Source organism: Vallitalea okinawensis, from assembly GCF_002964605.1.
In the GTDB taxonomy this organism is placed as follows: Bacteria; Bacillota; Clostridia; order Lachnospirales; family PQDH01; genus Vallitalea_A; species Vallitalea_A okinawensis.
Map to the genome: position 1 here is coordinate 230,687 of NZ_PQDH01000006.1, position 114,978 is coordinate 345,664.

At 33.5% G+C, this 114,978-nt stretch carries 93 protein-coding genes, 5 tRNA genes, 1 rRNA gene, 1 pseudogene and 1 other annotated feature (1 of these 101 running past the window's edge); of the genes and pseudogenes, 27 read left to right on the forward strand and 73 right to left on the reverse strand.

Features of this window, described 5'->3' with window-relative positions; all coding sequences use genetic code 11:
• From C1Y58_RS16995 to C1Y58_RS17010, 4 genes are all read right to left on the reverse strand, one after another.
• Positions 1-3,602, reverse strand: partial view of a leucine-rich repeat protein gene (locus C1Y58_RS16995; protein WP_105617288.1) — the 5' portion only. 2,230 nt of this gene lie to the left of the window's left edge; 3,602 of the gene's 5,832 nt are visible here — the first part of the coding sequence; it begins with the start codon at positions 3,600-3,602; the stop codon falls past the left edge of the window.
• A 131-nt stretch (positions 3,603-3,733) separates the two neighbouring features.
• Positions 3,734-4,132 carry a histidine kinase gene (locus tag C1Y58_RS17000; protein ID WP_105617289.1) on the reverse strand — a complete coding sequence of 133 codons (399 nt, stop codon included), beginning with the start codon at positions 4,130-4,132 and terminating at the stop codon, positions 3,734-3,736.
• A 177-nt stretch (positions 4,133-4,309) separates the two neighbouring features.
• Entirely contained in the window at positions 4,310-5,845 is a 1,536-nt protein-coding gene (locus C1Y58_RS17005; RefSeq protein WP_105617290.1) for a sensor histidine kinase, read from the reverse strand.
• Positions 5,842-6,519, reverse strand: coding sequence for a response regulator transcription factor (locus tag C1Y58_RS17010; RefSeq protein WP_334293840.1), 678 nt, complete (start codon positions 6,517-6,519; stop codon positions 5,842-5,844). The genes C1Y58_RS17005 and C1Y58_RS17010 overlap by 4 nt, the downstream gene beginning before the upstream one ends.
• A 267-nt stretch (positions 6,520-6,786) precedes the next feature.
• Here C1Y58_RS17010 and C1Y58_RS17015 point away from each other — a divergent pair, with 267 nt between their 5' ends.
• The gene (locus C1Y58_RS17015) at positions 6,787-7,419 is read left to right on the forward strand and encodes a YgjV family protein (RefSeq protein WP_105617292.1); all 633 of its coding nucleotides are present in this window, start codon (positions 6,787-6,789) and stop codon (positions 7,417-7,419) included.
• 195 nt (positions 7,420-7,614) lie between these two features.
• On the forward strand, positions 7,615-8,832 hold the full coding sequence (locus tag C1Y58_RS17020; protein ID WP_105617293.1) for a nuclear transport factor 2 family protein: 1,218 nt from the start codon (positions 7,615-7,617) through the stop codon (positions 8,830-8,832).
• Positions 8,833-8,902: 70 nt separating this feature from the next.
• Here the strand turns inward: C1Y58_RS17020 and uvrA are convergent, their stop codons facing one another.
• A complete protein-coding gene (uvrA, locus tag C1Y58_RS17025) occupies positions 8,903-11,776 on the reverse strand; it encodes an excinuclease ABC subunit UvrA (RefSeq protein ID WP_105617294.1) in 2,874 nt (957 codons plus the stop codon).
• A 33-nt stretch (positions 11,777-11,809) separates the two neighbouring features.
• The gene (locus C1Y58_RS17030) at positions 11,810-13,114 is read right to left on the reverse strand and encodes an AraC family transcriptional regulator (RefSeq protein ID WP_105617295.1); all 1,305 of its coding nucleotides are present in this window, start codon (positions 13,112-13,114) and stop codon (positions 11,810-11,812) included.
• Positions 13,115-13,319: 205 nt separating this feature from the next.
• Here C1Y58_RS17030 and C1Y58_RS17035 point away from each other — a divergent pair, with 205 nt between their 5' ends.
• Positions 13,320-14,339, forward strand: coding sequence for an SDR family oxidoreductase (locus tag C1Y58_RS17035; protein WP_105617296.1), 1,020 nt, complete (start codon positions 13,320-13,322; stop codon positions 14,337-14,339).
• A 190-nt stretch (positions 14,340-14,529) separates the two neighbouring features.
• Here the strand turns inward: C1Y58_RS17035 and C1Y58_RS17040 are convergent, their stop codons facing one another.
• From C1Y58_RS17040 to C1Y58_RS17090, 11 genes are all read right to left on the reverse strand, one after another.
• Positions 14,530-14,829: a hypothetical protein gene (locus C1Y58_RS17040; RefSeq protein WP_105617297.1), complete on the reverse strand. Its 300-nt coding sequence runs from the start codon at positions 14,827-14,829 to the stop codon at positions 14,530-14,532.
• 41 nt (positions 14,830-14,870) lie between these two features.
• Positions 14,871-16,739: a heparinase II/III domain-containing protein gene (locus C1Y58_RS17045; RefSeq protein ID WP_157950166.1), complete on the reverse strand. Its 1,869-nt coding sequence runs from the start codon at positions 16,737-16,739 to the stop codon at positions 14,871-14,873.
• A 155-nt stretch (positions 16,740-16,894) separates the two neighbouring features.
• Positions 16,895-17,668, reverse strand: coding sequence for a PHP domain-containing protein (locus C1Y58_RS17050; protein WP_105617299.1), 774 nt, complete (start codon positions 17,666-17,668; stop codon positions 16,895-16,897).
• Between the two features lie 38 nt (positions 17,669-17,706).
• On the reverse strand, positions 17,707-18,444 hold the full coding sequence (locus C1Y58_RS17055) for a PHP domain-containing protein (protein ID WP_105617300.1): 738 nt from the start codon (positions 18,442-18,444) through the stop codon (positions 17,707-17,709).
• A gap of 198 nt (positions 18,445-18,642) precedes the next feature.
• Positions 18,643-20,847, reverse strand: coding sequence for a helix-turn-helix transcriptional regulator (locus C1Y58_RS17060; protein ID WP_105617301.1), 2,205 nt, complete (start codon positions 20,845-20,847; stop codon positions 18,643-18,645).
• Positions 20,848-21,031: 184 nt separating this feature from the next.
• Positions 21,032-22,651, reverse strand: coding sequence for an extracellular solute-binding protein (locus tag C1Y58_RS17065; protein WP_105617302.1), 1,620 nt, complete (start codon positions 22,649-22,651; stop codon positions 21,032-21,034).
• A gap of 106 nt (positions 22,652-22,757) precedes the next feature.
• Positions 22,758-23,636 carry a carbohydrate ABC transporter permease gene (locus C1Y58_RS17070; protein ID WP_105617303.1) on the reverse strand — a complete coding sequence of 293 codons (879 nt, stop codon included), beginning with the start codon at positions 23,634-23,636 and terminating at the stop codon, positions 22,758-22,760.
• A gap of 11 nt (positions 23,637-23,647) precedes the next feature.
• The gene (locus C1Y58_RS17075) at positions 23,648-24,532 is read right to left on the reverse strand and encodes an ABC transporter permease (RefSeq protein ID WP_105617401.1); all 885 of its coding nucleotides are present in this window, start codon (positions 24,530-24,532) and stop codon (positions 23,648-23,650) included.
• A 428-nt stretch (positions 24,533-24,960) separates the two neighbouring features.
• Positions 24,961-26,718 carry a DUF885 domain-containing protein gene (locus tag C1Y58_RS17080; protein WP_105617304.1) on the reverse strand — a complete coding sequence of 586 codons (1,758 nt, stop codon included), beginning with the start codon at positions 26,716-26,718 and terminating at the stop codon, positions 24,961-24,963.
• 218 nt (positions 26,719-26,936) lie between these two features.
• The gene (locus tag C1Y58_RS17085) at positions 26,937-27,653 is read right to left on the reverse strand and encodes an EcsC family protein (RefSeq protein WP_105617305.1); all 717 of its coding nucleotides are present in this window, start codon (positions 27,651-27,653) and stop codon (positions 26,937-26,939) included.
• Positions 27,654-27,887: 234 nt separating this feature from the next.
• Complete coding sequence (locus C1Y58_RS17090) at positions 27,888-29,108, reverse strand: metallophosphoesterase family protein (protein WP_157950167.1); 1,221 nt, start codon at positions 29,106-29,108, stop codon at positions 27,888-27,890.
• Positions 29,109-29,756: 648 nt separating this feature from the next.
• Here C1Y58_RS17090 and C1Y58_RS17095 point away from each other — a divergent pair.
• On the forward strand, positions 29,757-31,358 hold the full coding sequence (locus C1Y58_RS17095) for an NTTRR-F1 domain (RefSeq protein WP_105617307.1): 1,602 nt from the start codon (positions 29,757-29,759) through the stop codon (positions 31,356-31,358).
• Positions 31,359-31,664: 306 nt separating this feature from the next.
• Here the strand turns inward: C1Y58_RS17095 and C1Y58_RS17100 are convergent, their stop codons facing one another.
• Positions 31,665-33,983: a glycosyl hydrolase family 95 catalytic domain-containing protein gene (locus C1Y58_RS17100; protein ID WP_105617308.1), complete on the reverse strand. Its 2,319-nt coding sequence runs from the start codon at positions 33,981-33,983 to the stop codon at positions 31,665-31,667.
• A 421-nt stretch (positions 33,984-34,404) separates the two neighbouring features.
• On the opposite strand from C1Y58_RS17100, the gene C1Y58_RS17105 reads away from it, so the two are divergent.
• Positions 34,405-34,644 carry an MTH865 family protein gene (locus tag C1Y58_RS17105; RefSeq protein ID WP_105617309.1) on the forward strand — a complete coding sequence of 80 codons (240 nt, stop codon included), beginning with the start codon at positions 34,405-34,407 and terminating at the stop codon, positions 34,642-34,644.
• 40 nt (positions 34,645-34,684) lie between these two features.
• On the opposite strand, the gene bioA is transcribed toward C1Y58_RS17105, so the two are convergent.
• From bioA to C1Y58_RS17120, 3 genes are all read right to left on the reverse strand, one after another.
• Entirely contained in the window at positions 34,685-35,893 is a 1,209-nt protein-coding gene (gene bioA / locus C1Y58_RS17110) for an adenosylmethionine--8-amino-7-oxononanoate transaminase (RefSeq protein WP_105617310.1), read from the reverse strand.
• 202 nt (positions 35,894-36,095) lie between these two features.
• On the reverse strand, positions 36,096-36,599 hold the full coding sequence (locus C1Y58_RS17115; protein WP_105617311.1) for a DUF1543 domain-containing protein: 504 nt from the start codon (positions 36,597-36,599) through the stop codon (positions 36,096-36,098).
• 36 nt (positions 36,600-36,635) lie between these two features.
• Positions 36,636-36,890 (reverse strand): hypothetical protein, encoded by a 255-nt coding sequence (locus C1Y58_RS17120; protein WP_105617312.1) that lies wholly within the window; start codon positions 36,888-36,890, stop codon positions 36,636-36,638.
• Positions 36,891-37,207: 317 nt separating this feature from the next.
• Between C1Y58_RS17120 and C1Y58_RS17125 the strand changes: the two genes are divergently transcribed.
• A complete protein-coding gene (locus C1Y58_RS17125; protein ID WP_105617313.1) occupies positions 37,208-37,888 on the forward strand; it encodes a Crp/Fnr family transcriptional regulator in 681 nt (226 codons plus the stop codon).
• 231 nt (positions 37,889-38,119) lie between these two features.
• On the opposite strand, the gene C1Y58_RS17130 is transcribed toward C1Y58_RS17125, so the two are convergent.
• The 3 genes from C1Y58_RS17130 to C1Y58_RS17140 all read right to left on the reverse strand — a co-directional run bounded on the left by C1Y58_RS17130 (position 38,120) and on the right by C1Y58_RS17140 (position 44,030).
• Complete coding sequence (locus C1Y58_RS17130) at positions 38,120-42,199, reverse strand: leucine-rich repeat protein (protein WP_105617314.1); 4,080 nt, start codon at positions 42,197-42,199, stop codon at positions 38,120-38,122.
• 132 nt (positions 42,200-42,331) lie between these two features.
• Complete coding sequence (locus C1Y58_RS17135; RefSeq protein ID WP_105617315.1) at positions 42,332-43,027, reverse strand: TetR/AcrR family transcriptional regulator; 696 nt, start codon at positions 43,025-43,027, stop codon at positions 42,332-42,334.
• A 559-nt stretch (positions 43,028-43,586) separates the two neighbouring features.
• Positions 43,587-44,030 (reverse strand): pyridoxamine 5'-phosphate oxidase family protein, encoded by a 444-nt coding sequence (locus tag C1Y58_RS17140; protein WP_105617316.1) that lies wholly within the window; start codon positions 44,028-44,030, stop codon positions 43,587-43,589.
• Between the two features lie 422 nt (positions 44,031-44,452).
• Between C1Y58_RS17140 and C1Y58_RS17145 the strand changes: the two genes are divergently transcribed.
• Both C1Y58_RS17145 and C1Y58_RS26520 read left to right on the forward strand, forming a co-directional pair.
• Positions 44,453-45,340 carry a MerR family transcriptional regulator gene (locus C1Y58_RS17145; RefSeq protein WP_105617317.1) on the forward strand — a complete coding sequence of 296 codons (888 nt, stop codon included), beginning with the start codon at positions 44,453-44,455 and terminating at the stop codon, positions 45,338-45,340.
• Positions 45,341-45,484: 144 nt separating this feature from the next.
• Entirely contained in the window at positions 45,485-45,625 is a 141-nt protein-coding gene (locus C1Y58_RS26520; protein WP_157950169.1) for a hypothetical protein, read from the forward strand.
• A gap of 124 nt (positions 45,626-45,749) precedes the next feature.
• Here C1Y58_RS26520 and C1Y58_RS17150 read toward each other — a convergent pair whose 3' ends face one another.
• Both C1Y58_RS17150 and C1Y58_RS17155 read right to left on the reverse strand, forming a co-directional pair.
• Positions 45,750-46,796 (reverse strand): oxidoreductase, encoded by a 1,047-nt coding sequence (locus tag C1Y58_RS17150; RefSeq protein WP_157950170.1) that lies wholly within the window; start codon positions 46,794-46,796, stop codon positions 45,750-45,752.
• 67 nt (positions 46,797-46,863) lie between these two features.
• A complete protein-coding gene (locus C1Y58_RS17155) occupies positions 46,864-47,439 on the reverse strand; it encodes a TetR/AcrR family transcriptional regulator (protein WP_105617319.1) in 576 nt (191 codons plus the stop codon).
• Between the two features lie 205 nt (positions 47,440-47,644).
• Here C1Y58_RS17155 and C1Y58_RS17160 point away from each other — a divergent pair, with 205 nt between their 5' ends.
• Positions 47,645-48,136: a nuclear transport factor 2 family protein gene (locus tag C1Y58_RS17160; protein ID WP_105617320.1), complete on the forward strand. Its 492-nt coding sequence runs from the start codon at positions 47,645-47,647 to the stop codon at positions 48,134-48,136.
• 261 nt (positions 48,137-48,397) lie between these two features.
• Here the strand turns inward: C1Y58_RS17160 and rlmH are convergent, their stop codons facing one another.
• The 16 genes and pseudogenes from rlmH to C1Y58_RS17220 form a co-directional block, all read right to left on the reverse strand.
• Positions 48,398-48,877 carry a 23S rRNA (pseudouridine(1915)-N(3))-methyltransferase RlmH gene (gene rlmH, locus C1Y58_RS17165; protein ID WP_105617321.1) on the reverse strand — a complete coding sequence of 160 codons (480 nt, stop codon included), beginning with the start codon at positions 48,875-48,877 and terminating at the stop codon, positions 48,398-48,400.
• A 111-nt stretch (positions 48,878-48,988) separates the two neighbouring features.
• Positions 48,989-50,254 carry a UDP-N-acetylglucosamine 1-carboxyvinyltransferase gene (locus C1Y58_RS17170; RefSeq protein WP_105617322.1) on the reverse strand — a complete coding sequence of 422 codons (1,266 nt, stop codon included), beginning with the start codon at positions 50,252-50,254 and terminating at the stop codon, positions 48,989-48,991.
• Between the two features lie 78 nt (positions 50,255-50,332).
• Complete coding sequence (locus tag C1Y58_RS17175) at positions 50,333-51,256, reverse strand: two-component system regulatory protein YycI (protein ID WP_105617323.1); 924 nt, start codon at positions 51,254-51,256, stop codon at positions 50,333-50,335.
• A gap of 1 nt (position 51,257) precedes the next feature.
• Positions 51,258-52,688 carry a hypothetical protein gene (locus C1Y58_RS17180; protein WP_105617324.1) on the reverse strand — a complete coding sequence of 477 codons (1,431 nt, stop codon included), beginning with the start codon at positions 52,686-52,688 and terminating at the stop codon, positions 51,258-51,260.
• A complete protein-coding gene (locus C1Y58_RS17185; RefSeq protein ID WP_105617325.1) occupies positions 52,669-53,397 on the reverse strand; it encodes a hypothetical protein in 729 nt (242 codons plus the stop codon). The genes C1Y58_RS17180 and C1Y58_RS17185 overlap by 20 nt, the downstream gene beginning before the upstream one ends.
• Positions 53,398-53,480: 83 nt before the next feature.
• The gene (locus C1Y58_RS27265) at positions 53,481-53,948 is read right to left on the reverse strand and encodes a sensor histidine kinase (protein ID WP_408646599.1); all 468 of its coding nucleotides are present in this window, start codon (positions 53,946-53,948) and stop codon (positions 53,481-53,483) included.
• Between the two features lie 30 nt (positions 53,949-53,978).
• Positions 53,979-55,304: pseudogene (locus C1Y58_RS17190) on the reverse strand (histidine kinase dimerization/phospho-acceptor domain-containing protein); the annotation flags it as partial.
• Between the two features lie 15 nt (positions 55,305-55,319).
• Entirely contained in the window at positions 55,320-56,015 is a 696-nt protein-coding gene (gene yycF, locus C1Y58_RS17195) for a response regulator YycF (protein ID WP_105617327.1), read from the reverse strand.
• Positions 56,016-56,307: 292 nt separating this feature from the next.
• The gene (locus C1Y58_RS17200; protein ID WP_105617328.1) at positions 56,308-58,062 is read right to left on the reverse strand and encodes a peptidoglycan DD-metalloendopeptidase family protein; all 1,755 of its coding nucleotides are present in this window, start codon (positions 58,060-58,062) and stop codon (positions 56,308-56,310) included.
• Between the two features lie 288 nt (positions 58,063-58,350).
• Positions 58,351-60,135, reverse strand: coding sequence for an ABC transporter ATP-binding protein (locus C1Y58_RS17205; RefSeq protein ID WP_105617329.1), 1,785 nt, complete (start codon positions 60,133-60,135; stop codon positions 58,351-58,353).
• Between the two features lie 28 nt (positions 60,136-60,163).
• Complete coding sequence (locus C1Y58_RS26525; RefSeq protein WP_157950171.1) at positions 60,164-60,322, reverse strand: hypothetical protein; 159 nt, start codon at positions 60,320-60,322, stop codon at positions 60,164-60,166.
• 14 nt (positions 60,323-60,336) lie between these two features.
• The gene (locus tag C1Y58_RS26530) at positions 60,337-60,495 is read right to left on the reverse strand and encodes a hypothetical protein (protein ID WP_157950172.1); all 159 of its coding nucleotides are present in this window, start codon (positions 60,493-60,495) and stop codon (positions 60,337-60,339) included.
• A 57-nt stretch (positions 60,496-60,552) separates the two neighbouring features.
• Positions 60,553-62,271 carry an ABC transporter ATP-binding protein gene (locus C1Y58_RS17210; RefSeq protein ID WP_105617330.1) on the reverse strand — a complete coding sequence of 573 codons (1,719 nt, stop codon included), beginning with the start codon at positions 62,269-62,271 and terminating at the stop codon, positions 60,553-60,555.
• A 295-nt stretch (positions 62,272-62,566) separates the two neighbouring features.
• Complete coding sequence (locus tag C1Y58_RS27080) at positions 62,567-62,698, reverse strand: hypothetical protein (RefSeq protein ID WP_278286131.1); 132 nt, start codon at positions 62,696-62,698, stop codon at positions 62,567-62,569.
• A 154-nt stretch (positions 62,699-62,852) separates the two neighbouring features.
• Entirely contained in the window at positions 62,853-63,851 is a 999-nt protein-coding gene (locus tag C1Y58_RS17215; RefSeq protein WP_105617331.1) for an aldose 1-epimerase, read from the reverse strand.
• Positions 63,852-63,976: 125 nt separating this feature from the next.
• A complete protein-coding gene (locus C1Y58_RS17220; RefSeq protein ID WP_105617332.1) occupies positions 63,977-64,531 on the reverse strand; it encodes a hypothetical protein in 555 nt (184 codons plus the stop codon).
• A gap of 441 nt (positions 64,532-64,972) precedes the next feature.
• On the opposite strand from C1Y58_RS17220, the gene C1Y58_RS17225 reads away from it, so the two are divergent.
• Genes C1Y58_RS17225 through C1Y58_RS17240 form a run of 4 tightly spaced genes read left to right on the forward strand, consistent with a single transcriptional unit; the run spans position 64,973 to position 67,703 of the window.
• Positions 64,973-66,253 carry a DUF4097 family beta strand repeat-containing protein gene (locus C1Y58_RS17225; protein WP_105617333.1) on the forward strand — a complete coding sequence of 427 codons (1,281 nt, stop codon included), beginning with the start codon at positions 64,973-64,975 and terminating at the stop codon, positions 66,251-66,253.
• 4 nt (positions 66,254-66,257) lie between these two features.
• Positions 66,258-66,806 carry an RNA polymerase sigma factor gene (locus C1Y58_RS17230; RefSeq protein WP_170311624.1) on the forward strand — a complete coding sequence of 183 codons (549 nt, stop codon included), beginning with the start codon at positions 66,258-66,260 and terminating at the stop codon, positions 66,804-66,806.
• On the forward strand, positions 66,796-67,152 hold the full coding sequence (locus tag C1Y58_RS17235; RefSeq protein ID WP_105617335.1) for a hypothetical protein: 357 nt from the start codon (positions 66,796-66,798) through the stop codon (positions 67,150-67,152). The genes C1Y58_RS17230 and C1Y58_RS17235 overlap by 11 nt, the downstream gene beginning before the upstream one ends.
• A 38-nt stretch (positions 67,153-67,190) precedes the next feature.
• On the forward strand, positions 67,191-67,703 hold the full coding sequence (locus tag C1Y58_RS17240) for a hypothetical protein (RefSeq protein WP_105617336.1): 513 nt from the start codon (positions 67,191-67,193) through the stop codon (positions 67,701-67,703).
• 51 nt (positions 67,704-67,754) lie between these two features.
• Here C1Y58_RS17240 and C1Y58_RS17245 read toward each other — a convergent pair whose 3' ends face one another.
• The 4 genes from C1Y58_RS17245 to C1Y58_RS17260 all read right to left on the reverse strand — a co-directional run bounded on the left by C1Y58_RS17245 (position 67,755) and on the right by C1Y58_RS17260 (position 73,977).
• The gene (locus C1Y58_RS17245; protein WP_105617337.1) at positions 67,755-68,642 is read right to left on the reverse strand and encodes a DegV family protein; all 888 of its coding nucleotides are present in this window, start codon (positions 68,640-68,642) and stop codon (positions 67,755-67,757) included.
• A gap of 14 nt (positions 68,643-68,656) precedes the next feature.
• Positions 68,657-69,247 carry a TetR/AcrR family transcriptional regulator gene (locus C1Y58_RS17250; protein WP_157950173.1) on the reverse strand — a complete coding sequence of 197 codons (591 nt, stop codon included), beginning with the start codon at positions 69,245-69,247 and terminating at the stop codon, positions 68,657-68,659.
• 239 nt (positions 69,248-69,486) lie between these two features.
• Entirely contained in the window at positions 69,487-72,603 is a 3,117-nt protein-coding gene (ileS, locus tag C1Y58_RS17255) for an isoleucine--tRNA ligase (protein ID WP_105617339.1), read from the reverse strand.
• Positions 72,604-72,743: 140 nt separating this feature from the next.
• Positions 72,744-72,979 (reverse strand) — a binding site (T-box leader).
• Between the two features lie 68 nt (positions 72,980-73,047).
• Positions 73,048-73,977, reverse strand: a complete 930-nt coding sequence (locus C1Y58_RS17260) for a DMT family transporter (protein WP_105617340.1) — start codon at positions 73,975-73,977, stop codon at positions 73,048-73,050.
• Positions 73,978-74,276: 299 nt separating this feature from the next.
• On the opposite strand from C1Y58_RS17260, the gene C1Y58_RS17265 reads away from it, so the two are divergent.
• On the forward strand, positions 74,277-75,737 hold the full coding sequence (locus C1Y58_RS17265) for a nicotinate phosphoribosyltransferase (protein WP_105617341.1): 1,461 nt from the start codon (positions 74,277-74,279) through the stop codon (positions 75,735-75,737).
• 75 nt (positions 75,738-75,812) lie between these two features.
• Here C1Y58_RS17265 and C1Y58_RS17270 read toward each other — a convergent pair whose 3' ends face one another.
• From C1Y58_RS17270 to C1Y58_RS17305, 8 genes are all read right to left on the reverse strand, one after another.
• On the reverse strand, positions 75,813-76,643 hold the full coding sequence (locus tag C1Y58_RS17270; protein WP_105617342.1) for a carbohydrate ABC transporter permease: 831 nt from the start codon (positions 76,641-76,643) through the stop codon (positions 75,813-75,815).
• The gene (locus tag C1Y58_RS17275; RefSeq protein WP_105617343.1) at positions 76,643-77,524 is read right to left on the reverse strand and encodes a carbohydrate ABC transporter permease; all 882 of its coding nucleotides are present in this window, start codon (positions 77,522-77,524) and stop codon (positions 76,643-76,645) included. The genes C1Y58_RS17270 and C1Y58_RS17275 overlap by 1 nt, the downstream gene beginning before the upstream one ends.
• A gap of 233 nt (positions 77,525-77,757) precedes the next feature.
• Positions 77,758-79,110: an ABC transporter substrate-binding protein gene (locus C1Y58_RS17280; RefSeq protein WP_157950174.1), complete on the reverse strand. Its 1,353-nt coding sequence runs from the start codon at positions 79,108-79,110 to the stop codon at positions 77,758-77,760.
• 238 nt (positions 79,111-79,348) lie between these two features.
• Entirely contained in the window at positions 79,349-80,326 is a 978-nt protein-coding gene (locus C1Y58_RS17285) for a LacI family DNA-binding transcriptional regulator (protein ID WP_105617345.1), read from the reverse strand.
• Positions 80,327-80,395: 69 nt separating this feature from the next.
• Entirely contained in the window at positions 80,396-81,316 is a 921-nt protein-coding gene (locus C1Y58_RS17290; RefSeq protein ID WP_105617346.1) for a galactose-1-phosphate uridylyltransferase, read from the reverse strand.
• Positions 81,303-82,778 carry a glycosyltransferase gene (locus C1Y58_RS17295; RefSeq protein WP_105617347.1) on the reverse strand — a complete coding sequence of 492 codons (1,476 nt, stop codon included), beginning with the start codon at positions 82,776-82,778 and terminating at the stop codon, positions 81,303-81,305. The genes C1Y58_RS17290 and C1Y58_RS17295 overlap by 14 nt, the downstream gene beginning before the upstream one ends.
• A gap of 10 nt (positions 82,779-82,788) precedes the next feature.
• Positions 82,789-83,748 (reverse strand): carbohydrate kinase family protein, encoded by a 960-nt coding sequence (locus C1Y58_RS17300; RefSeq protein WP_105617348.1) that lies wholly within the window; start codon positions 83,746-83,748, stop codon positions 82,789-82,791.
• 359 nt (positions 83,749-84,107) lie between these two features.
• Positions 84,108-85,379 carry an adenylosuccinate synthase gene (locus C1Y58_RS17305; protein WP_105617349.1) on the reverse strand — a complete coding sequence of 424 codons (1,272 nt, stop codon included), beginning with the start codon at positions 85,377-85,379 and terminating at the stop codon, positions 84,108-84,110.
• 425 nt (positions 85,380-85,804) lie between these two features.
• Here C1Y58_RS17305 and C1Y58_RS17310 point away from each other — a divergent pair, with 425 nt between their 5' ends.
• The 4 genes from C1Y58_RS17310 (at position 85,805) to kduD (ending at position 89,364) form a co-directional block, all read left to right on the forward strand.
• Positions 85,805-86,464: an adaptor protein MecA gene (locus C1Y58_RS17310; protein ID WP_157950175.1), complete on the forward strand. Its 660-nt coding sequence runs from the start codon at positions 85,805-85,807 to the stop codon at positions 86,462-86,464.
• 107 nt (positions 86,465-86,571) lie between these two features.
• Positions 86,572-87,549 carry a LacI family DNA-binding transcriptional regulator gene (locus tag C1Y58_RS17315; protein WP_105617351.1) on the forward strand — a complete coding sequence of 326 codons (978 nt, stop codon included), beginning with the start codon at positions 86,572-86,574 and terminating at the stop codon, positions 87,547-87,549.
• Positions 87,550-87,746: 197 nt separating this feature from the next.
• Complete coding sequence (gene kduI, locus C1Y58_RS17320; RefSeq protein WP_105617352.1) at positions 87,747-88,589, forward strand: 5-dehydro-4-deoxy-D-glucuronate isomerase; 843 nt, start codon at positions 87,747-87,749, stop codon at positions 88,587-88,589.
• 13 nt (positions 88,590-88,602) lie between these two features.
• On the forward strand, positions 88,603-89,364 hold the full coding sequence (gene kduD, locus C1Y58_RS17325) for a 2-dehydro-3-deoxy-D-gluconate 5-dehydrogenase KduD (RefSeq protein WP_105617354.1): 762 nt from the start codon (positions 88,603-88,605) through the stop codon (positions 89,362-89,364).
• Positions 89,365-89,513: 149 nt separating this feature from the next.
• On the opposite strand, the gene C1Y58_RS17330 is transcribed toward kduD, so the two are convergent.
• Positions 89,514-90,989, reverse strand: coding sequence for a sulfatase-like hydrolase/transferase (locus C1Y58_RS17330; protein ID WP_105617355.1), 1,476 nt, complete (start codon positions 90,987-90,989; stop codon positions 89,514-89,516).
• A gap of 260 nt (positions 90,990-91,249) precedes the next feature.
• On the opposite strand from C1Y58_RS17330, the gene C1Y58_RS17335 reads away from it, so the two are divergent.
• Complete coding sequence (locus C1Y58_RS17335) at positions 91,250-92,125, forward strand: AraC family transcriptional regulator (protein WP_105617357.1); 876 nt, start codon at positions 91,250-91,252, stop codon at positions 92,123-92,125.
• Between the two features lie 134 nt (positions 92,126-92,259).
• Here C1Y58_RS17335 and pyk read toward each other — a convergent pair whose 3' ends face one another.
• The 3 genes from pyk to C1Y58_RS17350 form a co-directional block, all read right to left on the reverse strand.
• Positions 92,260-94,017 (reverse strand): pyruvate kinase, encoded by a 1,758-nt coding sequence (gene pyk / locus C1Y58_RS17340; RefSeq protein WP_330404445.1) that lies wholly within the window; start codon positions 94,015-94,017, stop codon positions 92,260-92,262.
• A gap of 536 nt (positions 94,018-94,553) precedes the next feature.
• A complete protein-coding gene (locus C1Y58_RS17345) occupies positions 94,554-94,760 on the reverse strand; it encodes a DUF1858 domain-containing protein (protein ID WP_105617358.1) in 207 nt (68 codons plus the stop codon).
• A gap of 274 nt (positions 94,761-95,034) precedes the next feature.
• Positions 95,035-95,766, reverse strand: a complete 732-nt coding sequence (locus tag C1Y58_RS17350; RefSeq protein WP_105617359.1) for a GntR family transcriptional regulator — start codon at positions 95,764-95,766, stop codon at positions 95,035-95,037.
• 373 nt (positions 95,767-96,139) lie between these two features.
• Here C1Y58_RS17350 and pflB point away from each other — a divergent pair, with 373 nt between their 5' ends.
• A complete protein-coding gene (gene pflB, locus C1Y58_RS17355) occupies positions 96,140-98,368 on the forward strand; it encodes a formate C-acetyltransferase (RefSeq protein WP_408646600.1) in 2,229 nt (742 codons plus the stop codon).
• Between the two features lie 124 nt (positions 98,369-98,492).
• A complete protein-coding gene (pflA, locus tag C1Y58_RS17360; protein WP_105617363.1) occupies positions 98,493-99,227 on the forward strand; it encodes a pyruvate formate-lyase-activating protein in 735 nt (244 codons plus the stop codon).
• Positions 99,228-99,236: 9 nt separating this feature from the next.
• Here pflA and C1Y58_RS17365 read toward each other — a convergent pair whose 3' ends face one another.
• A complete protein-coding gene (locus C1Y58_RS17365; RefSeq protein ID WP_105617365.1) occupies positions 99,237-99,803 on the reverse strand; it encodes a sugar O-acetyltransferase in 567 nt (188 codons plus the stop codon).
• 383 nt (positions 99,804-100,186) lie between these two features.
• Here C1Y58_RS17365 and C1Y58_RS17370 point away from each other — a divergent pair, with 383 nt between their 5' ends.
• Positions 100,187-100,354: a DUF362 domain-containing protein gene (locus C1Y58_RS17370; RefSeq protein ID WP_105617366.1), complete on the forward strand. Its 168-nt coding sequence runs from the start codon at positions 100,187-100,189 to the stop codon at positions 100,352-100,354.
• Positions 100,355-100,520: 166 nt separating this feature from the next.
• Here the strand turns inward: C1Y58_RS17370 and dnaB are convergent, their stop codons facing one another.
• From dnaB to C1Y58_RS17390, 4 genes are all read right to left on the reverse strand, one after another.
• The gene (gene dnaB, locus C1Y58_RS17375) at positions 100,521-101,852 is read right to left on the reverse strand and encodes a replicative DNA helicase (RefSeq protein ID WP_105617367.1); all 1,332 of its coding nucleotides are present in this window, start codon (positions 101,850-101,852) and stop codon (positions 100,521-100,523) included.
• Between the two features lie 19 nt (positions 101,853-101,871).
• Positions 101,872-102,318, reverse strand: a complete 447-nt coding sequence (gene rplI / locus C1Y58_RS17380) for a 50S ribosomal protein L9 (RefSeq protein WP_105617369.1) — start codon at positions 102,316-102,318, stop codon at positions 101,872-101,874.
• 1 nt (position 102,319) lies between these two features.
• Positions 102,320-104,374 (reverse strand): DHH family phosphoesterase, encoded by a 2,055-nt coding sequence (locus C1Y58_RS17385; RefSeq protein ID WP_105617371.1) that lies wholly within the window; start codon positions 104,372-104,374, stop codon positions 102,320-102,322.
• A gap of 117 nt (positions 104,375-104,491) precedes the next feature.
• Positions 104,492-104,806, reverse strand: a complete 315-nt coding sequence (locus C1Y58_RS17390) for a MazG-like family protein (RefSeq protein ID WP_157950176.1) — start codon at positions 104,804-104,806, stop codon at positions 104,492-104,494.
• A 190-nt stretch (positions 104,807-104,996) separates the two neighbouring features.
• Here C1Y58_RS17390 and C1Y58_RS17395 point away from each other — a divergent pair, with 190 nt between their 5' ends.
• Genes C1Y58_RS17395 through C1Y58_RS17405 form a run of 3 tightly spaced genes read left to right on the forward strand, consistent with a single transcriptional unit; the run spans position 104,997 to position 106,961 of the window.
• Positions 104,997-105,326: an ArsR/SmtB family transcription factor gene (locus C1Y58_RS17395; protein ID WP_105617374.1), complete on the forward strand. Its 330-nt coding sequence runs from the start codon at positions 104,997-104,999 to the stop codon at positions 105,324-105,326.
• Between the two features lie 16 nt (positions 105,327-105,342).
• Positions 105,343-106,227 (forward strand): AraC family transcriptional regulator, encoded by an 885-nt coding sequence (locus tag C1Y58_RS17400; protein ID WP_105617376.1) that lies wholly within the window; start codon positions 105,343-105,345, stop codon positions 106,225-106,227.
• Between the two features lie 11 nt (positions 106,228-106,238).
• A complete protein-coding gene (locus C1Y58_RS17405) occupies positions 106,239-106,961 on the forward strand; it encodes a glycerophosphodiester phosphodiesterase (RefSeq protein ID WP_105617378.1) in 723 nt (240 codons plus the stop codon).
• Between the two features lie 132 nt (positions 106,962-107,093).
• On the opposite strand, the gene C1Y58_RS17410 is transcribed toward C1Y58_RS17405, so the two are convergent.
• Entirely contained in the window at positions 107,094-108,788 is a 1,695-nt protein-coding gene (locus tag C1Y58_RS17410; RefSeq protein WP_105617379.1) for an ABC transporter ATP-binding protein, read from the reverse strand.
• A 250-nt stretch (positions 108,789-109,038) separates the two neighbouring features.
• On the reverse strand, positions 109,039-110,787 hold the full coding sequence (locus C1Y58_RS17415) for a glycoside hydrolase family 35 protein (RefSeq protein WP_105617381.1): 1,749 nt from the start codon (positions 110,785-110,787) through the stop codon (positions 109,039-109,041).
• Between the two features lie 142 nt (positions 110,788-110,929).
• On the opposite strand from C1Y58_RS17415, the gene C1Y58_RS17420 reads away from it, so the two are divergent.
• Positions 110,930-111,823: a helix-turn-helix transcriptional regulator gene (locus tag C1Y58_RS17420; protein ID WP_105617383.1), complete on the forward strand. Its 894-nt coding sequence runs from the start codon at positions 110,930-110,932 to the stop codon at positions 111,821-111,823.
• Between the two features lie 7 nt (positions 111,824-111,830).
• Here C1Y58_RS17420 and C1Y58_RS17425 read toward each other — a convergent pair whose 3' ends face one another.
• Both C1Y58_RS17425 and C1Y58_RS17430 read right to left on the reverse strand, forming a co-directional pair.
• Entirely contained in the window at positions 111,831-112,019 is a 189-nt protein-coding gene (locus tag C1Y58_RS17425; protein ID WP_105617384.1) for a DUF951 domain-containing protein, read from the reverse strand.
• A complete protein-coding gene (locus tag C1Y58_RS17430) occupies positions 112,009-112,737 on the reverse strand; it encodes a gamma-glutamyl-gamma-aminobutyrate hydrolase family protein (protein WP_105617385.1) in 729 nt (242 codons plus the stop codon). The genes C1Y58_RS17425 and C1Y58_RS17430 overlap by 11 nt, the downstream gene beginning before the upstream one ends.
• A 130-nt stretch (positions 112,738-112,867) precedes the next feature.
• Between C1Y58_RS17430 and C1Y58_RS17435 the strand changes: the two genes are divergently transcribed.
• The gene (locus C1Y58_RS17435; protein WP_105617387.1) at positions 112,868-114,049 is read left to right on the forward strand and encodes an ROK family transcriptional regulator; all 1,182 of its coding nucleotides are present in this window, start codon (positions 112,868-112,870) and stop codon (positions 114,047-114,049) included.
• 221 nt (positions 114,050-114,270) lie between these two features.
• Here the strand turns inward: C1Y58_RS17435 and C1Y58_RS17440 are convergent.
• From C1Y58_RS17440 to C1Y58_RS17465, 6 genes are all read right to left on the reverse strand, one after another.
• Positions 114,271-114,356: transfer RNA gene (locus tag C1Y58_RS17440), tRNA-Leu, on the reverse strand.
• A gap of 7 nt (positions 114,357-114,363) precedes the next feature.
• Positions 114,364-114,437: transfer RNA gene (locus C1Y58_RS17445), tRNA-Met, on the reverse strand.
• A 29-nt stretch (positions 114,438-114,466) separates the two neighbouring features.
• Positions 114,467-114,537 (reverse strand) — tRNA-Cys (locus tag C1Y58_RS17450).
• A 53-nt stretch (positions 114,538-114,590) separates the two neighbouring features.
• Positions 114,591-114,708, reverse strand: a 5S ribosomal RNA gene (rrf, locus tag C1Y58_RS17455).
• An 11-nt stretch (positions 114,709-114,719) separates the two neighbouring features.
• Positions 114,720-114,791: transfer RNA gene (locus tag C1Y58_RS17460), tRNA-Glu, on the reverse strand.
• 18 nt (positions 114,792-114,809) lie between these two features.
• Positions 114,810-114,881, reverse strand: a tRNA-Asn gene (locus C1Y58_RS17465).
• Positions 114,882-114,978 lie beyond the last annotated feature (97 nt).

Genomic DNA, 114,978 nt, shown 5'->3' on the forward strand with positions numbered 1-114,978 from the left:
TAATCTGTTTTAGTACTATCAAATACTGGACTTAATGACCCCGAATTAAGGGCTAGGTTACTAAGAGTAGCATCATTGCTTATTTCATAAATCGCAAATCCATACCATTCATCGTCTGTTCCATCACTGTCACTTGTATCAGCTTTATACTCAGCTCCACTTCCCATCGGTACATAGACAGTAGGTGAGTTTGTACTGATATTATCAAAGGCATCTGATTCTACGGTCGGCACTGTTTCTCCCAGAGTAATGCTATTAAGAGAGGTGCAATCAGCAAAAGCATCATCACCTATGGAGGTTACTTTAGGTAACTCAATATTAATAAGCGAATTATTTTTATAAAATGCCCTATCATTAATTGTTACGACCATAGGTAAATCTACATTCATTAGATTTGTACATTCATTAAAAGTATTACTTTCGATAACTGTAACCTTTGGAGCACTTATACTTATTAGTGATGTGCAAAATTTAAATGCCGACTCTCCAATAGTGATTACCTCTGGTAAATCTACACTCACAAGGTTGGTTTTTTCAAACGCTCCATGTCCAATAGTTGTAGCCATAGGTAAGTAGATATATTGAAGTCCTGAGTCGTAAAATGCGCTGTCTCCTATAGTGATGACAGCTGGTAAATTAACCTCTTCAAGTCCTGTGCATTCGTAAAATGCACTATCTCCAATAGTTGCGACAGCTGGTAAATTAACCTCTTCAAGTCCTGAGCATCCGTAAAATGCACTGTCGCCAACACTTTCTAATAGAGGTATATTTATACTACTAAGCGATGTACATTCATAAAACCCCTCAGACTCAATGCTAGTTACTGCTAATAATTCAACGTACTCTAAATTAGTACAGCCTTGAAATGCACCAGCACCTATTGCAGTAGCTATAGGAATTTTTACTTGTTTAAGATTACTCATTTCATATAAATATTTTACTTTATTATCAGGTGTATCATTATCTTCATCATAGTCCTCTATATAATCACTATGTACTTTAGCTTCACCGCTTATCTCTAATATTTCAAGATATTCCAAATTCTCTTGAATAAATTCAAAGTCATCAGCCATAACCACTCCACCAGTGATTAATAACGAAGTAATATTACTGTAATCATCTGGCAATGCCTCCTCTAAGCGACCGGAATCAAAACTATCAATAATTACTGATTCCCCTTCTGACCTAGTTACCGTAATAGTGAATTCTTTAGTGGTGCTGCCATCCTCTGCAGTTACGATGATGTCAATAATAGTATTTCCTATGGCAAGATCTATATATACTGAATCGCCGCTGTCGACTGCATTCCCTTCGACAGTTACAGATGCCTTGCCGTGGTTCGTTGTAGGAGTAATTCTTATTACTTCTTCACTATAAGAAACAGTGGCTGTATAGTTGATTTCATCATTGCTAAAGGTCTGATTTAAAGTAATCCATCCTGTCGATAAACCTGCTAATGTAGCATCATCACTTATTTCATATACTATCCAACCATACCATAGCCCAGTGCCTGAATCATAACCAGAATCATTTTCATAATCCTCTCTACATCCTAATGGTATTTTTATTGTACGTGTATCGGCGCAACCTGTGAAGGCATTAGAATCAATCGATGGTGGGTTTTCTCCTATTGTTAGACTTTCAAGTCTTCCACAATTGAAAAATGCATAGGATTCAATTGTTTCCACCATAGGTATTACTATGCTCTGGAGATTTTCACAATCACTAAATGCACCATTACTTGGTAATCCTCCACTAATTGTAATGACATTTGGCATATCTACATTAGTAAGACTTGAACAATCATTAAATGTACTTTCATTAATATCCGTTATATTTGGAGCACTTATACTGACAAGTGATCTATTTCTATTAAAAGCTCCCGATCCAAGGACTATAACATTAGGCAAGTCAACGTTGATTAATCCAGCATGGCTGAAAGCATAACTGTCTATAGTTGTGGCCATTGGCATATCAATTGATTGGAGATTACTACAGCTATCAAATGCTGCACTTTTTATCCATTCTACAGCTGGTAATTCTACTTCTTCAAGTCCATCACAGCTATAAAATGCTTCTTCACCAATAATTTCTACTAAAGGTATATTTATTTGACTTAGGACATAACATTCATAAAATGCTTCATCTCCGATGGTTATTGCACTTGATAGTTCCACACTCTCTAAATTACCACAGTCGTAAAAAGCACTTTCACCTATCGTCACTGCAGATGAAATTGTGACTTCTCGAAGAGTTTCCATTCCAGATAAAGCATCGTCTGGCACCATATTATCATCCATAAAAGAGTCAGTTCCACTATCCACTTTTGCATCACCAATTATTTCTAGTGTTTCAAGATAAGAAAGATTTGTCTCAATCCATTCAAAGTCATTAGCATTAACGACCCCTCCCGTTATAGTTAATGATATAACATCATCCGGAAAACCATGCACATTCGATACTGCACTACCTAAGTCACCTGACGTAAAGCTATCTATCGTTATAGCCTGCTTTTCTGATCTGGTTACATTTATAATTGTTTCGCTGGTATGAATCGTATCACTAGCTGTAACAATAATATTGATTTCATTTGTCCCTACATATAAATCAAGCGTAACGGAATCTTCACTAGCTACTGAATTTCCTTCTACCGTTACTGTTGCATTATTATGGTTGACTGTTGGTGTAATTGTAATGTTCTCTGTAAGATTAGATACAATTACATCATAAGTTGTAGTTGTACTTATAAAATTGGGTACTAAATCTCCAGTACTTATTTCTAAGTTCTGTAATGATGCATCATCACTAATTTCATATATATTCCATCCATACCATAGCTCATCACCTGAATTGCCATCCTCTATGGCTTTAAAGCTTGATCTGCTATTTTGTGGCACATATACAGTTCGACTATTAGGGCAACCTGAAAATGCATCGGTCCCCACTATTGGAGCCTCACTACCTAAATAGAGGGTAGCTATTATACTGCTCTTAAAAGCATCTTCTCCGATACCTTCAACTTTTGGTAAGTTTATACTTTCCAAAGAATAACTGTTAAAAAAAGCACCTTTACCTATACTAGTAGCTACTGGCAATTCGATATCAGTAAGTGCGGTACATTCACTAAATGCATAGTTATCAATTGTCGTTGCACTTGGTAACGATATTTTCTCAAGATTATTACAACTATTGAAAGCACTGCTACTAATTGTCGTTGCAGTAGTAATTGTTACTTCTTTAAGTGTATTCATGTTAAATAAAGCTTGACTAGGTACAGTATTATCATCCATGAATGAGTTTGTACCACTATCGACTTTTGCATTACCCCTTATCTCCAAAATTTCCAGGTCAGTAAGATTATTTTTAATCCATTCAAAATCCGTAGCGTTAACTATACCGTTAGTAATCGTTAATGTTTCGACAGTTTCTACACCAAAGATGGTTGTAGCAGCTATTGCGGTCCCTAAATCGCCTGATGTAAAACTATCAATGGTTACATTTCGAAATGTACTATCGGCACTATTGGCCAGTGTCCTTTGATGAAAAGTTACAATTATAAGGACCAATAATATTAATGATCCTAAAACTCGATTTATCTTCATACAGAACCTCCTATTCTTATTTGACTAAATCAATTATGCTTAACTTTTGTGATGATTTTATGAAGAAATGGGTAATGCTATAAAAGAATAAGGTTAAGAAATTATTAGAGAATTTATACACAGTCTTCCATTTAGATAATCTTTGAAATCATTTTAACAAGATGCTCCATTTTATCTGCTTCCTCTATTAAAACGTCATAGTATTGCTTCTTTTTTTCTTCACTATTTACAATATTGTGCTTAAGACTTTCTGTATAGCCTCTTATGATACCAAGTGAACTTTTTAACTCATAGGGTATATTGATAAGGAAGTCCTGCATTTTTTCATCCTCTTCTATTTTTTCACCTTCTTTCCGTAAAACTTTATATATTTTTCCTATGCAATCACCAACTTTATGAGTTATTTCTTTGTTAACGGCCTTAACTAAAGGTTTCTCTATTCTTTTCAGAAAGAATATAATACTAATAATTCCAAGTACAGTAGCTGCTTGACTTATAAATAGAAATGACTTTTTAGTACCTTTCATCATTAATCACCTCTTTGTTTTCTCCATTACTAAGCCTTCATAATCTATCTTCCTCCTTAATTGGAAGGTATAGAACTCTCCCCTTCTTCATCTGCAGTCCATTATGGGGTAGTATTGTGATGGTTATGTGAAGAAATAAAAATAACCTTCTTAGAATTCTACATCTAAGAAGGTACGTTATTATTCTTTCTCACTGACTATATTCAATTCAAACCAAAACTCTACACCATCATCTCTGTTAATTACGCCATACATTTCCTGATGATGCTCCATTATTGATTTCACTATGGAAAGGCCTAACCCCGTCCCTCCATATTCTCTGGAACGTGCTTTATCAACTTTATAAAAACTTTCCCAAATGCTGTCTAAGTCTTCTAAAGGAATATTATTTCCTGAATTAGTAACAGAGATTCTAACTTTTTCTTTTGTCAATTGAGTTTTTATTTCAATGTATCTATGTTCATCCACATGATTAATAGCATTAGTCAAATAATTGCTTATAACTTGTTCAATCTTTGGATAATCCCCCTTAACAAAATAGTCTTCATCAACAATCTTTTCAATTGTTATATCTTTGTCTTGAATAATAGGATCAAATTTTTCAACAACCTCTTCGATGAGTACAGTTATATTGAATATTGTTTGGTCTAACTCAAATATATCAGACTCTAAAGTAGATAAACTCAACAGTTGTTTAACCATTTTATCCATTTTGTCCGCCTCATCAATTAATATATCATAATAACGTTTCTTTTTTTCCTCATCATTAGCAATATTGTATTTAAGTCCTTCAGCATATCCTCTTGTTATACCAATAGGACTTTTTAGTTCATGAGAAACACTTGAAATAAAATTTTTTCTCATTTCATCTATCTGTTTTTTTCGTTCAACATCTTCCTTTAATTCTGCATTTGCTTCAATCAAGTCATCTAAAGCCTTATGAAGTTCTTCAGATATTAAATTAATACTATCACCGAGCAAACCTATCTCATCCTTGGTTTTAACTTCATATTTCTTAGAAAAATCAAGGTTGGAAATGCCTTTTGCAATCTTACTTAACTCTACTATAGGCTGTGATATCCTTTTTGACAAAAAGAAGATAATAATACTTCCCAGCAATATGATTATTGCGCTGACAAACACCATAAATTCGTTTATTATTTTTGAGTTATCAGTAATTACATGAAGGGGTTTTCTTAAAACTAATAAATCGCCTGTATCTAATTTCTTAATAAAGATAAGTTCTCTTGCATCATCTTTTGGTACCGAGTTTTCATTCATGATACTCTCTACCTGTGTAACCTGTCTAGGATCTTTAACTAACTCATTAGGTGGAGGTAAATATATAGTTTCATAGATGTAACCTGTTCTCAAGTCAATTACTGAATTATGAACTAAATCTTTAATTAAAACTAAAATATGATTGATAGTCTCTGGAGCTTCTGTACTATATTTAATTGACATGGTCTCACTATCCAAAATCACAATTTTTAAATTATATGCTGCCCCCACTGTTCTCGGTAACTGTTCTAGATATTTTGACTCATCTGAATATGTACTATTGATGTATTCAAAAGCACTAATAGAGTCATTCTCCACTCTTAAAGAAAAGTATGCTTCAAAAAAATGAACATTCATAACGATGGATAGAGATACAAAAAAAATAAGGAAAATGATAAAATATAGAAACAATTTCATTCTTACGGTTTTAATCATTTGTTCACCTTCAATCCATACCCCAAACCTCTAACAGTTCCTATTAAATTACCATACTCACCAAGCTTAGACCGTAAACTCTTAATATGGGTATCAACAGTACGTGCATCTCCAAAAAAATCATATCCCCATACTGTATTAAGTATTTGGTCTCTACTTAGAGCTCTTTTTATATTGTTTATAAGGTATAGAAGTAATTTATATTCTTTTGGACTTAGATCAACTGCCTTATCATTGATTGTAACCAATTGTTTGGCTTGATCTATTATAATGCCATCTATCTGAATACTTTCGTTTTTTTCTTTAACTACCCTTCTGAGTAAGACATTGACTCTGGCTATAAAAATTTCATAACTGAAAGGCTTCGAAATATACTCATCTGCTCCTAAACTGAGTCCATGAACTTCATTCCTTTCATCGCCTAATGCTGTCAACATTAAAATCGGAACATCGGATTGTTTCCTTACTTCTTTACACACTTCCCAACCATCATATTTAGGCATCATCACATCGAGTATAACCAGATTGATATCTGTTGTAGAGAAGTATAAGTCGATAGCTTCATTTCCATCTTTAGCCACAATCACTTCATAACCTTGATTGGTTAGAAAATCTGACAGCATGTCCCTATATTTAACTTCATCATCTGCTATAAGTATTTTTATTTCCATGATTCCCCCTCCTTAAATCCAAGGAAATTTTCTATTTGAATAGATAATCATGATCTGAATAAAACATAACATGGATCATAATAAATTTTTTATAAAGCATATGTAGTTTTTCCTTTAAATTATATAATAGTTTAGCGATTACATCAATACTAGACACCTTAAGACATTTAACTATAGTATAGTTTTTTAATTCTTCACCTTGCACAAAAATCATGTTTTAAGTTATAATATTGTGTCGACAAAAATATTAGGTTTGAGAGGAGATTTATAATGATTAACTGGCTCGAATGGTTAGGCTATTTAGCTTCACTTATTGTTCTCATTTCATTGTTAATGAGCTCAATCATAAAGTTAAGATGGATCAACTTAGTTGGTTCTGGTTTGTTTGCTCTTTATGGCTTTTTAATTGGGGCTTTACCAGTAGGATTTATGAACCTAGGTATCGCTGCAATTAATATTTATTATCTCATCAAGATATATCAATCAAAAGAATACTTTAAGCTTCTGCCTATTGATAAAGATTCTAAGTATTTTAATTATTTCTTGGATTTCTATAAGAAGGATCTTGAAAAATACGCAGATCAACCCAAGGTAGATATTGAGAATTCTGATGTGAGTTTTTATATTCTACGTAATATGGTTCCTGCAGGGATTTTCTTAGGTTCACGTCATAATGAAGATACCCTTAATGTGGAGTTAGATTTCGTTATACCGGAATACAGAGATTTTAAAATTGCAACATTTGTGTTTGAAAATAATAAGCAATATTTCTTAGACAAAGGCTATTCTAACTTCATTAGTTTTTCAACAAAAGAAGATCATATCAAATATTTGAAGAGAATGGGCTTTAAAGAAAGCGAAGTCAACAATCGTCAATGTTTTGTAAAGTCTATTAATAAGTGATACAAAAAAGAGGCTAATAAAAATTAGCTTCTTTTTTTATTTTCATAAATAAGTTTAATTATAAATTTTCAAGTTTAATTTATAACTGTTTTTTATCTACTCCATATTTTGAAGATGTATTAATATTAAAGTAGCACCTACATATTGAAAATGTGAAAACTCAGTAAAATGTAAGTATTTAAGAGGGGGATTGGTATGCCATTAAATGAATTAGTAAACCATAAAGACATTCAGGAAGTAAGAGAAGTTTTAAAGAAATTCCAGGAGGGATATACAAATAGAAATACTGATACTCTAGATAGCTATATGGATGACATATTTGTTAATGATGACAGTATGATAACTGTTGGAACTTCTCGTAGTGAATGGTGTTTTGGAGTTCACGATTTAAAAAATTTAGTAGAAAGTGATTGGAAATACTGGGGGGATCTCGTTGTAAATTTCGAAAAAGCTAAAATTAATTCTAAAGGTTCTGTTTCTTGGTTTTTAGCTGATTGCACGATTAATTGGGAGGATGATGATTATAATGAGTGGTGTAACGACTTAGTTGCAGATTACTTTGAAGACAACGGACGTTTCATCAACTATAAACCCAAATCCAAGTTAGCAATGTTGAATTTGCAAATGGCTTTTATCCAACAATCAAAAGAACACCTTGGTTGCAACATGCCTATAAGACTATCAGGTGGACTTATAAAGAGAGAAAATCAATGGCTTATACATAAATTACACTTCTCAGCACCTATGCCCAGTTACCCCGAGTGGCGAATAGCAGACGATAATGTTGATTCATTGAAATATTATAACCAAGTTAAAGAAAAAATGAAGGCATTTAATGATAAATTCAAAAAAGACTCTTTGGAAAGTATAACTGAACTCCTTAATCAATTACAATCAAATTATCTAGATAAAGCAACTGCTGTAGAAGATACTATAAATCATCTATTCTTGACAAACGATGATACTTATATTGTAGACCCAAATGAAAATCCAGCTGCTTTTGGTCGTACTAATATGGAGAACATGATACTCGATCAAAGAGAGAAATGGGATGAAATGATTCTTAATGTCCACGAGGCCATCTTAAATGCCGAGGACGATACCGTAGCAATAACTGCTAATGGACTTTTTAAAAAAGCTTATAGAACTGATGAATTAGTAGATAAAGAATGGAATAATATTAAGACTATTTTACAAAGAGAGGGTACAGTTGAGGATAGACTCTTAGAGGCGCAGAAGCAGATTGCTTATACATTTAAAGAAGTATCCTTTGGTGAAGAGTCTTTATGGGAATTTAGATTTGAAGCTATTGCTATTAAAGAATGTAATCAATGGAGATTTCATAACATACAATTTACTTTTCCTTCCTTGTATGTCTACGAAGGAAATTATAAAATGACACCTTTACTTTAGTAGCATAATAAAAATCACCATAGACCAATAGCCCATCACAATAGATCGATTGTGGTGGGCTTTCATTCACTTACAAAACTTGTTTAAGAAACTTACCTGTCACCGATCCCTTAACATCCCTCACCTGTTCTGGTGTTCCTTGGGCAACTACATAGCCTCCATTTTTTCCACCTTCAGGTCCGAGGTCGATGATATGGTCTGCTGTTTTGAGCACCTCTAGATTATGTTCTATAACAAGTAGTGAATGTCCTTTTTCTATGAGCATATTCAAACAGCTTAAAAGCTTCTTGATGTCCGAGATGTGTAATCCAGTTGTAGGCTCATCTAATATATAAAGGTTATTGCTACCTCTCTTGATCTTTCCTAATTCAGAAGCAAGCTTAATTCTTTGTGCTTCCCCTCCTGATAAAGTTGTCGAAGACTGACCTAACTTAATATAACCTAATCCTAATTGATTCATAATGTTAAGTTTGTGATATATATTCTTCTTATCTTTAAAGAATTCCACTGCCTCTTCAACACTCATATCCAGTATTTCATAGATATTTTTGCTCTTATACTTAACATCCAATATCTCTTTTTTATAGCGCTGTCCCTTACATATAGGGCAAACGATCTCTACATCCGGCATAAACTGCAACTTTGTTACGATACGCCCATCACCTTTACAATGCTCACACCTTCCGCTATTCTTACTGTTAAAGCTAAAGTTGGATATAGTATACTCCTTCTCTTTAGCCTCTTTAGTCGTTAAGAATAATCTTCTTATGCTATCAAATAGACCAATGTAGGTGGCAGGATTAGATCTACTGTTCTTCCCGATGGGAGATTGATCGATATTAATAATATTATTGATGTATTCGTTTCCTCTGAACCCCTTATGTTCACCGGGAATTATCCTTGGGTCAGCTATGCTTCTCACCTTTTTATAAATGATCTCATTAACCAATGTACTCTTACCAGATCCAGAAACCCCTGTTATACATACAAGAATACCTAGTGGAATCTCTAAATTAATATTTTTTAAGTTATTTTCCCTAGCTCCTTGTACTGTCAACTTATGTCCATTACTTTGTCGTCTTGTTATTGGAACTGGTATCGTATCTTTACCCGAAAGGTATCTGCCAGTAATAGAGTGCTTAGCCCTCTTAATCTTTTCAAGATTACCTGTTTCAACTATCATACCACCATGACTACCGGGTCCGGGTCCAACCTCCACAATGTTATCTGCACTTTCAATTGTCTCTATATCGTGCTCAACAACAATGACTGTATTACCTAAATCTCTAAGTTGGTTTAATATATTAATCACTTTCTTGCTATCCCTTGCATGAAGTCCTATACTTGGCTCGTCAAGGACATAAATCATGCCCATGAGTCCAGAACTAATTTGTGAAGCTAGACGAATTCTCTGTGCTTCTCCACCTGAAATAGTATCGGCTCTTCTTCCTAAAGAAAGATAATCCAAACCAATGTCAACTAACAACCTAAGTCTCTTTATGATTTCCTGAACAATAGGTTCTGCTATATACTTTTTCTCTATAGGAAATTCTAGTTGCTCCATAAAATCAAGTAACTCCGTTAGCTGCATCCAACATAATTCATGTATGTCCTTATGATGGATATGGATATTGAAGCGTTGTTCTTTAAGCTTTTTTCCTCCACAGTCCGGGCAAGTATACTCTATCATCTTCTTCCTGAACCATTCAAGTACAGCTTCATTGACTTTATCACTCCTGGTGCTTTCTCTATACCAATGTTCTGTTTGATTAACATACCCACTGAATTGTATTTTCCTGCCGATAATCCAATTCCTCTTGTTGAGGTCCGGCGGTGCCTCTATAGTTATTTTTTCACCTTTAGTTCCATAAAACAATATATCTTTAATATCATCGGATAATTGATTGAAGGGTGCATCTAAACTGAATTTATAGTGCCGTGATAGGTTATACATGATGATATGTTTGTATGTTACTTCCCCTCTGCAGTTATAGACACTTGGATCAAATGCTCCTTCGTTAATGCTCCTCTCATGATTGACAATCATCAGTCTGGGATCTGCCTTCTTGGAAGTTCCAATACCCCCACATGTTCTACATGAACTGTTTATATTGTTAAAAGCAAAGTAGTGAGATTCAATGTTGGCCATAGTTATATGATGTTCCTTGCACCCAAAGCTGCTATAGAAATTATCTTTTACCTCTTCCGATACATCCTCTGATATGAACTCTGCAATCAGTACATGCTCGCCAATGACCTCTAATGCCGTTTCTAGCGAATTGGTTAAACTCTTCTCGATATTGCTCTTTACCTCAAATCGATCAATAACAATTTTGATATCATGATCACTGTATTCGTCGATATCAATTTCTTCACTTATATCCACCCTATCACCATCAATGATCAGATTACTATAGCCTTTCTGCCTTATCTCGTCAAAGAGATAGGAATAGGTTTCTCCATACAGCTTCTTTACAGGTGTTAAGAATTCAATCTTCGTTCCCTGTGGTAATGACAACACTGCTTCAACTATTTGACCAGATGTCTTAATATCAAATCGCTCCTGGCAATAGGGGCATTTTGCTACGCCCACTGTAGCAAAGAGTAGACGCATATAATCATAGATATCCGTCATGGTTCCTACTGTAGACCTGGGATTAACAAGTCCTCTTTTTTGTTCGATGGCGATTACCGGTGATAGTCCGAAAACGAAATCTACCTCTGGTTTCTTTAGTTGGGCAATTCTACTTCTAGAGAATGTAGGCAACGAATCAAGAAATCGACGTTGCCCCTCACCATAGATAATATCAAACGCTAGGGACGACTTGCCTGAACCGCTTACACCTGTTATGACAGTAATCTTATCCCGTGGAATATTCACATCTATATTCTTAAGATTATTCTGCCTTGCACCTTTTATCACGATTTCCTTCTGTCCTAACACTTAACCCCTCCTCATTCTTAACTAAAAAGTCAATCAAATGAATATATCCATATCACAATCACTCTTGATATAAGCTGGTTCATAGACAACGTTATTGCTCTTATTGGTTATATGTATTTCTGAGATATCTTTTACCAAAACCCCTTCTTCACATAGCCATTCGCATACTTCACAAATTGTATTGGTACGAAATGTCTTATTAAAATCCTTGACTATGGTTGTTAGAGCTTTCATTTCAGTAGCCTTATCAAAATAGTCTAATATAGGTTTGCAAATAGTGTCCATATGTTGTCTTAAATAATCATAGATCATATCAATAGACTTAGATATATTGATACTGTTTTTTCGCTCATCCATTAACCCAATATACAATTTTTCTATTATTGGATTCTTGTACTTGAGTGCTTGCAATATAACCTCTCTTGATGGGATATTATTATTTAGCAATACTTCAATTGCTGCTATATGTTTTAAAGTTTCAGTGATCCAAAGGTAGGAGTACCTAACATCACTCTTGACTTTCAGCCATTTCTCAGCCTTATAAAGTCTTCCAAGAACCCACTCCGTTCTCTCCAACAAAGCAAATGATTTATCTCTCTTTCCTATATCATCAGTATCACAAATATTCTCAAAGAGTTCCTTCAATGATTCATCTTTACAATAGATCATTGTCCCTAATGAATAATAGGAATGTGTAAATGACGCTTTTAAGCTCTTGCCAATAAGTTTTCTATATTCCGATCTCGTCATTACGTGTCCATTAACGTAAATATCATCTTCTAACAGACATAGTTCTGAATTAAGTTTACAGTTATCGTTGACGATGATGGTCATATCTATATCCGACTTTTCCCATACCTGATCATAAGAAAGGCTCCCCATAATGATGACTGCAAGAACATTCATATCATTTTTCAGTCGATCACATAACGTTTCCACTGCACGCATATATCTTTTCTGTAAATCACTATGGCTAAAACTAACTTTCCAGAAATCCATGGGTATAGCGTGAGTTCCTAACTTTCGATATGCATTCGGTGTAATATCAAAGATACGCTTGAAGGCTCTGGAAAATGTCTCATGTGAGTTAAACCCATAATCCAATGCAATATCTACTATATTTTTATTTGAGTCTATAATCTCCCCAGCTGCAACAGATAGTTTTCTCTTCCGTACATAGTCAGTAACAGGAATACCGACTATGGATTGAAATACCCTATGGAAATGATGAGCAGAATAAAAGCATAAGGCAGACAATTCCTCAAGTGTAATATCCTCTTTTATATGTTTCTCTATATAATCCAAAGCTTTTTGAACCTTATTATAATAATCAGACATTCTTCATCACCAACCTTTAAGAACAGTATAGCATATAATAGTTACCTTTTCTTGATAATGCTTGATATTTTGTTAACCCCTATAATTACTAGGGTTCATAAGCTTACAGCTTGATTCATGATGTACATCACATAACTATCACAATAGGGTATTATTATTACTTCATACAACTAAAATACATTCTAAATATTAGGAGGAGACATATATGAATATATTAATGACAGGTTCGACTGGTATTGTTGGTTTGCCATGTTTGAAATTATTTTTAGAAGAAGGTCATAACGTTTATTGTATTGTAAGAGAAAAAAATGGTGAACTACCATCCAAACGTTTAAAAAAAGCATTAAAACTTAATAATCTACCAAAAAATTTGAACATAATGACAGGTGATATAAAAAAACCCCTCTTTGAATTATCTAGTGAAGATTTATCCATGCTTAATAAGGCATCCATTGATATCTTTTTCCACTGTGCAGCACTTACTAAGATGGAGGATCGCTATCACAAAGAATCCATATTAACCAATATAGAAGGCACAAAACATGCTATTAGTTTAGGAAAAGCACTAAATATTCCCCATTTCCACTATATCTCAACTGCCTATGTCGCTAATGGCGGCTCCAATATATATGAACTTAATAAAGAAAAATCAGAGCAAATTATACAGTCTTCTAATATCCCATACACTATTTCAAGGTTAGCTATTGTAATAGGCGATACAGCAACAGGTCAAATAAGTGATTTTACTGGGATGTACGGTTATTTCTTAGCGGCATACCGCATAGTAAAGAAATCAAACTATAAAACAATGCTTGAAGCAGAAGCAAGTGAAGGAGCAACCCTTAATCTAATTCCAGCAGATTGGACAGCCAAGACTCTATCACTTATTAATGAAAAGGGACCTTCCAATACTATTCTCAATATTGTTGATGAGAATCCTCTGCTTGTAGAAACAGTTTATGATTATGGTTTTAAATCCTTAGGCATTGATCAGAATACTATTACTGTCAGGAGTCTTGATACGACATCAAGCACAGCAACCAGATATCAGAAGATGTTTAATTTTATAATTAATATCTTTAGACCTTATACCAGTAAGCAATTTATTGCATCAACGAAGACTTTGAGAGAACATCTACAAGAAGATTATGTTAAAGCGCCTTCTATGACGTATGATTTAATTGATAAATGTCTCCAATATGCGTTAATCACCATTAACGATTAAAAAAGTCAAGACTGAATTGGAATACTCTTCAGTCTTGACTTCTTTTATCTTATATCATTCTTTTACTGCTCCTGCTACAATACCTTTAAAGGAAGAGGAAATATAAATAGTCAAGCTCTTCATGTAATATACATGAGACTTGACTACTTTATATTTTCTTACATTGTGTATGCAATTGTACATTTATTTTTTATTTCTTTATTAATTGAATTCTATTCTCTTTGCAGAAGCGTTCTAGTTCATTTTTATACTCATCAAAGAACTTTTTCTCCTTCATGCGTGTATAGACTAAAGGTTCCCACCCCTTTGTAAAATGAATAGTTATTTTCTCTGAGGCCTTTTTAAGAAATAGAAATTGTCTCTCTTCAAATGATGAGAATTCTATTTGACGTATATCACTAAAAACAGCATTTCTCGTGATATATTTCTTCTTCTGAGGTACCATCATAATCATCTCAGTTTTATCCACTAGCAAATGTCGAACTGCCATATGCATTCCTCCTTACATAAATGCCCTATAATTATTTTAGCCTACTCTCTTACTTGCATATTAAAGGAGAATTCACCCTCTGTTATAGAATTTTTAGTCTTAATCTGTAGACGATAAAGTCTTTCTCCCCATACTTGTAAAAGTGTTTCATCTTTGATTTCTATGGTTTCATAAGAAGCCTCAAGCTGAAGGTTATCAAATTCTAAGGATATTTCATCTTCTTCTGTTGTTCTTAAGACTACTGTATTATCTCTTATACAAGGTTCTTTACAAAGCATAAAGTTAAACGTAATTTCTTTCGCCACGTTTAAACTTAAAGTATCCATTATTGTAACACTTGATGTCTCTCTACTTAGTGTTGCAGTACGTATGTATTTTTCTATACCAGCATCTTCTTCATAGGCTTCATGCAGATTAAGATGACAAGATGTGCCATCTTCAAAATCCTTTACTTTAAAATCCTTAGCTTCATATCTAGCCCCATAGCACTGCTGTATTTCGCCGATAATAGGAACATTATGATACTGTCCTTGCATGTTCCAAATTTTATAGCGATTTGGTCCAAAGGTATCCTTAACATAGGTACCACACCCTATATCAATAATACAAGGTCTTCCATTGTAATAAACAATAAAGTTTCCTAAATCGTTATGGTTATGACTTTCATCATTGAAGCCACCTTTTATCGCCAGATAGAAGCCCTTTTGTTTATCCTGACTTTCTCTGGTTGTTAATACTTGAATTCCATCAAAAACATTACTCAACTTAATATTTAAATCTATATTTTTTAGATTCCTAAATTCTTTTATCATAAAGAGATAGGGTAAACCACGTAATACACCTAGCTGAGCAGGGTCACCTAAACCAAGCTCCTTATACATGGTTTGAGCTAAATACTTCATCTCATCACTGTTTACATCTTTACCAAAGCGATATAAAAGTGAGAAATTTGTTTTTAAGTAAGGATGACTATCTGCGAAGTTGGTAAAACAGTTTTTAGCTATATGTACCTTTGCAGGAAACTCACCTACATGCTTGATAATCGTCTCGTCAAAGTAATTCACTTTACCTTCAGTAACTTTGTTTATGATCCAAAGGCAATCATATAAGGAGCCTGCTGCTCGATTCCAATAAGCGGGACCTTCATCACAGCCACCATCTTCACTGTAAATACCGATAAATTTATCGATAATTTCTATTGTTTTGAAGACGCCTAAGCGTCTTAATTCCACATCTTCTTCAACAAGTAGCATGGTCATAAGGCAGTTAGAGGAACACCATGGTGCCCAATTATTCAGCTTCCTACCGCTGTAGCCCATCCACCACCACTGACGATTGTACAGGAAGGGGTCTATTATTCTATCTTTTAATTCATGCTTAATACGTTGAGCTAAGATAGGGGAAATTTCGTCTAATTTATCTTTTAAGAGATAATAAGTAAATGCCAGTAAAACAGCTGTTTCACTACACCCTAAATCAATTGCCCTTTGATCGTGAGGAGGAAACATGGTTGGCTCAGGAGTACGGAATAGGTAATAATGATAGTTGGATACCCATGTTGACTCTTCGCATATACACCAAAAGGCATTAATTATATCATCCATGTAGCTTCCATCATTGACAATACATTCTGCCATTATTAGATGCGCCAAAGCATCTTTGCGAATACTGGCTGCATCACCATATGGTTTTCGAGTGCCTTCTCTTAAAAAGCTCATTAAGTCCGTGGCATGAATGACGGGAAATCTATATCCTTTATAAGCTGCTGCTTTTTCTATCACTAACTCTTTGATATCCTCAGGAATTTCATTCCACTTATCTCTTTCGTCAATTTGGGGACAAGGTCTAAAATCATCTATTTTTTGAATTATGCCTTTCAGCTGTTGGTAGGTCGTATCGTCTACAAACATTATTAACCTCCTAGGGTTCATTAATTATATAGTTCTTATTTCACTATACCAGCATTGTTATAAAAAGAGTACCTACAAAAATTTGTTCTATAGGTTATCAAATTATTGATATGCTTGAAGGGGCAATTAGCCCCTTTTTCTGCAAAATATTGATATTATTCATTAATATTGCATCTTGGACGACTTGGGTTAAATTTGGAAAATTGACGTTCTGTTTTAAGAACCTTTGAATGTTGCCAAATGGGATTTTCTTCTTTATAAGGCAAACCGCAAAAAATAGAGTAGTTATTTTCCAATAACACCTTTGCTAAGTGTTTCTCTGATCGTATTTTTTCATTGGTATATATACCACATTTATCAGCACCAAAATTGTGATTATCAGAACATGCAATAACAGGGATCTTATGCTTTAGAGCATAATTACAAGCCAATGCATTTACTTCTTCAGGTTGTCCACCATTAATCATTTCAATACCATGTACATATCGATTATCAATGAGCTCTCCTCCAGCCCGAAAAGGGTGTGCTTGGAATATTGCCATATCATTCTTATTAGCTAATAGATGAAAGAGTTTATTTGGAGAAAGATTTTGAATACCTTCATTCTTCTTAAGAAACTCTACGTCTAAACCGTATATAAGAACTTCTACCTTAGGCTTGACTGGTACTCGTAGTTCAATACCAAGAAATACATCAACTCCTAGCTTTTCACCTATTTCCTTAGCTCGATAATATCCTGCTAACTGACAGTCTATCCTTTCCTTCCAAGGGATATCGCCATAGCTATCTAAGTATCCCACCGAAAAATGATCCGTAATAACAACTCCTGTAAATCCTAATTCTGCATAGTCATACATGATTTCTTCGCTAGTTCTTTTAGCACAGCGGCTGATATCTGATGTATGTACGTGTAAATCATACTTATACAAAATTTACCTCCTCATTTATTGCAATATTAAGTGCTTAACTAATCCTCACTAAGTAATCTTCTTTTTGTCATGATATATCGTTCATCTACTCTTATTGGATTATCCTGTCCATAAGGTAACCCGCAGAAAATTTTATAATCTTCTGTCCGTAAGATCTGTAGTAAATCTTTGCTAGACTTGATCCTTGATTCAGTCATAATACCGCACTTATCTGCACCATTACGATGATTATCAGACCCTGCAATACATCTAAGTTGTTTCTCTTTTGCAAAAGTATATGCCTTTTGATTGACCTCCTCTGGTTGTCCTCCATTGATGACTTCAATACCTGACATATATTGATAGGGTGCCAATTCCACCCCATTTCTAAAAGGATGAGCTTGGTACATCAATAAATCATGTTGTGTTACAAGCTTATACAATTCTTTAGGTGACAATAGTTGTAGGTTCTCATGATCCATTAAAAATGATTTATCTAATCCATAGATGATAAATTCAATTTTAGGTACTAAACGTAGTTCAACTCCTAGGAAAACATCTAACCCCACTTCATCACCTGCTCTTTTCGCTTTTTGATACCCCTCTAGAAAAATATCCACTTTGTCTTGCCATGGAATATTGCCGTAGCTATTTAAATAGGAAGGGTCACCAAAATGATCTGTAATAACTATTCCTGTAAAATCAAGTTTTTTGTATGCTTTAACTAAATCCTCTGCCTTAGTATGTGCACATCGACTTACTTCAGAAGTATGGACATGTAGGTCATATTTTTTCATTAATTTTCTCCTTGTATATATGTTTAAAGCAACTATAACAGGATTAGAAAGTATTGAATACACCTATAATAATGTTGTATATTGCTCCAAGAAAATGATATCCTTTCTATATTTCTTTATTTTTAAAGGTATATGCTACCTACTTAAACAAAAAAATGATAGTCGAGAATCTATTAGACTCGTGACTACCATTTTTAATTATTCTTCTGCTTGGAGTTCTATTTCTTGATACTTCTTAGGTGTCATACCATAGTGTTTTTTAAATACTTGAATAAAATAATGTGTTGAATTATATCCTAACAACGAAGCGATATCTTTTACTGTATATTTATTTTGAGCCAGTAATTCAACAGACTTATCTAGCTTGATCTTTTTAATGTACTTACTATAAGTACATCCCATAATGGACTGAAAGTTTCTACTTAATGTATCATAACGCATCTCCACTGAATCAGCTATGAATTGAAGTGAAATATCATTAAAAAGATTATCATGTATAATCTTCTCAATGGTCAGTCTCAGCTCATTACCTGAGTTATAAGTTGTCTTCATTTCATTTGAAATAGTAATTAATGAATTATAGATAATATTCTTAAGTTTGATTTCCAATTCATTAATATTTTTAATGGTATAGATACTATCTCTTAAGTCATATTGGAGATGTTGATCTAAACCATACCCTAATTGCCCACAAGCTCTTCTAATGGTTGAACACACTTCATAACAAGTGTTGGTACAATAATGGATGTGATATTTACCATAGTGCAAAGCATGAAAAATCCTAGCTAATTCCAGTTCACATGCATCATAATCACAAAGCAACAAGGATTTTTCTAGATTATTGATGATAAAATCTCGACTTCCTGTCGTCTTATAATCATCATATTTTTCTTTCTCAGCATCAAAATAGGTCATTTCTGGCATGATAAATGCATATTTTAAGGCATTCTTTGCAGCACTATAAGAATCAATAACACTATCTGATTTAAAATCAAAACTCTTGCCAATACCTACATAGACTAAATCCTCAATATTTAAATGAAGCAACGTTCTTTTGACTGTATTAGCAGGTACCACATATTTATCTAAGACGCAGAAAAGGGCGTAGATGATATCACCATCAAGTGCCGAATAGCAAGCATAGCTATTAAAGTCTTGATTGAGTGTATCACGTATAGCATTCAGTAGTTGCCTGCTTTGCTCTTGAGAGTGAGTATCCCTTAACTGTATAGCCGTACAAAACCCCGTTTCATAATTAAAATCAATGTAACCTGTATCTAAAATATCTTGGTAGGTGTATTTACCCCTCATAAATCCCTTAAGATGATAGCCACTAATAATTTGCTTATTCATCTTCACATCTGTTTCCAATTGATCATAGGTGTTCACCAGTTTAGTCAACTTAGATTTAATGATGTCCGTATCCAAAGCTGCTTGTTCTTCTGGCATTTCTATAGGTATCCTATCTACTAATGAGAATATTTGCTTGATCGGTCCATAGATGATAAGATTAATAAAAGTCGTAGTGATCGCAGTTAGTGTAATAAATAATATGCCCATCACACCATTGCCAACGACAAAGCTTTTTAAATTATAAACTTCATCTCTAGGCAAATCATAAACATAAACCCAATTGTTCACTTGACTTTCTCTAATAAAGGTAATTCGCTTTTCTTCTGCTTGGTATTCAAAATAGTGTTCATCATTTTCCAAAGCTTCTATTATGAGTTCATTATCTTTAGCTTCTCCTGTTATATTTTGACCAAATGTATTAATGATTCTTACTTGACCAATGCCATCTATAAAGTTCTCAGCATAATTCTGGAGCTCATCCATATCTAAGTGAAGCGCTATCTTGCCTTTAAGAGTTGATGGTAAGAAAGGAATATTGACTACACAACTAGCTACCTCTTGTTCCATAGGCTCATAATATCTTGTAGCGATCCAGTTTCGCTCTTGGTTAAAATCCTGTACGTTATAAATCCAATCAATATAGGGCTTGGAATTATAGTTTTCAATCTTCTTATACGAACCTGATAAGAAAGCAATATCATCTTGATGATAATAAATATCTAATCCCGTTATATATTTACTCTCAGTTAGGAAATTAGTAATAATATCCTTCATACGAAAAATTCTAACACTGGTCCACTGATAATCATTGTAGACACTTTCTCTTACTTCCGTATTATTTAATAGACGATTAGGTACTTGTTCAACTTGATAAGCTAATTGATGGTCTACACCTTCTTTAAGTTGGTCCATCATCTTTATGTAATCTCGAATCCTAGCTTCCTTATATACGCCAAAGGAGTAAAAACCTTGTATCACGATAAATACAATGAAAACAGCTAGAACAACAATGATATTATAGATGATTAGTTTTCTTTTAAAGTCCTTCATACCTATCCCCCCATGATATGAATAATTATACCGTTTGTAAGAACATTAAGACAAGATAAACCAGAAATTTACTCAATATAGGTCTTTACTTTGACATTTGTATAATGGTAGGTCATACCTAATGCTATAAAATATTTTGACGGCAAGAAAAGCACCTTAAATAAGATGCTCTTCACAAACATGATTAATTACCTAAGGCACCAGCATAAGCAGCTTGCATTTGGTCAATTGTTTCTTGTCCGCCATTCTCTAGATAGTTCTCAACAAACTCATCGAAGTATTCGATTGGTTTTTCACCAGTTACGATTGTAATAAATGCTTCTGCAGCCATTCTACGTAAATCTGGTGCATATTGAGAATAAGCTTCTGTTGATGGTACTTTAGGTTGAGACATACCTTCAGTACGCCCCGCAGTTAAGTAAAGAAAATCATCTGTCTTAGCTTTATAGAATTCACGCTCATCTGCAGGATTTGTTGCTGTTGAGAGTACACCTATACCAAGAGTTTTAGGATGAATACCTTCTGGCAAAATTTGATATGCCTTCTGGTAGCCATTTTTATCTCTATACTCAAAATGCTCACCTTCATAGCCATTGCTTAATGTAATGGCATGATCAAAATCCAGTATAGTTTCATTAGCCATTTCCAAAATCTTTTGTACTTTATTTGGATCAGCTGTTGCTTTTGAAGTAAACATGTACATACTACCAATAGCTCCATCATTGTTGGTACCACTTAATCCAGTAGGACCTACTGGTGGTAAAGCAAAAAGTACTCTTCCATCCGGGTTATTGGCTTGTAACTGCTCAACCTTTTCTCTTTGATCATATTCATCTAGTTCCCAATGACCAGGATTAGCTCTTCCAGTTAAGCCAATACGTCCATTTAAGAAAGCTTGAGATGTAGCCCAATGACCAGATGTATGTTCACTGGTAATAAACTCTGGGTCAATGATACCTTTTGCATACCAATCAGCTAATTTAGCTAATGCTTCTTTCGTTTCCGGTTGAATACATGCAAAAGTTGGCTTACCATCTATCATCACTCGATTGGTACCAAACCAACTCATTGAACTTAATTGACCCATACCATATGCTCCAAATACCATATTGAATGCAAAGTCAGACATACCATAGGTATCATCTTTACCATTGCCATCAGGATCGTCATGAGCAAATCGATAAAGTACTTCTTCAAACTCATCTATTGTTGTAGGTGCCTCATCATAACCTAAATTATTAAGCCAATCTTCTCTCCAGATAACAAGACTTGGAAATTCACCAAAAGTATTGAATCCAGAATAACCATAGTTTTTACCTTCATACATAGAACGTACCCAAATTTCTCCACCTGGATAATATTCTTCATAGAGAGCAAATAAATCGGGAGCATACTCTTTGATTGTTTCTCTAGGTACTTCCCCTGCTACACCTTGCTTTACATAATTACCTAGACTACCACTCTTAGGCTTAAAGATATCTGGCATTTCGCCACCAGCTATCTTGATATTAAGAGCTTCATGTAAATTTTCTCTTGCCATGAACCATACTTCTAAATCTACATTAAACTTCTCTTCTACATACTTGATAACAGGCGCATCTTCCTCTGGCTCTGCATCAGGATTATAAGCTAACCACTCGATTACAACAGGCTCTTCTTTCTCTTCTTGCTTTTCAGCTGCTTCTTTATTGTCTTTCGTCTCCACTTTAGTTTCTTCGTTTCCAGTTTCTCTACTCTCACCACATCCTGCTAAAAGAGACATAGTTAAACTTAATACTAATAATAATGAAACGACTTTTTTCATTGTTTCCCCTCCTAATTCGAGTATCTTTATTATACCTTCAAATAAAATTTAAATCAAAGCCTCCTCTCCTATTTAGTCAATTTATTTGAATAAGCAAAGCTTATCCTTATCCCTTCAATGAGCCAACCATGACACCCTTTACAAAGTATTTTTGAACAAATGGGTATACACATAAAATAGGTATTGTAGCTATAAGCAGAGCTGCATTTTTCATGGTCTCTGTATTGACGATGACTTCACGTACATCCTCTACTAAGCTTTCTTCTTTCAAAGTACCTTCAAATAAAATCTGTCTCAGAACATACTGAAGTAGATGTTTTTCTGAGTCAGGAACATAAATTAAACTAGCTCGCCACTCATTCCAATGGGCTACACCATACCATAGGGAAATGGTGGCTATAATTGGTTTTGATAGAGGCAATATAATCACAAAGAAAATTCTTAGTAGCCCTGCACCATCAACTCTAGCAGACTCTTCTAAACTATTAGGCAAGGACATAAAAAAGTTTCTGGTAATAATCATGTTATAACTACTAATAATTCCAGGCAAAATATAGACTGCCATATTATCGACTAAGTGGAGCTGTCTCATCATAAGATATGTGGGAATTGTTCCCCCACCAAAATACATGGTAAAAACGATAAAGGCAGTCAAATAGTTTCTACCTGGTAAATCTTTTTTAGATAAGGCATATGCGCCTATACAAGTAATCAATACATTAAAAAATGTACCAACGACTGTAACAAAAATTGTATTTTTATAACCTATCCATAATTGATTGTTTTTAAAAATATTAATATAGCCATCAAAAACAATTTCCTTAGGAAATAGCTTTAACCCAAAACTATTGACATATTTAATTGGGCTCAGCGATATCGTAATAATCTGCAAAAAAGGAATGATGATGGTTATGCATAAAATAATTAAGAACGTATAACAAAATATATCTACTATATAATCATCTATGGTTTTTTTTACTTTCATGTCAGTCCCCCTTACCAAATTCCATATTCTGATACCCGTTTAGCAATAGCATTGGCCCCAAATACCATACTAAAGGATACGATGTTTTTAAAGAGACCTACAGCAGTTGAGTAACTGTATTGCATTTGTACTAAACCTTGTTCATAGGTATAGGTTGAAATAACATCACCAACGGACATAACTTTTAAGTTTAATAAGTTATATACTTGAGAAAAGTTGTCGTCAATCAGCTTACCACAAGCAAAAATTAACATTATGGTGACAACTGGTGCAAGGGAAGGTAACGTTATAAAGCGAATACGTTGTATTCTAGTGGCACCATCGATGGCCGCTGCTTCATAGAGTTGTGGATCGATATTACTAATAGCTGCCAAATAAATGATAGATCCCCACCCTATACCTTGCCAAATACCTGATCCGACTAATACAGAACGAAAGTACTTAGGGTCGGCAACAAAGAATATAGGGTCAAATCCCAACAGTTGAATGAAGTAGTTAACAAGACCTCTACTGGGCGATAACATTTCTATCACTAGTCCTGATACGATAACCCATGATAGAAAGTGGGGTAAGTAAGAGATTGTCTGTGAAATTTTTTTAAAATGTTTATGACGTATTTCATTAAATATAAGTGCTAGAATGATTGGAGCTGGAAATCCAAATATTAACTTATAGAAACTGATAAGAATGGTATTTCTCAATACAGGTAGGAAATACAAACCTGTAAACATGGTTTTGAAGTGTTTGAACCCTACCCACTCGCTCCCCGAAATACCTTTTAATGGGTAAAAATCTTGAAATGCTATAACGATGCCATACATAGGTCCATATCGAAAGATGATATACCATAAGATAATAGGTAACAACATCAGATAATAGCCACTATACTCTTTCATTTTTAATGCTCTTCTTGATTGTACTTTAGGAAGAGTGTTTAGTTGCCTTTTAATCAATACATTTCACCTCTTCTTCATTTTGTGTTACGTTTGCTATAACAAACATTTTCTAAATCGTATCATGTTGCCTTTAAATTGAATATCCGTAACTAAATGATGAAATCTTACTGAAGAAAAGGAAGTCCTTTATTTATAAGGATTTCAATATATGTTTACTGAAAAAATGATATGTCTGAGCAAAAAAATGATATTTAATCTAATGTTATAAATTACAATTTTTAATATACAGTAACTTATTACTATGCCTAGTACAAAGTGGCTAACGTCACATTAAAACTAGAATAGGAAAGCATGTTTCCTTGCGAGCAAAATGCGATTTTTCCTAACACTAAAAAAAGCAACGACATAATAGTCGTTACTTTTTTCTCTTAATTAGATTCTATATAATTACAAACGTGTTGTTCAAGTATATCTAAAGGCATTGCTCCATTCTCCAATATTACTCTATGGAACTCTTTAATATCAAAATCATTTCCTAATTCTGTTTTTGCTTTCTCTCTAAGCTCAAGTATTTTTAACTCTCCTATCTTATAAGAACATGCTTGACCTGGATATATAAGATATCTATCAATCTCTCTGGAAGTGTCCCATCCAGTTAGTCCATTAAGATAATCTATTGCCTCATCTCTAGACCATCTTTTATAATGTAAACCTGTATCTACTACTAATCTACCTGCTCTTAAAAGCTCTGATTGTAAATACCCAAGCCGTTGAACTGGTGTTTCATAAAGCCCATACTCATCTGCTAGTTTCTCTGCATATAATGCCCAACCTTCTGTATATGCTGTTGGGTACCATACTTTTCTGATTACAGGTATATCTTCATTTTCCACTTGTATCGTTAATTGAAAATGGTGACCAGGTAGCCCTTCATGATAAGCAAGAGGCAACATAGAATTTTCCCAATGATCATAGCCTAAATTGACATAATATGTTCCAGGTGTTGACAAATCTATTGCTGGTATTGAGTAATAATTGCTTATAGAATCTTGTCTATATGCGGGAACTGGTTTGATTACTATCTCATCTTCTGGGAATATATCGAACATCTCTGGTAATCGTTCATCCATCTCTCTAATAAGTTGTTCATATTTAGCTAATGCCTCATCTCCAGAATAAACCTCAGAAGGTATATCAAAGCATTCTGGAATCTTAAGATCTTTATACTCAGTTTCTTGGAGTACCTTTTCAATCTCTAATTTTATCCTTTCAACTTCACTTAAGCCTAAATTATGTATTTCCTCTGGTGTTAAATCTGTTGTTGTATGAGTGCGTAAAAGATATTGATAGTACTCGTCATCATTAGGTAGGTCCCAGACACCTGAGGGTTTATTACTAGCTTTTAAAGATAATTCTTCTGTATAATCAATTAATCTCTGATATGCTGGAAAAACATGTTCTTTAATTCCTTCTTCTACAAGAGTATATAATTCTTCTTTCTCTTCTTCACTAATAGAGTCAAGCACCTCAACTTTCTTAACATAGGAAGTGTAGATCTCATTATTGATTGCCCTGCCTAAGGCAAACTCACGACACTGCCTTTTGACACTGTTGACCGTATATTTGGATGGAATTATTCCTTTTTCTTCACGTACTTGAGAATCTTCAATCAATTGATCAAAAACCCTGCCGCTTTGCTCTAATAAACTGATGTATAACTCTGCATCTTCTTTATTATTAATTTGAAACTGATTAGTTAAATAATCAGGAAGTTTTACTTGTATACCCCATAGCTGATTAATTTTGTGTTTATTATACATAAATTCTTCACTATCAATTTGATTTTGTAAAAACCACTTAATGGCATCGTTATTAAGAGTAGCCACTGTATTTAGTTCTTCATTATCATATTCACTTAAGAGTATTAGATTTTTCTTATAAGAATCAATTTGCTTCAGTTTTTGTTCATCCGATACATAGGGTATATCATAGTTTTCAGCTTCTATTCCTAAGGATTGAAGATCACCTGTGTATGACGTTTCTCCTGGATAGTTTAGTATATGATCTTCAGCTACCTGATTAAAGGTTTCTTTTATACTCTCTGATCTGTCATTGCCACATCCACTTATACATAACGTTACAATTACCATAATTAATGATAATGCCGTTAATTTAAATCTTTTCATTATCTTGATCCCCTCTTATAAAGTTTGAATATTTTTATTACTTATTATAAGTATAGTGTAATATTTTTTACATTTCAATAAAATTATACTAATTCTTTATATATGTTTGATGAAATACATCAGACTATCTCAATGAATAATAAAAACAACAAGTTCCGTATCTCTTGACTTGTTGTTTAATAATTAAAAGTAGTTAATTTAAGTTTACCTTTGCTTGTTCATTGAAGTAATCGCATACGATATGCTTGAATAGCAGTTTTACTAAGCTTTTCGATAAGTTTTGCATTTACATAAGCTCCTACAACAGCACCTATGCCAGGTATCATCTGAAGAAGTTTGGCTAAATCAATATAATCTCTATATTCCTGTTGAAAAGTTCTCCAATCAAAAGAATTAATATCATTGGGTAGTGTGTTATAAAATAAGTTAAAATCTTCAATCTGGTTAAATACCTTATTGACATTACTTTTACTTGAGAAGGCAAGCTGAAATATATAGAGAATATATATTCTTTCTTTATAATCGTTTACATCTATCCCATAAATACTTGCAATATCATAGAGAAATTTAATTTTAATGCTTAAGAGTAAGGGGAGATCAGCAAGACCTAACATGATTCCTCCAGCTCCAGTTCCTGCTCCCTCTATCATAGCTGTGGTTTTATAGACCTTAGTTTTTTCTGCAACCAATACTTCTCTTTCTTTTAAAGATAAATCTATTATAGGTTCTTTGGTTACATACTTTGAGCCCAGTAAAACAGCTTTTATCATATTTTTTATGGCTGAAGTTACTATTTCATGATATTTTTCTGGTAATATTCCATTCAGTTTGTTTTGTACACCTTTTGATGCTTTAGATGCTATAGAAGGCTTCTTCTTCATCTTTTTCTTCCATCTATTTAGTTCTTTTAGAGCTATATCATTATAGTTATCCATCCCATGCACCTTCCTTATCTTCTCCTCATTTTAAGTAAAAGGATTATCTGATCTCTTATTAAAAACTAATGCCACATTATTTTATTTAAGCCTATTATCCTAATAGACTGTAAATATTAGTCCTGAAAGCTCATATGGTTTTTACATCATCGATTATTCTGAATAAGTCCTGCTTTTGCAATTCTTGGTCTTATTTCGCTATAACATTTAATATCGGAACCATCATTGATATTATTAGAGAAAGGTTAGCATACCATCGTAACTTATGCTAAGTACCTTTGGATTAATTTCTAAATACCCACTTTCTGAATTGAGTTCTTCCTTATCACCTAGTTTATCATTACTTTCATACATACCTCCTGTTGAAAATACTGTTATTAAACATTCATCAAAATGATATCTAAACCCATCTGCTGCACTTTCATGCCCTCTTATAAGAATATCAAATCCAAATCGTTCTTTAAACTCATTAAAATGTTCCTTGGTAAATTGAAATCTTCCTGATTGTTCTCTTAAATCTTTATCACCTTTATGAGGATCACTCCACATAATGTTTTGACATATATTTATCCCCATATGATCAACTATTGATTGATCGGTTAAGTCTGATAACACATTTAAGTGCTTATAGAATTTAGAGTTCTCATACTTTGGTCTTGGAATCCCTCCGTGGACGGCAAGAACAATTTGACTTCCATTTTTAATTGCAGCAATATATGATAGTGAATTGAAGAGATTAAGATATCGCTCAAGTAAAGTCGACTTAAATGACTTGTTTTTTAAGCCTAGTGTTTTTAAATAATGTGGAAAGTACATTTCTTTAGTATCTTCTTCTGGTATTCTGTATGGGAGTATCAATGATCCATTCCCTTCTAGAATGCCTCCATCATGATTCCCTCTTAATAAAAAAATATATTCAGGAAACAAGTATTTCAATAGTAATACACGTTCCATAAGCTTTAAATGCACATGCCCTCTATCTACATAATCTCCAGTGAATACAAGTCTAATTTTCTGATTACTAACCACTTTTTCATAGAACTCTATTGATTGTAGGGCTCTTTTTAATGATTGATCATCTGAGTGTAAATCACCTATAAAAACATACTCGTAAGATTCATTAAACGTATATATTTTATATGCACTTTTAGCATCATTAATTTCCTCTAAACTGATGTTAAAGCATGTACCTTTTTTCAATATTTCTGCATTTTCATTACTAATTTCACCTTCATGAATAGCGATAACCTTTTTTATTAAATAGTCATGAAAAATACTAAAATCTTTTAAATCTATATGATAAAGGTCTTCATTTTTTAGCATTCCATCTTTGTACCAAAAAGAATCTACTATCTCATCTAGGTCTTTTTTCAAGATTACTCCTGAATCATACGTCTTATTAATTATGTTTTCTTTTACATGCTCCATTAACTCTAATCTATTTGATATCTGCATATTGCCTCCTGGATACTTCATTTTATTTATATGTAAATGAATATTTTATTTTTAATGTACATCTTGTTGGAATACAATTCTACTAATTTGCATTCAACTGCATTTTATTAAATAGATATAAGTAATACTTCTGCGTTTATTGTAGCAAAAGCGCTACCATTTGTCGATGCTATTTCAGTTTTGTCATTTGTTTCTATATGCTGCTATTTTATATTATTTTTCTCTATGGAATCTTTAACATCTTCAGATTTTCTATCATAGACATGTGACTTGAGTTCTTCTATATATTGAATTCACATTTTAATCTACTCCTTCTTGCATGTATAGACAGATATATCTAAGTCTTCTTATGAAATGATACACGGAAAAGCGTCAATTGAAGATTTCAGGTTCATATGTACCAATACTGTTTCTGTTTCTGAGTCAATTGTTCTCTATATAACCATACTAATTTAGGAAAATTTATCAAGCTTTTATATTCACCCTCGTCTAGACCTCATGAAGATTCTGTCAAAGTCAAGTGAATCATAAAGAAATTATTACTAGCAAAATACAATTACGTACACACCATTAATTAACAACATATAATATTAGTAAGTATAAGTGAATTTTGTAAAAATAAAAACTATAAAAATAGGAGAATATATCATGTTTTTTCAAAACTTAATAAAAAACAATAACTTTGAAGACGGTACACTAGACCCATGGATTGGCTCTAATGCTTACATTGACTCTATATTATCTCCTGAGGGTTCCGGAAAATATAGTGCAGTTTTGGCGGGTAGAGAAGTTGATGCAAGCATTCACCAAATTATAAATGTAGTACCCGGTGAGAGTTATAATCTAGTTATGACTTTAGCAACCAAAGATGAAGAAATTTCACCACCTATAACTGTTACATTAGAATTTTTAGATTTATCTGGACACCCCATAAAAGAAGGTATTAATTATCGTTTGTTAAAAGGTCAATTATCGAATTACTTCAGCACAACACATAAAACCATTCATGAAACTAGCTTGCGAGTGCCTGCCAATTCATATTTTGCTAAGTTAACCATTATGAAAATGGCCTTTCCCTTTACATCAAGTGTGGTAATTGATAATGTTTCTCTAATAAGAGTAAAAGAGGAATCCGATATACCTACTGCATATGTTGGAAACTCGGATACCAATATAGTATCTGTGGTTGGATCTAATCTTGATGCAATTGTTGTTGGACAAGGACCTGTAGCAATGGCAAAAGCAAGTGTAAATGGTAATCAGTATATTTACGTTGCAAATGAAGATGGAACAGTTTCTGTTATTCAAGTATCTGATAATACGGTTATAGCGACCATTAATTTACCTGGAGAACCTTCTTTTCAGTATAACCGAAATATTCTGGTTAACTCCAATGAGTCCACTATCTATGTAGCAAATTATGACTCATCTGAAAATACGGGTTACGTTTCAGTTATTGATACTTCAACAAATACTTTAACTACTTCTATTATGGTACAAAGTAATCCAACTATTATGGTACTTACCAATCATGGACAACCCAATTCTGGCTTATTATATGTAATTAATTTTGGAAGCCACTCTATTTCTGTCATTGATACTTCTAATAATACGATCGCTGACAACTTTGAAATAAAAGACGCTGCACCTAATTCTTTAGTCATTACCCTTGATAATCAATATTTTATAGTAGGCTATCATGACGGTCATCATTTTCATATTGGGGAAGTATCAACTAATACAATAATTAAAAGTGTAAAGTATGTTAGTAGGAAACATTTAAAAAGCCTTACACTCTCTTTAGATGGTACTATGGTTTATGCTGGATATAAAGTAGGTGGCCAAAAGGATGAAGATGGAGCAGCCTTTAAACCTTATAAAGTTTATGATAATTTTTCACATGGCTCAAATACTGAACTCGGTGATTATAATAAGCCATCAAAACCAGAAATGGTGGCAGAAAGTGATTTATCAGATGACTATACTGTGATATATGTATCAGTAGTTGATCATGGCAACTATCTTTATGAGATTATAAGACAAACAAGTACAAACGCTTATTCTGTAATGACTCGTTTAGACATTAGCAGCTTTACAGGATTCTTTGCACTTTCTTCCGATAATAATTATATTGTAACTGTTAACTCTAATGGTAGTGTAACCTATATCGATGCTGCAACATTTAGTATTTTGGAAACATTTGTTGTTGCAAATAGTCCAAAAGTGCTTTTACTCTTGGATAGTAATTAAAGCTAATAGGCTAATAATGCAATTGATTAGATAGCTGATAGATTAATCCAACACTTTCAATTCAATAATAAGCTTGTTTTACACTTAAAAATTTCTCTAAGATTACTAGTATAACCTTTTTGCTTATCCTTTTTCTTGTTTATTAATGACAATACTGCAGTTACAAATGATAACGCTTGTTATACTGCCGACCACTATAAAAGTATATTAAAAGATCAGTATAACTCCAATGAGTCATACTGATTTTTCCGTTGAATATATAGGATAGTCACTTTTACATCTCTGTTATTATATTAAGGATTTAGATTAATACCGAAGGATATATTTCTTACCGACTTCTGTTTCAAAAGTGAGATGTGAGTTGTTGTAACTATAGGAAACATATTTGTCATCACACAGAATGGTCTTTGGCATCTTATTAGACTTGATGACTGCTCTATTGCCTTTATTAGAACTAACTGTTATTTCTTTTGGTTCACAGCACTCCCATTTTGCATCAACAACAAAATTGCCACGTGCAACAAGTCCTTTAAACTCCCCTTTATGCCAACGACCAGGAATAGCAGGAATAACCTCAATATAGCCTTCGTGACTTTGTAATAGCATTTCAGCAATTCCAGCTGTGCCACCTAAATTACCATCAATCTGATAAGGTGTATGGGTATCTAACAAATTAGTTAATGTTCCTTTTCTCAAAAGGGATAATAGGATTTTATAGGAACGTTCTCCATCCTTTGTTCTAGCCCAGACGTTTAAGCGATGGGCAATGGCCCAACCCGTTGATTCATCACCTCTCAAATCAAGGGTTCTTTTAACTGCATCAACATACTCAGGTGTTGACGAATTAACAATCGTCAGTGGATGAATACATACAAGTTGAGATATATGTCTATGTAAAGGATCACCATACTCGGAATAATAGGTTTCTTCTCTATACTCCTTAATCTGACCTGATGCACCAACTTGAACAGGATCTAATTTATCAATTAAATTTCTAATCTTTTTGATAATTGGACCATCATCCCCTAATTTATCAGCTAAAAACAGTGTGTTTTTGAAATTCTCATAAGTCATTTGCTGGTCAAAACCACACCCTACTGTGGTATGATGAACCCCTTTATGACGATTTTCTGGTGAAGCAGACATCTTAGTTAAGTATTTACCATCTTGCTTTATTAACGTATAAGACAAAAAAGTAGACATCCCTTTAAGGATAGGATATGTAACTTCTTTTAATATCCTTTCATCTTCTGTAAATTGATATAAATCCCAAAATAGCTGTGCTGTAAAGGCACCTGTACCTGGTCCTGAATGCCCTACTCGATTTTCAAGAGGACTCCCGCAGTTACCAATATGATAAGGTGATGCACCTGTACCAATACACCAACCATAATCCACATGGTCCCCTTCATAATTTTCTGGCATATTGTGCTTTACATAGAACTTTGCTTGCTCCTTAGCTCTAGGTAAATAGGCCATGAAATAGTCTAAGTATGCATCAAAAGTTTCCTTTACGTTTGTTGATAAGGCAGGCCAGTAATTCATCTGTACATTAATATTATGCCAGATACCAGCTGTCCATGGTGGATTATGATATCTATTCCAAGTTCCTTGTAAGTTGGCAGGATAAGCATTTTTTCTTGATGAACTAATAAGTAAGTAACGACCGTATTGGAAATAAAGTTCCTCAAGATACTGTGACACATTAAAACCACTACGATAGGTTGCGACTAGATCATCCGTTGAAATATCATCATCTTCTCCATAAAGATTAAGTTCACAGCGATTAAATAGAGTATGATAATCATCTAAATGCCTTTGTAAAAGTTGATCATAGCTGTAACCTAAGCTATTTTGCATACATTTTTCCACCTTCTCATAAGGCAGAGGAGAATCGACTAACTTTTTGTTATTATCTTTTTCCAAGAAGATGCTTTCTTTTAACTGATAGTTAGTACCAAGAGACGCTGTGATGATCACTTCTGTTGCCTGTTTTATGTTAATACCTTCAGGTGTTGTAATTACTTCACCATCTATGTTTTGAATATGAAATTTACCATAATAGACAAGTTGATAACCGCTCATGGTACCTTTAACAATCATTTCATTACTTATGTATTTTACTTCACCTGTTTTATCTCCACTTACTTCATATGTATTTTCCAACTCTAAGAACGGCGTTACACCGCTGATAGTGAAATTCAGAGTCTGCTTCTTACTTGCAGAAATTTTTGATACGAATACTTTATCTTTATAACTACAAAAACAGTCTCTGGAGTACGTGACCCCCTCATAGTCATATTGGACTCTTGTGATGGCATCATTTAATGACAAACTTCTTTGAAAATTTTCAACTTTATCATGATGGAAGTCTAAATATACTTCCACAAAGTTGTTTAATCCTCCTTCACGACATCCATGTGAAGGTCTACAGAATGAGTTTTCTGTAAACTGCCAACGCTCGGTCACTGTACGCCCAAATACCATAACCCCCATATAGCTGTTACCAATTGGTAATGCCCATTTTTCCCAACCATCATTTTGATTGTCTGAACGGTCTATATCACTCTGATTTTCATTACACAGTGGGGCAGGCTCTTTGTATTTTAAAACATAATCCTTCATAGTTCCTCCTATGACACATAATTATTGATATTCTTATCACCTAATTATATGAAGATTTCTTTGTACGTCAAGGATTAACATTTTATTATATAGTGCAACAATTTGATGATATGGTCTGTTTCTAACTACCTTACTCCTTGGACCAACACTCTAAATGGTCATTCAGAATAGATGGCAATATGGCATTCAATGATATTAAGGTAGAATACTAAATACTATGAAGAAACTAAATGATAAGTATGGATTGACTCCAAAATATCTAACTTAAACTAAAAGCATTCATCTGATATACATGATGTATTTGATAAATGCTTTTAATTTTCTTTAGATTTTTGTAAAGTACTTTACAGAATTGAAAAATAAAATCTATTAAACTAAAGATGTAATTGAAAATAGATTAAAAAATATTGGAGGTATCATTATGTCAGTACGTGAAATTATTAAAAACCAAATTGTTGCACATTTAAAGGATGCAGAGTTCCCGATAGAGACCCCAGATGTATTACTAGGATCATTCCCAAACGGAGCTGACACAACATGCAAAGCTGGTGAATTAATCATCACAGCAGGTCAAGCTGGGACGCTACTGAATAATAGTCATTTCCCATTTAATAGCGCCGAGGAAGTTGGAGAGACTATCGTTGAACTTGCTAAACTATAATTAGCTTAGATATTCTAATGACCATAGACAATTGAGCTTATCAATATAGTTTATGGTCACCCTCTTCAAACCACTGCTTATAAACATTGCAGACTCTTAAAAGTTCCTCTTCCTCTATGATGTATGGAAACATCCCATACATGTATTTGATAAAGGGACGGCTGTGAATACCATGTTCTAATGCAAAATCTTTAAATCCTTTTAAGTCACATGGGTCGTAAACTTCAATGCAAAGACAGGCACCGAGGATTCGTACTTCTTTGACTTTATCAGATGAGAAGTCTTTAAATGTAGCTTTGAGGGTCGATTCTATCCACTTAATTTTAGATAAATAATCTTCACGTTGAAAAATTTCAATGGATTTTAGTGCAACAGCACAGGCTAAAGGATTGCCCATGAACGTTGGACCATGCATAAAAGCATGTTCGGGTTGATCAGAATAAAACCCATTAAATACTTGATCGCTGGCTATTGTCACTGCATGCCCTATATATCCAGCTGTTAGAGCTTTACCTAAAACAATAATATCAGGGCAAACCAAATCACTAACAAACATATGGCCAGTACGCCCAAAACCTGTTGCCACTTCATCGAATATGAATAAGACGTTGTAATCATCACATATCTGTCGAGCTTTTTCCAAAAAATCAATATCGTACATACGCATACCGCCAGCACCTTGCAATAGAGGTTCGACTATAAAAGCAGCAATCTCTTGATGCTTAGCTTCAAGTAAAGATTTCAACTCATTGGCGTTGGTAGAAATATGATAAATCCCCTCCTTTTCGGGGAAGGCAAGGTGATAATCTTCATCATCACCTACAGCCATAGTTTTAAACGTATCACCATGATAGGCATATTTTAAAGCAACAAAGCTTTTCTTTTCAGCTTGACCTTGATTGAAGAAATATTGCACGGCCATTTTTAAAGCCACTTCAACACCAACACTACCTGAATCCGAGTAAAAACAATGGTTTAGATCCTCTGGAAGGAGTTCAACCAACTTCTCAGAAAGGGCTTTAACAGGTCCGTGAGTTAAGCCACCCAACATGACATGGGAGAATTTATCTACTTGTTTCTTTAAAGCATCATTAATTTCAGGATGGTTGTAGCCATGGATAACACTCCACCAAGACGTCGTGGTATCAATGAGCTTTTTGTCTTTAGTATATAAGTAAATGCCTTCAGCACCAATAATGTCAATGGGTTCTGTCATGGTTTTCATCTGTGTATATGGATACCAAATCATATTATACTCCTAACTGTTCTTTGATTGTTAATCTAATAAGTGCAAATGTATCTGTTAACGGATTTTTGATTAGATTATGTTCTAAACTACATATAGCTCCTTGAGATTTAGTATGAACTATAATTATAATATTATAATTTAGAAACACAATTGTCAACCCAAACACTCTAAGATGTTAACAATTATAAACACTAACCATGACCTATCTATCTAACCTTCTATATCCAAACCAGTCAGGACGTAAATCGAATTCCTCTCCAGTTTCTTCAAGTTCAATATAGTGTGCGTCTTCTATATTCGATAAGAGACATGATTGAATATCAACAACCTGATCAACATGACCCTCTTCTTCAAACAGATCCACCTCTTTCAAAGCCTTCTTTTTTGCTTCTTCAAGTGTTTCAGCAACAAAAAAGCCTACGCTATGCACTTCTTGTGTTAAAGATTTATTATAACCACCCATCTGTACAAAATATAGTCTTTTACTCGAATTAGACTTTTGCTTTGATAATTTAACTCTATAACCATTAGCGCCAACTATTAAGGCATAGCTATCCATATGCAATTTTTCTTGGATTCCATACCATTTTTCTTTTACCAAATTCATCGTATTGTCAATATGATCTGCAACCACAAACTGCACATCATGAACCTCAATATTTGCACCTTTAACTTTCCCACCTAAACTTATCATATACAAATTCATCGTAACCACTCCTTATCACTTAAACATAAGTTCTTACTACTTCTTCTCAATGTTAACAACAGTCGAACTTACGTACTCTTGATTAAACCATATTACTAAATTATCATCCTCTAATCCTTGTCTAAAGTCAACACCTTCAACAAGAATTTTATCATCTACAAGAATACTATCTGCTAATTGATTTCCCCAGTTTTCCACAACAAAAACAGGTTTTATTACTTTTTGAGTATCTGTTGCTTCCAATCTAACTGTTAGATCTTGTCCATAAGACCGGTTTTCATCAAACCTCATCCTTTCTGTTATTTATTGTACCACACTTTCAATACTAAATTACTACCTGGTTATTTGCACAATCCACGACAAGAACAGTAACGGTGTATATTTAGATTCATCTGTCTCCATTTTTCTATCCCAACATCGAACTTGTATAAAGATAATTTATGTAGAATGCAGTAATCACTAGTGATATACACAAAGTATCTGCTTATAAAATATACGAATGGAAGGTTATTTTTGGGAACCCTTTTGATCATTTGGTACTGACCTTATGGTTATGCTATAATGAAGACTAGATGCAATACTTATACTAATATGAAATGAGGTTAAAGATGACTCAAAATAAAATTAAATGTATGAAGGACTTGGAGATTTTCAGTGCTTTAGACGATTCTGAAAAAAAAATGGTTGTGCGTTTTGCACGCCCAGTCTTTTTCAAAAAGGGGCAATCAATTTTCATGGAGGGAATGCCATGTGACAAAATCTATTTCATTCGCTCAGGACGCATACTTTTATATAAGGTTTCAGTAGATGGTAAAGAAATGTCGTTAGATATCTTAAAAGGTGATGATATTTTCGGAGAAAATACAATTTTTGATGAGTCTTTACATTCATTTAGTGCAAAAGCTCTAGAGGATACTTTCGTTTGTGTTTGTACAAAAGATGACTTCCTCGAGTTATTAAAAAATCCAATGATTTCTCTAAAAATTATTAAACAACTAACTAACAAGTTAAACGCTTACACTGAACATATGGCTAATATAGCTTTCAACGACGTGAAAGGTAGAATACTTAATATAATAAAGAAGTTAGTTGATGAACATGGTGAACCGACTGAGTCAGGAACAAAAATTAACATTATATTAAGTCATCAGGACATTGCCAATCTCGTAAATGCATCGAGAGTTATGGTTACGAATATCATAAATTCATTGAAAGGTGACGGGATTATCCTTGTGAAAAGTAGATATATCTACATTCCTGATAATAATAATCTTGAAATGAATTATTAAAATACCTTAAAAAGCACTTATCCTTATGAACCGCCCCCAGAAGTTAGACCTAAAATCTAACTGATAGAGGTCGGTTTTTATATGGCAAAATATAGTTACGAACTCAACAAATCATTGCATACCTAAGGAGCGCTAATTTTCCTATCACTACACTATGTATTTATTAAAGTAAGCAAACATAAAAAAATTAAGACCGCAATATTATAGCGGTCTTATCTATTAATACTCTTTTTATTGTCCTGCTGCATTCATGATTAAATAAAATGCCCAGTGGTTATTATCTATATCACTAAATAGGTTATCATAAACCTTTGCTTCATCATCTTCTCTTTCAAAGACCCTGTTTATCATAGCTATGGCTTCAACACGTGTTACTACAGCATCAGGTTTGAAGCTACCATCACTGTATCCATTTACTATACCATCTTCTCGTAATGCACCAATAGCATTTTCAGCCCAATGATTCTCTGTATCGGTAAAACCTGCTTTGTCTTCGTTTATGTCAAGCCCTAAAATCTTTGACATAATAACTGCTAGTTCCCCTCTTGTGATATCATTATTAGGTTTAAATGTATCATCTGAATAACCATTAATCACATCTAACTCACTAAGTATAACGATTTCTTCCTCTGCCCACATATCAGTATCAGAAAATTTACTTTCTCCCTGTATACCTTCACTCTCTAATAATCTACTTAGCATAACTGCTGCTTCTGCTCTAGATAGAGATTGATCTGGGCGGAAGGTACCATCACTGTACCCACTAACATATGCAATATTCTCGTATCCTTCTTTAAGTACAGGTTTTTCAGTGATTGTATAAATGGAACAATGGGTAATCTCAAACTCAGCCTGACCATCTTCATTAACTGCAGTTCCTGAAAGTTCAAGCTTCCCTGTTGTTTCGTTATAATAATACATGTAGACTGTTTGATCATTTGCAAATTTTTCTACCTTAAATTTTATCTTAGCTTTAATTGGTAATTTACCTTCATATTTTGTCTTGATAATAAAGCCTTTTTCATCATCTAGTTCTATATCCACTTCATCTTTATCAACAATCTCTATAGAAGGTTCAAAGTCCGCATTAACTTCCTCTTCAACTTCTGACTGACCATCAAATTCCCACTGATACCAGTCACCATCAATAACTAATTTTCCACCTTCTTCTTTTAAGGTTTCAAATACATCTTCTGAAATGGTCTCATTATCTTCCACTGTAACTTCGACTACTGCTTCCCCTTTTTCGCTTTCAAACTGTTCTATAATAATATCAGTAGTGTCTGTAGCTTCTGTTGTACTATCACTGCTACTGTTGCCACTATTTTTGTTACTCGAAGTTGCCCTTGTTACTGTGAGTATAGTCTCTGCTGTTGTATTACCATCCTGGGCTGTTACCACAATATTTATTTCATTTGCTCCTACACTTAGTGCTACTTCTGCGGCTTGTCCACTTATTACTTCTTCTCCTTCGACTGTTACTGTTGCATTACTGTCATTTACTATTGGAGTTACTTCTATACTTGATATGCCATTTGCTACACCAGCTCTGTACTCAGCTATACTGCTATCAAATGTGGGATCTAATGTTCCTCTACTTATACTCAAATCACTTAATGAAGCGTCATCATTTCCTGCCCTTATCACAGTTATCACAGTCTCCGCTGTTGTACTGCCATCTTCGGCTGTTACAACAATATTTATCTCATTTGTTCCTATGCTAAGTGCTACTTCTGCTGCTTCTCCACTTGTTACTTCTTCACCTTCCACTGTTACTGTTGCATTAGTGGTTACTGCTGGCGTTACTTCTATTATTGTTATGTCATTGGTCACATCAATCTCATAAATTGTAGTATTGCTATTAAATGTCGGGTTTAGTGTTCCAGAGCTTATATTCAAAGCACTTATCTTTACATCGTTACTAAATGCCCTAGTCACTGTAATTACAGTCTCCGATGTTGTACTACCGTCTTCAGCTGTTACAACAATATTTATCTCATTTGTTCCTACGCTAAGTGCTACTTCTGCTGCTTCTCCACTTGTTACTTCTTCACCTTCCACTGTTACTGTTGCAGTACTGGTTACTGTTGGCGTTATTTCTATGCTTTTTATGTCATTGGTTACATCTACGACATAATCAGTAATACTACTATCAAATGTAGGTGCTAATGCTCCTGTGCTTATATTCAAGCCACTTAATGTTGCATCATTATTGCCTTCCCTCATCACTGTTATCACAGTCTCCGATGTACTACCGTCTTCGGCTGTTACAACAATATTTATCTCATTTGCTCCTACACTTAGTGCTACTTCTGCTACTTCTCCACTTGTTACTTGTTCACCTTCCATTGTTACCGTTGCACTACTGGTTACTGTTGGCGTTACTTCTATACTTGTTATGTCATTGGTAACGTCTATCGTATATTCCGTAATATTACTATCAAACATTGGGTCTAATGTTCCTGTGCTTATACTTAGGTCAATTAATGTAGTGTCATTACTCATTTCATATATAGCCCAGCCATACCATTCACTATCCGTTCCGTCACCATCGGATGTATCTTTCAAGTATGACGTTGCACTTCCATAGGGTACACGAATAGTTGGTGAATCCGTACTAGTGTTGCTGAATGTATTAGATTGGACACTAGGAACTGTTGCACCCAAAGTAAGATCATTTAACGAAGAACAGTCAATAAATGCCTTACTATCCATAGATGTTACAGAAGGTAATTCGATACTGACCAAGGAATTACACCAATCAAAGGCTGATGAGCCTATTGTAGTGACTTTTGGAAAATATACATCAGTTAAGCTTGAAGCATATTTAAATCCTTTAGTTTCAATAGTTGTAGCTTCAGCTGCGCTTACGCTGACTAGTGAGTAGTTATTTTCAAATGCAGAATCTGGAATAATCTCAAGTTTTGGTATGTCTATACTTTTCAATACATTACATTCAAGAAAGGCTCCAGTTCCCAAGCTAGTAAGCTCTGGAAATTCAAGTGACGTTAGTTCCCAATTAAACTCAAAAGCATAAATTCCAATAGTTTCTACCATCGGCATATCCACACTAGCTAGTTCAAAACAATCGCTAAATGCTTTGTCTCCTATGGTAGTAGCATATGGTAGACTTACACTAGTAAGTTCATAGGCATCTTCAAATGCTCCATCACCAACTGTTTCTACTATAGGTAGGGACACACTCTCCAATACTTCACAGGCATAAAATGCACTATCTCCCAAGGTAGTAGCCGATGGTAAACTTATACTGGTCAGATTACTCTGTCTAAATGCCCCTTCACCAACTGTTTCTACTTTAGGTAGAGATACACTCTCCAATGCATTACATGAATCAAATGCATAATATTCTATGGTAGTAGCCAATGGCAAGTTTATGCTACTAAGGCTATAATTATCTCTAAACGCACTTTTACCAACTGTAATTACTTTAGGTAGATCTATGCTCTCCAATGATTCACAGTCAATAAATGCCTCATCCTCTATTGTTGTAGCTGATGGTAAAGTTACACTAGTAAGTTTATTGTCACATGCAAATGCTGCATCACTAACTGTGATAACCTTGGGTAGGTCTATGCTTTCCAATGATGCACAGTAAGCAAATGCTTCATCTCCCAGAATAGTAGCTGATGGTAAACTTACACTAGTGAGCTCCTCGGCATATGTAAATGCTCCATTGCCAACTGTGATAACATTGGGTAGCGACACACTCTTCAATGATAAACAGTAAGCAAATGCATTATCTCCTAAAGTTGTAGCCAAGGGTAAACTTATACTAGTAAGATTGGTGCTATCAAATGCCCCCTTACCAACTGTAACAACGTTAGGTAGAGACACTTCCTCCAATTCATAGCAACCATTAAAAGCATATTCCCCAAGGGCTGTAGCTGATGAAATTGTTATTTCTGTTAAATACTCAAATTCCCCTACAGTCATAATTCTATTTGCTCGCACGGTATTGTCAGCAGTATCCGTATCTACCGATGAGTCCGTTCCACTATCCACTGTTGCATTTTCAATAATTTCCAACTTCTCAATATAAATCAGATTGGCACCAATCCAATTAAAGTCGGTGCTATTGACAACTCCTTCTGTGATTGTTAAGGATGTAACAGCATCAAGATCAGATACTACAGTTTCTATTGCATCTCCTAGACTACCAGAAGTAAATGTTTCGTCTATGGTAATTGTACCATCTACGTAACCGTTTGCATCTACTTCTAGGTAATGGAACCCACTGATTATAACTACCAATAATGTGGCTAATATACCTAGTATAATATTTCTCTTCATTACTTGTCCTCCTTATTTTTTCTTATGTATCTTGTTACTTATTGCTTAATTACATTTGTCACTTCAATCCCAATATTTTTAATTTTGTAGAAACTCTTTCATTTTATCAATCAAACCAAATCTTACTATGTATTATTCATTAGTAAAAAAGACATCTGACTCAAACTTTTTCTCTAACTCGTTATATATTGTTTCTACTATTTTTTTATCAAAATCAATACCTAGCGAGTTTAGATTATAACTAATAAGTGGAATAGCAAGTTCAGAGATTTCTTGTTCTACTTCATTCTTTAACATATATAATATAATAGCGTCAATAGAACTTATGAAGCATATCGCAGTTATTTTTATATCCATAATTTTTAGATTGTGGTTATCTCGAAATCTTTCTAGTGTTTTTTCCGTACCTAAATAAGCATATTCTGTAAATTTCCTAACATTATCTTCAAATAACTTATTATTTCCTACTTCCTTTAGTCTTAATAGAATGGCTTCTCTTCTATATTTATGAATCATTAATAAAGTTATTGAAATGCTTCTAACAATATATTCCAAAGGTTTTTCAAGATATGTATCAGTGGCTTTCCAAACTATTTGAAATATCCTATTGGAGAAATCCTCATAAATTTCAAGGAATAACTCTTCTTTATTAGCAAAGTAATTGTAAAAACTTCCAATAGAGATATCTAATTTGGAAATAATATCTCTGATAGAGGTATTATAATAACCCTTTTCTAAGAAAAGCTCTAATGATGTTTCATAAATCTTTTGCTTTTTATCTGCTTTTCTTTTTTCAGTTTTAGCACTTTTTTTATAGATAAGTATCACCTCTTTTCAAACTTTGAACATAGTTCACTTTTTATAATAACATAATTTCTCAAAATGTCAATCCTTCTTTATAAGTGTAATGATTATCAATTGCATGGCACCAAGAATAGTAAAATTGATGTTATATCACTTCTGTGTTCGGACTTGCACTCTATAGATAGTATCTACACTTGACTTATTTAAAGAGCCAATAAGATGTTTATTCTCTTATTGGCTCTCTAGAACTTCTTATTTATTTACTTAAACGCAATCATGCCTATTTAATCAGTTTTAGTTCTTAATAACACTCCATTATATATAGGTATGAAAAGCAAATTCAAAAAAAGCCGTTATTTATGATATGGCTCACCGTACTGCATCCAACGGCTGTTTTGCATTACTCTTTGTATTTAGCAGACAGAGGGACAGGGATTTGTCTGATATTGAATGACCAATTTCTTTTACAAGAAAAGACCCTGTCCCCATGTCTGTTTATAAAGCTATATCACCTTTTTTACCTTTAGTATAAGCTAGAAATAATTTACTGAAATCCAATGAGAGCTAGTCTTTTTATTAACTATTAGTATTTAATCTCATCCATCATACCAGTTTCATTTGGTACGAATACAGATGAAAATATAACTTTAACTAGATTCATCTCAGTAAGGTCTGTAAGGAAATCTTTTAACATTGGATACTTTTCAAACACTAGATTAGTTCCTAATTCAAATTCTTTCTTTTCATCAATGATTTTTGCTATTCCATCTATATTAATATATGAAATACCAGCTATTTCATCAAGTGTATTTGCACCACTATATATTGTTATATACACTTTTTCATTAAATTTAATCTCATTAATTTTGTTACTTTGATTATGTGTGAGAATGTATAAAGCGTTATTGTCGTTATTTATTGCAAATTCTAATAATCTTGATTTAGCGTTCCCTTCTCTTGTAACAGTTGATAATGTCATAAGTAATTGATTGTTAAGTACTTCTTTAATTAAATCTTTTGATTTCATAATAAATCTCCTTTTCTTTTTTTGTTGTCCAGTATTTCACATAATAAAACAATAATAACATAATTGATAATAATTCAGCTGTCGGTACAGATAACCATATGCCATCTATACTAAATATTTTAGGTAATAATAGATTTCCAATTAAAACAAATACAAGAGTTCTCATTAGTGATAAAAGAAATGAAGTCTTGCTGTTTGTAATTGTAGTAAAGAAATTAATAATAAAATATTTAATCTCATAAATAAATAACTATAAGAAAATAGATTAAAGCCGTTATTGCCTGATCATATACATTCGTATTTCTGTTAACAGATACTTCGATTAATAATGATAACTGTTGGTATCACTAATCTTGATAGTATGACTAAGTTAAATTTTGGTTTAAAGGGCTTGTTGTAAAACCTCCTATCTTGATTTTTCATTGTATATTTGCTACTATAATCATTGTAAAGTATATTGTAACAATATAGTCAAGGAGGTATTTATAATTATTAGAATAAAGTTTTCAACTGGTGAATTTGCGAAAATCTGCCATACAACTAAAAACACATTATTTCATTATGAAAAAGAGAAAATATTTGAACCTGCGTTCAGAGATGACAATGGGTATAGATATTATACAGAAGAACAAATAGAAGTTTTCTTCCTTATTGTTTCTCTAAAAGAAATAGGAATGACTTCTAAGGAAATTAAAAGTTATTTATCAAAAAGAAGCCCAAAAGAACTATTAAACCTATTGGGTGAGCAAGAAAAAATCATTAATAAAAAAATTAAAAAACTAAAACATATTAAAAATATTATGAAAAATACTCAAGTAATAACCGAAAAAGCTCTGCAAGTAGAAATTAATAAATACTATATGATAGAGTGTGAAGAGCAGTTTTTAGTTACAACTGAAGATATATCAAACTTATCGCAGAAAGATATAATTTATAGCATAGCAAATCTTGAAAGATTATGCTTTGAAAACAACATTGATACTTACAATAATTTAGGTAAAATTTTAGATTTTAAAAGTGGTAGAGATCTAGATTTCAATAATTACAATAAATACTACTTTAGATTAGTATCTAAAAAAGGAATTAAATCACTTCACGTAAAAGAAAAAGGAACATATTTAACTTTCTATTGTGCAGGTAATGAAAACATATCAACAATCTATAATAATTTCATTAACTTCATCAATAGTAAAAAATATGAAGTCTGTAGTCCTTTTTATGAAATACCTGTACTCGATGAAGCCTCAACTAGTGGATCTAAAAACTATTTGATTGAAATAAGCATTAAGGTAGGAAATATTAATACCTAAATTCTACGTCAAAATAAAATTATCTTTATTTACGGCTAACTCATGAAGAATTGTGAATGTAATAAAATCTGTGCTTTAGTGAAAAATAAATCTCTTTTCTGGTGATAATTAGAATAATAATTAAAACCAGAGAGGAGATTTTTTATGAGTACATTACCGAAAGAAGTTTTAATATCTATAATAGTTGATGGAGGACTAAAAACATCAGAGAATTCAAAACAGTACTTTAACGCGGCCTCACATAGTAAATCTACAATACATGAGCAAGGCTATTCAAGTAGGTGACATATTTTTTTGCATAATCTAAATCAACAGTATCATCATCGGTTTCAACAAGATCGCCCAATTATGATTTATTAAGGAAGGCCGTATGATCTAAATCAGAAATCATACGGCCTTCCTTAATAACTTAAAGCGTATTCAGAATACATCTTTTTCTACCAGCAGACGCACACTTGCTACAGCTAACACAACGTGATTTTTCCTGACCCTTTTTTAGACGTGTAATAAGGTCTGGTTCAGTGATAAATGGTCTAGACAATGAAACCATATCTATACCTGATGTTAATACAGTTTCCATATCATTGAAGTTTCTTACACCCCCAACAACCATAGTCGCGATATTCCTATCACCTTTGATCTCAAGGGCACGATCCAAGAAATAATTATGATCAGAATATTTCTTCGTTGCGAAATCTGAACCACTGAATTCAACCGCTTCTATACCAAGTGTCTCAAACTGAAACATCATGTAATCTAGATCCTCATTATACGTAGCAGTTTCTATCAGATCATTGGAATCGATCTTTATGAACACTGGATAAGCTTTCCCACAGGCTTCTTTAATTTCTTCCAATATCTCACGTACAATTCTAAATCTGTTTTCTGAACTTCCACCATAGTTATCCGTACGCTTATTGATAGATGGCTTCAGAAATTCGCATAAAAGATACCCATGAGCAGCGTGTAATTGCACACCATCCATTCCGGATTTTTGTGCACGTACAGCGGCGTCAATAAAATCACTTTTCACTCTAGTAATTTCATCAATCGTCATCTCTCTTGCAACTCTACCATCTTCTAGATTAAATTTAGACGGTCCGAATGGATCTTGTGAATAAGCTTCGATACCTGCATGGTTGAGTTGTGCAATAACCTTCGTGTCATTCGGCTCTACAATTTCCTTGATTTTTTTTGCATGGTTAACATGATCGTCATTAATCAGTTCATTTGAACCCGGTGCAACAATACCGTCCTTTGAAACGAAAAACTGTCCTGCAATAATGAGCCCGATTTCATTGGATGCCAACTCATCATACATTTTAAGCTCATCTGCGCTGATGGTCCCATCAAGATTACCAAGCATACTATGCGTCGCTGATCTTACAATTCTATTCTTGATTGTCATGTTTCTTAGCTCTAGTGCTTTAGATACTTGCAGATTTTCGAAATTCATAATACTCATCTCCTTACTTTCAATTTATTTAGACCAGTCTACTTAGTGTTGAGAAAATATAACCACTTTACCTTAAGTAAAATGGTAGTGCATTACTAATGAAGTTGTTGAGTGGTAACTCTGAATTCTCATATTTCATCCTCAATACTGCACCATGATAGTTATCATAAATCATATGTGTCAATCGAACAGGATCTATTTGATTTGAGATGAGTTCCAAGGTCGTTGCGCTCTCAATCCATTTTGCTATGAAACCTTTGTGCATATCTATACTGCTATGAATTAACTGGACAATGGCTTCATTTTCCACATCATCTGAAACAATATTCATCATAGGACATGTTCTAAGGTTGCCGTTATTGAAAAAGAAATCATTCGAAATAGAATAATACTTCGTAATCTTCTCAATGGGATTCATAGTGCTATCATTATCTATCTGTTCCAAAATGAATTTTACTTTTCTGTTGTAAAGCTTTATTGCTTCGATAACAAATGCATCTTTGTTTTCAAAGAAATTGTAAAAGGATCCTTTGGGAATCCCGCAAGATTTTAATACGTGCTGAACGCCTAACCCTGAAAACCCCTTCATCGTTAGAATTTCAACACCAGATTGCAGAATTTCCTCTCTATTGTATTTTGACATATTTCCTCCTAACCAAATATAAGACCGGTTTACTTATATACTACTTCTTCTTTCGATAATTGTCAATGAAAATCTAGACAAATTCTCATTGACAATAAATGAAAAATATATTAATATATAAATAAGTAATCCGGTCTAATTATTTTCCTCAGAAAAAGGTTACTATATCAATTTAAAAAATATAAATGAGAATAGGAGGCTTATAATGAGTCAATCACAAAGATATCCAATAATTGATATCAACAAACATTTACAAGAAAATTGGACAGAACAAGAAACAGAAAATGCAAAAATCGTCGTGGACTTCTTTCAACATTTGATGAATGAACATGACTTTGACTACACGATAAAAAAATATGGTAATGGTTCATACACACAACACAACAGAGCTATACCAAATGAAATATCAGGACTTATTGGTTATGTGAAAACACTGACCAAAAGATTCCCAGAATATTCTTTTGATGTGAAGCGAATATATGCTGATGGTGATTTCATTCTCTTGCATAGTCATACCACAATGACGGCGAAGCACAGGGGCAATGAGAATAAAGGTTTCATTATTACTGATACATTTCGTTTAAAAGATGGAAAACTGGTAGAACACTGGGACGCAATCCAACCAATTGATACTTTCTCAAGACTGTTGTTCTTAATGACAGGAGGAAGTATCAATAATAGCAACCCAACTTTCTAACAAACTCATGTGGATCAAAGACCATCTCATTAAGGGATGGTCTTTAATTCAAGTAGATTTAATAAGATATGAACTCATGGTATAGTTCACCATCACACATTAGAAATAGTTTATACTGCACAAATGATTTCATCACAAAAACCCCTTTACTCGGTACATAACATTTTTTGTAAACCAAAATTCAACATCTTCTCTTCCAAAAAGTGATGGATTTTGGTAAGCACAGGCAAGGCACACACAACCCTGTCATAAAAAACTCACTTATTTGTGATACGGTTCACCGTTAATAATCCTAAATCCTCTATATACTTGTTCTAATAAAATCAAGCGCATAAGTTGATGAGGGAAGGTCATTTTAGAGAAGCTTAGTTTGGCATTAGCTCGATTTAACACTTCATCCGATATACCAATGGAACCGCCTATGATAAATACTAAATGACTGTTACCTTGAACAGCCAATTTTTGCATCCAATCTGCTAATTCTTCAGAAGCATATTGCTTTCCATCAATAGCTAGTGATATGACGAACTCTGTCCCTTTAATATGCTTTAGAATTCTATTACCCTCTTTATCTTTCAGCTGTTTTTCTTCAACACTACTCATATTATCAGGTGTTTTTTCATCTGCAACTTCTATCATGTCCAGCTTACAATACTTACTAAGTCGTTTCTTAAATTCATCTATACCTAACTTAAGGTACTTTTCTTTTATTTTTCCTACAGATATGATTGTTATTCTCATAAAGACTCCTACACTCCTATGACTTTGTGAAATTATTTCCTGGGACATATTTCTAATATGACATAATAATACTTATTCTTTTTTATAAAAGAAAAAAGCATAGTTTTTCAACTATGCGTCTTGTTTTACTCTCTTTATATCAGCACCGAGTCTTTCAAGGTTTTCAACCATATGTTCATAGCCTCTATCGATGTATTTTACGTTTGTAATTGTTGTTGCTCCTTCAGCTATAAGTCCTGCAATTACCATTGCAGCTCCAGCTCTTAAATCTGTTGCTTTTACCTTTGCACCAGATAAGCACTCTTTTTCGCCTTCGATGACAGCTAATTGACCTTCTACAACGATTTTAGCTCCCATTCTATTCAATTGATCAGTATATTGGAATCGACTTTCCCATACACTTTCAGTTATAATACTTGTACCATCTACACTAGCCAGAAGTACTGCCATTTGAGGTTGCATATCAGTTGGGAATCCTGGATAGGGTAATGTTTTTAATCTTATACTTTTTAGTGGTTCATCAGCTATTACTCGTATAGCTTCATCCTGTTCTTCTACCTTAACACCCATTTCAATGAGTTTAGCTGTAATAGCTTCCATGTGTTTAGGAATGACATTTTTTACGGTAACATCTCCACCAGTAATAACACCAGCGATCATGTATGTACCAGCTTCGATTTGATCTGGTATAATCATATAATTAGCACCATGTAATTCTTCAACACCTGTTATCTTAATAACATCTGTACCAGCACCTTTAACATTAGCGCCCATACTATTTAAGAAATTGGCTGTATCAACTACGTGAGGTTCTTTTGCTGCGTTCTCAATTATTGTAGTTCCTTTTGCTTTAACTGCTGCAAGCATTATGTTAATAGTAGCACCTACACTCACAACATCTAAATAAATGCTCGTACCAACTAATTCTTTCGCCTCAGCTTGGATAATTCCATGTTCTAGATTAACTTCAGCTCCTAAAGAATTAAAACCTTTGATATGTTGATCAATAGGTCTTGTCCCAAAGTCACATCCACCTGGAAAGGATACTTCAGCACGATTAAATCTACCTAATAAAGCTCCTAACAAATAATAAGATGCACGCATACCTTTTACACAATCATAATCTGCACAAACATTTTCCATATTACGACTATCTATTCTTAATGTATTGTTATCAACAAATTTTGCATCTACCCCTAAATAATTTAAAGCTGTTACAAGATTACTTACATCTTCGATATGGGGTACATTTTCTATTATACATACATCATTAACTAACAATGCCGCTGGAATGATAGCTACTGCAGCATTTTTAGCACCATTTATTGAAACATCTCCACTTAGTCTTTTTTTTCCGTTTATAATCAATTGATCCATTCTTGCACCTCAAATTTTATATTTTCCCCATCTATATATTATATCATTAAAATTGCATAAATTAAAGCTGAATTTTTGTTAATTTTGTGTAATTTCATTAGAGAAGGATTCTTCATCTATAATCTTCGTAATTTCATTGGTATATGCATCAACAAAAATGATTTGTGATTGTCCTGTATTAAGATTCATTAAAGGAATACGATAACTTGGATTTGCTGTAGCTTCATAATCAATGATAATGTTATTCGTATAATACCCTTTATCTATATCTTCTAATGCAAAATTAGCATTTTCATAATTTTCCTCAATATAGTATAATACATTATATAATACTTCATCAACTGGATAAATTTCTCTTTCACTTCCTAAGTACCCAGTAGGTGCATAATGTTCATATTCTGCTTCAATAATCCCCTCTTTAGTAACTATAACTTTTAAATAATTACTAAAGATTTTGTTACCTTTATATTCTTCACATAATGTTACTTCGTAAATTTCATTTTCTTTCTTCATATCATAAGCAAGATATACAAAATCATACTCATCATTAGTTAATAAAGAGGCGAACTTTTTGGCTAAAGTAATGGCTTCATCACGAATATTGTTTTTGTCATTAATATCAAACTTCCCATCTTCATTGACATAATTAATCCGTTGTTGATCAAAAATTAATTTTTCAACTTCGTTATTAATATTAGTATATGTTGTTTTGCCATTATCATAATTGCTTACTTTAGACTCTGCAGTAAAAACTTGGTCAGCAATTTCTTTTTCGTTAAAATGATATTCCTGCATCATAAGCTGGGACATAGGATAAAAATCATTAGGGTATTTTGTATAAATTGGCATACCATTATCGGATACAACTTCCTTTAATAGATTATTGTCATTTGAAGATAATGTATACCTATTTCTTTCAATAAGGTAATTGAATCCAAATAAAAATAAATTAATGAATAAAAAGATAGCGATTAAATATTTTTTAATTTTTATCCACTCCATATTATTCCTCCAACTCTATAGGAACTTTTATATTTTCTTCAGATCCAGTAAGTTCAATAATCCAATTCATTTCAATATTTTCTTCACCAACTTCAGTTACGTAGGCGATATATATATCTTCAATATGATCTTTTACAGCTTCACGGTCTAAAACATCATTATAATAGTCTTTAGAACTGATATTTTTGTTACTACCGTTAACTCCAAGTTGAATCATATACATTTTAGCATTTTCTACTTGATTACCACTGACAGTTACTTGTGCTGGGTATGTAAGTCCAATTTGATCTAAACCTTCAATAAGTAGTGGGTAATCATCTAATCGATATTCAAAGTAGAATGTTACTTCTTCTGCCAATCCAATTTCGTAGTTGACTAAATAAAATTCTTTCCATTTTGAATATTGCTTCATGAAGTCCATAGCTACATCATAAGCCTTTGATATTTCTTGTAACTTAACATCACTGTCTATAGTACGATTATACTCTAATAAACCGTCTATGTTATATTTTATACTTGCACTGCTATCCCAATACAAATAATATTGTTCGTTTTCATCTTTTGTATGCTGAGGTAGATGATTAAAGAAACTTTGGGCATACTCAGAAAACTCATCATTATCAACTTTATTTTTTGCTACAAAAGGTTTAATTATATCGATGAATTGACTGTCTTTTAAATAATAGGAACTTATGGATCTCGGTACTCTGAGGAATAAGTTTTGGCCTTCAAATTGCTTTTTATTCGTTTTTTCAGTTGACAAATAAGCGAATTCAATATTCACTTTTGTATCAAAATATTCGTCATAAATGACCTTATCTTCAATTTTATAAAGCTCATTAAATAGAGCAGAATCAATGGTCTGTGTTAATTGAATCATTTGCTTATTTTCGCTATTAATCAGATAGACATGGACATCTTGATTTGCAGTTTTAATAAGTTCAATAACAATTGTATCAATTCCACCTATAAGACTAATGTCTATTTTATTATCGATGTCAACTTCCTTATTATAAATGTCATTAGAAACGACATAGTCATACTTAAAGATTAGACTCCCTTGTACCCCTTCCCAGAAAGCATCATAGTCCACATCTAAAATCTGTTGCTCAGTACTGGTAAAAGATTTTAATATTTCAAGAGATTTTGTATAAAGTGTTTTATAGTCCCCACCTGAATTTTCAATAACAGCAAAACTTGGATCAGTGGATGATAAGTACACAATCATTTCTTGTGGTTGTGTAATATTATAAGTACTATCATTACCTTTTGAAGCATAGGAAACCGTATTAAAAGTACCAAAAATAACATCACGAGAAAAAGGGTTATAGTTTGATATACCATCAAACCATAACCTTCCTGTCTGATAAACACTTGTAAAAATTAATAACATTAAAACAACAGTATATAAATTATTCCGCAACTTGTTCATTGTGATCACCTTGATCATTAACCTCTTGAGCTGGTTTTAAAACTCTTATCACATCAAAGCCTTCTAGATAATTCTTTGTATCTTCTGATTTACGATTAACGATGAACTCTCTTGCATATTCATCTTCATCATAACGTACATAGATAATAATGATATATTTTAACTCTTCACTAGATGGATTGATTTTATCAATTCTTTCAGTAAAATCGGAACTGGATTCAATACCATTTAACTCGATAGTTATATCATACATTTCAGAAGCACCAATGATAGATGGTTGAATAGACATTGCCTGGTTACCATCTTCATCCATAACATAAATCTCAAGAATTGTTCCTTCAGAAGCTTCCATTGATAAAGTTTTATTCTCATTGAATGTAGAGGTTTCCAGATTGTCAAAACCCTCTGTTAAATAAAGTACATTTTCACCGATGGTATTAATGGCATCATTTTTCATTTGATCGTACTCTATTTCTTTTTCCTCAACCTCTTCTTCGGTTAAGTTTTCTTCTCCATCTTCGCTGGCAATGATGGTATAAAATTCTTGGTCTATTGCATCAAGTTGCTCTAAAAGAGCTTCCTTATCCTCTTGAATCAATTGCTGCAGTTTTTCAGCCTTTTCAGACATAGGGGTAGCAGCACTTGCATTAATCGTATACAAGCTCAAAGCGAATATGAATATTACTGTTGTGTAAATCAACTTACGCATACTTTCACCCCATCTATATTACAACATATTACAATTCAATTATATATTATTATTATTACGCTATTATTACAGCATTATAACTTTTAAATAACATCTCTTATCGGTAGATTTATACAGAAAGTTGACCCTTTCCCATAAACTGAATCCACTGTAATATGACCGCCATGATGTTCTACTATTTCCTTAACAATCGCCAATCCAAGACCTGTTCCTCCCATAGCTCTTGAACGAGCTTTATCTACACGATAAAAGCGTTCGAAGATACGTGGTAAATCTTCTTCAGGAATACCTAGTCCATCATCTTCGATGATAATTTGGACCATATCAAAATGTTGCCGCATATTAAGTTTTATAGTAGCATCTTCTGGGCTGTATTTAACCGCATTACTAATAATATTTTTAATAACTTGCTCTATTCTATGAGCATCACCGATAATATGGAACTTGTCATCTTTATTCGCAAAGACCATCTGCTGATTTTTCTTATCCGCAAGTATTTTATACTTATCATAACAATCTTCCATAAGTAGAGATAAGTCCATGGTTTTCATATTAAATTTAATTTGCTTATTATCTAATCGAGATAATTCCAACAAATCTTTCACTAGTGTAGTCATACGATCAGACTCATTATTAACTACCTGCAAGAAGTTTTCTGCTACATCTCGTTCATCTAATGCACCAGCTAATAAAGTCTCTGTATAACTCTTAATGGTCGTTAATGGCGTACGCAATTCATGTGATACATTAGCTACAAATTCTTTTTGCATTTCTTCTAGCTTCTTTTGCTCTGTCATATCCTGTAAAACTGTTATTAATCCAAAAGACTCGTTGCTTTTGTCAATGTATGTAGCGAAGCACGCATTAATGTATTGATCATTAATAGCTAGCATAAATGTTTGTAACGAATTCGTATCCATTTCTAATAAACTTTCAAAATTAATCTCACTATCTAATGGCTCAAAAATACTACCAAATGGCTTATCTGCAATTTTTAGTCCTAACATACTATAAGCAGCAGGATTGGCATGAATCAGCTCATTTTTTGAGTTAAACACCAATATACCGTCTGCCATATGGGCAAAGACGGTTTCAAGCTTGTTCTTCTCACTGGTTATTGCTGATAGTGTCTTATTAAGCTCAATAGCCATGTGATTAAAGGTTTCAGTTAACTGACCAATCTCATCATCAGACTTTACTTCAATCACATTATTTTCATGAGATATATTCCCTTTTGCCATCTTCTTAGCGGACCTTGTTAAAGCTGCTATTGGTCGTGTTATAGTGTTTGCAAATAAGAAGCCTAAAACTGCTGAGATAACTACAGATATAATAACAGATATAATGATGATTCTCACATATTCTGATAAATTCTCATTGACCTCTTCCAAAGATGTTTCCACATACATGGTATAATCAAGGGTACCATCTCCATCCAAGTCGAAAGTGGTTGCGTAGGCAGCATAATCTTCATAACCTACTTCTCCCATGACATCTACTTCAATAATTGATGTGAGCTCCTGTCCATTTTCAACAGATTTCACCTGAGCTATTGTGTTTAGTTTCTTATTGTATTCTTTATATACTTCCTCTGCTAAATCTACTGAATCAGGGTAAATAATTGAGCCCTGAATCTTTTTGACGTAAACATTATGCGTAGCATATAAATATTCAACACTCGTTTCATAAGTGTCTTTCATATTTTTAGCAACTTGAGCATCATCAACAATCGTCTCAGATTGCTCTAAAAGGGTAATCCTTCGTTCTGCGACACGTTCCAGTTCAGTAAATTTATCACCATAAGACTTAGACTTAATTTGACTAACAATAAAAGTACCGCATATGATCATGACAATGGATATTAAGGTTACATATAAAACAACCAATCTCCATTTGATACTTTTCATATTAAGATCTCCTAACTAGCATTTTTCATTAAAATAGTAACCTATTCCTCTTTTAGTCAATATATATTCTGGCTTGCTAGGTATGTTTTCAACTTTTTCTCTTAATCTTCTAATCGTAACATCTACTGTTCTAACATCACCGTAATACTCATAACCCCAAACTTGTTCTAATAATGATTCTCTTGAGAAAATTTGTCCTTTTTGTGTGGCTAAGAATTTTAATAATTCATATTCTCTTAAAGTTAACTCAAGCACTTCACCTGCTTTTACCACTTCATAACGATCTGTATCAATTTGAAGATCACCTAGTTTTAAAACATTCTTATTGGTGCTTTCTTGAACATCAATGACTTTGCGTCTTAAATTAGCCTTTACTCTAGCCATCAATTCTCTTACACTAAAAGGTTTGGTTACATAATCATCTGCACCTAGCTCTAAGCCTAATACTTTATCAACTTCTTCAGCTCGTGCAGTTAACATGATAATTGGTGTATTCATTTTTTCTCTAAGTTTTCTACATACCTGTAACCCATCTAATTTGGGCATCATAATATCCAATAAGATAAGGTCTGGATTTTCTTTAAGCGCTTTATCATAGCCTTCTTCTCCATCAAACCCCGTTACAACTTCATAACCTTCCTTCTTTAGGTTAAAGGATAAGATATCAACGATTGCTTTTTCATCATCTACTATTAGTACTTTTTGACTCATCTAATCACCGTCCTCAGATTATTCTTAATGCTCTAAAGTATTCTCTCTCTATATAACTATAAATGCATCTTATTTTTTTAATAAAGGTACACATTTTGAACTCATATAAACCCTCATAAAATAAGTTCATAATATGTAAGATACCTATTTCAATATACATATAATTCTATTGTATCAAATTTCATTGGTAAATTAAAGCTTTTTCCATTGACAATCCATGTCAATAAACCCCAAGGCTTCCCTCGGGGTCATTAATTTTTTAATAGGATTTTTCCCATCATATATTATTCAATCAATAGATATAATTCGCAGGATTCTTAAATTCACCATAATATCGTATTTCAAAATGACAATGGTTACCAGTACTATTACCAGTACTACCTATAGCTGCAATAGCATCACCTTGCTCAACATATTGACCTACATAAACATATAGATTACTATTGTGTCCATAGTAAGTTTTATAGCCATTACCATGATTAATAATTACTAAATAACCATAACCACTCATCCATCCTGCATGTTCTACAGTACCACTAGCAGAGGCTCTTACGTTATTTCCATAAGGTGCTGCTAAATCAATACCATAATGCATCGAACCCCAACGATAACCATAGCCAGATGTAAAGGTTCCGCTAGGAACAGGGTTAATAAATTGTGGTGGTGTTAAAGTTCCTTTAACGATGACCTTCGGCGTTGGATCCTCAACAACGAGTTCGTTAACAATCACTTTGTCAACCTCTATACCATCAACCTTCACAATATTTGCAGTAATTTCTTTGACACCGCTTGACCCTTCATCTTTAACGCGAGAATAAGTTGTATATTGAGTATCATCGTATTCATATAAAGGTTCAGTTTCAAATGTCTCTTCAAAAGTTATGCGTTCTTTTGTCTCTACAGAAAGATTAGGATCTGGCTGAGTAATTGTAATTTCTTGACCAATTTGAATCTTGTTTGCATTTTCCTCTAAATCAGGATTTAATGCATATAACTCAGATAATCCCATTCCATGATCTTCTGCAATTTTCCCTGGAAAATCACCAGATTGAATATTATAAATAACTTGTTCTTCTTCAAAGTCCATCAAAGTATCTACTGCAACATCTACTGTCTCAATATTATCTTGTTTAACAAATACTGTGGATACTTTAACTGCATCTACAAAACCAACTTCTTGAACACCTTCATCTGGCACTGTTTCATCCATAACTTCTTCATTTTCTATACCAGGTGATGGTTCTATTGAAGCAGACATATACGCCTCATCACCAGAACCTGATGTACGAGCAATTTTAGGTTGTGCAGTAGCTAAGGCTAATTCCTCAGCATCTTCTACCTTTTCGATAACGATAGCATCGCTAGCATCATTGTTTATATCAACTTCAGTTACTTCATAGGTTTCATCTTCAGGTAGGTACTGACTAGTTACCCTTGTTAATGCATGTTTAACATCTTCTAAGTTATCCAATGTGACTTGTGTACCATTCTCAACTTCAATAACAAATGCTTGAACTAATAATTCATCAATATTTCTTTCAAGAGTCTTATATAAAGCAGTTTTAAAAGCTTCATTGTCTAATAAGTCTGCTGATTGGTCATAAGAAGTCTTAACCTCTAAGGCATTTGGTAAAGCATATACTTGGTTATTCTTCATATTTAATTGTCCAATAACCTCGCTTAATAGCTGATCAACTTCTTCTGCGTTTTCAACAGAACCAACCAAATAATTCTCAAAATAAACATCATAACCACTTGCAGTACTTACAAGACTTGTAGACAGTATCTGACTCGTTTCATTATCTAGCTCAGGTACAGAAGTTAATGTAAGTCCACCAGTTATTAACAAAACTGTCGCACCAGCAACAATAGCAATCTTTCCTTTGTTGGCTAAGATAGCATCCTTGCTCATGATTTTTTGGATTTTATTTAAATTCATCTTTTGTTGTGATGTTGTTAATACTTTTTTAATGTTTTCTCTTAGGTTTTTTTCCATTTTGCTAAATTTTATAACGGATATCTTTAGCATGTTCTTAAACTTTGACATTCTTTTGCCTCCAGGTAAAATCGGATTTAATAATTTGTTAATAATTTTGTAAAAACCTAATTTTATTGTATCAAATATTCTTCCCTTTGTAAAGGAAGAATAGAGACTAGCTTCATATTTACTATAAGATCATAAAAAATTAAGCTTGAAAATAACCATCATCATTATTTCCAAGCTTTTACAATACTATTCATCTTATATTTTTAACTTAACTTCTTTAGATAAGTATACTTAAGTTCAATATGTTAATCGCAGTAACTTATCTAACAATATTTCTTATCAGCTTTGTTAGGCTGATATACTTTTTACCTGTGCCATAAACAAGTTATAGTAGATACCTTTCCTATTTAAAAGCTGTTTATGACTTCCTTCTTCTTTGATAACACCTTCATCTATAACAAGAATACGATCTGCCTTCTCAATGGTACTTAGTCGGTGGGCAATAACAAATGACGTTCTTCCACTCAGCAAACTCTGAATACCTTGCTGTACTAATTTTTCTGTTTGTGTATCAATACTTGAAGTAGCCTCATCCAGAATTAATATCTTAGGATTAGATAACATGGTACGTGCAAAGGCTATTAATTGTCTTTGACCAACTGATAGACGAGATCCCCGTTCATTAACATCTGTGTCATACCCCTTTTCTAGACGCATAACAAAGTCATGAGCCTTTACTGCCTTAGCAGCTGCTATTATCTCCTCATCTGTTGCTCCGATCTTACCGTAAGCAATGTTATCTTTAATACTACCCGAAAATAGGAAAGTATCTTGTGTCATAATACCCATTTGACTTCTTAGAGACTCTATCGTTACATCTTTTACATCAATACCATCTACCTTAACATGACCTGATGTAGAATCATAGAATCGGCTAACTAAATTGACTATGGTGGTTTTCCCAGCTCCAGTCGGTCCAACAAGTGCTATGGTCTCACCTGTTTGAATGTCCAAGTTGATATCATGTAAAACAGGAACATCTTTATCATATTCAAAGCTTACATGATCAAACTTTATATTTCCCTTCACATCAGGCATATTTTTAGCATCTGATTCATCAATGATATCTGGCTCTACATCTAGTATTTCAAAGATACGCTCTGCACCAGCCATGTTCGTAATCAAAGTATTATAAAAATTACTAATCTGCATAACTGGATGCCAAAACATAGAGATGTAAGCTGTGAACACCACAAGGGTTCCAATAGAGATGTCACCACCTGTTTGCAAAGTATGAACACCATAAGCAAACACAATTACCGTACCAGCTCCCCATGATAATTCTACCATGGGCCAAAATAAATTACCTAATAAAATAGCTTTTACAAAAGATAACTTATGCTCTCTAAGCAGCTTAACAAAGTTACCAAGGGTCCGTTCTTCAGCCGTAAAACTTTGAACAACTCTAATCCCTGAAAAATTCTCATGGGTATAAGCATTTAAGTTGGAGTTTTTTTGTCGAAACTCTTGCCACAACTTATGACCATATACCTCAACTATAATCATACCTATTATCAATAGTGGTAGCATGACTAATGATATAAGTGTTAATTTAGGTTCCATAACAAACATAATGATTAGTGCAGCAAACATCTTGATGAAGTTAGGAATTAATTGTGTAACACTGTTTACAAATAAATCTTTTAATGAGTTAACATCTCCAATAATACGTGCAAGTATTTTACCCGCTGGACGACTGTCAAAAAAACTAAAGGATAATTTCTGAATATGGGTATACAAGTCTTGACGTATCGTCATCAATATTTTGTTACTGGCAGTTAACATAATAGATATTCTGTTTTTGTAACAGAACATGGATATTATGTTTGCTCCGATTACCATTATTCCTACGATAACCAATAATTTCAGGTCATTATCTGGTATAAAATAATCTAGCCCAAGTTTCATGAAGTAGGGGTTGAGTAAGTCTACCCCTACAATCAATGTTGTTAGTAATAATGTCTGAATGATCTCCTTTTTATAAGGTTTCATATATGTGAATAGACGTCTAATTAATTTTTTCTTAGAATAGCTAACTATGTTCTCATCTTGCTTTACCATGTTCTTAGCCATGGTCATCACCCCCGATCATGAAATAGCACTACTTTTCTTCTTTATAAGCATCTTTCTTTAATAGTTGACTGCTATTGCGACGGCTAAGGATAGACTCACCCATTGATAATCGACTAAAGGCTTTGTCTTCCATTAAATCACTTCTAATAAATGCATTATAATATAATAAAGTTTCAAATTGTTGCATACTAATTCCTCCTCTTATCTACGCCTTTTTCTTTTTCTTTTTATTTGTTCTGAATATAGAACTCGATTCATTAATGACTCTCCCATGGAAAACCTATTATAAAGTATCTCGTCAGCAGAGCGGTTAATCATATATGTTCCTAAAGTATATAAATTTATATTCCAATCGTTCATGTTAATTCCTCCAAATTTTCTTTAACTGTTTCAATAACATCATATACAATGTTATTATTAATCAATTAATCCTTCATATTGTTGTTGATAGATTTCATGGTATCTACCTTTTTTATTGAGTAATCCAAAATGTGTGCCTCTTTCAACGATTTCACCATCATCAATGACTATGATCTCATCTGCATCCTTAACAGCCGAAATACGATGGGCAATAATAAACTTTGTTACATCTTTTTCGCCTCGTATAGCATCTTGAATACTTCCCTCTGTTTCCATATCTAAGGCTGATGTGGCATCATCAAAGATAACCACCTTTGGTTTAGCCGCTAAGGCTCTAGCTATGGAAATCCTTTGTTTCTGTCCACCTGACAAACCAATACCACGTTCACCAATAACTGTTTCATATTTATCATTCATCTTATCTACAAAGGAATGTACATCTGCTTTTTTAGCAGCTGCAATCAAATCCTCATTAGATATTTCAGAATTTCCAAACCTAATGTTCTCTTCAATGGTTTCAGAGAACAGAAAGGTGTCTTGCATGACAACGGATACTTGCTTACGTAAACTGTCTAATGTCGCATCCTTAATATTGATTCCATCCATGGTAATCTTACCTTCTGTTGCATCGTAGTAACGAGTAAGTAAATTGATAATGGATGTTTTTCCGCATCCTGTTGCTCCCATTATAGCAATTGTTTCACCAGGCTTTGCATATATGTTAATGTTCTTTAATACGTAATTCTCTTCACCATAAGTAAAACTTACATTTTCAAATTTTACTTCGCCTGTACATTCTTCTAAACTAATAGCATCTTCTTTCTCTATGATCTCCGATGTGGCATTGAATATTTTATCTAGTTTCTTCATAGATGCACGACATTCAGCCACCATTCCCGCTAACCAACCCAGCATACGCATTGGCCATATGATCATATTGATATAACCACTAAAAGCAATTAAAACACCAATACTAATATCTCCACCTACTACAACAATACCACCTATTAGAGTTACCAAAATAATTAACATATTTGTTAGGAACTCCATCTTAGGAAAATAGTAAGCTATCGTATTAGCATGCTCATTATTGAGTTTGTAATATGTTTTATTATGGGATAAAAATTTATTTATTTCATAGCGTTCTCTTGCGAATGCTTTAACTAATCTCACTCCAGATATATTCTCTTGAGCAATGGTGTTAAGCTGTGCTGTTTCATCACTGATTTTACCGTATACCTCACCGATCTTTTTTTCAAATTTCATAGCTAGCATACCGATAAAAGGTACAATGGCTAAACATGCTAAGGCTAGTTGCCAGTTTAGGATCAACATAAAAGTTGAAGCCATTATAAAATACAGGGATTGATCAATGATTAACATCGCTCCGAAACTAAAGGTTCTAAAGATATTATCCGCATCCTCTTTTATCCTTGACATGATTTCGCCTGTGTTCATACCATCAAAGTAGCTAAAGGATAAGGACTGTAAGTGTTTAAATAAATCTTTTCTTAAATCAAATGTTACAGTTACACCTACATAATCAAATAGAATCTCTCTCAAGTAGCCTAAGATAATCCGCGCAAGTATAATCCCGACTAATAATAATACTAAATCTTTAAATAACCCATATTGTTCTCCTCTAATAACCTCATCAACAATTCTTTGTGTAATGAGTGGGTTGAACATATCTAGAAACGTTGCTGTGACCAAAAATAAAATTGCCAATAAATATATATACCAATACTTCAAAGCGTATTTAAAAACTCTAATCACTGTTATTCCCCCTCTGCTTCATTCTTCTCGTCATCAATAACTCATTTTCTCAAAACTTAATCACTTTTCTCATTTTTTTGTTAGTCATACCACTGTCCCCCTTCATATATAGAATATTAATAATCTTTTTAATTTTCTTTCTTTCTCAGAAGGTAACAAAAAAGCGAGGCTATAATAACCTCGCTTTCATACACGTTTTTCATTATTTAGCATAAAATAACTCAAAATGAGGTCAAAAAAGCCGTGGGAATAACCCACGGCATACCTCTCTTGCTAAAGTAACACATAAAAACGCCTATTGAATACGTCCTTCTGAGGCAGGGCTATTAGAAAAATAAAGATTATTAACTTGTAATTGTGAACCATCAAATTTGTTATTAAAATCGGATGTGTTGTAGCCTCTCAATTTGATTGTTACGTTATTCATAACTCTACCTCCTTTTCTATAAAAATTATTAATTATTTACAATTAATTTCCTTTAAAAGCTTAACGCTTATTGAAGGATTTGTCAATACTTTTTTTCCATTTTTTTATTTCAATTATATTACAACCCAAACTTAATACAGCAATTATTCAATTGTTATCTACATGATAACTTGGTATATTCCTCAAAAACTTCTCCTGTTTCGAGAATAATCATACCAGTTTTTTCATCAGGCAAATCACTATTTGGAGCGTTCACTAACCAAGTCTGAGGTTCAGGACATATGAAACTTCCTTCTTTACCACAATTCCATAGCATCCAATGCTTAAATTTCTCACCTGCTTCATAAATAATTTGATTCCCCGTAGCATAATTCTCTAAAATTGCTCCATGGAAACTTCCATCTTCCATATATAACGCATCTACAGTATAATGGTCATCCAGTTCTTTAAACATAGGACTTTGACCACTATTTCTCATAAGTTTTTCGTCTTCATTAAGTTCAATATATCTCCCTGTAGGTAGTGCTCTATCATTAAGTTCGATTCTCTCTCCTACAGACATCACTAACTTAACATCTTTAGCTGAATAACCTTCAACAAAATTAAGATTAATTGCTGTATGGTATCCAACGCCCACAGGCATTGCTTTGTTATCGTTATTTTCTATCTTAACAATCTGTTTGAGTCCTTCACTTGATAATATATGTATTAGTCGACAAGTAAATTTATGAGGAAAATATTGATAAAAGCTTGTACTTTCATCAGCAATAAAAACCAATGATACGTATACCTGATCTTTTTCTTCACTTATCTTAATCTCATCTATCTCAAAGGGCCGATCTGCAAGAAAACCGTGCAAGCTATTATTGTGATTGGGTTCATTGATTTCAAATTGATACCGCATATTTCTAACCTCAAATGTTCCTGCATCAATTCGGTTAGGTGGAAACAACAAAGGAGTTCCGTATACGCCAGGGGCTGCCTTAAAATCTTCAATATCTTCTATCTGTCTTAAAATCGAAATATTCTTGTCCACACTTTTCAAGGCAATAGCATTAGCACCCACACTTGGTATGATTTTCGCCTGATACCCCCCTGCTTCTAGAACAATAAGTTCTTCTACTCCCCACATTTCTCTATATACTTTTCCCATCTATATTAGCCTCCTTAGAAATTTGACTTATTTACCGAAACATAAATTCTTTATCTATCATAGCACAAGTGGGTTAGAAAATAAACACAGGGGTTTTATCACCCCTGCTCAGTAAACCCCCATTATCAATAATAGGGGTAATAATCATTATAGTAATTACCATCATAGTATCCTTCATAGTAATCATCATAATAACCACTTTGGTAAGGTCTTCTTCTTCGACGATATCTTCTTCGACGATTACCGAAGATCTCCCCGAGCAAAATAGTTGTTATCAGATCACGATAAATACTTCCATAATAGCGTCTTGGCATTGCCCTATCCATTGTTATTTCTTGGGCATTCAGCATATGGTCTTCTTTCATCTGGTCATAGATTTTTTCAACAATTCTAATGAGAGTCTCTTTATCTGGTAGTTCATCGTACATAGCACTTCCATTATGCTCCATCTTATCACACATCTCTTTGACGTACTTATAGATCTTCTTACAGAGTATTGGATATAATTGAAGCATATATGCCATATCCATTTCATCTAAACCGTCCACATCCTCTTCTGGCATTTGGACTTTAGGCTTAGACTCTTCCTTCTGCATTTGCTCATGTCCAGCACGCCACATCATAGGATAATAAGGTATAAATGGATAAAATCTAGGTTGTTTGTAAGCATACTTTTCCACCTTAAAACCTCCTACTAGGATCCACTAAAATAAATTGCCAATTGCGTCTGCTATCCCACTAGCAAAGTTGGACTAATTTATTTTTTGATTATTCCTTAGCTGATACTTTATAATATATGAAGGTATAGTAGAAAAGTTACCTAGTTTTCTTGTCCTTCTTAAGAATTGGCTAGTACAAAGTGGATAACACCGCATTAAACTGGAATAGGTAAGTTACAATACAAGTAGTTAATTGACCGAATATCTTGTTATAAGAGATTATCCTATGAGAATTTATAATAAAAAATGGTAATGATTTAAGTATAATAACTCATTTCAATAATACAAATGAAGTATGCTAAATAATCTTAAAAAATATTTAAATCTTTTTGAAGGGATATTCAAATGTATGCCGTCTAATATTACAAAGAGAAAAAATTTGATATATGAGGAGGGAAAATTATGAATAAGAAAATAGGAGTTTTCTCTGTTGCAACCAGCTTCATTGGTATGGGTATTATTATGTTGACAAGGAACTTTTATGATTTTGATGTTTTTAAAGCTATTTCCATGATGATCGCGGTCATTCTCATCGTTTTGGGTTTGGAATTTATCTATTATACCAACCGTTATAAAGATGTAGAGGTACGTGTTAGTGGTAAAAGCATCATTACTCTATTTCTTGTCTGCGGCTTTGCTTTCACCATTGCTGGGATTACTGAATTCTTTGATCATGTAGGTGATGTACAGTTTAATAAGCTCTATGATTTTGATGATCTATTTACTACTGAGCAAGTCTCAAAAACATATACTATTGCCTCAGGTGATTATACAAACATAGAAGTTGATAACTCTATGGGAAAAGTCTACATCAAAGGTGATGCTGTAGATGATATAACCGTTGCGACAACACTTCACTATAATAACTGGATAGATGGTACACCTAATCTAGATAATTTGATTGACTTGACTTATGTAGGTGATACAATAAATATTCAATCCATCTTACCAAATAGCAATGGTTTTAACCTCAACTCCTTTTCCATGTCTTTTGTGATTACTGTACCAGAAGATTTTAGTACTACCATTGAAAATAGACACGGTAATGTTGAAGTTGCTGCGATATCTGGTCCTGTGAAAGTTGATAATGCACATGGTAATGTAAGTATCCACTCCATCCAAAAAGATCTAACCGTTAATAACTCCCATGACGATGTTTTAGTTGATGATATTGGTGGTAATGTCTATGTCACCAATCAACACAGTGAAACTGCCATCTATAATATCGCCGGTAACGTTGAAGCAACAACCTCACACGATCCTATTGTTGTAGAAAATGTTACAGGTGATGTAAGGCTAAAAAACAGCCATGGTGATGCAACCGCTAAAAACATTACAGGTATCTTTAATCTTAATATTTCACACGGCGAAGCCTACTTGGCAGGTATCTCTGACGTAACAGTTAATGGCAGTTTCACAGAAGTTAACTTTGATCAAGACGATATATTGCATCATCTCTATATTAAGACTGAACACGATGATGTAAGCGTCAATATCCCCAAACAGGATTATCAGTTAAATCTATCAGCAGAATATGGTGATATTGATACTGACTTAGATTTAAATATCAACGAAGAAACAAATCTGGAAACTTATTCTGGCAAAATAGGCGACGGTACATCTGACATTAATATCATCACTACTCACGGAGATATTGATTTATATGTAAAAAATGCGGGGTGATCTGTTGAATGAAGACACGCTGATCCTTAAATTAAAAAAGAGAGAACCAGAAGCATATCGCAGCCTGTTAGAAACTTATCAACAGTCTCTTTTAGCCCTTGTATATAAGTATACCAACGACTATGTTGAAGCTCAGGACTTGACTCAAGAGATTTTTATTAAAATTTTTAAAAATATTGCTCATTTTAATGCATCTTCTAAGTTATCTACCTGGATTTATCGCATTGCACATAATACTTGTATAGATTGGTCCAGAAAGAAGACTCCTTTGCCAGTAAAGCAACTGGAGATAAATGGAACAGAGCACTCTACTGAAGAAGCTGTTATATATAAAGAAGAACAGGCATTGATACACGACACCATTGTTAACTTACCCGAAATTTATAAGTCAGTCATTATCCTCTACCACTTTAATCACTTATCCTATAAAGAAATTAGTGAAATTTTAGAACTAAGTGAGAAAACAATTGAAACCAGATTATATCGTGGTCGTCGAAAAATTAAGGAACAACTCAAAAACTATTATAGCGGAGGTGAAGGTAATGCATTATGAAGATGACAACATATTAGTTGATCGATATCTAGAGGATCGACTTACTCCTCTTGAAAAGAATTTATTTGAGAAAGAACTTACAACAAATAAGAAATTAGATCAAAATTTAAAGGAGATGAGGAACCTTTTCGATGCATTGAGTAATCATGAAAATGGCATACCTCGCTGTAATCTATCTTTGGATGCTATAATGAAATTATCATCCAAATCAGTCCATGAGAACGGTTTTTCTATGAAGCTTTTTGGTCAAAGTCTGATTGCTGCCGGTATTTACTTTGCATTATTTTCTAATGGATTAATAATCAACCTTTTTGACTGGTTGAATTCTCTATCACAACTATTTTAAGGTATTTATTACCGTGAATATTTAAAGGAGGAATGTACATGAATCATTCGTATAAGAGAGGTCTAGCATACCTATTTTCATTAATTCCTGGCGCAGGTCAGATGTATATCGGCTTAATGAATCGCGGACTTCAAATCATGCTCTTTTTCTGGGGCACCATTGCAGTTATTTCATTTGTTAACGTATTAGAAGCCCTAGGACTTCTATTAGTTGTCCTTTACTTCTATAGCTTCTTTGATGCAATTAATGCTATACGTAAACATAAAGAAGGAATCCCTGTTGAAGATCATCCTATCATCAACTATAACAGTTTAGATGCTACAAAAAGGATCAACAAGAAAATTATCGGTTATGTATTTATTTTTTTAGGAGCATTCAAGTTCCTTGATGAAGTGATGTATTTAATGAAAGATTACTTCATTGATAGCTTTTATCATAATTTTGACGATATAACAGTATCCATTTTACTTATACTCATTGGTGTTGTTATTCTTATAAGATTTAATAAAAACTCAAAAAACGTTAAACAGCTTCCTCAACCAGAAGAATAAGGTCAATAAGGCACATGAATCAATCTATTCATGTGCCCCTTTTATTATATCCTAGCTTAAGGATGGTTCATCATAATATTTATCTGGTTTCTCATTGTAGAAAAGAACGCCAACGCCACCAATTCCTAAATGAGTTCCCAATGTAGGTCCAATATTATTGATCATAAATTTGCTTATACCCGTAGCCTCCTGTATAAGATGCTTTACTTTATTCGCTGTTTCTAAATCACCAGCATGACTAATAGCAATAATCTGATCATTGAAACTTCCCATGCGGCGAGTAACCTCTTCTACAATGCTCTTTAGAGACTTATTACGACCTCGAACTTTCTTATAGAACCCTATCTTACCATCTTTAACATGCAATATAGGTTTTATTTTTAACATATCCCCTATGATTGCCTGACCTTTTGATAAGCGACCACCTTTATACAACCATTCTAAACTTGCTAAAGTAAAGATATGTTCTACATGGCTGCTTAAGTATTTTACATTATCGATGATATCTTCATATGTTCTCTTTGCTTCCTTCATTAACGCTGCTTGTAGAACTGTCAACCCAGTTGCTGCTGCCCCACCTTTACTATCTATAACTGTAATCTTTCGATCACTGTATTTTTCTTTCATTTCTTCAGCTACCATAACAGCTGTTTGATAAGTTCCCGATAGCTGTGATGAAAAAGCTATATAAATGAGATCCTTTCCTTTTTTTAAATGGGTATCAAAGCAATTCATAATTCTCTCAATACTTACTTGTGAAGTCTTTGGAAAAATACCTTGCTTCATATAATCATAAACCTGTTCAGTGGTGATGGTCTCCCCATCCACGTACTCCGTATCTTCAATCAAAACTCTTAAGGGTAATACATCGATTTGATACTTCTTTACAAGTTCTGGTAATAAGTCTGCCGTACTGTCCATGACTAACTGTATATCCAATCATATACCCCTTTCTAACGATATTGTTGTACATAGGCATCTAAAACATTCTTCATAAACAGGATATATTGTTGTGCCCCTGCCATCTCATATTGTTTAAAACCAATCAGCATAACTTCTATGGCATATGCAAGCATATCTAAATCTAACTTATCAATAGATTCATCAGTTAATGCATATCCCTTTTGAATCAACTCTTTAATTTGTACAATATGCAGAGATAAGAATATATCTGTACCCCATTTCATCTTATGAAAATCTCCAGTTTCTTGGAACTCAAGCCGCATTAATTCATGGCCTAACCCATTCTTTTTACTCATTTCTTCATAAAAAGCTTTAATGTATTTTACTACAAGTTCTTCTCTTAAAATAGATGTATTATCAATAACCTTTTGTAGATTATCTATAGATTCCTTCCATAATTCCTTAAATAAGTGACTTACTAAATCTTTTTTATTAGGATAGTAGTTATAGAGTGTACCCACTGCTATGCCAGCTTCTTTGGCTATTCTTCTCATATCAATTGCTTCATAGCCTTCATTTAAAAATATACTAGTAACACTATCAAGTATTTTCTTCTCTAAGTCCTTTATTTTTTTTGGCAAATAAAACACCTCCTTTAAAACTTTTGCATTTATATCCAACTTCATTTCTACTACCTATCTTAATGCATTTAACATGTCCCTTATTTAAACTTCATAATAATCTGCTGAATATGCTGACATATTTACTTAAATGTAGTTGTCTGTATTTACATTATACGTGAACATAATTCATTTTATCAATAAAAACTTAAAAAGCCGATAAACTTTGTAGCGTTTATCGGCTTTGAGAAATTATTCTTTTATACCCTTACTACTGTTAATGTAACAGCTTCTCCGTTAACCTTCCAGTCTTTTTGATACCCTTCACCGGAACCTTCTGATACCTCATCTGCAAGCACTTCACTTGCTATATATTCTTTATTTGCTTCCATGATTGTAGCAACTTTTTCATTATCTTTATAGAATACACGAATGTGATCCATAACTTCAAACTCAGCTTCCTTACGCATTGTTTGAATTTTACTAATTAATTCTCTTACGAATCCTTCCTCAAGAAGTTCATCTGATAGATTAGTATCTAATACTACAGTAACTCCTTTATCAGCTTCTGTTACAAAACCTTCTTTGTGAGTGGATTCAATGAGTAAGTCCTCTTTAGCTAATACAACGGCTTCACCATCAAAATCAAATGTAAGCGGCTTATCATCGTTTAATTGATCCATGGCTTCATTACCATCTATACCCTGTAAAGCTCCTCTAATCTTACCAACAAGTTTACCGTATTTTGGTCCAACTACTTTAAGATCAGGCTTAAATGTATAAGTGGTAAAATCACGAACGTCATCAGTAAACTTAACTTCTTTGATGTTTAATTCATCCGTAATGATATCTACATAGTTATCCGGAAGAACTTTCTCTGCTTTCACATACATATTACCGATTGGTTGTCGATTTTTAATGTTGGCTGAATTACGACAAGCACGACCTAGAACAACTACCTCAAGTAATTCTTCCATATTTTCTTCTAACTCTTTATCGATCCATTCTTCTTTATACGTTGGGAAGTCGCATAAATGTACAGATTCTTTAGCTGACTTATCCACAGTAACCACAAGGTTTCTGTAGATTTCTTCTGCCATGAATGGAACGAATGGTGCTGAAATCTTCGCTAAAGTAGTTAAAGCTGTATATAACGTCATGTATGCATTCACTTTATCTTCTGGCATACCATTAGCCCAGAATCTTTCTCTACTTCTTCTTACGTACCAGTTACTCATTTCGTCAACAAATACTTGTAATGATTTTGCTGCTTCTGTAATACGGTAACTACTTAGCCACGTATCAACTTCTTTAACAGTTGTTTGTAGCTTGGATAATAACCATTTATCCATTAAACCTAACTTATCAAAATCAAGTTCATATTGAGTTGGATCAAATTCATCTATATTAGCGTAGAGAACATAAAAGGCATAAGTATTCCAGAATGTCCCCATGAACTTTCGTTGTCCTTCAACCACAGCATCATTATAGAACTTATTAGGTAACCATGGTGCACTGTTTGTATAGAAATACCAACGTATTGCGTCTGCTCCAAATCGATCTAAAGCATCAAATGGATCTACTGCATTTCCTTTTGACTTTGACATTTTCTGTCCATTTTCATCTTGCACAAGACCAAGGACGATAACATTCTTAAATGGTGCTTCATCAAATAAGACTGTTGAGATAGCTAATAGTGAATAGAACCATCCACGAGTTTGATCTACAGCTTCACTGATGAAATTAGCTGGGAAGTTCTCTTCAAATATTTCTTTATTCTCAAATGGGTAGTGCCATTGTGCAAAAGGCATAGCTCCTGAATCAAACCAACAGTCGATTACATTTTCAACTCTTGTCATCTCCTCGCTACACTCTGGACACTTGATATGCACTTCGTCAATATAAGGACGGTGTAATTCTATATCCTCTGGACAATCATCAGACATTGACTTTAATTCTTCAATACTTCCGATAGCGTGACGATGACCACAGCCACATTCCCAGATAGGAAGTGGTGTACCCCAATAACGGTCACGACTGATTCCCCAATCAATTACGTTTTCTAACCAATCACCAAAACGCTTTTCACCGATTGCGGCTGGTAACCAGTTAATTGTCTTATTATTAGCAATCAAGCGATCGCGAACTGCTGTCATTCTGATAAACCATGATTCTCTAGCATAGTATAATAGTGGCGTATCACAACGCCAGCAATGAGGATAGCTATGCTCATACTCAAGCGCTTTATATAGTTTCCCTTTTTCATCAAGATACTTGATGATTTCTGGATCTGTTTCTTTTACAAATGTATCTTTCCAATATGGAACTTCTTCTGTAAATGTACCTTGCTCGTTAACTAACTGAACAAATGGTAAGTCATATTTACGTCCAGTATTTGCATCATCTTCACCAAATGCAGGAGCTGTATGAACGATACCAGTACCATCTGTTAAGGTAACGTAATCAGCGCATGCAACAAAGTATGCTTTTTTATTAGGCTTAACGAAATCAAATAATGGCTCGTATTCTTTGTATTCAAGATCTTTACCTTTATAAGTTTCTACTACTGTAAATTCAGCTTTTAAGACATTCTCAGCTAAAGCTTCTGCAAGAATGTAGTAATTGCCTTCTGATTCGACTTTAACATAAGTCTCATTTGGATTAACAGCTAAAGCTACGTTTGATGGAAGTGTCCAAGGTGTTGTAGTCCAAGCAAGGAAGTAAGTCTTATCTTCTCCCACAACTTTAAATCTAACATATACAGATTCTTCATTTAGGTCCTTATAACCCTGAGCTACCTCGTGTGATGATAAAGGAGTACCACAACGTGAACAGTAAGGTACAATTTTATAGCCTTTATATAGTAAATCCTCTTCCCACATTTTCTTAAGCGCCCACCAGATGGACTCAATGTATTCATTGTGGTATGTTACATATGGATCATCCATATCCGCCCAGAAACCAACTTTTCCTGAGAAATCTTCCCACATACCTTTATATTTCCATACACTCTCTTTACATTCTTTGATAAATGGCTCTAAACCGTATTCCTCAATTTGTTCTTTACCATCTAAACCTAATAATTTCTCTACTTCTAACTCTACTGGAAGACCATGTGTATCCCATCCAGCTTTTCTTAATACTTTATGACCTTTCATTGTCTGGTAACGAGGAATTAAGTCTTTGATAACTCTTGTTAACACATGACCGATATGTGGCTTACCATTAGCAGTTGGAGGACCATCATAAAACGTATATACTGGTGATCCTTCTCGTTCTTCAATACTCTTTTGAAAAATGTCATTATTATTCCAAAAATCTAGGATTTCTTTTTCACGTGCAACGAAATTTAAATCCGTCGAAACTTTTTTATACATAGGAATACCTCCTAACCTTTCTATATCATTTAAGTAGGCTTATGCATATTGTTGGAAATATCTTGTAAATTTATACTTATTAATCCCAAAGCCTTCCTTGATCCTTTTTTACTACACTAAAAAGTCCCTACGGAAGACTCCGTAGGGACGTATATATACGCGTTACCACCCTAATTGTCGCATACTCACATACACGACCTCTCACTAGGTTCAAACAAACCTTTGCCTATAACGGGGCTTACCGGTAACCTCTTACTTATGTTTCAGAGGTACTGCTCAAGAGTGATTTGTTTTTTACATCAACACTGATTTACACCAACCATCAGCTCTCTGTAGATGAAAATTGCAAAAAACACGTCTCCATCGTCGCATTTAACCTACTATAGTTAGTATTAATTTTATCAACTTTATGACTTGATGTCAATAAGGAAATTACATACAAATTTAGCCTGCTACCTTTCTATTAACCATATAGATACCTAAAGAAGCACAAACTAAACCGACTACGATCATAAAAGTAAAATGTTCTTCTGGTATAAGGATAGCTGACAATATGCTTCCAAATACGGGGATTAAAAATTTGAATATGGTTACTGAGCTAGCAGTGTTATACTTCAGTAGATTAAACCAAATCGTAAAAGCTGTTGCAGATAAAAAAGCTGAGTAAATTAAAAGTACCACTGCTAAAAAGGTAAATTGTAGATGATATCCACCACCGGCAATAAGACCTAACATTAATAATATCGCTGATCCAAATAAAAACTGCCAACTGTTCATTATAATTGGATTAATATCTTTGGCCAGCTTCTTAGCATACAGTGTTGCAAATGCTGACGTTAAGCCTGAAAAGATAAGAAACCCCTCACCATAGAAACTGAAATCCATGGCTAAACCTTCTGATGTACCTTTCCAATTAACAGCAAATATGCCTAAGAACCCAAGGATCAAGCCCATAACTTTACTCAAATTCATTTTATCATTATGATAAACAAAATGAGCTGCAATGATTACAAAAAATGTGCCAAAGGAAGAAAGAATAGCGCTTTTTATCCCAGTTGTATTGGCTAACCCATTATAAAAAAAGAAATATTGTATCGTTGTATTAAATATACCTAAGACAAATAATTGCTTCAATACAGTTTTTGAAGGTCTTTCAATCTTTTTGAATTGAACCTTTGTTAAGATGAATAATAAGATACCCGCTAGGAAAAATCGTATACCAGCAAGAATCATACGAGATATAGCATCGTCGCCAGAAATACTTAATTCTCTATAAGTAATCTTTAATACCGGGAATGCACTTCCCCATAAGAATGTACAAATAACACAAAGTGTTATAATTGCGCTTTTTCTAGTCAATAATTCTTTGTCCATTATTTTACCTCTAACAATATATATTGTATATCTCAAAAGTTTTTAAAGTTCTTTAGGTTACTATAACGCTAAATTAACTTTTAGATTACTTGTATAATTATAAAGTTTTCCAATAGAATAGTCTATATATTTAAGTCATATTTTGTTGAATATAAAGTGGAATCTCTTTTCACTTTATATGGAAAGACATATGTATTGACACTGTTGTGTGACAGTTTATATTGTGGTATAATGAGTTCAATTTATATAGATTCATGGGATACAGCTAAAGTTGATCCTATAAGAAAGGAAGAAAAGTTGTGTTACCTAATGATTTAACGTTACTCACTGATTTGTATCAATTAACCATGATGCAAGGTTATTATAAAGCTGAAAAAGCTAATAGAGAAGTGGTCTTTGATCTCTTCTACCGTACCAATCCTTCTGAAGGCAGTTATGCTATCATGGCTGGTTTAGAGCAAGTTATCGAATATATTGAAAACTTAAGATTTTCTGATGAACAATTAGATTATTTAAGATCACTAAATATCTTTGATGAAGACTTTATTTATTACCTAAAAGAATTTAGATTTACAGGAGATATTTATGCCATCGAAGAAGGCTCTGTCATCTTCCCTAAGGAGCCTTTAATCCGGGTAAAAGCGCCTCTACTAGAAGCACAATTCATTGAAACAACTTTGTTAAATATTATTAACCATCAAAGTCTCATTGCTACTAAGTCCTCTCGGGTATGTTGGGCTGCTAAAGGCGATGGTGTTCTAGAATTTGGTTTAAGACGTGCCCAAGGACCAGATGCAGGTTTATATGGAGCAAGAGCTGCCGTAATTGGTGGCTGCACAGGCACATCTAATGTACTAGCAGGACAAAAGTTTAGTGTCCCTGTATCAGGTACTCATGCTCATAGCTGGGTCATGAGTTTTGACGATGAATTAACTGCATTCAGGACCTATGCTGAAACCTTCCCTAATGCATGTATTCTATTGGTTGATACCTATAATACACTAAAGTCAGGTGTGCCAAATGCTATTAAGGTTTTTGATGAACTTAAAGCAAAGGGTATCAAGCCTAAAAAATATGGGATTCGTTTAGATAGTGGTGATTTAGCGTACCTCTCTAAAGAAGCTAAAAAGATGTTGGATGCAGCAGGTTATCATGATGCTATCATCAGTGCTTCTAGTGATCTAGATGAGTATTTAATAAGTACCCTTAAACAACAGGGTACAACCATTAACCTATGGGGTGTTGGAACTAGACTTATTACTTCTTCGGATTGCCCCGCATTTGGCGGCGTATATAAATTAGCTGCTAAAGAAGATGAAAATGGTCAGGTTATACCTAAGATTAAATTATCTGATAACCCAGAAAAGGTAACTAACCCAGGTCTCAAAAAAATTTATCGTATATATGACGAAGCAACAGGAAAAATTAAAGCTGATCTTATAACATTAGCACATGAAGAGATTGATGCCTCAAAACCGTTGACACTTTTTGACCCAAATAATACATGGAAGCGAATGACCCTTAAACCTGGTGCTTATGGAGCTAGGGAATTGCTAAAACCTATTTTTAAAGATGGACAAAATATCTATCAATCTCCAACAGTTATGGAGATACGTGCTTTTTGTCAGAAGGAACTAGAGACTTTATGGCCTGAATCACGAAGATTGGTTAACCCACATGTTGTTCCAGTGGATTTATCCCAAGAATTGTTTGATTTAAAGAAAGATATGATCGAAAATATTAAGAGAAATAGTTTATAGATCCTGTTTACAGATTGTAATCAAAACGCTCAGTTCACCTTGTGAACTGAGCATTTTTAAATACTTTTCCTAATATTATTTTATTGAACCAGCAAGGACACCTTTAATAATTTGCTTCTGAGCTAATAAGTAAAATATAATGATTGGAATAATGGCTAATACAAGTCCTGCCATAGCTAGGGTCCAATCTGCTTGATAGGCTCCAAAAAAGTACTTAGTGGATAATGGTAATGTTCTTAATTCTTTCTTCTGTAATACTAATGAAGGTAACAAAAAGTCATTCCAAATCCACATTCCATTAAGAATAGCAACCGTTACCGATATCGATTTTAATAATGGAAATACGATCTTCCAATAAAGTTGAAGTTTATTACATCCATCAATAGTAGCAGCTTCTTCTAAAGATATAGGTACAGATTTTACGAATCCATGGAATAAGAAGACTGAAAGGCTTGCTCCAAAGCCCACATACATGAAGATGATTCCAAAATGTGTATTAATCAAATTGAGCTTATTAACACCAAACAGATCAACTAAAGGTAGCATAACAGATTGAAAAGGTATCAACATGGCTGCTACAAATGAATAGAAAATTACATTACTTAATTTGGATTTAGTACGGGCTAACATCCATGCCGCCATTGATGATAAAATGACTATTAACAACAAACTCAAAACTGTAACAATTAACGAGTTCTTAAAAGCAGTTAAAAAACCCATTTTATCCATAGCCTTTAAATAATTATCCAATAAAAGTTCATTTGGCCATGAAAGTGTATTCAGCAAAAATTCTTTTTTACTTTTGAAACTATTAATAATGATTATATAAAAGGGTGATATATAAAGTAATCCTAATAAAACACCTAGTACTTCTAAGATTATTAATTGGATTTTTTTATTACGCATCACATCTCAACCTCCCTTTTCTTGCTAAGGTAAACTTGGGTTAAAGAAACTACTGAAATCAATAAGAACAGTATGACAGCTTGGGCTTGCCCAACACCAAATTTAGACTCTATGAAGGCTTTATTATAAATTTCTAAAGTCAATAACTCTGTTAACCGACTAGGGTCTCCTTTCGTCAAAGCTGCATTGACATCAAACATCTTGAAAGAACTTGATATGGTTAAAAATAAACTTACAGTAAAAGCTTGTGCCACAAGTGGGAAAATAATAGCTTTAATTCGATGCCATGCATTTGCACCGTCAATTTGAGCTGCTTCCAATAAATCTTCAGGAATGCCTTGTAATGCTGCCACATAGATAACCATAATATAGCCACCCATTTGCCAAGTACTAACAATGGCCATTGCCCAAATTGCATGGGTAGCATCACTAAGCCAAGGCAGCCCAAAGAATCCTATTCCAGTGCTGCTAGCAAGGGCTACAAATACTTTCATGAAGATAAAGCGCCAAACATAACCAAGAATAATTCCCCCTATAAGATTTGGCATAAAGAAAGTAGTTCTTAATAAGTTGGATGTTTTAAGTTTTCTTGTTACTAATAAAGCTAATGTAAATCCAATTATATTAATTAATAAAACAGAAATCATCGTGTAGATGATAGTAGCCTTAAATGATATAATAAATTGCTCATCGTTAAAAACTTCCATATAATTTTGAAATCCAATATAATTAATTGGATTATCAGGTATAGCACTCCAGTCTGTAAAAGAATAATACAATCCCATAGCAAACGGAATAATAACTACCATTATAAAAGTGATTAAAACGGGACCAACAAACCCCCAAAAAGCTAATCGATCATGAAATACATTTTTCTTCATTGCTCCACCTCAGTGTTAATGTAAATTTATATAATATATTTATTTAATATAATCATGATGATTAACCTTAGAATTTGATTTTTCTTTCTTCATACAATACATAATACTTTATCCACTCTTAAACTACTATATATTGTATATGATTTCTCTAGGCTTTAGCATCTTGATCATATAGTTCAATCAATGTTTAGGAGGGCTAATTACTCTTTAGTAATCAGCCCAAACCTTTAGGACTATTGAGCTTTTTCAGCCCATTTAGTATCTAAGAATTCTAAAACTTCAATCCATGTCTTGTTACCTGATACATAGTCTTGAAAAGCTTGCTTTGCATCTGTTTCATTCATTCCTGCTGGAAAAGCATGCCATACCCAAGGTATTGTCTTCCCTGTTGAAGAATACTCTAGAATAGATTGTGCTAATGGATCCGCTTCTGTTGCATCAACATTAGTAAACGCTGGTATGAATTTTGCGTCATCAATCAAGAATTGATGCCCACGTTCACTCATTGCAATATAGTTTAAGAATAGTATAGCTGCATCTTTTACACTATCATCAAGCTTACTATTAACTACCCAGTAATTTGGAACACCTACAGGGATAGAATCATTTTTGCCACCATCACCAAGTGGAATTGGTAAGAATGCAATATCTAACTCTGGGTCAATCTCCAACAATTGATTAATGGTCCAGTTACCTTGTTGCATGAATGCAGTTTTTCCAGCAGCAAAATCACTGTATTGTTTCTCATAATCAATTGATCCAACATCAGGATAACTGTATTCAATGAAAGTATCTATTAAATTTTGAAACTCATCAAATCTCTCATTCTCAGCAATAATAGCAGTTCCATTATTCAATTCATCAACATATGCAAGTGGATCTTCTTGCATAGCAAATGGAACATTGAATGTGTGGTATGCAGCTACCCACCATGCAGTTCCACCAACTGACCATCCCATTGTAGCTTCTAAACCTAATTCTGATTTTTTTGTATCAACTTTTGCAAATAACTCTCTTAAAGCTGATAATGAATTAACTCCTTTGATTTCTTCATCAGTTATTCCAGCTTCATGAAGTATTGTACGATTATACATAACACCGTAACCTTCTATGTTCATTGGTTGACCTAACACTTTACCTTCTTGAGTAATGTTATCTAAAAGACCTGCAGATGTTACTTCAACCCATGGTTCATTCGATAAATCTTCTAAGTAATCAAACCATAATTGTCTCTCTGTTGGTCCAGGTACATTGAATATTGCTGGCATATTACCAGAGTTCATTCTTGCTTTAAGTGCTGCACCATAATCTTCTCCTCCACCAGTTGTATCTAAGTTAACACTGATATATGGGTACTCTGACTCAAAATCTGCTATTAAACTATCTAATTGTTCTACAATTTCTACTTTGAATTGAAATATATCTAATTCAACAGCTTCCATCTCATCTTCAACATCATCTTTTGTTTTAGAATTATCAATAGTTTGATTGTTACCATTACTTGATTCTTTTGTTTCAGTGTTTTGACTGCATCCTACAAAAGAAAGTGCCATTACAATAACTAAAAGTGTCCATAATTTTCTCATTACCATTCCCCTTTTTTCTTAATATTTGGAATTTTCCAACTAAATAAATTTGTCTACCTCATCCGCCAACCGCTTCTTCAATCTTTTTCAGTCATTTGTTGTATTTTGATAAATAAAAGATATACATACAAAAATACTTGTTAACAAGTTACAATTACATTATAGATGATGCTATGTCGTATGTCAACCGTTTGACATACGATTTAAAAATTTTTTGATAGGGTAATTTTATACCCTATCAAGTTGTTTGTCTTTGAATTAATTTAACAGGAAATACGTTTTCTACATTAATATTTTCTGAATCCATTTGCATAATGAGGAGATCTACTAATTTTTTGCTCATAATTTCAATCGGCTGTGCAATAGTGGTCAACTCAGGCGTCATGAATTCAGCCACATTTATATTATCATAACCTATGACTTTTATATCATCTGGTATATTCATTTGATTTTTAATCGCAGCTTTAATGACATAGGATGCAATAATATCACTGCTAGCAAACACACCATCAATATCTGGATGTTCTTCAAAAAGCTTGCATGCCAAATCATCATATTCAGCAAAATTAAATCCTTTTATATCTGTTTCTAATAGAACTGTTTCGATATCATTTCGGTTTGCAACTTCTTCAAAAGCATCGTACCTTTTATTCGAAAGTAAGTCTAACGTTAGATTACCACCAATATAAGCAATCTTCTTGCAACCTTTCTGAATCAACAATTCTGTAGCTAATTGACCACCTTGATAGTTATCACATGATACAAAAGGTATCTGCTCATCTATTCGACGGTCAAGGGTGACAATAGGCAATTTCAATGCCTTATAATCATCAACATCTAAAGTATGGCTCCCCATGATGATACCATCAACCTGACTACGCTTCAGCATTTCAATATACTCTTTTTCCTTTTTTAGATCTAAATTCGAATTACATAACATCACTTTATAGCCTTTTTCAAAAGCATAAGCTTCAGTTAAATTCGTTAAAGCGGCAAAAAAAGGATGTGATGCACTTGGTACTATAAGCCCAATAATATTGGATTTTTTTCTAAAGAGAGATCGTGCAATTTCATTAGGTTGATAGTTAATCTCTTCCATAGCTTTATGAACTTTCGACTTTACATCATCACTTAAATAGCCGCGATTATTAAGGACACGAGAAACAGTTGTTACAGAAACACCTGCTTGTTTGGCCACATCTTTTATTGTAGGCATACCATTGCTCCTTTATATAGGGTGTATTTGTCAATATTATAGTATAAACCTACATTAAAGTAAATAACTCTACCATTTTAGATCATTTGCTACCTGTTCTGGTGATACTGAATTGACATAGATACCTGTACTCAGCTCAAAACCTGCTTGCATAGATAGTCTTGGTGTTACATGTATATGCCAATGGTAGAAATCACATTTGCTAGGAATAGGGTAGAAATGGAAGAACATATTAAAAGGTACATTACCAACCTTTACATATAGTCCTTCAAACAGCTTCTCATATATACCCGCTAATTCGCAAACTTCCTCTTCTCTTAATTGGTCAAATGCTTTGGTCTGTTTATAGATAATCTGTATTTCATAATTAAATAACGAGGCATAAGGTGCTAGAACCAAAAAGTTGAAAGAGTCATGAATGACCCTCTTATTTTCCTTGATTTCTTTTTCCATAACTTGTTGATGCAGAGATTTCTGATGAGTTAATGCAAATGTTTGGCATCGTAGAAATTCTTCCTCTACATCCTTTGGAATAATGGGTAACCCTATAATTTGACTATGTGGATGTTCCAATGATGCTCCTGCTTCTCGCAAATGATTTTTAAATATACTTACGTACTTAACCGTATCATCCTTAATATAAGCTAAATAGCGGTGCTTATACATGCGAATGATGCGTTCAAAGTCCTCTTGAGTCATATTAAAATAATTATCATGATGCCGGTTAGATTCAATAACTACCTCATGGTACCCTCTAATGGATCCTTGGTCATTGACTATGGGAAATTTATTAGGTACGACTCTTCCCTGCCATGGGTCTTCACTAATAACTAATGAAGCCGTCGGTGTTTTATCCTCATTACCCAGACAGAAGAAGCAATCTTTATCAATATCACTTAATTGAGATTTAAATTGCTGTGGCCTTTTCCCTCTGGCTTCATTGATAATAACTGATTTCCCACTGAATACATCTTCTCTAAGTTCTTGCATCGCGATTGTTCTCCTTTAAGTCGATGAGATCTAATTGTAATGTACCTTTTAGTAGATCTTTCATTTCTTTAGTGATTCTAGTCTCATCCTCAGAGGTACGGATTCTTCTTATTGCTTCTACGTACTGCACTGCTGCTATATCCCAAGTATATTTAGATTTGACACGCTGGATACCCAAAAGGTGATAGCTATCCCAGTTGTCCAATGCTAACTTTAAACCTTCTTGAATATTTGATAAATTACTAACATCTACAAGAACACCGTAGTACCCTTTATCATCTTTTAGTACTTCACTTGGTCCACCATTCTTTGTAACAACAACTGGAAGACCACATGCCATAGCCTCAATAGGTGCTAGACCAAAAGGTTCATATATCGCTGTAAGGGAGAAGATAGACCTTCGATTACTTGCCACCCTATAAAATGAAGCCAATTCTCCTTGACTCAATATGTTGGCAAAAGTAACCTTCCCCTTTAGCTTATGTTCATCTATCAAACTCATTATTTCATCCATTAAATTACTTTCCTCATCAGATAACTGCTTATAACTTTCAAAGGGGTTATCAACTCCTCTTAAGACAATTACTAAATTCGCTTTTTCTTGTAAATCAAAGTCTTTCGCATAGGCTTCTACGAGACCTTTATGATATTTTTTAGTATCCAATCTACTGGAACAAATTATTCCTGGTAATGTTCTTCTACCATCAACAATATCTCTAATCATTAGAGTATCAAAGTAACTGTTCATCTTTTGATCAATGTCAGCCTCAAGTATCGTGAAAATTTTTGTATTAGCACCAGGTGGAACAACTTCAAACTTCTCAGGATTATACCTGTCTCCTGCACCATGATAATAGGAGTGTGTATATTGCTCCTCTCTCTCTTGTTTCGTTGATACAAAGCAAATTGATGCATGTAGCATAGCGTGCCTTTCAGCCATTATTCGTGTAGTAAAGTGAAAACGGCTTTCATACTCCTGATAGTTCTCCTCTGAAACTCCCATCTTATCCATCTTCTGAGCTCCTAATGAATGAGCTGTAAAGGAAAAGGGTATGCCAGTTTTTTCTTTAAATAAACAACCCGCGATACCACCATCACCATAATGCGTCGTTACAAACCCAGGCATTTGTCCCTCTTCCTTATAAAAAAAGTGGATATTCTCGACCCATTCTTCTAGATGAGTCCATAGTTCCTCTTTTGGAATAAATCCTTTAGGTCCACAGGGAATACGCACTATACGAACCCCTTTAGCTTCTGGATAGTAATCAATAGTATCAGCAAACTCTTTCCATCCTGAGTTTTCTATTCTACGTGTCACAATATCTATTTCATGACCTTCATTAGCCATAGCTATGGCCAATTCCTTGACATATACCAATTGGCCACCAAAATCAGGATGTTCTGTCCAATAGGAGTCTTTATGATCAAAGTTACCCTGTGGATTAAAAAAAGCTATATGCATCTTATCCCTCCTATAAGTGATAGAGTTTTTTAATTGTCTTTAGGTCAGGCAAATCAACTACTGCACCTGTATACTTTAATTTATATGCACTCACTGCAAGACCTACTTTAACTGCTTCTATAACTGTATATTTTTTAATTAGAGCTGAATAAAATCCAGACCAAAAAGCGTCACCAGCTCCTGTGACATCCACTACATCATTGGCCATGGTTTTAAGATAGACTTTATTCTGACCATCGGATATGATAGCTCCTTCAGCCCCAAGAGTCATTAAAACGAGATCAACTCCTAAATTATGAAATTTATCTATCTGATTTTCTGGTGTATCTTCACCAAATAAACGACGCGCATCATCCTCTGAGGGCTTAATAACATTAACATCCTTGAGGATATTTTTTATATAATTAACCCCTCCTTGAGAACCCTCCCATAATGCTGGATGATAGTTAGGGTCCATGCCAATGAATTTCCCTCGCTGTTGGCTTATGTTTATTATTTTTTCTACAACCTGTCTTGATAATTTATGCGTTAATGGCCAGGTCGAGAAATGTATGATGGTTGATTTATTAATTAGTTCTTCAATAGCGTCGTTATATTCTAATTGGTAATCCGCATCGCGGTAAAAAATTGGCTTGGGACTTCCTTTACTTTTTGTAACCAGAACAAGACTAGTAGATCCTTCTACCTTATTAATGTATTGAACAGGTAAATCCGACTTACTTTTTATCTCATTTAATAGGAACTCACCTAGACCATCCCTCCCTATAGAAGATATGACATTGGATTTAATGCCAAGCTTTCTACAATTCATCGCAATGTTGGCCACTGAGCCTCCAAAGTATTTACTATAGGTGTTACTTTCGAAATTTTCACCATATTCATCTGATATTAGATCAACAAGTATCTCTCCAATTGTAACCAAGTCATATTTATTTTCATGTATATCTAGTTGCATATTCAATTGGATCATGTATACCCTCTTTTCTATTTATAATAAGTGCTAGCTACCTTTAGAGATAGATAACTACTCACTCATAAGTACTTTTATTTTTAATAAACTTCTTCTTCAATCTTGGGCACTAGTGATGCTAAACTTTATTAACCGTAATTTATTATATACAAAATATAATCGTATGTCAACCGGTTAGCATATAGTTTCATTTTTTTACCTAGTAGCTAAGTCATATGCAAAAGCGGCTACCGCTGCGTTAAAACGAAATAGGAAAGTACGGTACCTTGCGAGCAAAACGCGAACTTTCCTATTCCATAAAAAAAGATGTTACATGCTTTGCATGTAACATCTTCTTATTAAACTTATCACTGGACCAATTAACGATAAATATTTTGATCTCTGTTTGGACCTACACCAATCATCGTTACTTTAGCACCGCATAATTCTTCTACACGAGCAATGTACTTTTTCACCGTTTCTGGTAATTCATCATAAGTACGAATATGATCAATTTGTCCCCAACCTTCTAACTCTTCATAAACTGGTTCACATTTAGCCAGTTCCTCGAGGCTTGCAGGGAATTCAGGAATAATCTCGCCATCTTTACGATAGGCTACACATATTTTCACCTTATCAATATCAGCAAGCACATCAATTTTATTTAAAGCAATAGCAGTTAATCCACTCGTTCTTACTGCAAACTTACCAATAACGGCATCAAACCATCCACATCTTCTTGGACGTCCTGTTGTAGTACCAAACTCATGACCAACATTACGAATTTGATCGCCCGTTTCATCAAATAGTTCTGTAGGGAATGGACCTTTACCTACACGGGTAACATAACCCTTCATAACACCTATGCATTCATCAATCTTTGTTGGTCCAATACCTGAACCCACACATACACCACCCGTAATAGGATGTGAGGAAGTTACATAAGGATAAGTTCCTAAATCAATGTCTAATAATGTTCCTTGTGCACCTTCGAAAACAACATTTTTACCACTTTCAATAGCCTCATGAACCAATACTGTTGTATCAGCAAAGTACTGCTTCAACGCTTTAGTATAAGCCATATAATTCTTAATAATTTCATCAGCATCAACTGTATCCGTGCTGCCATAAACTTTTGTAATCATAGCATTCTTTATTTCAACGTTTCTTCTAACTTTTTCTTCAAATACTTCTGGATTAAGCAGATCACACACACGTACACCTGAACGCTCGACTTTATCCATATAGCATGGACCAATACCTTTTTTAGTTGTTCCGATACTTTCATCACCACGGTGCTTTTCTTTAATCCCGTCTAAAACTTTATGATATGGCATAACAAGATGGGCTCTTAAACTTATTTTTAAGTTATCAGTAGATATACCTCTATCATGTAGCATGCCAATTTCCCCCAGAATGCCTTCTGGATCAATAACAACACCATTACCTACAATACAGAGGGTGCCAGGATATAGTATTCCAGATGGTACTAGATGAAATTTATAAACTTCGTTATCGACTGCTACTGTATGACCAGCATTATTTCCTCCTTGAGATCTCACCACTACGTCTGCTTTCTCTGATAAGATATCAATGATTTTAGCCTTACCTTCATCTCCCCATTGTGCTCCTATAATTACTTTTCCTGCCATAACATATCTATCCTTTCTGAACTCCATTTCATGAAGTTTATTTAGTGATTTAAGCTCATTAAAAAGTTAGTCTCATCTATAGATATTGAACTGAAAATGTTTATCAATAGTTCAATATGTTTTCCTTAATATATGGATGTTTTCTTTTAAACGTAATAACACTCCAATAGCATATCAAAAAACTAAAAAGAAATCAATAGAAAAACCGAATTTTATTCATATTTTTTTAGCTAATGTTCGATTTATGGAATAAATTAGATAACTCCCTCCCCCTACCCCACTACTAGGAGTATCTGTTGTTTACACAGAAAAATACATAATTCACCTCTTTACATACAACTTGATTATAGATTATACTATAAGTGTAAATATATACCCCAGCTACTTTCATCCTAATGTGAATATATAGAATGGATGGTGATAAAATGAAAATCGAAAAAATGAGTGACACTCAAGTACGTGTAATATTAAATAAATCTGATTTACTTGAAAGAGAAATCAAAATTAGTGAATTGGCTTATGGCTCCGATAAAGCTCAAAAACTTTTCAAGGATATGATGAAAAAAGCTTTCGATGAATTTGGTTTTGAGGCTAATAATGTACCTCTTATGATTGAAGCTGTACCTATGTCAACAGAGAGCATTATGATAATTGTAACTAAGGTAGACGATCCTGACGAAATTGACGATAAGCTGGCTAACCTGACCCCTAATAAAAACATTAGAAAATTCAAAAAGAAATCTGAAATCGAAGAGGATTTCGGAGAAGTCATTGACTTATCAGAAAGAAAGAATCTTAACGTCAAGCAAACCTTTATTTATACATTTAATAAACTAGATCATATTATTGATGCTTCCTATAATATTGAACCAGAACATATAGAGAGTACTCTCTATAAAAATGAGAACACAAAGAAACTATTTCTTGTTCTTCATTGTTCCAATAAAATATCTTCTGAAACAGAGAAAGTACTATTAGAATATGGTAACAAAGTAGATTCCTCTGATATCGCAGAAGGCTATTTAAAGGAACATACAACAACAATTATTGATCAAAAAGCTATAAGCAAATTAAAGCTTATTTAAACCATCTTGAAAAAGGTGGTTTTTTTCTTGACTTTTTTTATAAAACTTTGGTATCATATAAGTGATACTTTTATTTCATAATACTGACACTAGGAAGAAGGTGTATTATGGCAACAATTGATGATATTGTTCAATTATCCGGTGTTTCTAGAAGTACAGTTTTTCGCTTTTATAACGGTCAAAATATACGTTCTGACGCTAAAACAAGTATCATAGAAGCCATGAAGCAATTAAACTATCGTACTGATGAACTCTATAAATATCTTAATATAGAGCTTGAGATTAGTATTTCGTCTGACTTTGAATCCTTTCAAGGCTTTACAAAGGTAGTCAATGGGATTACATCTCGAGCAGAAGAAAAAGGTATTAAAGTGAATATTGCTAGACGAAGCGTAGAGCAGATGGAGAGAGATTATACTAACTGGAACAATAGTACCACTTTGAAAGGCATTATTGTTGTAGGTAAAAATACAAATGACACCTTACTAGAAGCTGATTTAATGAAAAAGCACGGTATTCGACATGTATTTGTCAATCGTATTATGGCTGATGCAAACATTAGCTACGTTGCCGTCAATTTAAGAAAGGCAGCTTCTGATATGGTAGAACATCTTATTACCATTGGTCATAAGAACATAGCAGTCATTGGATGCCCTAGCCATTCTCAAGTAGATGAAGCTAAATTACTTGGCTATAGAGATGCTTTTGAAAAACATAATCTTCCTATAAATCATAAACTAGTCCATGAATTATCATCAATGGACCAGTGGGAAGAAACCGTGAGACACATCTTAGAAATCCAGCGCCCTTCAGCCTTTTTTGCCATTTGCGACTCCCATGCCATTAAACTAATTAAATTCGCTAAAGATTATGGTATCGATATTCCAAGTGATATGGCTTTAGTAGGTATGGATGACATTGATATGACTGCATATGTACACCCATCGATAACAACTGTTCATGTTCCATTCTCAAAAATGGGAGCTTTAGCTGTCGACCATGTTATCAATTTATTAATACAAGAAGATGTTCAAGCAACCAAGACAATTGTTAAACATCATTTAGTTCATAGAGAAAGTTGTTAATTGCATTAGAGAAAAAAAGCCCAGGTTAAGTTCACCTAGGCATAGAGTGGTATTAAAAAACATCCTATATATTATAATACAAATAAAAAATATAATCAAATATATAACCACTCTTGTATCTCTAATGTTCATTATAAATATATCTAAGGTTATTTATAAACACTCTTTAAATAACCAGAAAAAATGGAGGTATTATTATGGACATTCGTTACGCATCACACCCTGATGATGTAAAATTTTACACAACTGAGGAATTACGTAGAGAGTTCCTCATCCAGAATCTTTTCCAGGAAAATGATGTACATATGGTTTACAGCCATGTGGACCGCATCATAACTGCAGGAGCCATGCCAACTACTGAAAAAGTACATCTTGAAAAGAATGTAGATTGTGAGAAAAATTTAGGTGTCAGCTATTTCCTTGAAAGAAGAGAAATGGGTATTATCAATATTGGAGGTAAAGGTACTGTCGTTGTTGGAGATGAAACATTTGAGTTAGATAATCGTGACGGACTTTATATTGGTATGGGTAATAAGGGTATCAACTTTACAAGTGAAGATCCTGCAAAGCCAGCAAAATTTTATATAAACTGCGCTCCAGCTCATAAGTCATATCCTAATGTAAAAATCTCTATTGATGATGCGACACCTTTACATTTAGGATCAGATGAGCAATCTAACAAGAGAACTATTTATCAATACGTACATCCAAATGTACTCAAGAGTTGTCAACTCTTAATGGGTATGACAATCCTTGAGCCGCAAAATGTTTGGAATACAATGCCTTGCCATACTCACGAAAGACGTATGGAAGTTTATTTCTATTTTGATATGGACGATGATAATGTAGTCTTCCACTATATGGGGCAACCACAAGAAACACGTCACATAGTTATGCGCAACGAGGAAGCTGTTATATCACCAAGCTGGTCTATTCACTCAGGTTGCGGTACGAAAAACTATACCTTCATTTGGGGAATGGTTGGAGAAAATCAAACCTTCACTGACATGGATGGTATTGACATGAAAGACTTATTCTAAAGGAGGCAATATGATGATATTAGATCAATTTCACTTAGATGGTAAAGTTGCCCTGGTAACAGGTTGTCGAACTGGACTTGGTCAAGGTATGGCTTTAGCATTGGCTGAAGCTGGCGCAGATATTGTAGGCGTTGATTACCTTGATGTGGACGATACAAAAGCTAAGGTTGAAGCATTAGGTAAAGAGTTTCTTGGTATCCAAGCTAATCTTATGACGACAGAATCAAATGCTTCAATCATTCAAGAAGCCATTGATACCTTTGGCCATATTGATATTCTCGTTAACAATGCTGGTATTATTCGCCGTGAAGATTCCATCAACTTCACAGAAAAAGACTGGGATGATGTTATGAACATCAATATCAAAAATGTATTCTTCTTAAGTCAAGCTGTTGCTAAAGAATTTATCAAACAAGGTACTGGTGGCAAAATCATCAATATTGCTTCTATGCTTTCTTTCCAAGGTGGTATACGTGTGCCTTCCTATACAGCTAGTAAATCAGCTGTCATGGGTGTAACACGTTTATTAGCCAATGAATGGGCTAAAGAAGGGATTAATGTTAATGCGATTGCACCAGGTTACATGGCTACAGATAATACAGCTCCTTTAAGAGCAGATGAAAAAAGAAGTGCTGAAATTCTTGGAAGAATCCCAGCAAATCGTTGGGGATTACCAGAAGATCTAGCAGGTCCTATTGTCTTCTTAGCATCTAAGGCATCCGATTATGTCAATGGATACACCGTTGCAGTTGATGGTGGTTGGCTAGCTCGTTAACAATAATAAGGAATAGATAAGGGATGTCTAAATGACTTGATTTAGATGATCAGCCGAGATTGAATATATTAGTGAGCACCTTAAGTTTTATTTGTAACTCTAAGGTGCTCTTATTATTTCTGTGAGATTATTATATATTTCCTATTCTACTATCCATTTACATCATCTAATGGTTTGTACTCATCAGTAATTTTAGGACCATACGGCGCAACTCTTAATATTGGGTAATGGGATTTATATAAACTATGATCTTCTGTTTTATGAATCATATTCCACATATAAGTACATAGTTCTCTCACTTTGTACTTATATTCCTTCTTATCAATAAGATTATTTAGCTCATAGGGATCATCATCTAAATTATATAACTCATCAAAGTCAAATCCATTAAATACGTATTTCCATGCTCCACCCCATACAATTCGTTGTGTTAACCAAATGCGTCCACCATAATATTCAGCAAATCCCATGTGAAAATTCTCTTCATGATATTTATATTCCTTGCATACAGATGCAAATGATGTAGAATCTGGCACATCTAAAGTGTTGATTCCTGAAAGTTCCAACAACGTCTGCGCTAAATCATGTAATCCGACTCTGGCATTTGTTTTTATACCCTCTTCTATATTAGGTCCTGCCATAATTAAAGGGATATTATATACTTCTTCGTAGGCTCCAATATTTTTACAGTACAATCCATGTGCACCCAGCAATTCACCATGATCTGTCGTTAGAACAATAATCGTATTGTCTATTTCACCTTTTTCCTTTACCTTATTTATTAAACGTCCATATTGCTTATCAATTTCAGTTACAGACGCATAATAACAGACTCGTGCTAATTTATGATCTTCTTCTGTATAATGTTCAAATACTCTAGCTGCTTTTTTATATATATTAGGTCGTCCTTCAAGTTTGTCATATATATTATCTGGCAATTCAACATCATTAACATTATACTTGTTAAAAGCATCATTACCACAAACGAAAGGATCATGTGGTTCTTTTATACTAGCAAAACAACACCAGGGTTTATTAGATCCAGATACTTGATCTAGGAAATCAAGAGCCAGAGATGTTGTAATTCCCATACTTCTTTTATCACTCTCTACCTCTGTTACCCCATAAAAAATCTGCTTATTATCATATCCGAGGGGGTATTCATGATACTTCACTATACTATAGTCTTGAGAATCATCTTTATTACCACATATCTCAGCTTTTTTATTCTTGTATAATTGTGTATCTATCCCACCATTAATTTGCCATCCATACTTTTCTAGATCACAAGATCTTTCAACATGCCATTTCCCAAAATAACCTGTATGATAACCATTCTTTACTAAGTATTGAGCCCAATGAGGCTTATTATCTCGAATAACAGATTGATCATTATCCACATTGTGGGTAACACAAAGTACACCATGATTATGGGGTAATAAACCAGTCATTAGACTTGCTCTGGCAGGTGAACATACAGCATTTGGCGTATATGCTTTTTCAAACGTCATACCTCTTAATTTGAGCGCATCAAAATTGGGGGTGATGCAAGGGCTATCTTCCTTCAAAACATCTCCTTGTAATTGATCACACATAAGAAATAGAATATTGGGTCTATTTTTCATTATTACGCCCTCCTTCCTAGATATTATAGGCTATAAAAAATTGAAATTCTAATCATTTACTATTTTATATGTCTATTTTTATACATTTACTATTATAAAAATTATTTAATTTGGAGTATGAACTTGCCAACATATAATGTATTTGATATGATAAAGTATCCAGCTTTCATGCACTCATTACCACTGTATGATTCATGGAATTGAATCCGTCCGTGACTCAAGCTATATATTATTTACTATAATTTATTTGGGTGAGAATTTTGAAATATAATTTACCGCTTATTAAACGTAATGATTATGAATTTAAAATATCTAATATGGATGCACCTAAAAAAACAAGTGATATGACCTTTGTACATTATCATAATAGTTATGAGATATACTATCTTTTCGAAGGAAAACGCTCTTTTTTTGTTAAGGACAGAACATATCTGCTTAAGAAAGGTGATTTAATATTCATAAACAAAAATATCATTCATAGGACATTAAAAGTTGAACAAGCAACTCATAAGAGAATAATGATAGAATTTAAAGAACAACTGGTAGATAAATTTAAAGATGCCATACATGATGTTAATATCTTAAATCTTATATGTGAAGACTACAACCTCATTCAATTAGATTATAAAAAACAAATTTATTTGGATTATCTTTTTAATCGAATGATTAATGAAGAACAAGAACAATTTATAGGTTATGAAAGTACTTTAAAATTACTACTTATAGAATTACTTATTTTTATCCATAGAAACGCATCAATGGATTTAAAATCTAATATACAGCATCCAACTACATTACATCATAAAGTTTCTGATATAGTAAAGTATATTAATATGAACTTCGGTAAGAATATTCATTTGTATAATCTCTCAGAACTTTACTTCATTAGCCCCAATTATTTAAGTAGAATATTTCGAGAAGCAACAGGCTTTACCTTTACAGAATATCTTAATCATGTAAGGATTAATGAAGCGCAAAAATTACTTTTAGAATCACACTTAAACATTACTCATATCAGTGAATGTGTAGGCTATCAGAATATAACACATTTCGGACGTGTTTTTAAAAGTATGACAGGTTTATCCCCTTTAAAATACCGTAAATTATTTCAAAATGAGCTGAAACAAGAAAAGTGACTATCATCGCTTCAAGTATGTGAAAAAAGTATGGTCCCTTCTCAACAGACTATAGTCTATAACTAAAATGGCTCCTATAGGATATAGGAACCATGTATTAGTAACAATCTATATTAACTTTGCTAAAACATCTCTTACATTTTACCTGTAAAAATAAGACCTCTTTTCGCATCTAAAGATACGATTTGTCCATCTCTTAATACTTCTGTTGCGTTTTCAACAGCCGCTAATACAGGCACGTTATATTTTAAAGCTGTTTGGATAATCTCTTTACAAATATTAGCTTCTTCTTCTTCAAAGATTAACCCTGATGCGGTATGGATGAAAGGAACAATGTTTTCACCGGCTTCTTTAACAACGATGATTTCATCAGTCTCAAGCTTTGTCTCTAAATCGCTTACCTTCTCTGCTACACACAATTTTGAAGTGACAGAGCGATTACCGATTCCTTTCCCTTTGAGATAGATTTCTCCAACAGTATAAATGGACATCATGTTTGTTGAACCTGACATGCCGACTGGTACTCCAGCTGTTGCGACAACAACATCACCATTCTCTAAGTAACCTTTTTCTGTAGCAATTGCCATAGCATCCTTAAATAAGTCTGTTGTATTGTCTGCTACATCAAGTAAGACTGGTGTCACGCCCCAAACAATATTTAGTCGACGCGCAATTTTTTCAGATACAGTTGCTGCTATAATAGGTACTTTAGGTCTGAATTTTGATACCATTCTAGCTGTATAGCCAGAAGTTGTCGTTGTAATAATAGCTCTTGCATCTAAACTTGTTGCCGTTGTACAAGTAGAATAACTAACAGAATTCGTAATACTAATACTCTTATTGAATAGCTTTCTCTTTTCTTTGAAGAAACGATCTGCATACTCAGCTTCTGTTGTTTTCGCAATAGAAACCATTGTTCTTAGAGCGTCTATTGGGTAATCACCAGCTGCAGTTTCACCTGAAAGCATGATGGCATCTGTACCATCAATAATAGCATTAGCGACATCAGTAGATTCAGCACGAGTTGGTCTTGGATTTCTAATCATAGAATCTAACATTTGCGTCGCAGTAACAACTGCTTTTCCAGCTTTATTACATTTCTCAATGATTCTTTTTTGATAAATAGGAATCATTTCTGGCTCTGTTTCAACACCTAAGTCTCCACGAGCAACCATAATAGCATCAGCTGCTTCTATGATATCATCGATATTATCAATACCTTCTTGGTTTTCGATCTTAGCAATGATTGGTGTATTAACAGCATCAAGCTTGTCTAATAACTTTCTAATTTGAAGAACGTCATCAGCTTTACGGATAAAGGATGCCGCAATAAAGTCTACACCACTTTTAATACCAAACTCGATATCACTACGATCCTTATCAGTAAGAGCAGGTAAGTTTAATTTAACTCCTGGCACATTTACACCTTTTTTGTTACCGACAAAACCATTGTTCTTAACGAGACATTCAACGTCTGTATCGTTAGTTGAAATAACTTCTAACTCTACTAAGCCATCATCAATTAAGATACGATCACCTGGTTCAACATCTTTTGCAAGATGATCAAAGGTCATGCTGCATCCTGTTTCATCGCCATCAATATCTCTTGAGGTTAAAGTAAACTTCTGTCCTACTTTAACTTGTACTTTACCTTCTTTAAAAGTCTTAAGACGAATCTCAGGACCTTTTGTATCAAGAAGCATTGCAACTGGAATACTTAATTCTTCTCTTAACTCCTTAATAAGTTTAATACGGTTACCTTGTTCATCATGATCACCATGTGAGAAGTTTAATCTGGCAATATTCATGCCGTTTAAGATTAATTGTCTTAACATGTCTTTGGACTCTGAAACAGGCCCAATGGTACAAATAATTTTTGTCTTTCTCATCATACCCTACCACATCTTTCTATCGTAATTATTCATATTTAGCAAAATTACTCCCACTATATTATATAACAAAAAACCGATTATCTATATTATTAATTTATACAAAAATAAATATGCATAAAGTCGATTTATTGTCGCACATGCCGATAATTGAGTCCTATTTATCCAATTTGTTATCCATTTTCTATTTTAAGTTCAACTTTCATGGATTTTATCTATATATTCACTTAGCTAGATATACTATTTTTTATGAGTTCAATTGACTAGCTATAATTTTATCGCTAAGATAATTATGGAAATTTATATATTTGATTTAAATTCTCGTGACACATATAATGATATCGTTTATTATATATGATTGATAAAATGATAAGAAACTATTCTGAATGAATTGATTTAATTGCTTTCGTCATCAACATAGATAAGTTTAATTTAAAATAATGACCATAAGTTTAATCATTATTTGGTACGATTCAACGTGTTAAATGTTAAATTCAATATACATAGATAAAAGTTAGCTAAAAAGCTAACTTTTAATTCTATAATGAAGCTAAATAATCATTAAGTTTTTTAACAAGTACATCTACTTCCATGCCATGTACCATGCATGCTTCTTCAAGAGTTTCGCCTCTAGAAGATGGACAACCAACACAGTGCATACCAGATTCCATAAGAATAGGTACTGTACCTTGATCAACCATGATAATATCATTAATAATCATGTCTTTCGTAATTTTCGCTGCCATTGATATACCTCCTTATATAAGATGGTTTCTATTATAATTATGTCAATAATAATAGTATCCCCCATATAATCATTTTTTTAATCATTGAGTTTTCTATTATCATATAAACACAAACAATAAACAAAGCATACATTGCAAAGCCCATTGTCCTGTCATTATTATATTACAAGAATTTAGATTTTACAACTATATATCTTGAACTTAATCAATTCTAAATTCTTCAATATAATTGAATTTACTGCCATAACTGAAATTCATTATTTAACCTTAATAATTAGGTCCATTGTCTCTTATATAAATCAACGTGGTACTTATATAAATCTGAGCGATAATAGGAATCTTCATAAAACAACTTCATATTTTGTGCTGAGTAGTTAATACCACTAACTTTTAATAAAGGTACACGTTTATCAACACCAAATATTTTCATTTGAAATTTATCAGAAATACATGCATCAATTTCACAGGAGATGGTATCAATCGTAAAACCATACTCGCTTTCTAATAACCCATACATAGATTGGCTCATATCGTATTTCTCTAATCCTGGACAATATAATTTAGGTAGGTAAACCGTTTCTAATGCAACAGGAATATCATCTGCTTTTCTTAAACGCTTAATTTTATAAAGCACCTCATTATCATTTAAGTCTAACTTTTGATTAATTTCCTTAATATTAAAGACGGTATTAAACTCTAATATTTCTGTAGATGGTTGATGCCCTTTTTCAATAAGGGTCTGAGTAAAACTTTTTAAGTTATGTTGAAAAAATTGGGGCGAAGCTACAAACGTCCCTCTGCCTTGTTCACGATAAAGTTTTCCTTCATTAACTAACTCATTTACTGCTTGTCGTACAGTCATTCTACTTGCGCCAAAGTCTTCACTCAGCTTTCGTTCTGATGGGATACGATCACCTGATTTATAAAAACCTTCATTTATTTTTTCAGATATAGCTCTCTTTATTTGTACATAGATTGGGTCTTGACTAAATTTATTAATATACAAATTATTCCCCCTCTCTACCTATTTTATTTTTCAAAGTAAACTCATGTTTTCAATACCTTTGTATGCAAAAACATTTAACTTATTCTATTTTAACACTTACATTCTGAATCTTCAACCATCATAAGTCTTCCTAATAAACATCATTACTAATATTAATTAGACATTTATTTTTTTTGGTATATAATTAATTTAAGAATTATTATCAAAAAATAACTTGACTCCTCTTATTGCAAATGATATTATATAGGTGTATTGAATATTGTATCCTGTATACATATAATCAATCGCTTATATGTTGAATAATTTATTTGCTTCTTTTCAATATTAACTGTATAGAGAGAAGTAATTGATAAAGATTTGAATAGGAGGTATCATCATGGAAGCTTGGAATAGATTTAAAAAAGGTAAATGGATTGATACAATTAATGTAAGAAATTTTATCCAGTTAAACTATACACCTTATGAGGGTGATGACTCTTTCTTAGAAGGTGCAACTGCTAACACAAATAAGCTTTGGGAAAAAGTATCTGAACTTATGAAAATTGAACGAGACAAAGGTATTCTGGATGTTGAAACTAAGACTCCTTCAAGTGTAACCTCTCATGGTCCTGGATATGTAGATAAGAATATGGAACTCATTGTAGGGTTCCAAACAGATCAACCTTTAAAAAGAGGTATAATGCCAAATGGTGGTATTCGAGTTGTAAGAAATGCCCTTAATGCATATGGCTATGAACTAGATACTCAAACTAATGAAACTTTTACAAAATACCGTAAAACTCACAATGATGGCGTTTTTGATGCTTATACTGAAGATATGCGTAAAGCACGTCACTCCGGTATAATCACAGGTCTTCCTGACGCTTATGGTCGTGGTCGTATCATAGGTGATTATAGACGAGTAGCTTTATACGGCACTGATCGTCTAATTGATGAAAAACAAAAAGAGAAAAAACAATTAGAGATGGATTACATGAACGAAAGTGTTATTCGTTTACGTGAAGAAATTTCTGAACAGATTAAAGCATTAAAACAGTTAGCTGAAATGGCTGCTGGTTACGGACTTGATATTACAAAGCCAGCTACAAATGCAAAAGAAGCTATCCAATGGACATATTTTGGTTATTTAGGTGCTATTAAAGAGCAAGATGGTGCGGCAATGTCACTTGGTCGTGTTTCATCTTTCTTAGATATTTATATTGAAAGAGATCTTAAGAATGGTGTTATCACTGAAGTCGATGCTCAAGAGTTAATTGATCAATTCGTTATGAAATTACGTATGGTGCGTTTCTTAAGAACACCTTCATATAACGACCTATTTTCAGGAGATCCAACTTGGGTAACTGAGTGTATCGGTGGTATGGGTATCGATGGTCGTCCATTGGTAACAAAAAATAGTTTCAGAGTTCTTCATACACTCTATACATTAGGTCCTGCTCCAGAACCTAACTTAACAGTATTATGGTCAGAAAAACTCCCTGAAAACTTCAAACATTTTTGTACTCAAGTTTCTATTGACACAAGCTCTATTCAATATGAGAATGATGATTTAATGCGTACAGAATATGGTGATGATTACGGTATAGCTTGTTGTGTATCAGCAATGAAAATTGGTAAGCAACTACAATTCTTTGGTGCACGTGCTAACTTAGCAAAAGCTTTACTATATTCTATCAATGGTGGTAAAGATGAAAAAACAGGTGAGCAAATTGGACCATTATACGCACCTGTTACAAGTGAAATTCTTGATTATGATGAGGTTCTTGTAAAGTTTGACCAAGTTCTTGATTGGTTATCACACCTCTACATTAATACATTAAATATCATTCACTATATGCATGATAAATATTGTTATGAAAAGTTACAAATGGCTTTACATGATAAAGATATCTTAAGAACATCCGCATGTGGTATTGCAGGTCTATCTGTAGTAGCTGATGCTTTATCAGCTATTAAGCATGCCAAGGTTAAAGCGATACGTAATGAAGATGGTTTAGTAGTTGATTATGCCATTGAAGGTGAATATCCTGCTTATGGTAATAACGATGATCGTGTTGATGATATTGCCTGTGATATTGTGCAAAGATTCATGAACAAGTTAAGAAAACACAAGACTTATAGAGATTCCATCCCTACAATGTCTATATTAACCATTACATCTAACGTGGTGTATGGTAAAAAGACTGGAAGCACACCTGATGGACGTAAAGCTGGTGAACCTTTTGCACCAGGTGCTAATCCAATGCATGGTCGTGATAAAAAAGGCGCTATAGCTTCAATGGCTTCTGTTGCTAAATTACCTTATGATGATTCTGAAGACGGTATCTCTTATACATTCTCAATCGTACCTAATGCCTTAGGTAAAGATAAAGATGAGCGTGTTAATAACTTGAGTGGTATGTTAGATGCATACTTCCATGATGAAGGACACCATATTAATGTTAACGTCTTTGATCGTGAGACATTATTAGATGCAATGGATCATCCAGAAAAATACCCACAATTAACTATCCGTGTGTCTGGCTATGCTGTTAACTTTATCAAATTAACCCGCGAACAGCAATTAGATGTTATTAACCGTACTTTCCATGAAAGAGCATAAATAATTCCTATCCTTGAATAAATCTTAGACTAAAACTATCCTAAAAGGAGAAGCTCTGGACATCCTCTCCTTTCAGGATAATAAACGACATCATGATAGATACTAACTTGTAGGAGGTGAGGGAATGGTAACGGGAAAAATACATTCCATTGAAACCTGTGGTACTGTTGATGGTCCAGGTATTCGTTATGTTATTTTTACACAAGGCTGTCCATTAAGATGCCAGTATTGTCATAATCCAGATACCTGGAAGCTGGATAATGGTAAGAGTATAACCACCAGTGAACTCATAGAGGATATTATTAAATATAAGTCCTATATGAAATTCTCTAAGGGTGGAGTAACAGCATCTGGTGGCGATCCACTTTTACAACCTGAGTTTGTTAAAGATCTCTTCAAACGCTGTCAAGAAGAAGGTATACACACTGCTTTGGATACATCGGGATTTATAGATGTTGATACTGTAAAGGATGTACTAGAGTACACGGATCTTGTCTTACTTGATATAAAAAACATGGACCCAAAACGGTATACAGAAATTACTAAGGTTTCTTTAGCCCCTACCTTAAAATTCGCCAATTATCTGAAGGAAATCAATAAGCCTCTATGGGTGAGATATGTGTTGGTACCCGGACTTAGTGATAATATAGATGCCATAAAGGCTTTAGGTGAATACCTTCAGAGCTTTGACAACCTAGAAAAACTAGAGATCTTACCTTTCCACAAAATGGGTGAATACAAGTGGGAAGAACTTGGATATAAATATACGTTGAGTGAAACAAAAGAACCAGATAAAAACTTATTAGATGAAGTAATTGATCTATTAAATAGCTATGACCTACCTGTACAACTCCACTAAAAAAGCGACCTAGGTCGCTTTTTTTGTATCTACTTTCTTTATAATCTTAGCTGGATTACCTGCTACTACTACATTAGATGGTACATCTTTTGTAACTACACTTCCTGCTCCAACGACAGATCCTTTACCAATTGTTACACCAGGTAGAATAACAGCACTGGCACCAATCCATACATCATCTTCTATTTTGATAGGTTTACTGAACTCCAGCCCTTCTCTTCTTTCTTGTGGATCTAATGGATGACAAGCTGCTGCAATCTGCACATGAGGTCCAATCATGACATAATCACCAATATCCACCTTATTAGCATCCAGAATAACACAGTTATGATTAGCAAAGAAGCGTTTACCCACTTTAATGTTATATCCATAAGCGCAATAAAAAGGTGCTTCAATATAAGCTGTATCATCGCAATTCATCAGTTCTTTGAAATAATTCATCCTATCTTTAACCTTTAATGGATCCAATTGATTGATGCTATGACATAAGGATTTTGCTTTCTGCCGATCTTTATCTAACTCTGAATCAAAAACTGAGTAATATTCTCCTGCTATCATTTTTTCTTTCTCAGTCATTTTTAATATCACCTCTCTAAAATATTTATATTAATTGACCAAAGGACTTTAACATTATTAGGGTTTAATGAAAAATCTCAATGCAATACTCCCATAAGGTTTACGATTCTTTGTAAAGAAAATTTAATAATTCTTGTTGTAATTGACTATAATATATATAGGTTTAATTAAAGTGATTAATCTCACCATACAAAGAAAAATATATTGGATTTTATTAGAAAAATAATAAAAAACAAGTTCAATATATAGTATGAATGAAAACTGTTTTCATTATTATTCCATGAACAGAAAAATTATAACTAAAACTCAAATTTTTACTTGTATTGTAGTCAATCTTGTTATAAAATAAGCCTGTAAATAAAAAATAATGGGAGGTGCTCTTAATGGCATATACTATTAATGACGAATGCATCAGCTGTGGTGCATGCGAACCAGAATGTCCTGTATCATGTATTTCTGAAGGAGATGACAAATACGTTATCAATGCTGACGAATGTATCGATTGTGGCGCTTGCGCTGACGTTTGTCCAGTAGACGCTCCTAAAGCCTAATAAGTAAACGACTTAAAGTCGTCAAACGCTACTTTTGTAGCGTTTTTTATTTTGCAATCTTGTAAGTCTCAATTAAACTACTCTAGGATATCTATAGGGGATAGACTTTAAGATATTTATACAAATACAATAGGAGCCTATGGTTTCCATAAGCTCCATTATCATTTTACTCATTTTGCAAGTTAGCAAACTTTGTATATTGACCAAGCCATGCTAAATGAATTGTTCCTGTTGGACCATTCCTTTGTTTGGCTATAATTAATTCGCCTTGATTTTTAGCTTCTGTATCAGGATTATAATACTCATCTCTATAAAGGAACATCACCACATCAGCATCCTGCTCAATGGCGCCAGATTCCCTCAGATCCGAAAGCATAGGTCTGTGGTCCGCTCTTGATTCACAAGCTCTTGATAACTGAGATAATGCTACTACAGGTGCACTTACTTCCCTAGCTAATGCTTTTAGGGATCTGGATATCTCTGAAATCTCTTGTTGCCTGGATTCAATTTTACCGGCACCAGTCATTAACTGTAAATAATCAATTAAGATAAGACCTAAACCCTTTTCCATTTTAAGCTTACGGCATTTGGCTCGCATATCCATAATATTGATACCTGGTGTATCATCAATATATATAGGTGCTTCTGATAAGGGCCCCATTGCTCTAGCAATACGAATCCAGTCTTCATCTTCTAAACCACCTGTACGTAATTTCTGAGCGTCAACCATCGCTTCTGAACAAAGCATCCTGTTAACTAATTGTTCCTTAGACATCTCCAAACTAAATATAGCCGTTGGTACATTACCTTTTAAAGCCGCAAATTGAGCTACATTTAGGGCAAAGGCTGTTTTACCCATTGAAGGTCTAGCAGCGATTAAAACCATATCAGATGGCTGTAAACCAGCTGTCTTATAATCTAAATCATAGAAACCTGTAGCAATACCTGTAACACTATCAGAATTTCTTGCTGAGGCTTCAATTTTATCAAATGATTTCAATAGAATTTCATGTATATGTGAAAAATCCTCTGAGCGTCTACCTTGAGATATATTAAAAATATCTTCTTCAGCCTGACTCATAATGACATCAAGATCTTCTTGACCACCATAACTAAGGGCAGCAATATTATCGCTAGCTTTAATCAGACGACGTAACATAGCTTTATCTTCAACAATCTTCACATATTGTTTAATGTGTACAGATGTTGGTACCGATGCAGCCAAGTCGGATAAATAATTAATACCTCCAATTTGATCTAGTACTCCCTTTTCTTCAATCCGAGTTTTAAGGGTAACCAAATCTACAGGTGAATTCTTTTGATAAAGCTCTATCATGGCATCGTAAATAATTTTGTGATCTGGACGATAAAAATCATCACCACTTAATACTTCTGATGCTGAAGCAATGGCATCCCTATCAATTAACATTGAACCTAGAACTGATTGTTCTGCCTCGACGCTATGAGGAGGTATTCGCCTAATATTGTTTTCTTCCATAGCAGCACCTCGATGTTTTCTATAATTCTTTAACTGTAACTGTCAATTCTCCCATTACCTTAGGATGAATTTTGATTGGTATAATATGATTACCTAGTGAACGGATAGGTTCATCTAATTGGAATTTCTTTTTATCTAAAGAAAGCTTAAGTTGATCTTTAGCTGCCTTTGCAATTTCCTTAGTCGTAACAGAACCAAATAATCTGCCACCTTCACCTGCTTTAACACTAATGACAACTTTTTTCTCTTTTAATTCTTCTGCTAACTGTTTAGCAGCCTCAAATTCTTCTTGCTTTCTCTTATTATCTGCTTTTTCTTTTAACATTAAATCATTTTTTGCTGATTTGGTCGCTTCTACCCCTAATTTTTTAGGTAATATATAATTTTTGGCATAGCCATCACTTACTTTAACTAACTCACCTTTTTTACCAAGTTTTTTTACATCTTGTAATAAAATTATCTCCACGTTAATTTCCTCCTTGTAAATAATCTTCGATTGCCAATTTGAGTACATTCACAGCACTATCCATTGATTCATCTCTAAGCTGAGCTCCAGCCACTGTTAAGTGTCCACCCCCGCCTAGTTTTTCCATAATCAATTGGACGTTAAAGTCACCAAAAGATCTTGCACTAATCATAATAACGCCATCCACTTCACAAAGTACGAATGAAGCTCGTATTCCTTCTATATTCAATAATTCATCAGCCGCCTGTGCTGATAAAATAATAGGCTCATCAACGCCAACTGGACATGTTGAAATAGCAAGATTCCCCTTATAGGTCTCTGCATCTCTTACAATCGTAGTTTTAGCTCTATAAGAATACATACTACTCTTAAATAGTTCTCGAACCCGTACACTATCTGCACCATGTCTTCTCAGGAATGCAGCAGCTTCAAAGGTTCTAACACCAGTTTTAACTGTAAAATTCTTTGTATCCATAGCTATCCCTGCAAATAATGCATCTGCTTCAACATCTTTTAATTTTACTTTCTCAATCATGTATTGTAAGATTTCAGTAATCATTTCACATGTAGAGGATGCATAGGGTTCTACATAACTGATCACTGGATTTTGTATATACTCAACACTGGTTCTATGATGGTCAAATACAACAATATTCTTATTCAGCTCCAGTAATTCTGGACATTCTACATAACTTGGTCGATTAACGTCTACAACAACCATTAATGTCTTATCACCTGATAAATTAACAGCTTCCACTTTATCTATAATCATATCTTCTTCATAGTCCTTTTCTAAAAGAAGACGTTGATACAGTAGATTAACGGCACTCTCTGAGCTATTTAGAACAATATGGGCTGGCTTATCTAGGAGTTTACACCCTCTGTATACGCCGATAGCAGCACCAAAGGCATCAATATCAGCATTAATATGACCCATGATAAGAACACGATCAGATTCCTCGATTAATTCTCTAAATGCATAGGCTTTAATACGAGCTTTAACACGTGTACTTTTCTCTACCCCTTTTGTCTTACCACCATAGAAAACATAACGATCATTATTTTTAATAACGGCTTGGTCACCACCACGACCTAACGCAAGGTCTATAGCAGCTCTTGCGAATTCCATTAACTCTGATAATTCCTTCCCTCCTACACCTATACCAATACTAAGTGTTACAGGAAGTTCATTACCTAAATTAATTTTACGCATTTCATCTAGAATACTGAATTTGTTTTCCTCTAATATACGTAAACTCTTGTTTGGAAACAGAACAATAAACTTATCTTTTTCAAGTTTTCTAACCACACCATGTAGTTCCAGAGCCATATCACTAAGCTTTTTATAAATCATAGCTTCAATCAATGGTTTCCTTACATCATCAACACTTTGCATAACCTCATCATAATTATCGATTAACATAATAGATATCAACGTCTGTTGATCAATATTCTCTTGCTTTAAGTGAATAATGTCTGTTATATCATGAAACCATAAGGCATATAAGTGATTTGAATTAACTAGAAGCTCTTTCTTCTTCGTTTTACTTTTTGTATTTACCTCTATTAATTTGCTTTTAACAACATAATAATTATTATTTAACATGATGTCTTTTTCAAAAGACATATTATCATCTTTTGGTAGTTGGTCAACGTGAACATCTTTAATAAGTGCATGGATGTTTTTATTTTGCAGTTTGATCTCGATATCCTCTTCTTCTAAGAATAGTCCTTCAAAGCTTTTGTTGTACCATCTAATTGATCCATCAAGGTCAACTAATACATAAGGTAAATTCAAATTTGCAATAAAGTTCTTCTGTATATGACTTAAATTTAAGGCATAGTCATTAACATAGTTAACAAGATACTTTCTCGTAATGCGATATGCAACAAATGTGATTATCCCTAAAACTAAAAAAATAATTAGATTAATGATACCCCATACTTCATTGAAGTAAAAAGATACAAGGACGATAATCAATGAAATTGCTGCATAGACATAAAAGAGTCTTAAATAAAACTCTACTCTTTTACTCAACTTATTTGAGTGATCCATAATAAACCCCCTTTAATCGAGGTAAAACTACTACAATTATATCATAAATCTTTCAATAATAAAAATCTATAATTATTTATACCCATTTCATTTCTCTCTATTTCAGTCTTTTAGGCTTTACATCGAAAAATGAGTTAGTAATTCTTTTAAGTCTGCAGCCCAATTTTCTTTATTACTATCTTCTATCAATGTATATTTAAGTTTTTTTATAATTTCTCTATTCAATAGTTCATAATCTGTCCCCATTTGTTTCGATAGCAAATAAGTAATTATAACAAGATCTGTGAAAAGATCTATATATTTTTCTTTAGAAACACCCTTATTTTCAGCCATATATGTATATAGATGGGCAACGTCCATGAGTAATTGGCTTTTAAGTCCCTCAATTGCATTTATTTTTTGTGTTATTTCAATTTCATAAGGAGCAAACAAAAGATACACCTCTTTCAACAAACTTTGAGTTTCTTACTCCTACTCATTATATCATGATTAAGGTATATTTTCCATATTTAAACAATTATTAATATAATTTTATTTTTGCTGTATTTGTAGTATAATAAAGTAAATAGAAACCTTTAGAATGAAAAAAACCTAGAAATCAGTACATGAACGGAGTGATTTTATGTCAAAATTCTTTGACAGAGAAGCGGAAAATTTAGCCGAAACCCTACCTGAAGAATCTGTTACAGAAACTCTGTCATCTTTCTATAAAGTATTTGGCGACCAAACGCGGATAAAAATATTGTTCCTACTGCTAAAGAAAGAGTTATGCGTTAATGATATTGCGTTATTACTTCATATGAATCAACCTGCTGTATCCCATCAATTGCGCATACTTAGACAGAATAAAATCGTTAAATGTCGCAAGGAAGGAAAACTTAGTTATTATTCTTTAGATGATGAGCATGTATCCAACATCATCGAACAAGGAATCCAACATATAACCCATTAAAAGTGTGGTGTAATTAATGTCAAATATTTATGACACTTTCTTTGAAGAAATGGATATGCCAGATTATAGCTTCCCTATAAAGATTCATCCAACTTTTAAGTTGAGAAAGAATAAAAAAATGATTGTCAATCACTGGCACCCTCACATCGAGCTATTGTTCTTTACATCTGGGAAGGCTGAAATGACTATAGGCTTAGATTCTTTTCAAGTGGAAGAACATGATTTAGTTATCGTTAACAGTAATGAGATGCATTCAGGTATAAGTTTATCTGATGAATTAGAATATTATTGTATTATATTTGATACTGCTTTGTTAAAAAGTTCTTCATCGGATCCTTGTGATAAAAAATTTATTTTACCATTAATTAATAATCAGTTATTATTTACTAATAAGATCAATATGAACAAAGATGTTAATGCATGTATTCATACGATTATTAAAGAATATAGTACAAAGAATTTAGGCTATGAGCTTCAGATTAAAGGCTGTTTATACACTTTAATATCCTTACTCATAAGACATTATACAAAGGACTATTTATCTGAAGAGCAGCTGCATAAAAGAGATAAGAATTTGAAACGCATTAACCCAATCTTAGATCATATTGAAATTAATTCAAGTCAAAAAATGACTATCGATGAGTTAGCAAATATGGCTAATATGAGTCGCTATCATTTTTGTAGAGTCTTTAAAGAAACGACCTCTAAGTCACCCGGTGATTACATTAATCAGATACGCATTAATAAGGCCGAACATTTACTTAAAAACAGTACTCTCAATGTTACTGAAGTTGCTATGGAAACAGGTTTTAATGATCTGAACTATTTTAGCCGTCTTTTTAAAAAGTATAAGGATATCACACCATCCTCACTTATCAATACTGGGGATCGTAATCATTAGGAGGGATTTATATGTCATTCATTTTTGGCCATCGAGGCTCATCAGGAGAATATCCTGAAAATACTATGCTTGCTTTTGAAAAAGCAATTGAACAAGATTGTGACGGTATCGAACTGGATATTCACTTAACAAAGGATCAAAAGCTTATCGTTTGTCATGACTTTACTCTAGATCGTACTACAAATGGATCAGGGTATATTAAAAACTTTACTATGGAAGAATTACAAACTTTAGATGCTGGTAGTTGGAAAAATCCTAGTTTCAGCCATTGTTATCTGCCATCATTAGAAGAGGTTTTTGATTTGATACGTGGTACTGAACTCTTACTGAATATAGAATTTAAAGCTGGCAGTGTTGAATATCCCCATATTGAAGAAAAGGTTATCGAACTCATAAATACTTATAAAATCAAAGATCAATGTCTTTTATCATCCTTTGATCATTATTGTCTCCTAAGGTTACGTTCATTAGATCTAGAAATCTATACAGGAGTATTGCATCAATGTTCTATGGTTGATTCTTGGCTTTATGCTGATAAGTTAAAAGCTAATGCACTCCACCCTTATTACATAACAATAACCGAAGAAGTTGTGAAGCAATGTAGTCAGTATGGAAAAGATATCAATACATATACCGTTAACAAGTTAGATGATGCCATTAAGTTATCCAAAGCAGGGGTCAATGCTATTATAACGGATTATCCTCAAATGAAAAAAGAAATTATAAAAGTTTAAATTTATAAGAGAATGTCTCATATTAGAAGCGAATCACTAAGGAGACATTCTTTTTTATGCTTTAAAAATAGTAATAAGTATTTTCTGTTCAAAAAGAGAAGACGAACCCATTAGGGCTCGCCTCTGTCCTATCTAACTATAATTTTTCATCATAGTATTCCATAACTGTTGGAAATATAGATTGTTATCTAGTAGTTCCTTAAGTCCACCCACTCCAAGAATTTCGCCATTTTTAAATACATATATTTTATCAACATTTTTTATTGTATTTAAACGATGAGCAATTGTAATTATCGTTTTTTTCTTTAAGAATTCCATCATATTCTTCATTACTCGCTCTTCAGTAATATTATCTAATGCTGAGGTGGCTTCATCCAGTATAACAATATGGGCATCATCAAAGAACACTCTAGCTAATGCTAGTCTTTGACGTTCTCCCCCTGAAAGCTTAACACCTCTTTCACCAACTTCAGTATCAAGTCCTTTTGGTAGAGCAGAATAAAATGAATTTAATTCAACATATTCTAATACTTCCATAATTTTATTATCAGCAATATTTTTATCAAAGACAATGTTCTCCCGTAAACTACCACTAAAAATAGGGGCTTCTTGAGATGTATAAGAAATACTGTTATAGAAGTGATTTAAGTTAAGTTCTGATAAATCATTCCTATCAATAAAAATGCTACCTGATTCTGGCTTTATCAACCCCATAATTTGTTTTACCACTGTAGATTTTCCTGAACCACTTTCTCCTACGAAAGCGACAAAATTCCCCGGTGGAATATCAAAGGACAAACCCTTAAAGATAGCCTTTTTCTCATAGGAAAAGTATACATTCTTAAAATGGATTCCTCCCTCTAAGAAATCAACTTTTTTTCCAGAATCCAATCTTGCATCATCTGGCATATCCAATAGGTCAGTATACCTTGTATATGCACTCCAATCCAATTTATATTGTACAAACAATACATTAAATATTGCAATTGGCGAGTAAGCCTTATCAATCAATGTAAGTAATGCAACTACTGAGCCTACTGATAATGCATTGTTTCTCCAACTTACCCATATGACAATTATTTTGATGACGATGATGAAGAATGCAAAAATAGCGAAAAACGCTTCATGAATTAACTTCATCTTTGTTTTTGAATGAGTAATATCTTTAGATATCTGAGTTGTTTCACTTATCTCATAGTCATACCTTTTGTTAGTTCTAAAAACACTTAATTCCATTAACCCTCGAACTAAATATTTATTAAAGATTTCCTCATTATTCAAGATATGTGCTTTTATTTCATACAAATATTTGAGCAAGATATTGGTTATTACGAAGATAAGGACATAACCTACCATAACGTAAACCACTATATGCTTATCTATTTTGGCTATAAATATTAGACTGAAAATAATGCTTGGTAACAATTCACTTATTAAACGAAAGTAAAAATTAAACAATATATTTCTACCTGCATTAGCTCCATTTTCTATCTTTTGAACCAAATCACCTGTTCCTAATGATTGATAATATTGATAGTCTATGGTACTCATTTTTTTCAATGCTTTTATCTTAAAGTCATAATATATACTTTCAGATAATCTACAACTTGGATATTCATCAAAGTAATCAAGCCCACATATCAGTATTAAAACAAAGCCATAAATCCATATTGTTTCATTAAAAAGAGTTTTGTCTCCAAAAGTATCTATGACTTTTTGAAATAACGTAGCACTATAGGCATTTAATAAAGCTAATGTTATACCTATTAATATATAGAAAGTAATTAGTAATTTATTTGTTTTTAAACTATCTGCACAATGTTTCATAACTGTACTCCTTAAAATTTTTAATTATAATGATTTACAATCAAAAATCAGCACAGTTGTAACTGCTAGCAATTAAGTTTAACCTCAGTACAATCTGCTAACAGATTATTCAACTGTACTGAGGAGTTAATTCGTTTTATTCTCATTGTGAGACCTCTCCCTTACTTAAATACTAATAAAAATATCATTTTGCTCAGGTAAATTATACCATACAATGACCTGAAATGATATATGTACACATCATTGGCCACTATTTCTTATATAATGGATAATCACATAAAGAAGCTGTGGTATTACCTTGATCCATCACTTCAAATATCATAATCTGATTATCCCCTTCATTTAAGAGTGGAGCTGGGATATAAAGTGTTTCTTGCGGTCCGCGATGGTCATATCGTCCTAAATTAAAACCATTAATGAAGACAATACCTCTATGCCATCCATGCATATTAATAAAGGTATCTGCCTTTTCATCTACATTAAAATTTGCCTCGCAAATAACAGGCATATTTACGCTGTCATCATAATAATTACTCCATTCTAACTCTTTCAATTTCTCAAAATCAACTTTATAAATTTCCCAGTGGAAGTGGTACTGATAATCTATACGTACACCTTTAGTTATTCCTTTATGCTCACCTAGACCATAACCATAGTTAACACGACCTCTATTTTCTACTAAAATATCTAATCGAGTTTCTTCACCCTTTAATTCGACTTCTAATCCATTTTCACCTGTAGTTCTATCTAAACATCCTGCATATTGACCATTAACATATAGCCATGCATGGTCTCTACAACCATCAACACGAATTGTTCTTTTACATTCGCCTTTTAGTATAGTTCGATACAATACAAATCCAAAGTAATGCTCTAATTCTTCAAAAGTGACTGGATAAGGTGATAAAGTAGCATCTGATAAACGCTGTATTTCTTCCAATAAGTTAGTTTTCTTATTAATCTCAAGAGTACCATAATTTTTTTTAGGTACATTAAATACTTCTATATCGGCAGTTATGTTAAAAAACTCTTTAAAAGTTTTCTGAACTACTTTGTACTTTTCAGTCATATCTCCACATTCCGTTAAGAGTGCATCATAATCGTAGGAAGTTGATTGAGGTTTATAACCATTTTCAGTATCTTCGTTAGCTCCATTCAAAAATCCAAAATTAGTACCTCCATGAAACATGTAAAAATTAACACTAGCTCCTTGATTCAACATGTCTCTTAAAGTCTTTTCTACATCCTTTGGATCTCTTCTTACTTTTTCATTTCCCCAAGCATCAAACCACCCTGCCCAAAATTCCATACACATGAGAGGTCCCTTTTCATATTCTCTTAGTTTTTCAAATCCCTCTATAGCCTTTGACCCAAAGTTAACTGTCTTAAGCACTTTACCTAAGGTTCCACCTTGAAGCATTAAATCTGTAGGCCCGTCAGAAGTAAATAAAAGTACATCTATTCCCCTTCGGATTAAACCCTCATGCAAATGATGCAAATACCTTTTATCATTGCCATAACTCCCATACTCATTCTCTACTTGCATAGCTATTATAGGTCCTCCATTTGTACTTAAATAGGGTCTACACTTATCCATTAGAATATCAAAATACCGGTCTACTTTTTCTAGATAAAGTGGATCATAGCATCGTAAACGAATATTATACTTCATTAGCCAAGGGGGCAGCCCCCCAAAATCCCATTCTGCACAAATATAAGGTCCTGGCCTAATAATTACCCACAAATCCAATGCTTTAGCAAGCTGAATAAATTGACAAAGATTTAATATACCCTCAAAATTATATTGGTCTTCAACTGGTTCATGTAAATTCCAAGGCACATAAGTTTCTACTGTATTGAATCCACAAGCTTTAAGCTTCTTTAAACGATCCTCCCAATATTCTGGTACAGTTCGAAAATAGTGTAAAGCACCAGACCGTATGCTAATAGGTACATCACCCATATAGAATTGGTCTCCCTTAATCGTTAGTACATTCATCACTACGCCCCCTAATGTTATTAATATTTTATTTTAATATATTTTACTTTGTGCTATTCTAATTATGTACTGTATTTTGGCAGATAAAAATGGAGAATATCCAAAAATAGATGAACAATAATAGTCTTAGGAGGTAGGGATTATGACATGGATTAACCTACATACTTTAGAACTCAACCCTTTTGTACGCGGTGTTGGTCAACAGGGTGATCAACAATGGCCTAATCAGGACCGACGTCTTTATGATTATGAACTGATTTATTGCAGAGAAGGTTCAGGATGGATGATTATTGGTGGCCAGAAGCATCATCTGATGAATAACTCCATTCTTTTTATCCCACCTAATATACCTACTCGCTTATTTATTGATTTAGATAAGCACTATGATCTATATTGGGTTCATTTTGATTTTATTCGTTATCATACACACGAAAAGGATGAACTCTTGACTTATATAACAGAAAAAAGTGACTCTCTCTATCAGACTCACTTAGCTGATTCCCACTTAATTCGACCTCAAATTATTATAAATAATAATTTAGTTATTCCTTACTTCATACAGCTTAAAGGAGATGAATTGAACAAGTGTGTTTTAGATCTTTATAATGCTTTTCATCAGAAAGAAGATTACTGGCAACTATCATGCAAGATCCATATGGAGCAAATTATTTTAACGCTTTTAAAGTATTGTGAGCCTATGAATAACGCCTCCAATCTTTGTCATCTTGTTGATCATTATGTGAAGTGCAATTATCATAAAAAAATCACTCTAGAAGATATAAGTACTTATACTGGTATTCATAAAGAATCGCTAATGAAACAATTTAAAGCTGAAACCGGACAAACCATTATGGACTATGTTATTGACTATCGCTTATCTAAGGCTAAAGAACTCCTTACCTATACTTCTCTTTCCATTAAAGAAATTGCTCACCAAGTTGGTGTCAATGATTCTTATTACTTCAGTAGACTCTTCAAAATGAGGTATCATCTTACACCTACTACTTATAGAAAAAAGAGCAGTAAGCCCTATTAGGAATCTCTTACTGCTCTTCTTGATTTATGATTGCTTTAATGTTTTTCTCAAACTTTTTTCTAGGTACCATTACTTCATGACCACATCCAAGACATTTAATACGAAAGTCAATACCTGTACGTAACACTTGCCACTCATGGCTACCACAAGGATGAGGTTTCTTCATTTTAACTTGATCACCTATTTTAAGATCCATCTCTATTCCTCCTATAGTTTTTTGCGCATTTAAAAAATGCTTTGAATAATTGTTGTTGTTCACTGCTCTTAAGAAACATTCTCTCTGGATGCCATTGTACTCCAATATAGAAGGGATGCTCTGGATGTTCAATCGCTTCAATAAGGTTATCTTTACTTCTGGCACATACCTTTAATAGTTCACCACATGCTTTCATCCCTTGATGGTGGAATGAGTTTACTCTTACTGAAGTCTTTTGAATGATACCGTATAGATTGGTATCCTGCTCAAGCTGAATTTCATGCCACCCATACCATGAGGGGGCTTTTTGCTGATGTTGAATAGTATGGGTCGTCCTTTGGCTATATATATCCTGATATAATTGTCCGCCACATGCTATTCCCATCACCTGCATTCCCTTACAGATGCCTAATAGTGGTATCTCTTCCTCCAAGCAATAGCGAGCTATACTCAACTCTCTAATATCTCTTTCTGGATTCACTTTACCTAGACTTCTTAAAGGCTCTTCGTCAATAAATGCAGGATCGATATCATCACCGCCAGTTAGAAGCACACCATCAACTATTTGGAGAACATCTTTTAGTTTTACCTGATCTGCATAAGGTAAAATAATTGGAATTGCTCCTATATTTACTATAGCATTATAATAATCTTTGTTCAATTCTATTTTATTGTTTATATCATTTGTATCTGGGAAGATGCCAATATAAGTACTCATATTTAACCCCTTTTCATTTTTGCCATTTCCATTTACAATAATATATGAGATATGAGAATATTAATGAACGAAAGATCTATATAAATATACCCATATGATGAGATTCAATTGAAAGGACTGAGGATAGTCAATGACCTTCACAAAAATGATGCAATCATTATCGCTTGATAGCAAAATGGTTTTAAATATTATCCATAAAGATGGTCCCATTACAAAAAATGAAATTGTTGAACGCCTGGGATTAAAATTAACAACCTTAAATCGATTTATGGAGCCTCTAAAAAAGCATCATATTATTGTTGAATGCGGTTTGGATGAATCCAGTGGTGGAAGGAAACCTATACTGTTTGATATCAACGTACTAAAATACTATGTTATTGGAATTGATATATCACGTACTTATACAACCGTCGTTATTTGTGATATCAAGCTGAATCTTCTATGTGAATCAACATTTTCAATGACAGCTGAGCATATTCCTGAGAAAACTTTTTTTGATATTCATAGTGCGATTCAAGTCATGCTGAAGGAGCAAAAAATCCGCAGAAGTCAACTTGTTGGTGTGAGCATAGGTACCATTGGACCACTTAATCGTCAGAAAGGTATTATCTTAAACCCAAGAAATTTTGCATCAAAAGGATGGAGTGAGACTCATATCATTGATATCTTTAAAAAACAATATGGAGACCTTCCCATCTTATTAGATAATGGTACCAATGGTGCTATCAAAGGTGAGCACCTATTTGGTATTGGAAGGGGTTATGATAATTTAGCCTATTTCAACTGCGGGGTTGGTATTCGAACAGGTGCTATATCATCTAGCCATATTGTGAGAAGTATTAATGATGCCAATGATAATTTCGGACATATGATTATCAATTTTGATGGTGAACAGTGTTACTGTGGTAAATATGGTTGCCTTGAATGTTATTCTTCTATTCAAGCTATCGTAGACCACTATAGAAATAAAATAAAACTATGTCAAAACAACTTTATTAATAAGTCTTCGGACTCTATTACCTTTACTGACATTTTATCTGCTGGTGAAACTGGAGATCCTATTGCATCTCAGATTATTAATGAATCTGCAACCATATTTGGATTAGGGCTATGTAATTATATTACCTTAATGGATCCATCACTTGTTATCTTAAGTGGTCCAATTATACAATATTCAAATATCTTTTATGAAAAGTGTACGAAGGTTGTTTATGATCATGGAATCAAAATTGATTTTGTCCGTGGTGGAAAGTTTGGTAATTATTCAATAGCACTAGGCATGGCTTCTCTATTAGTCGATCAATATTTCTAGACATGATTAAGAGTGCCTCCGTCACGTTTGCGTAGCAGCTTGTTTCGGCAGGAAAGTTTCACTGACGTGAATGAAGACGCTTTTAATTCATTTTATTCAAAGAACTTTCCTAGAGAAGAATAAAAGTTGCATTGCTGCGGCTTCCTCTGGAAGTCCGTTTCGTTAGGAAAATCATAATAAAAAAACAAGCTCTTTGAGTAAATCTCAAAGAGCTTGTCTGATGCCGGAGACCGGAATCGAACCGGTACGATCGGTAAAGATCGCAGGATTTTAAGTCCTGTGCGTCTGCCAGTTCCGCCACTCCGGCATATGAATTGCGGAGAGAGGATTTGAACCTCTGACCTTCGGGTTATGAGCCCGACGAGCTACCAGACTGCTCCACTCCGCGTCATTTGACAAATAAATATTGAATTTAAAAGGCGCCAATCGGATTTGAACCGATGATGAAGGTGTTGCAGACCTCTGCCTTACCACTTGGCTATGGCGCCCTATATAATAATATTATACATTACTGTAAAGTTTTATTCAAGTAAATTAATTAATTCGGCAGCCACTTACTCTCCCAGGCAGTCACCCACCAAGTACCATCAGCCGTCTATGTCTTAACCATCGTGTTCGGTATGGGAACGGGTGTTACCCATAGACGCATCGCCACCGAAAAAATTATGAATGACCCGTAGGGGAATCGAACCCCTGTTACCGCCGTGAAAGGGCGGTGTCTTAACCGCTTGACCAACGGGCCTTATAAACTTGTAACCAACTCCCCGAGCTGGACTCGAACCAGCAACCCTTCGGTTAACAGCCGAATGCTCTACCATTGAGCCATCGAGGATTATATCTGAGATTGTACTCTCAAAACTACACATTGAATCGACTTTAATATTCCAATAATAACTCTTACTAAATCTTTTTAGGTCAAGACCTCGACC

What these genes read in the sequence shown, in the direction of transcription:
- C1Y58_RS17000 (WP_105617289.1), bottom strand. Translation starts at nt 4,132, where the DNA reads ATGATGAAAGGTACTAAAAAGTCATTTCTATTTATAAGTCAAGCAGCT.
- C1Y58_RS17005 (WP_105617290.1), bottom strand. Translation starts at nt 5,845, where the DNA reads ATGATTAAAACCGTAAGAATGAAATTGTTTCTATATTTTATCATTTTC.
- C1Y58_RS17015 (WP_105617292.1), top strand. Translation starts at nt 6,787, where the DNA reads ATGATTAACTGGCTCGAATGGTTAGGCTATTTAGCTTCACTTATTGTT.
- C1Y58_RS17020 (WP_105617293.1), top strand. Translation starts at nt 7,615, where the DNA reads ATGCCATTAAATGAATTAGTAAACCATAAAGACATTCAGGAAGTAAGA.
- C1Y58_RS17030 (WP_105617295.1), bottom strand. Translation starts at nt 13,114, where the DNA reads ATGTCTGATTATTATAATAAGGTTCAAAAAGCTTTGGATTATATAGAG.
- C1Y58_RS17035 (WP_105617296.1), top strand. Translation starts at nt 13,320, where the DNA reads ATGAATATATTAATGACAGGTTCGACTGGTATTGTTGGTTTGCCATGT.
- C1Y58_RS17040 (WP_105617297.1), bottom strand. Translation starts at nt 14,829, where the DNA reads ATGGCAGTTCGACATTTGCTAGTGGATAAAACTGAGATGATTATGATG.
- C1Y58_RS17045 (WP_157950166.1), bottom strand. Translation starts at nt 16,739, where the DNA reads ATGTTTGTAGACGATACGACCTACCAACAGCTGAAAGGCATAATTCAA.
- C1Y58_RS17055 (WP_105617300.1), bottom strand. Translation starts at nt 18,444, where the DNA reads ATGAAAAAATATGACCTACATGTCCATACTTCTGAAGTAAGTCGATGT.
- C1Y58_RS17060 (WP_105617301.1), bottom strand. Translation starts at nt 20,847, where the DNA reads ATGAAGGACTTTAAAAGAAAACTAATCATCTATAATATCATTGTTGTT.
- C1Y58_RS17065 (WP_105617302.1), bottom strand. Translation starts at nt 22,651, where the DNA reads ATGAAAAAAGTCGTTTCATTATTATTAGTATTAAGTTTAACTATGTCT.
- C1Y58_RS17070 (WP_105617303.1), bottom strand. Translation starts at nt 23,636, where the DNA reads ATGAAAGTAAAAAAAACCATAGATGATTATATAGTAGATATATTTTGT.
- C1Y58_RS17075 (WP_105617401.1), bottom strand. Translation starts at nt 24,532, where the DNA reads ATGAAAGAGTATAGTGGCTATTATCTGATGTTGTTACCTATTATCTTA.
- C1Y58_RS17080 (WP_105617304.1), bottom strand. Translation starts at nt 26,718, where the DNA reads ATGAAAAGATTTAAATTAACGGCATTATCATTAATTATGGTAATTGTA.
- C1Y58_RS17085 (WP_105617305.1), bottom strand. Translation starts at nt 27,653, where the DNA reads ATGGATAACTATAATGATATAGCTCTAAAAGAACTAAATAGATGGAAG.
- C1Y58_RS17090 (WP_157950167.1), bottom strand. Translation starts at nt 29,108, where the DNA reads ATGCAGATATCAAATAGATTAGAGTTAATGGAGCATGTAAAAGAAAAC.
- C1Y58_RS17095 (WP_105617307.1), top strand. Translation starts at nt 29,757, where the DNA reads ATGTTTTTTCAAAACTTAATAAAAAACAATAACTTTGAAGACGGTACA.
- C1Y58_RS17100 (WP_105617308.1), bottom strand. Translation starts at nt 33,983, where the DNA reads ATGAAGGATTATGTTTTAAAATACAAAGAGCCTGCCCCACTGTGTAAT.
- C1Y58_RS17105 (WP_105617309.1), top strand. Translation starts at nt 34,405, where the DNA reads ATGTCAGTACGTGAAATTATTAAAAACCAAATTGTTGCACATTTAAAG.
- bioA (WP_105617310.1), bottom strand. Translation starts at nt 35,893, where the DNA reads ATGATTTGGTATCCATATACACAGATGAAAACCATGACAGAACCCATT.
- C1Y58_RS17115 (WP_105617311.1), bottom strand. Translation starts at nt 36,599, where the DNA reads ATGAATTTGTATATGATAAGTTTAGGTGGGAAAGTTAAAGGTGCAAAT.
- C1Y58_RS17120 (WP_105617312.1), bottom strand. Translation starts at nt 36,890, where the DNA reads ATGAGGTTTGATGAAAACCGGTCTTATGGACAAGATCTAACAGTTAGA.
- C1Y58_RS17125 (WP_105617313.1), top strand. Translation starts at nt 37,208, where the DNA reads ATGACTCAAAATAAAATTAAATGTATGAAGGACTTGGAGATTTTCAGT.
- C1Y58_RS17130 (WP_105617314.1), bottom strand. Translation starts at nt 42,199, where the DNA reads ATGAAGAGAAATATTATACTAGGTATATTAGCCACATTATTGGTAGTT.
- C1Y58_RS17140 (WP_105617316.1), bottom strand. Translation starts at nt 44,030, where the DNA reads ATGAAATCAAAAGATTTAATTAAAGAAGTACTTAACAATCAATTACTT.
- C1Y58_RS26520 (WP_157950169.1), top strand. Translation starts at nt 45,485, where the DNA reads ATGAGTACATTACCGAAAGAAGTTTTAATATCTATAATAGTTGATGGA.
- C1Y58_RS17150 (WP_157950170.1), bottom strand. Translation starts at nt 46,796, where the DNA reads ATGAATTTCGAAAATCTGCAAGTATCTAAAGCACTAGAGCTAAGAAAC.
- C1Y58_RS17155 (WP_105617319.1), bottom strand. Translation starts at nt 47,439, where the DNA reads ATGTCAAAATACAATAGAGAGGAAATTCTGCAATCTGGTGTTGAAATT.
- C1Y58_RS17160 (WP_105617320.1), top strand. Translation starts at nt 47,645, where the DNA reads ATGAGTCAATCACAAAGATATCCAATAATTGATATCAACAAACATTTA.
- rlmH (WP_105617321.1), bottom strand. Translation starts at nt 48,877, where the DNA reads ATGAGAATAACAATCATATCTGTAGGAAAAATAAAAGAAAAGTACCTT.
- C1Y58_RS17170 (WP_105617322.1), bottom strand. Translation starts at nt 50,254, where the DNA reads ATGGATCAATTGATTATAAACGGAAAAAAAAGACTAAGTGGAGATGTT.
- C1Y58_RS17175 (WP_105617323.1), bottom strand. Translation starts at nt 51,256, where the DNA reads ATGGAGTGGATAAAAATTAAAAAATATTTAATCGCTATCTTTTTATTC.
- C1Y58_RS17180 (WP_105617324.1), bottom strand. Translation starts at nt 52,688, where the DNA reads ATGAACAAGTTGCGGAATAATTTATATACTGTTGTTTTAATGTTATTA.
- C1Y58_RS17185 (WP_105617325.1), bottom strand. Translation starts at nt 53,397, where the DNA reads ATGCGTAAGTTGATTTACACAACAGTAATATTCATATTCGCTTTGAGC.
- C1Y58_RS27265 (WP_408646599.1), bottom strand. Translation starts at nt 53,948, where the DNA reads ATGAAAACCATGGACTTATCTCTACTTATGGAAGATTGTTATGATAAG.
- yycF (WP_105617327.1), bottom strand. Translation starts at nt 56,015, where the DNA reads ATGAGTCAAAAAGTACTAATAGTAGATGATGAAAAAGCAATCGTTGAT.
- C1Y58_RS17200 (WP_105617328.1), bottom strand. Translation starts at nt 58,062, where the DNA reads ATGTCAAAGTTTAAGAACATGCTAAAGATATCCGTTATAAAATTTAGC.
- C1Y58_RS17205 (WP_105617329.1), bottom strand. Translation starts at nt 60,135, where the DNA reads ATGGCTAAGAACATGGTAAAGCAAGATGAGAACATAGTTAGCTATTCT.
- C1Y58_RS26525 (WP_157950171.1), bottom strand. Translation starts at nt 60,322, where the DNA reads ATGCAACAATTTGAAACTTTATTATATTATAATGCATTTATTAGAAGT.
- C1Y58_RS26530 (WP_157950172.1), bottom strand. Translation starts at nt 60,495, where the DNA reads ATGAACGATTGGAATATAAATTTATATACTTTAGGAACATATATGATT.
- C1Y58_RS27080 (WP_278286131.1), bottom strand. Translation starts at nt 62,698, where the DNA reads ATGAATAACGTAACAATCAAATTGAGAGGCTACAACACATCCGATTTT.
- C1Y58_RS17215 (WP_105617331.1), bottom strand. Translation starts at nt 63,851, where the DNA reads ATGGGAAAAGTATATAGAGAAATGTGGGGAGTAGAAGAACTTATTGTT.
- C1Y58_RS17225 (WP_105617333.1), top strand. Translation starts at nt 64,973, where the DNA reads ATGAATAAGAAAATAGGAGTTTTCTCTGTTGCAACCAGCTTCATTGGT.
- C1Y58_RS17235 (WP_105617335.1), top strand. Translation starts at nt 66,796, where the DNA reads ATGCATTATGAAGATGACAACATATTAGTTGATCGATATCTAGAGGAT.
- C1Y58_RS17240 (WP_105617336.1), top strand. Translation starts at nt 67,191, where the DNA reads ATGAATCATTCGTATAAGAGAGGTCTAGCATACCTATTTTCATTAATT.
- ileS (WP_105617339.1), bottom strand. Translation starts at nt 72,603, where the DNA reads ATGTATAAAAAAGTTTCGACGGATTTAAATTTCGTTGCACGTGAAAAA.
- C1Y58_RS17260 (WP_105617340.1), bottom strand. Translation starts at nt 73,977, where the DNA reads ATGGACAAAGAATTATTGACTAGAAAAAGCGCAATTATAACACTTTGT.
- C1Y58_RS17270 (WP_105617342.1), bottom strand. Translation starts at nt 76,643, where the DNA reads ATGCGTAATAAAAAAATCCAATTAATAATCTTAGAAGTACTAGGTGTT.
- C1Y58_RS17275 (WP_105617343.1), bottom strand. Translation starts at nt 77,524, where the DNA reads ATGAAGAAAAATGTATTTCATGATCGATTAGCTTTTTGGGGGTTTGTT.
- C1Y58_RS17280 (WP_157950174.1), bottom strand. Translation starts at nt 79,110, where the DNA reads ATGAGAAAATTATGGACACTTTTAGTTATTGTAATGGCACTTTCTTTT.
- C1Y58_RS17285 (WP_105617345.1), bottom strand. Translation starts at nt 80,326, where the DNA reads ATGCCTACAATAAAAGATGTGGCCAAACAAGCAGGTGTTTCTGTAACA.
- C1Y58_RS17290 (WP_105617346.1), bottom strand. Translation starts at nt 81,316, where the DNA reads ATGCAAGAACTTAGAGAAGATGTATTCAGTGGGAAATCAGTTATTATC.
- C1Y58_RS17295 (WP_105617347.1), bottom strand. Translation starts at nt 82,778, where the DNA reads ATGCATATAGCTTTTTTTAATCCACAGGGTAACTTTGATCATAAAGAC.
- C1Y58_RS17300 (WP_105617348.1), bottom strand. Translation starts at nt 83,748, where the DNA reads ATGATCCAATTGAATATGCAACTAGATATACATGAAAATAAATATGAC.
- C1Y58_RS17305 (WP_105617349.1), bottom strand. Translation starts at nt 85,379, where the DNA reads ATGGCAGGAAAAGTAATTATAGGAGCACAATGGGGAGATGAAGGTAAG.
- C1Y58_RS17310 (WP_157950175.1), top strand. Translation starts at nt 85,805, where the DNA reads ATGAAAATCGAAAAAATGAGTGACACTCAAGTACGTGTAATATTAAAT.
- C1Y58_RS17315 (WP_105617351.1), top strand. Translation starts at nt 86,572, where the DNA reads ATGGCAACAATTGATGATATTGTTCAATTATCCGGTGTTTCTAGAAGT.
- kduI (WP_105617352.1), top strand. Translation starts at nt 87,747, where the DNA reads ATGGACATTCGTTACGCATCACACCCTGATGATGTAAAATTTTACACA.
- kduD (WP_105617354.1), top strand. Translation starts at nt 88,603, where the DNA reads ATGATATTAGATCAATTTCACTTAGATGGTAAAGTTGCCCTGGTAACA.
- C1Y58_RS17330 (WP_105617355.1), bottom strand. Translation starts at nt 90,989, where the DNA reads ATGAAAAATAGACCCAATATTCTATTTCTTATGTGTGATCAATTACAA.
- pyk (WP_330404445.1), bottom strand. Translation starts at nt 94,017, where the DNA reads ATGATGAGAAAGACAAAAATTATTTGTACCATTGGGCCTGTTTCAGAG.
- C1Y58_RS17345 (WP_105617358.1), bottom strand. Translation starts at nt 94,760, where the DNA reads ATGGCAGCGAAAATTACGAAAGACATGATTATTAATGATATTATCATG.
- pflA (WP_105617363.1), top strand. Translation starts at nt 98,493, where the DNA reads ATGGTAACGGGAAAAATACATTCCATTGAAACCTGTGGTACTGTTGAT.
- C1Y58_RS17365 (WP_105617365.1), bottom strand. Translation starts at nt 99,803, where the DNA reads ATGACTGAGAAAGAAAAAATGATAGCAGGAGAATATTACTCAGTTTTT.
- C1Y58_RS17370 (WP_105617366.1), top strand. Translation starts at nt 100,187, where the DNA reads ATGGCATATACTATTAATGACGAATGCATCAGCTGTGGTGCATGCGAA.
- dnaB (WP_105617367.1), bottom strand. Translation starts at nt 101,852, where the DNA reads ATGGAAGAAAACAATATTAGGCGAATACCTCCTCATAGCGTCGAGGCA.
- C1Y58_RS17385 (WP_105617371.1), bottom strand. Translation starts at nt 104,374, where the DNA reads ATGGATCACTCAAATAAGTTGAGTAAAAGAGTAGAGTTTTATTTAAGA.
- C1Y58_RS17395 (WP_105617374.1), top strand. Translation starts at nt 104,997, where the DNA reads ATGTCAAAATTCTTTGACAGAGAAGCGGAAAATTTAGCCGAAACCCTA.
- C1Y58_RS17400 (WP_105617376.1), top strand. Translation starts at nt 105,343, where the DNA reads ATGTCAAATATTTATGACACTTTCTTTGAAGAAATGGATATGCCAGAT.
- C1Y58_RS17405 (WP_105617378.1), top strand. Translation starts at nt 106,239, where the DNA reads ATGTCATTCATTTTTGGCCATCGAGGCTCATCAGGAGAATATCCTGAA.
- C1Y58_RS17410 (WP_105617379.1), bottom strand. Translation starts at nt 108,788, where the DNA reads ATGAAACATTGTGCAGATAGTTTAAAAACAAATAAATTACTAATTACT.
- C1Y58_RS17415 (WP_105617381.1), bottom strand. Translation starts at nt 110,787, where the DNA reads ATGAATGTACTAACGATTAAGGGAGACCAATTCTATATGGGTGATGTA.
- C1Y58_RS17420 (WP_105617383.1), top strand. Translation starts at nt 110,930, where the DNA reads ATGACATGGATTAACCTACATACTTTAGAACTCAACCCTTTTGTACGC.
- C1Y58_RS17425 (WP_105617384.1), bottom strand. Translation starts at nt 112,019, where the DNA reads ATGGATCTTAAAATAGGTGATCAAGTTAAAATGAAGAAACCTCATCCT.
- C1Y58_RS17430 (WP_105617385.1), bottom strand. Translation starts at nt 112,737, where the DNA reads ATGAGTACTTATATTGGCATCTTCCCAGATACAAATGATATAAACAAT.
- C1Y58_RS17435 (WP_105617387.1), top strand. Translation starts at nt 112,868, where the DNA reads ATGACCTTCACAAAAATGATGCAATCATTATCGCTTGATAGCAAAATG.